99 protein-coding genes and 2 tRNA genes (2 of these 101 running past the window's edge) are annotated in these 114,102 nt (G+C 62.8%); 63 read left to right on the plus strand and 38 right to left on the minus strand.

Annotated features, from left to right (window positions below; genetic code table 11):
- Together BM019_RS08930 and BM019_RS08935 are read left to right on the plus strand one after the other, a co-directional pair.
- Positions 1–352: the 3' portion of a hypothetical protein gene (locus BM019_RS08930; protein WP_092418073.1), read on the plus strand. Its footprint begins 50 nt before the window's first position; 352 of the gene's 402 nt are visible here — the last part of the coding sequence; the start codon falls outside the window, past its left edge; its stop codon occupies positions 350–352.
- Positions 353–466: 114 nt separating this feature from the next.
- A complete protein-coding gene (locus BM019_RS08935) occupies positions 467–1,609 on the plus strand; it encodes a hypothetical protein (protein WP_092418074.1) in 1,143 nt (380 codons plus the stop codon).
- An 18-nt stretch (positions 1,610–1,627) separates the two neighbouring features.
- Here the strand turns inward: BM019_RS08935 and BM019_RS08940 are convergent, their stop codons facing one another.
- Complete coding sequence (locus BM019_RS08940) at positions 1,628–2,530, minus strand: LysR family transcriptional regulator (RefSeq protein WP_092418075.1); 903 nt, start codon at positions 2,528–2,530, stop codon at positions 1,628–1,630.
- A gap of 62 nt (positions 2,531–2,592) precedes the next feature.
- Positions 2,593–3,510, minus strand: coding sequence for a LysR family transcriptional regulator (locus tag BM019_RS08945; RefSeq protein WP_092418076.1), 918 nt, complete (start codon positions 3,508–3,510; stop codon positions 2,593–2,595).
- A gap of 112 nt (positions 3,511–3,622) precedes the next feature.
- Here BM019_RS08945 and BM019_RS08950 point away from each other — a divergent pair, with 112 nt between their 5' ends.
- The 3 genes from BM019_RS08950 (at position 3,623) to BM019_RS08960 (ending at position 7,138) form a co-directional block, all read left to right on the plus strand.
- On the plus strand, positions 3,623–4,435 hold the full coding sequence (locus BM019_RS08950; RefSeq protein WP_092418077.1) for a phytanoyl-CoA dioxygenase family protein: 813 nt from the start codon (positions 3,623–3,625) through the stop codon (positions 4,433–4,435).
- A gap of 84 nt (positions 4,436–4,519) precedes the next feature.
- On the plus strand, positions 4,520–5,707 hold the full coding sequence (locus BM019_RS08955) for a M20 aminoacylase family protein (RefSeq protein ID WP_092418078.1): 1,188 nt from the start codon (positions 4,520–4,522) through the stop codon (positions 5,705–5,707).
- Between the two features lie 87 nt (positions 5,708–5,794).
- On the plus strand, positions 5,795–7,138 hold the full coding sequence (locus tag BM019_RS08960) for an MFS transporter (RefSeq protein ID WP_092418079.1): 1,344 nt from the start codon (positions 5,795–5,797) through the stop codon (positions 7,136–7,138).
- Between the two features lie 8 nt (positions 7,139–7,146).
- On the opposite strand, the gene BM019_RS08965 is transcribed toward BM019_RS08960, so the two are convergent.
- Complete coding sequence (locus tag BM019_RS08965; protein ID WP_092418080.1) at positions 7,147–8,355, minus strand: MFS transporter; 1,209 nt, start codon at positions 8,353–8,355, stop codon at positions 7,147–7,149.
- 265 nt (positions 8,356–8,620) lie between these two features.
- On the opposite strand from BM019_RS08965, the gene BM019_RS08970 reads away from it, so the two are divergent.
- Complete coding sequence (locus BM019_RS08970; RefSeq protein WP_023968338.1) at positions 8,621–9,250, plus strand: DUF5666 domain-containing protein; 630 nt, start codon at positions 8,621–8,623, stop codon at positions 9,248–9,250.
- A 105-nt stretch (positions 9,251–9,355) separates the two neighbouring features.
- Positions 9,356–9,805 carry a RidA family protein gene (locus BM019_RS08975; RefSeq protein ID WP_092418081.1) on the plus strand — a complete coding sequence of 150 codons (450 nt, stop codon included), beginning with the start codon at positions 9,356–9,358 and terminating at the stop codon, positions 9,803–9,805.
- A 128-nt stretch (positions 9,806–9,933) separates the two neighbouring features.
- Here BM019_RS08975 and BM019_RS08980 read toward each other — a convergent pair whose 3' ends face one another.
- From BM019_RS08980 to gcl, 8 genes are all read right to left on the minus strand, one after another.
- Positions 9,934–10,932: a sulfate ABC transporter substrate-binding protein gene (locus BM019_RS08980; protein ID WP_085530177.1), complete on the minus strand. Its 999-nt coding sequence runs from the start codon at positions 10,930–10,932 to the stop codon at positions 9,934–9,936.
- Positions 10,933–11,038: 106 nt separating this feature from the next.
- Complete coding sequence (locus tag BM019_RS08985) at positions 11,039–11,884, minus strand: ion transporter (RefSeq protein WP_062823229.1); 846 nt, start codon at positions 11,882–11,884, stop codon at positions 11,039–11,041.
- Between the two features lie 21 nt (positions 11,885–11,905).
- Positions 11,906–12,829, minus strand: a complete 924-nt coding sequence (locus BM019_RS08990) for an urea transporter (protein WP_092418082.1) — start codon at positions 12,827–12,829, stop codon at positions 11,906–11,908.
- 164 nt (positions 12,830–12,993) lie between these two features.
- Positions 12,994–14,409, minus strand: a complete 1,416-nt coding sequence (gene pyk, locus BM019_RS08995) for a pyruvate kinase (protein ID WP_092418083.1) — start codon at positions 14,407–14,409, stop codon at positions 12,994–12,996.
- Positions 14,399–15,679: a glycerate kinase type-2 family protein gene (locus BM019_RS09000; RefSeq protein WP_092418084.1), complete on the minus strand. Its 1,281-nt coding sequence runs from the start codon at positions 15,677–15,679 to the stop codon at positions 14,399–14,401. Before BM019_RS09000 ends, pyk begins: the two co-directional genes overlap by 11 nt.
- A gap of 172 nt (positions 15,680–15,851) precedes the next feature.
- The gene (locus BM019_RS09005; protein ID WP_007922096.1) at positions 15,852–16,742 is read right to left on the minus strand and encodes a 2-hydroxy-3-oxopropionate reductase; all 891 of its coding nucleotides are present in this window, start codon (positions 16,740–16,742) and stop codon (positions 15,852–15,854) included.
- A gap of 162 nt (positions 16,743–16,904) precedes the next feature.
- A complete protein-coding gene (hyi, locus tag BM019_RS09010; protein WP_092418085.1) occupies positions 16,905–17,687 on the minus strand; it encodes a hydroxypyruvate isomerase in 783 nt (260 codons plus the stop codon).
- A 133-nt stretch (positions 17,688–17,820) separates the two neighbouring features.
- Positions 17,821–19,596 carry a glyoxylate carboligase gene (gcl, locus tag BM019_RS09015; RefSeq protein ID WP_092418086.1) on the minus strand — a complete coding sequence of 592 codons (1,776 nt, stop codon included), beginning with the start codon at positions 19,594–19,596 and terminating at the stop codon, positions 17,821–17,823.
- Positions 19,597–19,860: 264 nt separating this feature from the next.
- Between gcl and BM019_RS09020 the strand changes: the two genes are divergently transcribed.
- Positions 19,861–20,301: a GlcG/HbpS family heme-binding protein gene (locus tag BM019_RS09020; RefSeq protein ID WP_007922100.1), complete on the plus strand. Its 441-nt coding sequence runs from the start codon at positions 19,861–19,863 to the stop codon at positions 20,299–20,301.
- 136 nt (positions 20,302–20,437) lie between these two features.
- On the opposite strand, the gene BM019_RS09025 is transcribed toward BM019_RS09020, so the two are convergent.
- Positions 20,438–21,046 (minus strand): TetR/AcrR family transcriptional regulator, encoded by a 609-nt coding sequence (locus BM019_RS09025; RefSeq protein ID WP_009042776.1) that lies wholly within the window; start codon positions 21,044–21,046, stop codon positions 20,438–20,440.
- Between the two features lie 135 nt (positions 21,047–21,181).
- On the opposite strand from BM019_RS09025, the gene BM019_RS09030 reads away from it, so the two are divergent.
- Positions 21,182–22,108, plus strand: coding sequence for a DUF808 domain-containing protein (locus BM019_RS09030; RefSeq protein WP_009042777.1), 927 nt, complete (start codon positions 21,182–21,184; stop codon positions 22,106–22,108).
- 48 nt (positions 22,109–22,156) lie between these two features.
- On the opposite strand, the gene BM019_RS09035 is transcribed toward BM019_RS09030, so the two are convergent.
- Positions 22,157–23,572, minus strand: coding sequence for an aminotransferase-like domain-containing protein (locus tag BM019_RS09035; RefSeq protein ID WP_009042778.1), 1,416 nt, complete (start codon positions 23,570–23,572; stop codon positions 22,157–22,159).
- A 275-nt stretch (positions 23,573–23,847) separates the two neighbouring features.
- Here BM019_RS09035 and BM019_RS09040 point away from each other — a divergent pair, with 275 nt between their 5' ends.
- The 10 genes from BM019_RS09040 (at position 23,848) to BM019_RS09080 (ending at position 34,418) form a co-directional block, all read left to right on the plus strand.
- Positions 23,848–24,852 carry an SGNH/GDSL hydrolase family protein gene (locus BM019_RS09040; protein WP_085530185.1) on the plus strand — a complete coding sequence of 335 codons (1,005 nt, stop codon included), beginning with the start codon at positions 23,848–23,850 and terminating at the stop codon, positions 24,850–24,852.
- A gap of 185 nt (positions 24,853–25,037) precedes the next feature.
- Positions 25,038–27,215: an iron-containing redox enzyme family protein gene (locus BM019_RS09045; protein WP_092418087.1), complete on the plus strand. Its 2,178-nt coding sequence runs from the start codon at positions 25,038–25,040 to the stop codon at positions 27,213–27,215.
- Positions 27,216–27,231: 16 nt separating this feature from the next.
- Entirely contained in the window at positions 27,232–28,275 is a 1,044-nt protein-coding gene (locus tag BM019_RS09050) for an inosamine-phosphate amidinotransferase (protein WP_009042780.1), read from the plus strand.
- 14 nt (positions 28,276–28,289) lie between these two features.
- The gene (locus tag BM019_RS09055) at positions 28,290–28,916 is read left to right on the plus strand and encodes a LysE family translocator (RefSeq protein ID WP_007931461.1); all 627 of its coding nucleotides are present in this window, start codon (positions 28,290–28,292) and stop codon (positions 28,914–28,916) included.
- A 65-nt stretch (positions 28,917–28,981) separates the two neighbouring features.
- Positions 28,982–30,823, plus strand: a complete 1,842-nt coding sequence (locus tag BM019_RS09060) for a carbamoyltransferase family protein (RefSeq protein WP_007931462.1) — start codon at positions 28,982–28,984, stop codon at positions 30,821–30,823.
- A 34-nt stretch (positions 30,824–30,857) separates the two neighbouring features.
- Positions 30,858–31,001: a hypothetical protein gene (locus tag BM019_RS30755; RefSeq protein WP_007931463.1), complete on the plus strand. Its 144-nt coding sequence runs from the start codon at positions 30,858–30,860 to the stop codon at positions 30,999–31,001.
- Positions 31,002–31,028: 27 nt separating this feature from the next.
- Positions 31,029–32,351, plus strand: coding sequence for an aspartate aminotransferase family protein (locus BM019_RS09065; RefSeq protein WP_092418088.1), 1,323 nt, complete (start codon positions 31,029–31,031; stop codon positions 32,349–32,351).
- Between the two features lie 59 nt (positions 32,352–32,410).
- Positions 32,411–33,013 carry a formyltransferase family protein gene (locus BM019_RS09070; protein ID WP_007931465.1) on the plus strand — a complete coding sequence of 201 codons (603 nt, stop codon included), beginning with the start codon at positions 32,411–32,413 and terminating at the stop codon, positions 33,011–33,013.
- 80 nt (positions 33,014–33,093) lie between these two features.
- On the plus strand, positions 33,094–33,723 hold the full coding sequence (locus BM019_RS09075; RefSeq protein ID WP_007931466.1) for a LysE family translocator: 630 nt from the start codon (positions 33,094–33,096) through the stop codon (positions 33,721–33,723).
- 89 nt (positions 33,724–33,812) lie between these two features.
- Positions 33,813–34,418, plus strand: coding sequence for a LysE family translocator (locus BM019_RS09080; protein ID WP_009042782.1), 606 nt, complete (start codon positions 33,813–33,815; stop codon positions 34,416–34,418).
- A 69-nt stretch (positions 34,419–34,487) separates the two neighbouring features.
- On the opposite strand, the gene BM019_RS09085 is transcribed toward BM019_RS09080, so the two are convergent.
- The 3 genes from BM019_RS09085 to BM019_RS09095 form a co-directional block, all read right to left on the minus strand.
- Positions 34,488–36,518, minus strand: coding sequence for an FUSC family protein (locus tag BM019_RS09085; protein ID WP_092418089.1), 2,031 nt, complete (start codon positions 36,516–36,518; stop codon positions 34,488–34,490).
- 154 nt (positions 36,519–36,672) lie between these two features.
- Positions 36,673–37,461 (minus strand): MlaA family lipoprotein, encoded by a 789-nt coding sequence (locus tag BM019_RS09090; RefSeq protein ID WP_092418090.1) that lies wholly within the window; start codon positions 37,459–37,461, stop codon positions 36,673–36,675.
- On the minus strand, positions 37,454–38,752 hold the full coding sequence (locus BM019_RS09095; RefSeq protein ID WP_007931472.1) for a hypothetical protein: 1,299 nt from the start codon (positions 38,750–38,752) through the stop codon (positions 37,454–37,456). Before BM019_RS09095 ends, BM019_RS09090 begins: the two co-directional genes overlap by 8 nt.
- 241 nt (positions 38,753–38,993) lie before the next feature.
- Here BM019_RS09095 and BM019_RS09100 point away from each other — a divergent pair, with 241 nt between their 5' ends.
- Positions 38,994–39,365, plus strand: coding sequence for a hypothetical protein (locus BM019_RS09100; protein WP_092418091.1), 372 nt, complete (start codon positions 38,994–38,996; stop codon positions 39,363–39,365).
- A gap of 52 nt (positions 39,366–39,417) precedes the next feature.
- Here the strand turns inward: BM019_RS09100 and BM019_RS09105 are convergent, their stop codons facing one another.
- The gene (locus BM019_RS09105; RefSeq protein ID WP_092418246.1) at positions 39,418–40,971 is read right to left on the minus strand and encodes a glycoside hydrolase family 17 protein; all 1,554 of its coding nucleotides are present in this window, start codon (positions 40,969–40,971) and stop codon (positions 39,418–39,420) included.
- Positions 40,972–41,312: 341 nt separating this feature from the next.
- Between BM019_RS09105 and BM019_RS09110 the strand changes: the two genes are divergently transcribed.
- From BM019_RS09110 to BM019_RS09120, 3 genes are all read left to right on the plus strand, one after another.
- Positions 41,313–42,164 carry a glycine betaine ABC transporter substrate-binding protein gene (locus BM019_RS09110; RefSeq protein ID WP_007931479.1) on the plus strand — a complete coding sequence of 284 codons (852 nt, stop codon included), beginning with the start codon at positions 41,313–41,315 and terminating at the stop codon, positions 42,162–42,164.
- Positions 42,165–42,355: 191 nt separating this feature from the next.
- The gene (locus BM019_RS09115; protein WP_009042787.1) at positions 42,356–42,667 is read left to right on the plus strand and encodes a DUF485 domain-containing protein; all 312 of its coding nucleotides are present in this window, start codon (positions 42,356–42,358) and stop codon (positions 42,665–42,667) included.
- Positions 42,664–44,322 (plus strand): cation acetate symporter, encoded by a 1,659-nt coding sequence (locus BM019_RS09120; RefSeq protein ID WP_007931491.1) that lies wholly within the window; start codon positions 42,664–42,666, stop codon positions 44,320–44,322. The genes BM019_RS09115 and BM019_RS09120 overlap by 4 nt, the downstream gene beginning before the upstream one ends.
- A 287-nt stretch (positions 44,323–44,609) precedes the next feature.
- On the opposite strand, the gene gltA is transcribed toward BM019_RS09120, so the two are convergent.
- Complete coding sequence (gene gltA, locus BM019_RS09125; protein ID WP_007931493.1) at positions 44,610–45,899, minus strand: citrate synthase; 1,290 nt, start codon at positions 45,897–45,899, stop codon at positions 44,610–44,612.
- A gap of 351 nt (positions 45,900–46,250) precedes the next feature.
- Between gltA and sdhC the strand changes: the two genes are divergently transcribed.
- From sdhC to BM019_RS09185, 12 genes are all read left to right on the plus strand, one after another.
- Positions 46,251–46,637 carry a succinate dehydrogenase, cytochrome b556 subunit gene (sdhC, locus tag BM019_RS09130; RefSeq protein WP_169915034.1) on the plus strand — a complete coding sequence of 129 codons (387 nt, stop codon included), beginning with the start codon at positions 46,251–46,253 and terminating at the stop codon, positions 46,635–46,637.
- Positions 46,631–46,999: a succinate dehydrogenase, hydrophobic membrane anchor protein gene (gene sdhD, locus BM019_RS09135; protein WP_007931497.1), complete on the plus strand. Its 369-nt coding sequence runs from the start codon at positions 46,631–46,633 to the stop codon at positions 46,997–46,999. The genes sdhC and sdhD overlap by 7 nt, the downstream gene beginning before the upstream one ends.
- 3 nt (positions 47,000–47,002) lie before the next feature.
- On the plus strand, positions 47,003–48,775 hold the full coding sequence (sdhA, locus tag BM019_RS09140) for a succinate dehydrogenase flavoprotein subunit (RefSeq protein WP_007931499.1): 1,773 nt from the start codon (positions 47,003–47,005) through the stop codon (positions 48,773–48,775).
- A gap of 12 nt (positions 48,776–48,787) precedes the next feature.
- Complete coding sequence (locus BM019_RS09145) at positions 48,788–49,492, plus strand: succinate dehydrogenase iron-sulfur subunit (protein ID WP_007931501.1); 705 nt, start codon at positions 48,788–48,790, stop codon at positions 49,490–49,492.
- 276 nt (positions 49,493–49,768) lie between these two features.
- On the plus strand, positions 49,769–52,600 hold the full coding sequence (locus BM019_RS09150) for a 2-oxoglutarate dehydrogenase E1 component (protein WP_007931503.1): 2,832 nt from the start codon (positions 49,769–49,771) through the stop codon (positions 52,598–52,600).
- Between the two features lie 42 nt (positions 52,601–52,642).
- Complete coding sequence (gene odhB / locus BM019_RS09155) at positions 52,643–53,863, plus strand: 2-oxoglutarate dehydrogenase complex dihydrolipoyllysine-residue succinyltransferase (protein ID WP_009042789.1); 1,221 nt, start codon at positions 52,643–52,645, stop codon at positions 53,861–53,863.
- Between the two features lie 112 nt (positions 53,864–53,975).
- Complete coding sequence (lpdA, locus tag BM019_RS09160) at positions 53,976–55,412, plus strand: dihydrolipoyl dehydrogenase (RefSeq protein WP_007931507.1); 1,437 nt, start codon at positions 53,976–53,978, stop codon at positions 55,410–55,412.
- 224 nt (positions 55,413–55,636) lie between these two features.
- Positions 55,637–56,803 carry an ADP-forming succinate--CoA ligase subunit beta gene (gene sucC, locus BM019_RS09165; protein ID WP_007931510.1) on the plus strand — a complete coding sequence of 389 codons (1,167 nt, stop codon included), beginning with the start codon at positions 55,637–55,639 and terminating at the stop codon, positions 56,801–56,803.
- Entirely contained in the window at positions 56,803–57,684 is an 882-nt protein-coding gene (sucD, locus tag BM019_RS09170) for a succinate--CoA ligase subunit alpha (protein ID WP_007931513.1), read from the plus strand. Before sucC ends, sucD begins: the two co-directional genes overlap by 1 nt.
- 325 nt (positions 57,685–58,009) lie before the next feature.
- Positions 58,010–59,323, plus strand: a complete 1,314-nt coding sequence (gene brnQ / locus BM019_RS09175) for a branched-chain amino acid transport system II carrier protein (RefSeq protein ID WP_085530192.1) — start codon at positions 58,010–58,012, stop codon at positions 59,321–59,323.
- Positions 59,324–59,497: 174 nt separating this feature from the next.
- Positions 59,498–60,235 (plus strand): DUF599 domain-containing protein, encoded by a 738-nt coding sequence (locus tag BM019_RS09180; RefSeq protein ID WP_025805264.1) that lies wholly within the window; start codon positions 59,498–59,500, stop codon positions 60,233–60,235.
- Complete coding sequence (locus BM019_RS09185) at positions 60,235–60,636, plus strand: MAPEG family protein (RefSeq protein WP_009042792.1); 402 nt, start codon at positions 60,235–60,237, stop codon at positions 60,634–60,636. Before BM019_RS09180 ends, BM019_RS09185 begins: the two co-directional genes overlap by 1 nt.
- 64 nt (positions 60,637–60,700) lie before the next feature.
- Here BM019_RS09185 and BM019_RS09190 read toward each other — a convergent pair whose 3' ends face one another.
- Entirely contained in the window at positions 60,701–60,952 is a 252-nt protein-coding gene (locus BM019_RS09190) for a hypothetical protein (protein ID WP_009042793.1), read from the minus strand.
- Between the two features lie 158 nt (positions 60,953–61,110).
- On the opposite strand from BM019_RS09190, the gene BM019_RS09195 reads away from it, so the two are divergent.
- The 4 genes from BM019_RS09195 (at position 61,111) to BM019_RS09210 (ending at position 64,825) form a co-directional block, all read left to right on the plus strand.
- Positions 61,111–61,587: a PaaI family thioesterase gene (locus tag BM019_RS09195; RefSeq protein WP_009042794.1), complete on the plus strand. Its 477-nt coding sequence runs from the start codon at positions 61,111–61,113 to the stop codon at positions 61,585–61,587.
- The gene (locus BM019_RS09200) at positions 61,584–62,036 is read left to right on the plus strand and encodes a PaaI family thioesterase (RefSeq protein WP_092418092.1); all 453 of its coding nucleotides are present in this window, start codon (positions 61,584–61,586) and stop codon (positions 62,034–62,036) included. The genes BM019_RS09195 and BM019_RS09200 overlap by 4 nt, the downstream gene beginning before the upstream one ends.
- Before the next feature lie 88 nt (positions 62,037–62,124).
- The gene (gene htpG / locus BM019_RS09205) at positions 62,125–64,029 is read left to right on the plus strand and encodes a molecular chaperone HtpG (protein WP_053260599.1); all 1,905 of its coding nucleotides are present in this window, start codon (positions 62,125–62,127) and stop codon (positions 64,027–64,029) included.
- Positions 64,030–64,096: 67 nt separating this feature from the next.
- Positions 64,097–64,825, plus strand: coding sequence for a dienelactone hydrolase family protein (locus BM019_RS09210; RefSeq protein ID WP_062823218.1), 729 nt, complete (start codon positions 64,097–64,099; stop codon positions 64,823–64,825).
- Between the two features lie 93 nt (positions 64,826–64,918).
- Here the strand turns inward: BM019_RS09210 and BM019_RS09215 are convergent, their stop codons facing one another.
- From BM019_RS09215 to BM019_RS09230, 4 genes are all read right to left on the minus strand, one after another.
- Positions 64,919–66,094, minus strand: coding sequence for a trans-sulfuration enzyme family protein (locus BM019_RS09215; RefSeq protein WP_092418093.1), 1,176 nt, complete (start codon positions 66,092–66,094; stop codon positions 64,919–64,921).
- Positions 66,091–67,467, minus strand: coding sequence for a pyridoxal-phosphate dependent enzyme (locus BM019_RS09220; RefSeq protein WP_092418094.1), 1,377 nt, complete (start codon positions 67,465–67,467; stop codon positions 66,091–66,093). The genes BM019_RS09215 and BM019_RS09220 overlap by 4 nt, the downstream gene beginning before the upstream one ends.
- A 176-nt stretch (positions 67,468–67,643) precedes the next feature.
- A complete protein-coding gene (locus BM019_RS09225) occupies positions 67,644–68,531 on the minus strand; it encodes a pirin family protein (RefSeq protein WP_009042800.1) in 888 nt (295 codons plus the stop codon).
- A 62-nt stretch (positions 68,532–68,593) separates the two neighbouring features.
- Positions 68,594–69,010, minus strand: a complete 417-nt coding sequence (locus BM019_RS09230) for an OsmC family protein (protein ID WP_009042801.1) — start codon at positions 69,008–69,010, stop codon at positions 68,594–68,596.
- 148 nt (positions 69,011–69,158) lie between these two features.
- Here BM019_RS09230 and BM019_RS09235 point away from each other — a divergent pair, with 148 nt between their 5' ends.
- From BM019_RS09235 to BM019_RS09245, 3 genes are all read left to right on the plus strand, one after another.
- The gene (locus tag BM019_RS09235; RefSeq protein WP_092418095.1) at positions 69,159–70,160 is read left to right on the plus strand and encodes an amidohydrolase family protein; all 1,002 of its coding nucleotides are present in this window, start codon (positions 69,159–69,161) and stop codon (positions 70,158–70,160) included.
- Positions 70,161–70,272: 112 nt separating this feature from the next.
- Positions 70,273–70,737: a DUF3859 domain-containing protein gene (locus tag BM019_RS09240; RefSeq protein WP_092418096.1), complete on the plus strand. Its 465-nt coding sequence runs from the start codon at positions 70,273–70,275 to the stop codon at positions 70,735–70,737.
- A gap of 137 nt (positions 70,738–70,874) precedes the next feature.
- The gene (locus tag BM019_RS09245; protein ID WP_009042804.1) at positions 70,875–72,500 is read left to right on the plus strand and encodes a methyl-accepting chemotaxis protein; all 1,626 of its coding nucleotides are present in this window, start codon (positions 70,875–70,877) and stop codon (positions 72,498–72,500) included.
- 161 nt (positions 72,501–72,661) lie between these two features.
- Here the strand turns inward: BM019_RS09245 and fabB are convergent, their stop codons facing one another.
- From fabB to BM019_RS09270, 5 genes are all read right to left on the minus strand, one after another.
- On the minus strand, positions 72,662–73,882 hold the full coding sequence (gene fabB, locus BM019_RS09250; RefSeq protein ID WP_092418097.1) for a beta-ketoacyl-ACP synthase I: 1,221 nt from the start codon (positions 73,880–73,882) through the stop codon (positions 72,662–72,664).
- A gap of 11 nt (positions 73,883–73,893) precedes the next feature.
- Positions 73,894–74,409: a 3-hydroxyacyl-[acyl-carrier-protein] dehydratase FabA gene (gene fabA / locus BM019_RS09255; protein WP_007931558.1), complete on the minus strand. Its 516-nt coding sequence runs from the start codon at positions 74,407–74,409 to the stop codon at positions 73,894–73,896.
- Between the two features lie 248 nt (positions 74,410–74,657).
- Positions 74,658–76,559 (minus strand): ATP-binding protein, encoded by a 1,902-nt coding sequence (locus BM019_RS09260; RefSeq protein ID WP_009042805.1) that lies wholly within the window; start codon positions 76,557–76,559, stop codon positions 74,658–74,660.
- Complete coding sequence (locus BM019_RS09265) at positions 76,556–77,485, minus strand: ABC transporter substrate-binding protein (RefSeq protein ID WP_175510607.1); 930 nt, start codon at positions 77,483–77,485, stop codon at positions 76,556–76,558. The genes BM019_RS09260 and BM019_RS09265 overlap by 4 nt, the downstream gene beginning before the upstream one ends.
- Position 77,486: 1 nt before the next feature.
- Positions 77,487–79,610, minus strand: coding sequence for a TonB-dependent receptor plug domain-containing protein (locus BM019_RS09270; protein ID WP_092418098.1), 2,124 nt, complete (start codon positions 79,608–79,610; stop codon positions 77,487–77,489).
- Positions 79,611–79,804: 194 nt separating this feature from the next.
- On the opposite strand from BM019_RS09270, the gene BM019_RS09275 reads away from it, so the two are divergent.
- The 10 genes from BM019_RS09275 to BM019_RS09320 all read left to right on the plus strand — a co-directional run bounded on the left by BM019_RS09275 (position 79,805) and on the right by BM019_RS09320 (position 88,446).
- Positions 79,805–80,830: an NAD(P)H-dependent glycerol-3-phosphate dehydrogenase gene (locus tag BM019_RS09275; protein ID WP_009042808.1), complete on the plus strand. Its 1,026-nt coding sequence runs from the start codon at positions 79,805–79,807 to the stop codon at positions 80,828–80,830.
- An 18-nt stretch (positions 80,831–80,848) separates the two neighbouring features.
- The gene (locus BM019_RS09280; protein ID WP_007931570.1) at positions 80,849–81,196 is read left to right on the plus strand and encodes a DUF4389 domain-containing protein; all 348 of its coding nucleotides are present in this window, start codon (positions 80,849–80,851) and stop codon (positions 81,194–81,196) included.
- Complete coding sequence (gene sixA, locus BM019_RS09285; protein ID WP_009047787.1) at positions 81,193–81,642, plus strand: phosphohistidine phosphatase SixA; 450 nt, start codon at positions 81,193–81,195, stop codon at positions 81,640–81,642. The genes BM019_RS09280 and sixA overlap by 4 nt, the downstream gene beginning before the upstream one ends.
- Positions 81,643–81,872: 230 nt before the next feature.
- On the plus strand, positions 81,873–83,540 hold the full coding sequence (locus BM019_RS09290; RefSeq protein ID WP_092418099.1) for an AMP-binding protein: 1,668 nt from the start codon (positions 81,873–81,875) through the stop codon (positions 83,538–83,540).
- A gap of 30 nt (positions 83,541–83,570) precedes the next feature.
- Positions 83,571–84,014, plus strand: coding sequence for a hotdog fold thioesterase (locus BM019_RS09295; RefSeq protein WP_007931583.1), 444 nt, complete (start codon positions 83,571–83,573; stop codon positions 84,012–84,014).
- Between the two features lie 114 nt (positions 84,015–84,128).
- A complete protein-coding gene (locus BM019_RS09300) occupies positions 84,129–84,935 on the plus strand; it encodes an alpha/beta fold hydrolase (RefSeq protein ID WP_085530200.1) in 807 nt (268 codons plus the stop codon).
- Entirely contained in the window at positions 84,932–85,786 is an 855-nt protein-coding gene (locus BM019_RS09305; RefSeq protein ID WP_062823209.1) for an alpha/beta hydrolase, read from the plus strand. The genes BM019_RS09300 and BM019_RS09305 overlap by 4 nt, the downstream gene beginning before the upstream one ends.
- 50 nt (positions 85,787–85,836) lie before the next feature.
- On the plus strand, positions 85,837–86,496 hold the full coding sequence (locus BM019_RS09310) for a glutathione S-transferase family protein (protein ID WP_092418100.1): 660 nt from the start codon (positions 85,837–85,839) through the stop codon (positions 86,494–86,496).
- A gap of 8 nt (positions 86,497–86,504) precedes the next feature.
- A complete protein-coding gene (locus tag BM019_RS09315) occupies positions 86,505–87,311 on the plus strand; it encodes a DUF4892 domain-containing protein (RefSeq protein ID WP_175510610.1) in 807 nt (268 codons plus the stop codon).
- A gap of 82 nt (positions 87,312–87,393) precedes the next feature.
- A complete protein-coding gene (locus tag BM019_RS09320; protein ID WP_062823206.1) occupies positions 87,394–88,446 on the plus strand; it encodes an AI-2E family transporter in 1,053 nt (350 codons plus the stop codon).
- A gap of 151 nt (positions 88,447–88,597) precedes the next feature.
- Here BM019_RS09320 and BM019_RS09325 read toward each other — a convergent pair whose 3' ends face one another.
- Both BM019_RS09325 and BM019_RS09330 read right to left on the minus strand, forming a co-directional pair.
- Complete coding sequence (locus tag BM019_RS09325) at positions 88,598–89,635, minus strand: sensor histidine kinase (RefSeq protein ID WP_092418102.1); 1,038 nt, start codon at positions 89,633–89,635, stop codon at positions 88,598–88,600.
- On the minus strand, positions 89,635–90,399 hold the full coding sequence (locus BM019_RS09330; protein WP_009042817.1) for a response regulator: 765 nt from the start codon (positions 90,397–90,399) through the stop codon (positions 89,635–89,637). The genes BM019_RS09325 and BM019_RS09330 overlap by 1 nt, the downstream gene beginning before the upstream one ends.
- A 315-nt stretch (positions 90,400–90,714) precedes the next feature.
- Here BM019_RS09330 and pyrF point away from each other — a divergent pair, with 315 nt between their 5' ends.
- Complete coding sequence (gene pyrF, locus BM019_RS09335; RefSeq protein ID WP_007931610.1) at positions 90,715–91,413, plus strand: orotidine-5'-phosphate decarboxylase; 699 nt, start codon at positions 90,715–90,717, stop codon at positions 91,411–91,413.
- A 153-nt stretch (positions 91,414–91,566) separates the two neighbouring features.
- Here the strand turns inward: pyrF and BM019_RS09340 are convergent, their stop codons facing one another.
- Positions 91,567–92,571, minus strand: coding sequence for an NADP-dependent oxidoreductase (locus tag BM019_RS09340; protein WP_092418103.1), 1,005 nt, complete (start codon positions 92,569–92,571; stop codon positions 91,567–91,569).
- A gap of 233 nt (positions 92,572–92,804) precedes the next feature.
- On the opposite strand from BM019_RS09340, the gene BM019_RS09345 reads away from it, so the two are divergent.
- Entirely contained in the window at positions 92,805–93,566 is a 762-nt protein-coding gene (locus tag BM019_RS09345; protein ID WP_062826197.1) for an SDR family oxidoreductase, read from the plus strand.
- 207 nt (positions 93,567–93,773) lie between these two features.
- Positions 93,774–95,738, plus strand: a complete 1,965-nt coding sequence (locus tag BM019_RS09350) for a methyl-accepting chemotaxis protein (protein ID WP_092418104.1) — start codon at positions 93,774–93,776, stop codon at positions 95,736–95,738.
- 87 nt (positions 95,739–95,825) lie between these two features.
- On the opposite strand, the gene BM019_RS09355 is transcribed toward BM019_RS09350, so the two are convergent.
- Positions 95,826–96,596 carry a hypothetical protein gene (locus BM019_RS09355; protein WP_092418105.1) on the minus strand — a complete coding sequence of 257 codons (771 nt, stop codon included), beginning with the start codon at positions 96,594–96,596 and terminating at the stop codon, positions 95,826–95,828.
- A gap of 365 nt (positions 96,597–96,961) precedes the next feature.
- On the opposite strand from BM019_RS09355, the gene BM019_RS09360 reads away from it, so the two are divergent.
- The 3 genes from BM019_RS09360 (at position 96,962) to BM019_RS09370 (ending at position 98,610) form a co-directional block, all read left to right on the plus strand.
- Positions 96,962–97,037, plus strand: a tRNA-Glu gene (locus BM019_RS09360).
- Between the two features lie 3 nt (positions 97,038–97,040).
- Positions 97,041–97,116: transfer RNA gene (locus tag BM019_RS09365), tRNA-Gly, on the plus strand.
- Between the two features lie 279 nt (positions 97,117–97,395).
- A complete protein-coding gene (locus BM019_RS09370; RefSeq protein ID WP_092418106.1) occupies positions 97,396–98,610 on the plus strand; it encodes a sugar transporter in 1,215 nt (404 codons plus the stop codon).
- A gap of 130 nt (positions 98,611–98,740) precedes the next feature.
- On the opposite strand, the gene BM019_RS09375 is transcribed toward BM019_RS09370, so the two are convergent.
- A complete protein-coding gene (locus tag BM019_RS09375) occupies positions 98,741–102,244 on the minus strand; it encodes a GLUG motif-containing protein (protein ID WP_092418107.1) in 3,504 nt (1,167 codons plus the stop codon).
- Between the two features lie 1,025 nt (positions 102,245–103,269).
- Between BM019_RS09375 and BM019_RS09380 the strand changes: the two genes are divergently transcribed.
- The 4 genes from BM019_RS09380 to BM019_RS09395 all read left to right on the plus strand — a co-directional run bounded on the left by BM019_RS09380 (position 103,270) and on the right by BM019_RS09395 (position 109,520).
- The gene (locus tag BM019_RS09380; RefSeq protein ID WP_092418108.1) at positions 103,270–103,986 is read left to right on the plus strand and encodes a fimbrial biogenesis chaperone; all 717 of its coding nucleotides are present in this window, start codon (positions 103,270–103,272) and stop codon (positions 103,984–103,986) included.
- A gap of 123 nt (positions 103,987–104,109) precedes the next feature.
- On the plus strand, positions 104,110–105,063 hold the full coding sequence (locus BM019_RS09385; RefSeq protein ID WP_239691056.1) for a fimbrial protein: 954 nt from the start codon (positions 104,110–104,112) through the stop codon (positions 105,061–105,063).
- Positions 105,064–105,557: 494 nt separating this feature from the next.
- The gene (locus BM019_RS09390; protein ID WP_239691062.1) at positions 105,558–108,248 is read left to right on the plus strand and encodes an ATP-binding protein; all 2,691 of its coding nucleotides are present in this window, start codon (positions 105,558–105,560) and stop codon (positions 108,246–108,248) included.
- 450 nt (positions 108,249–108,698) lie between these two features.
- A complete protein-coding gene (locus BM019_RS09395) occupies positions 108,699–109,520 on the plus strand; it encodes an alpha/beta hydrolase (RefSeq protein WP_092418110.1) in 822 nt (273 codons plus the stop codon).
- A gap of 79 nt (positions 109,521–109,599) precedes the next feature.
- Here the strand turns inward: BM019_RS09395 and BM019_RS09400 are convergent, their stop codons facing one another.
- The 3 genes from BM019_RS09400 to BM019_RS09410 form a co-directional block, all read right to left on the minus strand.
- A complete protein-coding gene (locus tag BM019_RS09400) occupies positions 109,600–110,238 on the minus strand; it encodes a LysE family translocator (protein ID WP_009042830.1) in 639 nt (212 codons plus the stop codon).
- Position 110,239: 1 nt separating this feature from the next.
- Positions 110,240–111,010 carry a 2OG-Fe(II) oxygenase gene (locus BM019_RS09405; protein WP_062823195.1) on the minus strand — a complete coding sequence of 257 codons (771 nt, stop codon included), beginning with the start codon at positions 111,008–111,010 and terminating at the stop codon, positions 110,240–110,242.
- Positions 111,011–111,111: 101 nt separating this feature from the next.
- Positions 111,112–111,738: an alanyl-tRNA editing protein gene (locus tag BM019_RS09410; protein WP_007931638.1), complete on the minus strand. Its 627-nt coding sequence runs from the start codon at positions 111,736–111,738 to the stop codon at positions 111,112–111,114.
- A 91-nt stretch (positions 111,739–111,829) separates the two neighbouring features.
- On the opposite strand from BM019_RS09410, the gene BM019_RS09415 reads away from it, so the two are divergent.
- Positions 111,830–112,813: a LysR family transcriptional regulator gene (locus BM019_RS09415; RefSeq protein ID WP_009042832.1), complete on the plus strand. Its 984-nt coding sequence runs from the start codon at positions 111,830–111,832 to the stop codon at positions 112,811–112,813.
- 72 nt (positions 112,814–112,885) lie between these two features.
- Here the strand turns inward: BM019_RS09415 and BM019_RS09420 are convergent, their stop codons facing one another.
- Together BM019_RS09420 and BM019_RS09425 are read right to left on the minus strand one after the other, a co-directional pair.
- The gene (locus tag BM019_RS09420) at positions 112,886–113,293 is read right to left on the minus strand and encodes a PA2817 family protein (protein ID WP_007931642.1); all 408 of its coding nucleotides are present in this window, start codon (positions 113,291–113,293) and stop codon (positions 112,886–112,888) included.
- A gap of 84 nt (positions 113,294–113,377) precedes the next feature.
- Positions 113,378–114,102 carry the final stretch of an acyl-CoA dehydrogenase gene (locus BM019_RS09425; RefSeq protein ID WP_092418111.1) on the minus strand. 1,723 nt of this gene lie beyond the right edge of the window, so the window shows 725 of its 2,448 coding nt (coding positions 1,724–2,448); its start codon lies off the right edge, out of view — the gene reads right to left on this strand; it ends in the stop codon at positions 113,378–113,380.

A 114,102-nucleotide genomic window follows, 5' to 3' on the forward strand; every position in this document is an offset into this window, starting at 1 on the left:
CGCCTGTGCGGTCCAGCAGCCGACGCCGCCCGAGACGCTGCCACCGATTCCGCCCGCGCAGCCCAGCACCAAGCCGGCGCCCGGCACCCCGAGTAAACCCGCCACGCCAATCAAGCCGGCCAAGCCGCTGCCGCGCACTTCCGCGAGCTTCGCGCCGCCACCGGGCGGCAACAGCCACTGGGACCCGCGCCTGGGCGTCTATGTGCTGGATAACCAGACCAACACCTTCTACCGCCAGCGCACCTACTACCGCTGGAACAACGGCTGGAGCCGTTCCATCAGCCCCGACGGGCCATGGGAAGAGACCGATATCCACGGTGTGCCGTCGGGCCTGGGGCGCCAGTTCCAGTAAGCGGCTCTCAGTAAGCGGCGACCACTGAGCGGACCGCGGGCGAGTCCGGTTCAAGCGGTCGGTTGGATGGCCGATACCCCAGGGTGTTCCTGAGTATCGCCATCCGAGCGCCCGATGAAGAAAAGCCTGAACAAACCCTATTTCGCGCCCATGGCCTTCTGGCTCTGTGTTGTCGCTGTGTTGCTCGCCCTGCATGGCTTCACCGATGTCGAAGTGCCGCAGCTGATCTACTTCTCCCTGGCACCGGTGTATTTGCTGGTGCTGTTTATCTTCCTCTACTACTTCTTCTGCTGGAGCTTCATCTCGGTCTTTCCCCTGGGTGAGATCGGCTGGAAGCGCGTGGACTACGGCTGGCTGTTGCTGGCGTCGCTGGCGCTGATCGGCGAAACCCAGAGCGTCAGGACCGAATGGTTCCAGAGCGACTATCGGCTGGCCGAATCCCATGAAGCCTCGACCCAGAAGCGCCTCAAGGCCGAGATCGACGATCTGTTGGGGCCGGATCATTGCCGTGCCGCCGCGACTCTCTATAGCGTCGCCGATGCCGCGCAGGTGAGCGAGCTCTGTCAGCGTTTTGCCACGTTAGAGAGAACGGCGCAGGGGCGGCTGACGGCGCTCTCGGTGGGGACGGTGATCCAGGCACTGGATGAGCTTCGCGCCCGGTATTCGGCGCCGCCTGTATTGGCGTGGCTCGGCCGCCTCGATGAAACCCTGGGCGACCAGCGCAAGGCCCGGGGCGAGGTTTCCAGGTTGTATGAGCTGACCCGCGCCACCAACGCCGAGACCGTTTATCGCTACTTCGTTCCGGTATTGCTGGTGTTCGCCCTGGCCCTGCGCGCCTCGAAGGTCACCGGCGAGGTGCTGCTCAAGGCCCCGCGCAAACGCAAGGTATGGATGATCATCAACCGGCGCATGGTGATCGACGGCCTGGGTTTTGTCCGCGGCGCCCGTAGCCGCTTCGACGAAGCGCTGCGCAACTGGCGCGTGGCGAAGTGGGACGTGGTGCACCTGGCCTGTCCGTTCCTGCCTGAAGTCAGTGCCCAGGACACCCGGGTCGCGGTAGCGCCGGGGTTCTATGAAAACGAGTTCCAGCTGGCGTCTGTCAGTACTTTCGAGCAGTGCGGCTTCGTCGAGTGGGCGGCCAGGCAGTCGATCGAAACCCTGTACCTGGTGGGCGAGACCGACCTGGCGCTGATCGAGCGGGTGCGTCAGTGGGGCGAGGCGGCCAAGGTCGAAGTGCTGGTGCGCGAGCGGATCTGAATCCGCGCGCACCCCGGCTCAGCCTTGGGCATCTGGCCCGGGGCTGGCCAGTTGCTGCTGGACAAACTCGACGAAGGCCCGGGCCTTGGCGCTGGTCAGCCGCCCGGTAGGGAACACCGCCCATAGCTCCTGGCGGGGCAGCGTCCAGTCCGACATCACTTCGCGCACCGCGCCACTGGCCAGCTCGGGGGCGAACATCCATTGCGAGGCCAGGGTCAGCCCCTGGTGGGCCAGCACCGACTCGCGCAACCCCTCCGCGGCGCTGACGCGAATCCGCCCGCGGACCGTCACCGATTGCTGTTCGTCACCCCGTTCGAAGCGCCAGTGGGCACCGCCGCCGAGGCTGTAGACGATAGCCTGGTGCTTGCCCAGGTCGGCGGGGCGGGCGGGTTCGCCGTGGCGGGCGAAGTAGTCCGGGGTGGCCAATACCATGCGCCGGCATTCGCCGATCCGCCGCGCGGTCAGCCCGGAGTCGCTCAAGGGGCCCATGCGCAGGGCGACGTCGATGCCGGCCTCCACCAGATTGATATTGCGGTCATCCAGCACCACGTCGATGTCGAGCTCGGGGTGGCGCTCGAGAAAGCTCCCCAGGTGCGGCACGATGTGCAGGCGGGCGAAGGTCACAGCGGCGCAGACTCGCAGCGTACCGCGCAGCCCCGTACCGGCACCGCGCGCCGCGAGATCGGCTTCGTCGGCCTCTTCGAGGGCCCGCCTGGCGCGCTCGAAAAACGCCATGCCGGCCTCGGTGGGCGTCAGGCCGCGGGTCGAGCGCAGCAACAGCCGCACCGCCAGCCGCGCCTCCAGCTGGGCGATGGTTTTCGACACGGCCGGCTGGCCGATATCCAGAAGCCGGGCGGCGGCGGAAAAGGACCCGCTTTCCACCACATGAACGAAGGTTTGCATGGCTGCCAGCCGGTCCATTGGGACTCCTTGTGTGTGAGCGATCGAGTGTTGTGTGGAACGCCGTCGAGCCGCAGCGTCGCTTATGGGTGCCAGCCAAACCCCGGGCTTTCGCCGAACCATTGCAGGGCCTGTTCCCGCAGGGCATTGACCAGCGGCGAGTGGCTGCGGGCCCGGGACTGGGCGAGCACAATGCGTTGCAGCGGCAGCGGTTCGGCAATCGGCCGGATCGCCAGCGGCCGCCCGTCATAGCTGTGGTCGCCGAAAGGCCGGGTATAGGCCACGGCCACGCCAAAGCCGTTGGCCACCAGCCCGCGCTGCAATTCGAAAGAATAGGTCTTGCTGAAGTTTTGCGGCTGCAAGCCATGGAAGCGGAACAGGTCGAGGAAATGCTGCCAGCTGTAGGCCTGTTCGGTCAGCACCAGGGGGTAATCGCAGAGCTGGCGCAGGCTGACCTCGCGGTGACCGGCCAGGGGATGCTCGGCCGGCAATAGCGCATGGGCCGACAGTTCGCACAGCACCGTGCTCTGTACCCCATCCGGCAAGCCCAGGTCATAGCTGAGGGCGGCGTCCAGGCTGCCGTTGCTCAGTTGCTTGCCGATCTGGTCGAAGCCGTATTCGCGAATCGTCACCTCGATCGCCGGGTGGCGTTCCCTGAGGCCCCGCAACAGCTGCGGCAGGCAATAGGGCGCCAGGTCCTCGAAGCAGGCCAGCATCAGTTCGCCGGACAAGGTGTCGTCGTGGTCCGCCAGGCGCTCCAGCTCATGCACGCCGGCCACTATCTGCTGGGCCTTGTCCATCGCCAGGCGGCCGAACGGCGTCAGCGTCACTCCCTGTCCGCGCTGGCGAATGAACAGCACTTGCCCCAGGTGTCCTTCCAGTTCGCTGAGGGCGGCGGAGACCGCCGGCTGCGATACGTTCAGGTGCTCGGCGGCCTGAGTGATGTTGCCGTGGCGGGTGACCGCCAGGGCGCAGCGCAGGTGGCGCAGACTGATCTTCATAAGAAATTCCGAGGAGCCAGATCGGATCATATTATTTTATTTTTGGATGAGCCTGGGGCAATAGTCTGGCCGTGGTCGCCGCGATCATGGCGGCCGTCACGCAGGAGCCCCTATGAACAGGTCAGTCAGCCCTTTGGTATCAGCGGCGGATATCGCAGCTTTTCAACGCGATGGCGCCATTTGTCTACGTGGTGTGTTCAAGGACTGGGTCGGGTCGATCGCCGCAGGTATCGAGCGTAACCAGCGCGAGCCGGGCCCCTATGCCACCAACGTGGTGGCGGCCGGCGAGCCGGGTGGGTTTTTCGACGATTACTGCAACTGGGAGCGCATTCCCGAATTCGTCGCCATGGTCCGTGAGTCGCCCGCGGCGGGGATTGCAGCAGCGGTGATGCAGTCGCCCAGTGCGCAGTTCTTTCACGATCATGTACTGGTCAAGGAGCCGGGCACCCAGAAGCCGACGCCCTGGCATCAGGACATTCCCTATTACTTTCTCGATGGCGAGCAGACCGTCAGCCTGTGGATCCCGGTGGACCCGGTGCGCGAGGCGACCTTGCGCCTGATCGCCGGCTCCCACCTCTGGCCGCAGTGGGTGCTGCCGCTGCGCTGGAAGGACGACAGCAGCTTTTACGAGGATGTCAGCCGCTATCGGCCGGTGCCGGACCCGGATGTCGAACCCGGCATGCAGGTGCTGGAGTGGCAGATGGAGCCGGGGGACGCGGTGCTGTTCGACTTCCGCACCGTGCACGGCGCACGCGGCAATCTCAGCCAGGCCCGCCGACGCGTGCTGTCGCTGCGCTGGCTGGGCGAGGACGTGCGTTATGCCGAGCGCCCTGGCAGGACCTCGCCGCCGTACCCTGACCACGGCATGCAAGCAGGCCAGCGCCTGCGCCAGGACTGGTTCCCACAGATCTGGCCGCCAGCCTGACGGCGATCTACCTAAAAAACCTACAAGAGCCTGACAGCGTCTCAGCCGGCGATCAGGCCATCTATCACTGCTGAGGAGAAACCCATGCCGAGCCCAACGATCCTGCCTGAGATACGCGAGCTGACGACGCCCATGGTTGCGCTGCGCCAGCATCTGCACGCCCATCCTGAACTGAGCTACGAGGAGTTCGAAACCAGCCGCCTGGTCGCCGACAAGCTGCGCGGCTGGGGTTATGAGGTTCACCACGGGCTGGCCGGCACCGGCGTCGTGGCGTCGTTGCGCAAGGGCCGGGGCAACCGGGTCATCGGCCTGCGCGCGGACATGGACGCCTTGCCGATCCTGGAAACCAGCGGCTTGCCCTATGCCAGCCGGCATGACGGCAAGATGCATGCCTGTGGCCATGACGGGCATACCGCGATGCTGCTGGCCGCCGGCCAGTGCCTGGCCCAAAGCATCGACTTCGATGGCACCGTACGCCTGATCTTCCAGCCCGCCGAGGAAGGGCACGTGGGCGCGCGAAAGATGATCGAGGATGGGCTGTTTCAGCTGTTTCCCTGCGATGCGGTCTTTGCCATGCACAATTGGCCGGGGTTGCCGGTGGGCACGTTCGGTTTTCTTCCCGGGCCGTTCATGGCTTCGGCCGACACCGTGACGATTGGCATCAACGGCCGTGGCGGTCACGGCGCCATGCCCCAGGACACGGTCGACCCGATAGTCGCCGCGGCCTCGCTGGTCATGGCGTTGCAGACCGTGGTGGCGCGCAACCTGCCGCCCCTGGAAATGGGCGTGGTCGGGGTCGGGGCGATTCACGGCGGCAGCAGTTCGTCGGTGGTTCCCACCCGTGTCGAGCTGGCGGTGACGGTCAGGGCGTTGAAAGAAACGACCCGTGAACTGTTGCTACAGCGCATTGAGGCGCTGGCCCACGCCCAGGCCCAGGCATTCGGCGCGACTGCCGAAGTCACGGTCAGCGCCAACGCGTTCCCGGTGCTCTACAACCACCCGCGGGAAACCGCCCTGGCGCGGGCGGTGGCCCTGGAGTGGCTGGGCGAGGAGGGGCTGGTCGCCGATATGCAGCCGATGACCTGCAGCGAGGATTTCTCTTTCATGCTGCAAGCCTGTCCCGGCAGCTACCTGATCATGGGCAACGGCGAAGGGACGGCGGGCGGCTGCCTGCTGCATAACCCGGCCTATGACTTCAATGACGCCGGCCTGCCTTACGGCGCCAGCTACTGGGTGAAGCTGGTGAGCGCCTTTCTCGATCCAGTCGACTGATTCGCAGCCTCTGGTGGTCGCTCCGGCCGGGCCTGTTCGGGCCCGGCCGGTCGTGGGTGCGTAGCCCTTGTCTGCAAGGAGAATGTCATGGCCGTTGTTTCCGAATCCTTCGCGCCGGTTGCGGCGACGAATCTGTGTGTTTCCCGTCGGCGGGTGATTGTCGGTACCACTATCGGTAACGCCCTGGAGTTTTTCGACTTCACGGTGTTCAGCTTTCTGATGCTGTTTATCGGGCCGCTGTTTTTCCCTGCGGCGTCCGGTTACGGGCAGTTGCTGCTGACCACCGCGACCTTTGGCGTGGGTTTCCTGATGCGCCCGGTCGGCGCGCTGCTGATCGGTTCCTACTCCGACCGCTTTGGCCGTCGCTCGGCGATGACCCTGACCCTGTTCCTGATGGGCCTGGGTTGCGGCCTGATGGCCTTGACCCCGACCTATGGCCAGATCGGCATGGCCGCGCCCCTGATCATGGCGCTGGCGCGGCTGATCCAGGGCTTTGCCGCCGGGGGCGAAGTGGGGGCGGCGACCACCCTGCTGGTGGAACACGCCCCCGCATCGCAACGGGGTTTTTATGCCAGTTGGCAGTTCGGCAGCCAGTCGCTGGGGGTCTTCCTCGGTTCGATCATGGTCGCGGCGCTGGTGGCGGGGCTGGATCAACAGGCGATGAGCGAGTGGGGTTGGCGGGTGCCGTTTTTCATCGGCATGCTCACCGCCCCGGTGGGCTGGTACATCCGTCGCCACCTGGAAGACACCCTGGTGGTCGGGCTGTCGACGGCTCACAGCCAGCAGGCCAGGGAACATGCGGCCCGCAGCAGTCCGCTGCGCGAGCTGTTCGGCCAGCACAAGTGGGCATTGGGCAAAAGCGTGCTGCTGATGCTCGGGGCCATGGTCTCGACCCAGATCATTGCCTTTTACATGCCGGCCTATGCCGCCAGGGTGCTGGGCTTGCCGACCACCTCCAGCCTGCTGGCCAGCGTGGTGGTGGGGGCGGTCTGTTTTGTGTTGTCGCCGCTGGTGGGTTGGCTGGCCGATCGCTGTGGGCGCAAGCGGGTGATTTTCTGCTCGCGCCTGCTGACCCTGGTGGTGATAGTGCCGTGTTTCCAGTGGCTGATCGCCGCCCCCAGCCTGTTCAACCTGCTGCTGATCATCAGCCTGCTCTCGGTGTTGCTGACCCTGCAGACGGTGCCGGGCATCACCATGTTGCCGGAGATGTTTCCCAAGTCGGTGCGTACCACCGGCATGGCGGCGGCCTACGGTATCGGGATCTCGGTGTTTGGCGGCTTCGCCCAGTTTTTTGTCACCTGGCTGATGCAGGTGACCGAGCAGGCGCTGGCGCCGGCCTGGTACATGATGGCGACGGTCGCCTTGTCCACCCTGGTGTTGTTGTGGATTCGCGACCGCACCGGTGAGGACATCGATCAGGCTGCGGCTTGAGCCCGGGCTCAGGCCGTAACAGGCAGCGCCTTCTGCGAGGTGCCCAGGAAACGCAGCAGGGCCAGCAACGGCAAGGCGCTGCCGACGCCGATTATGCCCAGCCAGCCGGCGTGTTCGTACACCGCGCTGGCAATCGACGAGCCGACCGCGCCGCCGATGAAGATGCTGGTCATGTACAGCGCGTTCAGGCGGCCGCGGCTATGGGCATCGAGGGCGTAGACCGCGCGCTGGCCGAGGACCATGTTCATCTGCACGCAGAAATCCAGGACCACGCCGGTCACTGCCAGGCCGATGACGCTGTAGGCCGGGTGGACAAAGGCCGGCAGGAAGCTCAAGGCGGCGAACAGCATGGCCAGCAAGGAGGCGACGCGGGTGTGGCCGGCATCCGCCAGGCGTCCGCTGATGGGCGCGGCGATGGCGCCGATGGCTCCGACCAGGGCGAACAGGGCGATCTGGCTTTGCGACAGGCCGTGGTTGCGCGCCAGCTCCAGCGGCACCGCGGTCCAGAACAGGCTGAAGGTGGCGAACATACAGGCCTGGTAAAACGCTCGCTGGCGCAGCACCGGTTGCTGGCGCAGCAGGGTCCCCAGTGAGCGCAGCAACTGGCCGTAGGTGGCGCTGTGGGCAGGCTGGCGCTTGGGCACGGTCAGCAGCAGGACCAGGCTGATGGCGGCCATCAGCACCGCAGCGGCGATAAACATCGCGCGCCAGCCGAACAGGTCGGCCACCACGCTGGACACCGGGCGCGCCAGCAGGATGCCCAGCAGCAGGCCGCCCATGATGCCGCCGACCACCCGGCCACGGGATTCCTCCGGCGTCAGGTGCGCAGCCAGGGGAATCAGGATCTGTACCGACACCGAGCTGAAGCCGATCAGCAGCGAGACCAGCAGAAAGGCGTTGGGCTGCTCGGTGAACCCGGCGCCCAGCAGGCTGGCGATGGCCACCAGGCTGGTGAGGATCATCAGCCGGCGGTTTTCCAGCAGGTCGCCCAGGGGCACCAGGAAGAACAGGCCCAGGGCGTAGCCGATCTGGGTCAGGGACACGATCAGGCTGGCCATGGTGCTGCTCAGGCCGATGTCCGGGGCGATCAGCTCGATGATCGGCTGGGCATAGTAGATGTTGGCGACTATGGCGCCGCAGCAGAAGGCGAACAGCAGCACCATGCCGCGGGTCATGGTCGTGGTGGCGGCGGGCAGCCCCTGGGTCGTGGAAGTCATGGCGATTCTCGTTGCAGCGAAAAGGATGCGGGCGAGGCTAAGGGGCTGGCCCGTGACGCGGTAGAAGCTGACGAGCGATAGCATTCATGCCCGGGAGGAATAAATGCCTGGCGGGGCCGGCCGAGAGCGGCAGGCGACGACCGGGATCGCGTTGCGATGATACATTTACTTACATCCAGTTCCATAGCTCGCTCATTGTTCCGCGGACACTGGAGTGCTCTCGTTTAGACCTCTGTGCCACCTTTCATCACAGGAAGCCCGTCCCATGAATCTGTGTCTTCGCCGCCTGCTCGGCGGCGCCCAAGCGATCACCCTCGGCGCACTGCTGCTGGCCGGCCCGGCCCAGGCTCAGGACGCGCCGGGCATGCGCATCGGCGTGCGCGGGGAAATCACCAGCATCGCCGGCGACGCGGTGCGGGTGCACGTCAACAGCGGCGAGAACGTCACCATCAACCTCACGCCACAGACCCAGGTCCGCGCCGTGACCCTGGCCAATATCGAGGACATCAAGCCCGGCAGCTACATAGGTTCGGCCGCCGTGCCGCAGGCCGATGGCAGCCTCAAGGCGCTGGAGGTCCATGTGTTTCCACCGCAGATGGCCGGCACCGGCGACGGTCATCGGCCTTTCGATCTGGTCAAGGGCAGCAGCATGACCAATGGCCGCGTCGGCGACCTGGTGGTGAGCAACGGCCGGACCCTGACCGTCAACTACAAGGGCGGCCAGCAGACGATCCTGGTGCCGGACGATGTGCCCATCGTCAACCTGGTGCCGGGCGACCGCAGCCTGCTCAAGGCCGGGGTCAAGGTGGTGATGTTCGTCTCGCAGAGCGCGGACGGCACGCTCACCGCGCAATCGATCTCCGCCGGCAAGGATGGGGTGACGCCGCCGATGTAGCTGGCTGGCGGTTACGTTGCCAGGTGTTTCAACGACCTGGTTTCGGATGGCCTTGTGCAGGGGCTTGGTTTAGGGTTTGCGGTCGTCTATCGCAGCGGAGGTCCCATGCGCGCATCAGTCTTCAATCCGCCCAGTGTCTTCAATTCCCTGCAGTACGGTTTCAGCCAGGCCGTGGAGGTGCGCGGTGGGCGGCGCCTGCTGCTGTCCGGCCAGGTGGGTGTCGATGAGCGCGAGGTCTGCGTCGGCCCGGGGCTGCGCGAGCAGACCGAGCAGAGCTTCGACAATATCGCCCGGGTCCTGGCGGCGGCGGGCGGCGACCTGAGCCACGTGGTCATGCTGCGGATCTACATCGCCGAAGCAGCTCGCGACCAGCAGGAACAGATCAGCCAGGTCCTGTTGCAGCGTTTCCCCCAGCAGCCGCCGGCGTCCTCGTGGATCATCGTCAGTGGCCTGTCCTTGCCCGAGTGGCTGATCGAGATCGAGGCCGAGGCGATGTTGCCTGAGCTGCATCAGGCGGGGAAGGCGGTGCTGTTCGAAGCTGCCGCCGGGCTTTAGATTCCTGACCCGCAAAATACTGTAGCCGCTGCCGAAGGCTGCGATCGCACACAGCGTGTGCGCAAGATCTGACGATCGCTGAAGGCCTTCGGCCTTATCGCAGCCTGCGGCAGCGGCTACAGGTGTTGTTACTTACCGCCGTAGATTTGGTCGAAGACCCCGCCATCGTTGAAGTGGGTCTTCTGCACGGTACGCCAGTCGCCGAAGGTTTTTTCCACCGACAGGAAGTCGACTTTCGGGAAACGGTCGGTGTACTTGGCCAGGACTTTCGGGTCCCGTGGGCGCAGGTAGTTGTTGGCGGCGATTTCCTGGCCTTCCGGCGACCACAGGTACTTCAGGTATTCCTCGGCCGCGGCGCGCGAGCCTTTCTTGTCGACCACCTTGTCCACCACCGACACCGGCGGCTCGGCTTCGGCGGAGACGCTCGGGTAGATGACTTCGAACTGATCGCGGCCGAATTCGCGGGCGATCATTTCCGCTTCGTTCTCGAAGGTCACCAGCACGTCGCCGATCTGGTTGGTCATGAAGGTGGTGGTGGCGGCGCGACCGCCGGTGTCGAGCACCGGTGCCTGCTTGAACAGCTTGCCGACGAAGTCCTTGGCCTTGTTCTCGTCGCCGCCGTTCTTCAGCACATAACCCCAGGCCGACAGGTAGGTGTAGCGGCCGTTACCCGAGGTCTTCGGGTTCGGCACTATCACCTGTACGCCATCCTTGAGCAGGTCCGGCCAGTCTTTCAGGGCCTTGGGGTTGCCCTTGCGCACGATGAACACAGTAGCCGAGGTGAAAGGCGCGCTGTTGTTCGGCAGGCGGGTCACCCAGTTGTCCGGCACCAGCTTGCCGTTGTCCGCCAGGGCGTTGATGTCGGTGGCCATGTTCATGGTGATGACGTCGGCCGGCAGGCCGTCGATCACCGAGCGCGCCTGTTTGCTGGAACCGCCGAAGGACATCTGCAGGGTGATGTTCTCGTTGTGCTCGGCTTGCCAGTGCTTCTGGAAGGCGGTGTTGTAGTCCTTGTAGAAGTCTCGCATCACGTCGTAGGAAACGTTGAGCAGGGTCGGGGCGGCCTGGGCGACGCTGCCCAGTGCCAGGCCGGCGGCCAGGAGAGAGGCGCTAACGAGTTTTTTCACTGCACATTCCTTTTTGTTGAGAGTGAATTCGAGAGTGAAGGCAATTTGCCGCCGACTATAGCCGGGGCGGTATATCTCTTTAAAGATTAAAAAGTGCTTTGCTTATTCAGTTTTCCTGAACCACTTTCGGGAACAGCGCATTGCCGCACCGCGAGCAGAAAGCGGCGCCGTGTTCATGGTTGTTTTTACTGCACACCGGGCAGTCGTGCTTGAGCTGTTCGCCGCGCATGGCATTGGCCAGTTCCGCGGTGAAGATCCCGGTGGGCACGGCGATGATCGAGTAACCGGTGATCATTACCATCGATGAAATTACCTGGCCCAGCGGCGTCTTCGGCACGATGTCGCCAAAACCCACGGTGGTCAGGGTGACGATGGCCCAGTAGATGCCCTTGGGGATGCTGGTGAACCCGTGCTCGGGCCCCTCGACCACATACATCAGGGTGCCGAACACCGTGACCAGGGTCGACACGCTGAGCAGGAACACGATGATTTTCTGCTTGCTGCCGCGCAGCGCCGACATCAGGTAGTTGGCCTGCTTGAGATACGGGCTGAGCTTGAGCACGCGGAAGATGCGCAGCATGCGGATCACCCGGATGATCAGCAGGTACTGGGCGTCGCTGTAATACAGGGCGAGGATCCCCGGCACGATGGCCAGCAGGTCCACCAGCCCGTAGAAACTGAAGGCGTAGCGCAACGGCTTGGGCGAGCAATACAGGCGCAGGCCGTATTCGATGGCGAAGATCAGGGTAAAACCCCATTCGATATAGGCCAGCACATTGGCGTAGTTCTGATGCACCTCGTCGATGCTGTCGAGGATCACGATCACCAGGCTGGCGAGGATGATCAGCAACAGGGTGCTGTCGAAGCGTCGACCGGCCACGGTGTCGGTCTGGAAAATCATGACGTAGAGACGCTCGCGCCAATGCCGGTTGTTGTCCGTGTTGCTGTCCATGTTGTTCGCCTGAATCGAAGGTCAGCGAAGCCTAGGGGGATTGGCCCCGGTAGCGCAAGGCGTGCTGTCCACGGCGGCCTGGCGCAGCACCCGCAGCGCGGCGCGGACCAGCCAGCAGGCGAGGATAAAGGGCGCGGTGAGAACGGGCAGGCCCAGCGCGGCGAAGCCCGGGGCGAGCAGCAGCGCCAGGAGCATGCCCGGCAGGGCCAACCAGGATCGGCGGCGGTCCTGGCTCAGGGCCAGGGCGACCAGGGCACAGTTGTAGCCGCCAAGGCCCGACAGGGCATCGGCATGGTCCTGTTGCAGCAGGGTGAAGCCCAGGCCCGCCGCCGAACCGAACAGCGCCCAGGCGGCCGTCCAGCGATCAGCCAGCAGCAACCCCAGAGCGATCAACACCCCGGCCAGCGGATGCTCGAGGAACATTACCTGGCCGAGCCCCTGGATCAGTGCCTGCAGCAGCGCCAGCGCATCGGGCTCGACCCAGGGCGCGGCGGCACCCGCAGGCAGCGGCGCGGCCAGGCCCAGCAGCAACCAGCCGAGGCCGACGAAGGGCGCGGTGTAGGCCGGTAGGCAATATTGATCGCGGGCGCGCTTGAGCCATTGCCGGGTGAGGATCGCACTGAGGCCGCCGCAGGCGATGATCAGCGGTGGCAGCAGCACCGACCAGTCGAAGCGCAGGCTCAGGAGCAGGCCGAGCAGGACCCCGTTGTAGCTGAACAGCCCGGCTTGCCGGTCGGCCTTGGCATAGCCCCGGCGCTGCGCGGTGAGCAGCCCGGCCACGCCGCCCAGCAGCGCGCCACCGAGCAACGCCGGAGCGCTCAGGAGGATGGCCAGCATGCACAGCAGGCCGCACAGCGGATGGCGCTGGAGGAAGATCTGGCTGAAGCCGTTGAGCAGGGCGGTGGCCCAGTCGGGGCCGTGCGCGTTGAAGTGTTCTGAAGGCATGAAGGTGGGCTCTTGTAGCCGCTGCCGAGCCTGCGAGGCTGCGATCGGGTGCGTAGCGGCCGTCAATCAGGCAATGCCGTGTTCCACAGGCAAGTCCAGTGCTCGGGCCTGGCGACGACTGCGTTTTCGAGCGCAGCCTCGCAGGCTCGGCAGCGGCTACATGCTCAGATCAGGGTTTCGATGCGCAGCGAGTTGGTCGAGCCCGGCTGGCCGAACGGCACGCCGGCGGTGATCAACAGGGTGTCGCCGCGTTTGGCCATGCCTTGTGCCTGGGCGATCTCCAGGGCGGTGGAGCAGACCTCGTCGACCTGGCGCAGGCGGTCGTTGACCACCGAGTGCACGCCCCAGGCCACCGTCAGGCGCCGCGCGGTGGACAGGTTCGGCGTCAGGTTGAGGATCGGCACTGTCGGCCGTTCTCGGGCCGCACGCAGGCTGGAGCTGCCGGACTCGCTGTAGTTCACCAGCACCGCCACCGGCAGGATGCTGCTGATACGGCGGATCGCGCAGCTGATGGCATCGGACACCGTGGCTTCGGCCTGGGGCCGGCTGACGTCGAGCTGGGCCTGGTAGTCCGGGCCGCTTTCCACCTGGCGGATGATCTTGCTCATCATCTGCACCGCTTCCAGCGGGTATTCGCCGGAGGCGGTTTCCGCCGAGAGCATCACCGCGTCGGCGCCTTCGGCCACCGCGTTGGCCACGTCCGTGACCTCGGCCCGGGTCGGGGCGGGGGAGAAGCGCATGGATTCAAGCATCTGCGTGGCCACCACCACCGGTTTACCCAGCTGGCGGCAGGTGCCGATGATGTTTTTCTGGATCTGCGGCACGCTTTCGGCCGGCACTTCGACGCCCAGGTCGCCACGGGCCACCATGATCGCGTCGCTCAGTTCGGCGATCTCGCGCAGTTGGGTGACCGCCGAGGGTTTCTCGATCTTGGCCATCAGGAACGCCTTGTCGCCGATCAATGCGCGGGCTTCGCGGATGTCCTCGGGGCGCTGCACGAACGACAGGGCGACCCAGTCCACCCCCAGTTCCAGGCCGAATTCCAGGTCGCGGCGATCCTTGGCGGTCAGCGGGCTGAGGTCGAGCAGCGCCTGCGGGACGTTGACGCCCTTGCGGTCCGACAGTTCGCCGCCGTTGAGTACCGTGGTGTCGATGGCGTCGGCGTGCTTGGCGGTGACCCGCAGGCGCAGCTTGCCATCGTCCAGCAGCAGGTCCATGCCCGGCTCCAGGGCTTTGAGGATTTCCGGGTGGGGCAGGTTGACCCGGCGCTGGTCGCCCGGGGTGCTATCCAGGTCCAGGCGCAGGGCCTGGCCGCGGTGCAGCTGGACCTTGCTTTCGGCGAATTTGCCGACCCGCAGTTTCGGGCCTTGCAGGTCCATGAGGATGCCCAGCGGGTAGTTCAGCTGCTTTTCGACTTCGCGGATCCACTGGTAACGCTGGGCGTGATCGGCGTGGTCGCCGTGGCTGAAATTGAGGCGAAAGATATTCACCCCGGCCTGCACCAGCTCGCGGATGTCGTCGATGCCGTCGATGGCCGGGCCGAGGGTGGCGAGGATTTTGACCTTTTTGTCAGGCGTCATGTTGGGGGCTCTCGAGGATCAGGATGGCGCGGAAGTCGTTGACGTTGGTGCGGGTCGGTTCGGTGACGATCAACCCATCCAGGGCCGCGAAGTAGCCATAGCCGTTGTTGTTGTCCAGCTCGTCGCTGGCATTCAGGCCCAGGGCGGCGGCGCGGGCATGGCTGTCTGGGGCCATGATGGCGCCGGCGTTGTCTTCGGAACCGTCGATGCCGTCGGTGTCGCCGGCCAGGGCGTAGACGCCGGGCAGGCCCTTGAGGCTGTCGGTGAGGCTCAGGAGGAACTCGGCATTGCGTCCGCCGCGGCCATTGCCGCGCACGGTGACCGTGGTTTCACCGCCGGAGAGGATCACGCAAGGCGCCGCCAGCGGCTGGCCATGCAGCACCACCTGGCGGGCGATGCCGGCGTGGACCTTGGCCACCTCGCGGGCCTCGCCTTCCAGGTCGCCGAGAATCAGCGGGCTGAAACCGGCCTGGCGGGCTTTCACCGCGGCGGCCTCCAGCGACTGCTGCGGCCGGGCGATCAGCTGGAAGTGACTGCGGGCCAGGCTCGGGTCGCCGGGCTTGACGGTTTCCGACTCTGGGCTTTGCAGCCAGGTGCGCACCGCCGCCGGTACTTCGATGGCATAGCGCTTGAGGATCGCCAGGGCCTCGGCCGAGGTGCTGGGGTCGGCCACGGTGGGGCCGGAAGCGATGACCGTGGCCAGGTCGCCCGGTACATCGGAGATCGCGTAGGTGTAGACGGTGGCCGGCCAGCAGGCCTTGGCCAGGCGGCCGCCCTTGATCGCCGAGAGGTGTTTGCGCACGCAGTTCATCTCGCCGATGGTGGCGCCGGACTTGAGCAGGGCCTTGTTGATCGACTGCTTGTCCGCCAGGCTGATGCCCGCGGCGGGCAGGGCCAGCAGCGCGGAACCGCCGCCGGACAGGAGGAAGATCACCCGGTCCTGTTCCGACAGGTCGCTGACCAGCTCCAGCACGCGCTTGGCCACGGCCAGGCCGGCGGCATCGGGCACCGGATGGGCGGCTTCGACCACTTCGATTTTTTCGCAGGGGGCGCCGTGGCCGTAGCGGGTGACGACCAGCCCGCTGACTTCACCCAACCAGCAGCGTTCGACCACCTGGGCCATCGCTGCGGCGGCCTTGCCGGCACCGATGACGATCACCCGGCCGCTGCGGTCGCTGGGCAAATGGGCTTCGAGGACGTGCTGCGGGTGGGCGGCGTCGATGGCTGTGGCGAACAGCTCACGGAGAAATTGTTGCGGATCGACCGACATGGCGGGCTCCCGGATTTCTTGTTATTCGAGGTGTGGCTGTAACGCAACCTGTAGCCGCTGCCGCAGGCTGCAATAAGGTTCGAAGAACCTTCCTGCGATGTGCAAGTGCACGCCTGCTGCGCAGGCGATCGCAGCCTTCGGCAGCGGCTACAGGGGATTTCCTGGCGTTCTCTTACTGGTCGCGGATCGAGAAGTTGGCCATGTGTTCCAGGCCCTTGATCAGCGCCGAGTGGTCCCAGTTGCTGCCGCCGATGGCCGCGCAGGTACTGAACACTTGCTGGGCGTTGGCGGTGTTCGGCAGGTTGATGTTCAGCTCCTTGGCGCCTTGCAGGGCCAGGTTCAGGTCCTTCTGGTGCAGGCTGATACGGAAGCCCGGGTCGAAGGTGCCCTTGATCATGCGCTCGCCATGCACCTCGAGGATCTTCGAGGAAGCGAAGCCGCCCATCAGCGCCTCGCGCACCTTGGCCGGATCGGCGCCGTTTTTCGCGGCGAACAGCAGGGCCTCGGCCACCGCCTGGATGTTCAGGGCGACGATGATCTGGTTCGCCACCTTGGCGGTCTGGCCGTCGCCGTTGCCGCCGACCAGGGTGATGTTCTTGCCCATGGCCTGGAACAGCGGCAAGGCGCGCTCGAAGGCCTGGCTGTCGCCGCCGACCATGATGCTCAGGGTCGCCGCCTTGGCGCCGACTTCACCGCCGGACACCGGGGCGTCCAGGTACTGCGCGCCTTTCTCGTTGATCCTGGCGGCGAAGGCCTTGGTCGCGGTCGGCGAGATCGAGCTCATGTCGATCACCACCTTGCCCGGGCCGACGCCCGCCGCCACACCGTCGGCGCGGAACAGCACGTCGTCGACCTGCGGGGTATCCGGGACCATGACGATGATGAATTCGGCTTCCTGGGCCACTTCCCTGGGGCTGGCCAGGGCGACCGCGCCGGCGGCGACCAGGTCGGCCGGGGCCGCGTCGTGGTGTTGGGACAGGAACAGACTGTGACCGGCTTTCTGCAGGTTGGAGGCCATTGGGTGGCCCATGATGCCGGTGCCGATGAATCCGATTTTAGCCATGAGAAAATCCTCTTTTTGTTAGGTAGCACGCCCTCTGTAGGAGCGAGCTTGCTCGCGAAAAACGGCAAGGGCGCCGTGTTCATTCAGGATGCCTGCGTCATCGTTGACGATCTTCGCGAGCAAGCTCGCTCCTACAGCGATAAACGATGACGCGTTGCCCGATCAGATTGCGTTGTGGCTCTTGAGCCAGCCCAGGCCGGCCTCGGTGGTGGTCAGCGGCTTGTATTCGCAGCCGACCCAGCCCTGGTAGCCGATCTTGTCCAGGTGCCCGAACAGGAAGCGGTAGTTGATCTCGCCGGTCCCCGGTTCGTGACGCCCCGGGTTGTCCGCCAGCTGGACATGGTTGATCGCGTCCAGGTGCCCGGACAGGGTCCGGGCCAGATCGCCCTCCATGATTTGCATGTGATAGATGTCGTATTGCAGGTACAGGTTGCTGCTGCCGACCTGCTCGCGAATCGACAGGGCCTGGGCCGTGTTGTTCAGGTAGAAGCCCGGGATGTCGCGGGTGTTGATCGCTTCCATCACCAGCTTGATGCCCGCGGCCTGGAGTTTCTCGGCGGCGTACTTGAGGTTGGCGACGAAGGTCTTTTCTACCGTGGCATCGTCGAAACCTTGCGGGCGAATGCCGGCCAGGCAGTTGATCTGGGTGTTGCCCAGCACCTGGGCGTAGGCGATGGCCAGGTCGACCCCGGAGCGGAACTCTTCGACCCGGTCCGGCAGGCAGGCGATACCGCGCTCGCCTTTCACCCAATCGCCCGCAGGCAGGTTGAACAGCACTTGGGTCAGGCCGTGGGCGTCGAGTTGCGCCTTGATCTGGGCGGAGCTGAATTCGTAGGGGAACAGGTATTCGACACCACTGAAGCCAGCCTCGGCGGCGGCCTTGAAGCGGGCGAGGAAGTCCTGTTCGGTGAACAGCATGGACAGGTTGGCGGCAAAACGCGGCATGGTGGTCTCCTGTGAAAAGGGGGCTCTGTAGCCGCTGCCGCAGGCTGCGACAAGGCCGAAGGCCTTCGACGATCCTGAGATCTTGCGCATCTTGCGGATGCGATCGCAGCCTTCGGCAGCGGCTACATAGGGGTCAGTCGAGCAGGGAAATCGCGGTCGGGGCGTCGTTGCCGACCAGCGCCAGGTCTTCGAATTCGTTGACCGCGTTGATCTCGGTGCCCATGGAGATGTTGGTGACACGCTCCAGGATGATCTCGACGATCACCGGCACCTTGAACTGCTGGAGCATTTCCTGGGCCTGGCGCAGGGCCGGCTGGATGCCGGCAGGTTCGAATACCCGCAGCGCCTTGCAGCCCAGGCCTTCGGCGACCGCGACGTGGTCCACACCGTAGCCGTTGAGTTCCGGGGCGTTGAGGTTGTCGAAGGACAGCTGCACGCAGTAGTCCATGTCGAAACCGCGCTGTGCCTGGCGGATCAGGCCCAGGTAGGAGTTGTTCACCACCACGTGGATGTACGGCAGCTTGAACTGCGCGCCCACGGCCAGCTCTTCGATCATGAACTGGAAGTCGTAGTCGCCGGACAGCGCCACCACCTTGCGGCTCGGGTCGGCCTTGACCACCCCCAGCGCCGCCGGAATGGTCCAGCCCAGCGGGCCGGCCTGGCCGCAGTTGATCCAGTGGCGTGGCTTGTACACGTGCAGGAACTGCGCGCCGGCAATCTGCGACAGGCCGATGGTGCTGACGTAGCAGGTGTCCTTGCCGAACACCTGGTTCATCTCTTCATACACGCGCTGCGGCTTGACCGGCACGTTGTCGAAGTGGGTCTTGCGTTGCAGGCTCGATTTGCGTTGCTGGCAATCCTGCAGCCAGGCATTGCGGTTCTTCAGCTTGCCGGCGGCCTGCCATTCGCGAGCGACTTCGATGAACACGGTCAGCGCCGAGCTGGCGTCGGAGACGATGCCCAGGTCCGGGGTGAACACCCGGCCGATCTGGGTCGGCTCGATGTCCACGTGGATGAACTTGCGACCCTCGGTGTAGACGTCCACCGAACCGGTGTGGCGGTTGGCCCAGCGGTTGCCGATGCCCAGGACCACATCAGACTTGAGCAGGGTGGCGTTGCCGTAGCGGTGGGAGGTCTGCAGGCCGACCATGCCGACCATCTGCGGGTGATCGTCGGGAATGCTGCCCCAGCCCATCAGGGTCGGGATGACCGGGATGCCGGTCAGTTCGGCGAACTCCACCAGCAGCTCGCTGGCATCGGCATTGATGATGCCGCCGCCGGCGACCAGCAACGGACGCTCGGCCTGATCCAGCAGGGCCAGGGCCTTTTCGACCTGGACCCGGGTCGCCGACGGCAAGGCCAGTGGCAGCGGCTGGTAGGCGTCGATGTCGAATTCGATCTCGGCCATCTGCACATCGAACGGCAGGTCGATCAGCACCGGGCCGGGGCGGCCGGAGCGCATTTCATAAAAGGCTTTCTGGAAGGCGTAGGGCACCTGGCCCGGTTCCAGGACGGTGGTCGCCCACTTGGTCACCGGCTTGACGATGCTGGTGATGTCGACGGCCTGGAAGTCTTCCTTGTGCAGGCGGGCACGCGGGGCCTGGCCGGTGATGCAGAGAATCGGGATCGAGTCGGCCGAGGCGCTGTACAGGCCGGTGACCATGTCGGTGCCGGCAGGGCCGGAAGTACCGATGCACACGCCGATATTGCCGGCCTTGGTGCGGGTGTAACCCTCGGCCATGTGCGAGGCGCCTTCGACGTGGCGAGCGAGGACGTGATCGATGCCGCCGACCTTTTGCAGGGCGGAGTACAGCGGGTTGATGGCTGCACCCGGGATGCCAAAGGCGGTATCGACCCCTTCACGGCGCATCACCAGAACGGCGGCTTCGATTGCTCTCATTTTGCTCATGGTTTTGTGCCTCTTACGTTTTGTAATTGTATACAAGTGGCTTTGCGCAGAGTGTATTCACGGCGAGCGTCGCAGGTCAATCCATTTTTTCTAGCGCTGGGGTGCGTTCGTCCGGTGCCGGTAAACAGGCAGCTTTTCGTCGGAAGCAGAGATTTGCGAAGATTATTGTATACAAAAACAAAATTTGTTGTGTTCTATTTGTTGTATCGGTCTTCTTATCGGAACACCCAGATTTTTCCCAATAACAAAATAAGGACGGCACCCATGAGCGCTTTAACCTTGAACGTTGCAGTCAGCCTGGCCGGCAAGGCCCTGGCCTTCGGCCGCGAGATCAGCGCGGCACCCTTGACCATTGCGGTACTCGACGCCGGCGGGCATCTGGTGACCTTGCAGCGCGAAGACGGGGCCAGCCTGCTGCGGCCACAGATCGCCATCGGCAAGGCCTGGGGCGCGATCGCCCTGGGCAAGGGCTCGCGCCTGCTGGCGCTGGATGCGCAGCAGCGGCCGGCGTTCATTGCCGCGCTCAACAGCCTGGGGCAGGGCAGCGTGGTACCGGCACCGGGTGGGGTGTTGATTCGTGATCAGCAGGGGGCGGTGGTGGGGGCGATCGGCATCAGCGGCGACACCTCGGATATTGACGAGCAATGCGCGATCAGCGCCATTGAGGCGCAAGGCTTGCAGGCGGATGCGGGCGTGAGCGCCTGATCTGTAGCCGTGTAGCCGTGTAGCCGTGTAGCCGCTGCCGCAGGCTGCGATAAGGCCGAAGGCCTTCAGCGATCTTCAGATCTTGCGCACACGTTGTGTGCGATCGCAGCCTGCGGCAGCGGCTACAGGAGCTGGCTTACTTGTCTGCTTCGCAGCCCTTGAGCACCAGGCGGATGATGGTCTGGGCGGCGGCTTCGTAATCGGACTCGTCCAGCTTGGCCTTGCCGGTCACCACCGAAATCTGCCAGTCGAAATCGGCATAGGTCTGGGTCGCGGCCCAGATGCTGAACATCAGGTGGTGCGGGTCGATGGGGGCGATCTGGCCACGATCGATCCAGGTCTGGATGCAATCGATATTGTGCTTGGCCTGGGCGTTGAGCTGTTCGACCTGATCCGGGCTCAGGTGCGGAGCGCCGTGCATGATCTCGCTGGCGAACACCTTGGAGGCGAAGGGCAGGTCGCGGGAGATGCGGATCTTCGAGCGGATGTAGCCGCTCAGCACTTCACTGGGCACACCGTCGGCGTTGAACGGAGTCGAAGCCTGGAGGATCGGCTCGATGATGCTTTCCAGGACCTCGCGGTAGAGGTTTTCCTTGGATTTGAAGTAGTAGTAGACGTTGGGTTTGGGCAATCCTGCCTTGGCCGCGATGTCGCTGGTTTTGGTCGCAGCGAAGCCTTTGTCGGCAAACTCTTCACTGGCGGCACGCAGGATCAGTTCTTTGTTGCGCTCGCGGATGGTGCTCATAAACCAGGTGATTCCTTGCCTGTTCGGGCGGTTGCGCATGGTAGCACCGGCCTTGCGCGAGGCTCAAGAATGCCCCGCGGGCCCTCGTTGCGCGCTATGCTTCGCAACATTTATGACCTCAAGGAACCCTGATCCATGGCCGGAAGCAGTTTGCTGGTGCTGATCGACGATATTGCCGCGGTACTCGACGACGTGGCGCTGATGACCAAGATGGCGGCGAAGAAGACCGCCGGGGTGCTGGGGGACGACCTCGCGCTCAATGCCCAGCAGGTCTCCGGGGTGCGCGCCGAGCGCGAATTGCCGGTGGTCTGGGCGGTGGCCAAGGGCTCGTTTCTGAACAAACTGATCCTGGTGCCCGCGGCGCTGGCCATCAGTGCCTTCGCCCCCTGGCTGGTGACGCCGTTGCTGATGCTCGGCGGCGCCTACCTGTGCTTCGAGGGCTTTGAAAAGCTCGCCCACAAGTTTCTCCACAGCAAGGCCGAGGATCAGGCCGAGCACCAGCAATTGATCGAAGCCGTGGCGGACCCGGCCACCGATCTGGTGGCCTTCGAGAAGACCAAGATCAAGGGCGCGATCCGCACCGACTTCATTCTCTCGGCCGAGATCATCGCCATTACCCTGGGCACCGTCGCTGACGCGCCGTTGATGCAGCAGGTGGTGGTGCTTTCGGGCATCGCCATCGTCATGACCGTCGGCGTGTATGGCCTGGTGGGCGGCATCGTCAAGCTCGACGACCTTGGCCTGTGGCTCACGCAGAAGCCGGGTCAGGTGGCGAAAAGCATCGGTGGCGCGATCCTGCGCGCGGCGCCCTACATGATGAAAAGCCTTTCGGTGATCGGCACCGCGGCCATGTTCATGGTAGGCGGCGGCATCCTGACCCATGGCGTGCCGGCGGCGCATCACTGGATCGAGACTGTCACCGCACACACGGCCGAGGCGGTTGGCGGGTTTTCGCTGATCATGCCGACGCTGCTCAATGCCGTGGCCGGCATCATCGCTGGCGCCGCGGTACTGGTCGTGGTGTCGCTGGGCGGCAAGCTGTGGCGCGCGGCCAGGGCCTGATTCGCTGATGCCCCTCGCCACGGCGGCGAGGGGCAGGCGCGAGGGGTGTCAGGCGGGGAGCAGTTGCGCGACCGCCAGGCCGATCTTGATGATCGCCTGTTCGATCTTGCGGTTGGGCACGCCGGCAAAGTTCAGCCTGAGGCAATTGCGGTACTTGCCGGCCGCGGAAAAGATATTGCCGTTGGCGATCTGGATGTCCTCGGCTTCCAGCAGCCGGTTCAGGGTGTAGGTGTCGAACTCGTCCGGCAGCTCCACCCACAAGGTGAACCCGCCCTGGGGTTTGCTGACCCGGGTGCCTTCCGGCAGATAGCGGCTGACCCACTCGGTCATCAGGTCGCGATGGCGCTGGTACTGTTTGCGCATCCGCCGCAGGTGCGGCAGGTAGTGACCCTTGGCAATGAATTCGGCCACCGCCAGCTGCGGCTGGGTCGCGGTGGTGCCGGAGCCGACGTATTTCATGTGCAACACTTGCGGCAGGTAACGCCCCGGGGCGATCCAGCCGATCCTCAGTCCTGGCGCCAGAGTTTTCGAGAACGAACTGCACAGCAGCACGCGCCCGTCGTCGTCGAATGACTTCAGGGTGCGCGGCCGCGGGTAGCGGAACGCCAGGTCGCCATAGATATCGTCTTCGATGATCGGCACGTCATAGCGCTGGGCCAGGCGGATCATCGCGCGCTTGCGGTCGTCCGGCATGATGTAGCCCAGCGGGTTGTTGCAATTGGGCGTGAGCTGGATGGCCTTGATCGGCCATTGTTCCAGGGCCATTTCCATGGCCTCCAGGCTGATGCCGGTGACCGGGTCGGTAGGAATCTCCAGGGCCTTGAGGCCGGCGGCCTTGAGCAGCTGGATGATGCCGTGGAAGCAGGGGGAGGCGATGGCCACGATGTCGCCGGGTTCGCACAGGGCGCGGATGGCGATGGACAGGGCTTCCTGGCAGCCACTGGTGACAACGATTTCCGCGGGCGTCAGGCGGCAACCGGAGTCGACGCCGAGGCGGGCAATCTGCTCGCGCAGGCTCAGCACACCTTGCAGGTGGTTGTATTGCAGGCTAGGGCTATCGCTGCGCCGACTGATCCGCGCCAGGGCGGTCAGCAGCGGCTTGAGGGTCGGCGCCGTGGTATCGGGCATGCCGCAACCCAGTTGAATGGCATTGGCGTTCTGCTCCTGGCGCATCAGCTCCTGCACCAGGTCCCACTGGGAAATATCCACAGGCCGCAACGACGGCCGTCCCATCTTCGGCAGCTCCGGCAAGCGCCGACCGGCCGGGACGAAATAGCCCGACTTGGGCTTGGGGATAGCCAGTCCCGAGCTTTCCAGAACCCGATAGGCCTGTTGCACGGTGGTGAGGCTGACGCCGTGCTCGAGGCTCAGGGCCCGCACCGAAGGCAGACGCTCCCCCGGCCCGTATAACCCCTGCTCAATGCGGCTGCTGATGTATTCGGCGAGATTCAGGTATCGAGTCATGCGGGGGACTGTAGCGACTCATCTGTCGTATAAAAAGTTACAGATTTCACTTTTTTTGAAAATTTTTCAGGGCGAAAAGGCAATCTGTACTGAGAAAAATCATCCGTCGTGTACCTATAAGACAGTGGTTGCCTTTGGGAAGATGGCCCGCATCGCACTGTACTGGTTGTTCTTAAATACAGTTGCGGCGCAATTCAGAGTCCCCCCGGGCAACGTGTAACGGGCTTCCCCCTCAGGCTACTTTAGACGATGACTTCTCAAGGAAGAGCAGGGTAATGACGGCAAGGATCAAACTGACTCCGCAGATGGCTGAGTACGAGCAGAAATTCACCGACGGTGGTGAGGTTCGCTGGCTGCCTTATTTGATGTACTTCCATCCTACCGACCACCGTTCGGAGGTGGTCAATACAGATGCCTCGGGCTTCCGCTATTCGGAGTTGCTGGGCATACAGTATTCGGTGGCCAACAGCCGTCACGCCAAGAGCGTGCGGGTGCTGGCCGGCAGCTCGACCGTGTTTGGCATCGGTGCCAGCTCGGATGCCTGGACACTGCCTTCGCGCCTGGCCGAGAACGATCCGGACAGCAAACCCTGGATCAACTTCGGCGGACGCAGCTTCAACTCGACCCAGGAACTGACGCTTTTCACCCTTTATCGTCATTTGCTGCCCAAGGTCGACGAGATCGTGCTGTTTTCCGGGTTCAACAACCTGGGGCTGGCCCGCCAGCCACACAGCAGCCGTGGCGAACACGGTGCTTTCTTCAACTGCAATCAGTTCTTCGACGCCATGCGTCCGGAGACTCAGGCCCCCAAGCGCGGCATGTTCCGCGCCTTGCTCGGCAAGGAACAGGAAGAGCCGACGCCCGAGCCGCCACCGACCATGGAAGAGCAGATCGACTACGCCGCCGACCTGACCCTGCGTCACCTGGATACCTGGCGCGCACTGGCGGCCGACATGGGCGCCAAGCTGACCTTCATTCTGCAGCCGCTGGCCGGCTGGGTCCGGGAAAAGGGCTGCGACGAGGAAGAACAGCTGTTCGCCGAGCTGGATCGCGCCGGCAGTTTCAGCGAGGTCTATGGCGACATCCTGCAGCCCAGCGTCTGCGAGGCCTATGCCGCCCGCCTGCGCGAGGGCGCCCAGAAGATGGGCGTGCGCTTCGTGAACATTACACCGCTGCTGTCCGAGGCCCTGCGGCCTGAACAGTGGTTGTTCGTCGACCGTATTCACTTCACCGACCAGGGGAATGATTTCGTCTCGAAAATCATCCTCGATGTTCTTTAAAGGAGTCTGCCATGAGTTACATCAAGAGCTTGTTCCAACGCCTGTTCGGCAAGAAGAAAAAGAAGAAGCCGGACTCGTCGATCTACCCGATGTTCTGATCTCGACACCCGACGTCATTGCTTGCCGATGACTGAGGGCCGGCAATGGATTGCCTTGGTCTCCAACCTGGAAGGGAAGTAAACAGTATGTGGCGCCAGTTTTATCGATCAGTCAGCAATCCCGAGAGCTTTCTGGGGGATGTCAGTATTCGGCGCCTGATGGGCCTGGCCGCACCGGGGGAAACCGGTGCGGAAGGTCTGTCCGGGGTGCGGGTGCAGATCGAGCTCTGGCGTGACGAGCAGGCCCGGGTTTACCGCGAACTGGCCAGCCAGGCCGCGGAACTGGGCAACCAACGGGAATTCGCCGAGGCCCTGCTGGCGCACTCGGCGCCATTGGCCTCGGTGCTGGGCTGCTGGTTGCAAGGCATGAGCGCCCCCGGGGTCTTCGAGGACAGCGCGCAGCTCAGGCTCATGGAGTTGCTGGCCCACGACGTGGGCGTCGGGCGGCCCCTGGCATCGCGCGCCGATCACTTCAAATCGCTGTTGGTACAGTCGGGGCTGACCGCCTATGCGGTTTCGCCGTTCGAACTTTCCACGCTTCCCGACCTGCCTGACGAACTGTTCGAATTACCCGCATTGCTGCAAGCGGTCAGCCGCCGCAGCGATGCCTTTGGCGACACCCTGTGCGGCATCGATTATGCCTGGCGTGCCCTGGGCCTGAGCCCATGGTGGTCCGTGCTGGATGCGCAGCAACTGGACGTCCGCCGGCTCGACCTGAACCAGCTGGATGAAAGCGCGGGCGACAGTTCGGCGCTGGAAATCTCCCAGTGGGTCTGCGAGCAGGTCGCCAGCCAGGGCAGCCTTCGCCGCCTGCAACTGGAGGCGGGCGCCCAATGGTTGTTCGCGGCCCTGAAAACCTTCAACGAACGATTGCTGGCGCACTGCCGGGCCGCGGTATCGCCCGAGCGCCTGATGGGCAAGATGATCCAGCGCATGGCCCGGGCCGGCGCGGTCTATCACCAGGATTACAAGATGGAAGGCCGCAGCCTGGCGCAGTGGCTGCGTGAGGCCCAGGTCGACCCCGTGCCGCTGCTGGAAATGCTTTCGCGCAGCCGCCTGATCGTGCCAGGCAATGCCGAGAAGAGCCTGCTGGTCAATACCCTGGTCGCGCCGAACGGGCGCATGTTCCGGATTTTCAGCGAGGCCGACCTGAGCGTCATCCGCAAGTGGATCGATGGCCTGTCCGGTCCGATCCAGCGCGCGGAAGCTGCCGAAGCACCGGCGCCAACCCCTTGCAATGCAGTGGTTCGGCAGGTGCTGGGCGAGGATATTCAAGAGCAGGGCCAGTGGCCCAAGAGCTTGCGCGAGGCCTATTTCGTCTTGCAGGGCAGGGCGCTGGCGCCGCGCACCCAGGCTTTTGCCCAGGCTTATGTGACCCGTTGGCTGGAACAGTCGCGGCGCTCGCTGCAAAGCTCCGAACGCACTTTGCCTGAAGCCTGGAATGTCGGCGTCTTGCGCGAATGGTTGCTGGACAAGCACGACCGCCACGGCCAGGAGTTCGAAGAAAGCGACCCGGCGGCCATGCCGTCGCGCGAAGAAATCGTCGACTCCACCCTGCAACTGGCACCGCTGACCCTGATCGACGGCGCCTGGCTCCAGGGTTTCACCGACCTGACGCTGGCCTCGTCCCATGTCGGTTACGCGCTGTTCCAGACCTATTGGGATGAGCTGGGTAACGGCTCCTATGCGTTGAACCATCCGAAAATCTACCGCGACGGCCTGCGCCAGATGGGCCTGGAGCTGGCGCCCACCGGTGCCCGCGAGTTCGCCGAGGATGAGCGGCTGCGCGAGGCGTCGTTCCGCTTGCCGGTCTACTGGCTGTGCCTGGGCAAGTTGCCGGTGACCTTCATGCCGGAAATCCTCGGCATGAACCTGGCGATGGAGCTGTCGGGGGTGGGCGGCAGCTATCGCTCGGCCCGGCGCTTCCTCAGGCACTACGGCTTCAGCACCGCGTTCGTCGATCTGCACAACACCATCGATAACGTCTCCACCGGGCATTCGGCCTGGGCGGTGGACGCCATCGACGCCTACATGCGCCAGGTCGCCGCCTCGAAACCGGCGGAACTGGCAGAACACTGGCAGCGGGTCCGCGTCGGCTACGAGTCCCTGGCACCGCAGCCGGACCGCCTGACGTCCTGGTTGCAACGCCTGGGCATCGGCTCTGCGGGCGCGGTGCTGCCCCGGAGCAAGACGCGGGGCGAGGATCAGGCGCTGCTCCATCACGAACCTATTGTCCCTGCCGCGCCGCTGGGCGTAACGGCCTGAACATCAAGGAGTGTTTATGTCTCTGGTCAATGTGCACAACGAGTGGGATCCGCTGGAAGAGATGATCGTCGGCGTCGCCCAGGGCGCACAGGTGCCGCGACCTGATCGCGGGCTGTTCGCCCTGGATTACAGCGAGCAGCACGATTACATCGAGGAGATTCCATCCGGCCCCTATCCGCAGCAGGTCATCGAGGAGGCCAGCGAGGACCTGGACGCCTTTGCCGCCTTCCTGCGTTCCCACGGGGTCATAGTGCGGCGCCCGGACGTCACTGATCATCGCGCGGTATTCGGCACCCCAGCCTGGAAAACCGACGGCGAATACAACTATTGCCCGCGGGATGTGCTGCTGCCCATCGGCCAGACCATCATCGAGGCGCCGATGGCGCTGCGCAGCCGTTACCTGGAGCCGTTCGCCTATCGTCGCCACCTGGCCGAATACTTTGCCAGCGGCTCCAACTGGATCTCCGCGCCCAAGCCGCAGCTGCTGGACAGCACCTACCGGATCAACCCCAAGGACGGCTCGATCATTGCCAATGACGAGCCGATCTTCGACGCCGCCAACGTGATCCGCGTCGGCGAGGACATCCTCTATCTGGTTTCCCGCAGCGGCAACGAACTGGGCTGCCAGTGGTTGCAGCGGGTGCTGGGCGACCGTTACCGGGTGCACCCGGTGAGCGGCGTGTACGACGGTACGCACCTGGATACCACCATCACCGTGGTCCGCCCGGGGCTGGTGGTGCTGTGTCCGGAGCGGATCCGCAAGGACCAGGTGCCGGCGCTGTTCAAGAACTGGGACATCATCTGGGCACCGGAAATGGTCGACACCGGCTATTGCTGGTCCTACCCGCGCGCATCGATCTGGCAGGGCATGAACTTCATCATGGTCAACCCGGCGCTGGCGGTGATCAACGACCAGCAGGTGCCGCTGATTCGCGCCCTGGAGAAACACGGTATCGATGTGGCGCCGCTGAAAATGCGCCATGCCCGCAGCCTCAGTGGCGGCTTCCATTGCGTGTCGGTCGACATTCGTCGCCGCGGCACCCTTGAAGACTATCGTTGAGCGGAGCCTGGGGCATGCAGAATCTGGACTACTACGCCGTCATCCTGTTCGCGATTTCCACCTGCGTAACGCCGGGGCCGAACAACGTGATGCTGATGTCCTCCGGGGTCAACTTCGGCATCAGCCGCACCCTGCGCCACGTCGCGGGCATCAACATCGGCTTTCCACTGATGCTGATCGCGGTGGGGCTCGGCGCCGGCGCGGTATTCCATCGTTATCCCAGCCTGCACGACATCCTGCAGGTGGTCGGTGCCCTGTACATGCTGTACCTGGCCTACCGGATCGCCACCGCGCCCACGGTCGATCTCGACGACCAGGGCGGGCGCCCGCTGGGCTTCACCGGCGCCGCGCTGTTCCAGTGGGTCAACCCCAAGGCCTGGATCATGGCGGTGGGCGCGGTCCTGGCCTACACCACGCCGGTTGGTTCCTACAGTGCGCAGATCCTGCTGATCGCCTTGATCTTCTTTCTCTTCGGCTCGCCCTGTTCGATGGTCTGGGTGTTGTTCGGACGTTATTTGCGGCGCTTTCTCAGCGAGCCGAACCGGCTGCGGCTGTTCAATATTTCAATGAGTGTGTTGTTGGTGGTGTCGTTGATTCCGGCATTAAAAAGCCTGCCGGTCTCAAGTTGGTTGCACGGATGACGGACTGTGCACAGACACAGGGAATTTCCATGGATTGGCATGAAGCTATGAGGATGAGCGTTTAAATGGCTACTTACGTATTAGGGATTTCGGCGTTCTATCACGACAGCGCAGCAGCGCTGGTGAAGGACGGGGTGCCGGTGGCGGCGGCCCAGGAAGAGCGCTTCACGCGGGTGCGGCACGACGCGGCGTTTCCGGCCAATGCCATCAAGTACTGCCTGGACGCCGAGGGTATCGGCCTCGATGAGCTGACCGCGGTGGTCTACTACGAAGACCCGCAGGAAAAGTTCTCGCGGATGATTTCCTCCTTCGCCAGTGGCGGCATCAGCGGCGCGCGCACCTTCATCAGCACCATGCCGGAATGGATCCGCTGGAAGCTCAATGTGCTCAAGTTCATCGACGAGAAGCTCGAGGAACTGGGACGTGGTACCGGCCCGCTCACCATCGCCTCGCAGCACCACCGTTCCCATGCCGCGGCGGCGTTTTTCCCGTCGCCGTTCGAGCAGGCGGCGGTGCTGTGCATCGACGGCATCGGCGAATGGCATTCGACCACGATCTGGAAGGGCGACGGTTCCAAGCTCGACCTGATGAACTCGATTTCCTATCCGCACTCGGTCGGCCTGTTCTACTCGGCGTTCACCTATTACTGCGGCTTCAAGGTCGACTCCGGCGAGTACAAGCTCATGGGCCTGGCACCCTACGGCCGGCCGATCTATGCCGACAAGATCCGCAAGGAACTGATCAACATCCGCGCCGACGGCTCCTTCACCCTGAACATGAAGTACTTCGAGTACCTGCGTGGCGAGCGCATGGTCGGCGAGGCGTTCGAGGAGCTGTTCGGCGGTCCGGTGCGCAAGCCGGAGAGCCCGATCACCCAGCGCGAATGCGACCTGGCGGCTTCGGTACAGCAGGTGACCGAGGAAGTGGTACTGGGGCTGGCCACCGCGGCCGTGCGGCAGACTGGCTACCGCAACCTGTGCCTGGCCGGTGGTGTGGCGCTCAACTGCGTGGCCAACGGTGTGCTCAGCCGTTCCGGACGTTTCGACGCGATCTGGATCCAGCCCGCGGCCGGCGACGCCGGTTGTGCCCTGGGGGCGGCCATGGACTATTCGGTCAAGCGCACCGGGCGCCCGCACCTGGGCAGCAAGAAGCTCGACGCCATGAGCGGCAGCCTGTTGGGGCCGGGCTTTGGCGATGAAGAGATCCAGGCGTTTCTCGACGCCAACCAGTATCCGTACCGGCGCTTCGAGGGTGCCGAGCTGTATGACGAAACCGCGCGGCACCTGGCCGACGGCGCCGTGGTCGGCTGGTTCCAGGGACGCATGGAGTTCGGCCCGCGAGCCCTGGGCGCGCGCTCGATCCTCGGCGATCCACGCAATCCCGAGATGCAGCGCACCATGAACCTGAAGATCAAGTACCGCGAATCCTTCCGGCCCTTTGCCCCGGCGGTGCTGGACGAGGACGCCCAGGTCTACTTCGACATCTGCGAGAAGAGCCCGTACATGTTGATGGTTTCGCAGGTCACCGACTCGATCAAGACCGAGGAATCGCGCAAGCCGGGTGGCCCTGAGCGTGGCCTGGGCAGCATCAATTCGATCCGCTCGCAGTTGCCGGCGGTGACCCACGTCGACCTGTCGGCACGGGTGCAGACGGTGACCGAAGAAAACAACGCGCCGTTCACCCATCTGCTGCGCAGTTTCAAGAAGCGCACCGGCTGCTCGGTGCTGGTCAACACCTCGTTCAACGTGCGCGGCGAGCCGATCGTGTGCAAGCCGGAAGAAGCCTACGCCTGCTTCATGCGCACCGAGATGGATGTGCTGGTACTGGGCAACTTCATTCTCGAGCGCACGACCCAGCCGGAGTTCGTCGAAGAGGTCGACTGGCGCAACGAGATCCCGCTGGACTGATCGCTCACTCACTTTTTATTCAGGAGACAAGGCCATGCTCAGGTTGCTTTCGTTGTTGATGTTCGCTGTGGTGTTGCTACCGATCGGCTGGGCGCGCCGGATATTCAATTCCTCGCGCTTCAGCCAGCGTTTCCATCAAGGCTCGACGGCGTGGGACCACCCGGAAAACACCCGTTAGGCCGCATAACTGCAAGGGCTCGGATCCATGTCAACGGTCATCTACAAGAACTTGAATGCCTCACCGATTCTCGCCGTCAATGGCGCTGGGGTCTGGCTTGAGGATGCCTCGGGCAAACGCTACCTCGACACGTGTGGCGGGGTGGCCGTTTCCAGCCTGGGACATGGACACCCACGGATCGCCGCGGCCATCGAGCAGCAGGCGAAAAAGCTCAGTTGGGCCCATGCCGGCAGCTTCACCACAGCCGCTGCCGAGGAGTTGGCGGACCTGTTGGTGGGGGCCTCCGGCGGGTTGGCCAAGGCGCAGTTTCTCTCCGGCGGCTCCGAGGTCATGGAGCTGGCGATGAAAATTGCCTACCAGTATCAGTGCGAGCGCGGGCTGCCGGGCAAATCGATCTTTATCTCGCGGCAACAGAGCTACCACGGCAGCACCCTGGGGACCCTGTCGATTTCCGGCAACCTTCAGCGTCGCGGAGTATTCGAGCCGTTGCTGGGAGCCGCCGAATTCGTCTCACCCTGTTATGCCTATCGCCATCAGGGCGCCGATGAAAGTGACGAGCAGTACGGGACGCGGCTGGCGCTGGAACTGGACGAAAAAATCCGGGCACTGGGCAGCGACAGGGTCGCGGCGTTTTTCGCCGAGACCGTGGTCGGCTCCACCAACGGCGCGGTGCCGCCGGTGCCGGGTTACTTCCGCAAGATCAAGGCGGTGTGCGAGCGCCACGACGTGCTGTTGATCCTCGACGAGGTGATGGCCGGCATGGGCCGCACCGGCAGGTTCTTCGCCTACGAAGACGACGGCATCGTGCCGGACATGGTCGCGGTCGGCAAAGGCCTGGCGGCCGGTTACCAGCCGATCTCGGCGTTGCTGGTCAGCAGCCAGGTGCACGAGGCCATGGCGGGCAACTCCGGGGTGCTGGGCAACGGCCAGACCCACGTCAACCATCCGCTGGCCTGCGCCGTTGCGCTGGAGGTGCAGCGGGTCATCGAGGACGAGAACCTGCTGCAGGCCGTGCGCCTGCGCGGCGAGCAACTGCGCCACGGCCTGCGCGAGTGCCTGGCGCGCTTCGAGCATGTCGGCGATGTGCGTGGGCGCGGGCTGTTCGTCGGCGTGGAGTTCGTTCAGGACCGCGACACCCGCGAGCCCTATCGCGGTGGCGGCCGTTACGCCGCGAACCTCAAGGCGCAGGCGCTGGAACAGGGGCTGCTGATTTATCCGGGCAGCGGAACCGCCGACGGTGTTCACGGTAACCACGTGCTGTTCGCGCCGCCGTTCATCTCCAGCGAGGCGGAAATCGCCGAAATGGTCGAGCGCTTCACGGCGGTGGTCGAGGCCTGCCAGCAGGGTTAGCGGGAGGGTGGACCGGGGGTGTTTTCGAAATGTACCAACAGCCAATAGTGGAAAAGACTATGCAGACCATCGAACCATGCAAGGACAAAGTTCTATTGTCGGTGTGCACCATGGACTGGTGCGATCACGGCGTTGAATTCGCCAAGACGGTTTTTTCCAACCTGGAAGTGTTCTGTTGGGACCCGGGCGACCCCTATCCGTATCACCTGGAGGACTGGGAAGGCGACTGGATCATTTCCTATCGTGGCGACTTCATCTTTCCGCCGAGCATCTATCAGCGGGCCCGCAAGGGCGCGATCAACCTGCACCCGGCGCCGCCCAAGTACCGCGGCCTGGGCAGCCAGCACTACGCGATCTACTACCAGGATGAAACCTACGGTTCGACCTGCCATCACCTGGCACCCTCGGTGGACAGCGGCGACATCATCCATGTTGCGCGTTTCAACATCGCCCCGGCGGAAACCGCGTCTTCGCTGCGCCTGCATGTCGGCGCCTATTGCCTGCAGCAGTTCATCCACCTGTTGACCGACTACATCCTGCAAGGCCGTCCGCTGCCGGTTTCGCCCGAGCGCTGGGGCGAGCGGCTGTACAAGCAATCCGAACTCAAACCCTGGATGGAAAAGATCCGGGCCGAAGAACCCGATCATCGCTGCTTCAAGTAGCGAGGAGGGATGCCGGCCCGCGCGGGGCGGCATCCCGGTTGGTAAACCCTGCTCCCGCGACTTCTACGAGAGACCGTCAAATGTTTGATTTATCGAGCTTTGGTGCTGCTATGGCCGTTTATGTCATCGGAACCGCCAGCCCTGGCCCGGGTAACCTGGCGATTGCCAACACCTCGCTCAGCTACGGGCGTACCCCGGGGCTGGCGCTGGCGGCCGGGGTCATTTCCGGTTCGTTGTGCTGGGGCGCGATGACGGCCGCGGGCGTCTCGGCCTTGCTGATGTCCAACACCCAGGTGCTGGTCTGGCTGAAGATTCTCGGCGCCTGCTATCTGTTGTGGCTGGCCTATAAATCCATCCGCGGGGCCCTGAGCTCGAGCGCGGTCAACCTCAACCGCGCCCGGGCCAAACAGAGCCGCACGCTGGGGTTCTACCTGCAAGGGCTGGGCATCCACCTGACCAATCCCAAGGCGGCCCTGACCTGGTTCACCGTGACCACCGTCGGCCTCAGCGCCACGGCGCCATCCTGGGCCAGCTTCGTGCTGGTGGGCAGCTGTGCGGTCGCCGGTTTCGTGATTTTCTGCGCCTATGCCCTGGCCTTTTCCGCGCGTTCGGCGGAGCCGTTTTTCGTCCGCACGCGCAAGGCTTTCGGCCTGGTCTGCGGCGCGTTCTACGCGATGGTCGCCGCGGGCTTCATCGGGTCCTTGCTGTAAGCGTGGATAAGCCTCGTCCGTGGCGATCGCCGGGGCGAAAACAATGACTCAGCGCTCTGTTCGGAGCATGTACTTCTCAGGATGACTGTATGCCGTTGTCGATCGACTTGTTGTTGGCTTTCGCCTTGTTTGCCTTTGTCACCTCGGTAACCCCCGGACCGAACAACACCATGCTGCTGGCCTCGGGCGTGAATTTCGGATTCCGCCGCACGGTGCCGCATATCCTCGGGATCAGTTCGGGGTTCCTGGTGCTGGTGCTGGCCGTCGGCCTGGGCCTGGGCGCCGTGTTCGAGGCCTACCCGGTGCTGTACAAGGTGCTGCGCTACGTCGGTGCGGCCTATCTGCTGTACCTGGCCTGGAACATCGCCCGTTCCGGGCCGGTGTCCCAGGAAGTCGACGGCAAGGGCCGGCCGTTGGGGTTCTGGGGCGCCGCGGCGTTCCAGTGGGTCAACCCCAAGGCCTGGGTCATGGCGCTGGGGGCCATCAGCACCTACACGCCGTTGCAGGGCTACTTTTTCAACGTGGTGGTGATCGCCAGCCTGTTTGCCTTGATCAACGCACCGAGCGTCGGAGTCTGGGCCGGGTTCGGCAGCGTGCTGCGCAATGTCCTGCGCGACCCGCGCTGGCTGCGCCTGTTCAACTACGGCATGGCGTTGCTGCTGGTGATTTCGCTGTTCCCGCTGCTGCAAGCCTGAGGGGCTCTCGCAGGGCGTTATGCCGCCACCCGCCGCCACCGGCGCGTGGCGGTTTTTTTTGCCCGCTCATTACCCCTGGGCGACAGCCGCCACGCCGGGTTCGTGGCGAGTCAGGCGGCACCATTTGTGCCAGGTGAATTGCAGTTGCAGCAGCGCCGCCCTGGCCATTTCCAGATCCTGTTCCGGCAGTTGCGGCGCCTGTTCCAGGGCCTTGAGCAGGGCGACGGTCGGGGCGTCCAGTCGATCGCTGCGGCGTGGCGTCGGTCCGCCTGACTTGAGCAGCGTGGCGATGCTTTGCAGGTAGTGCCCGCGTTCCACGGCCAGGGCGCCGGTCGCCGCACCCAGGCTGGCGCGCAGTTGCAGCAGTTCGTCGCCCAGGTCGAGCCCGAGCAGGCCGTTGTCCCAGTGCTGGCGGCGTTCCTGGGGCAGGCTTTCGGAGTAGCGCGCCAGGCGGATCAAGCGGTCGGCCATGCGCCCGCCGAACCAGCTCTCGGCTTGCTCCAGCGGGCGCGAGGTGAGTTGCGCCAGGTCGAACAGCGAGGCGCGGAACATCCGCCGATAGTGATGTTCGCCGGGGTTGAGGCTGACCAGGCGGAACACCAGGACCGCGATGCCGACGCCAACCAGGGTGGCCATGGCCTTGTTGAGGAAGTTGGCCAGGTCGTAGGTCATCAGGTTGCTGGGGCCGACGTTGTTGATGAAAAAGATGCAGAACGCCGAGGCGATCGGCGCCATCCGCGGCTTGCTCATGCACAGCGAGGCGCAAAACAGCGGCACCCCCAGGCCCACGCACAGCAGCGGGAAACCGTCCCAGCCAGACAGCAATCCAAGGCCGACGAAGCCGGCGACCGGCACCGACAGGGCGATGCCCTTGAGAAAGTTGAGGCTGGAGGCAGAAGGGTTTTCCCGGCCGGCGAACAGGCTCAGCACCACCCCGCAGATCGATACCGCGCCCAGGCCGGAAGGCCAGGCCGAGATTACCCAGAAGCCGGCCACGGCGAGAAACGCCAGGGCGCTGCGCAGGCCGCCGAGAATGCCTTGCTCGATATCGCGGTGCCAGGACAGGGCGCCAGGCGCGCCATGGGGCACTCGGGCTTGCTCGACGGCCTGCAGGGTTTGCGCGCTGCGTTCGAGCAGCACCGGCACTTGTGCCAGTTGCATCAGGCACAGATGCGTGTCCTGCGACAGGCTGCGGTCCTGCAGCGCCTCTTGAAGGCTTGCCGAAACTTGGGCGATGTCTTGCTCGTGGCTGTGCTCCAGGGCCGTGGCCAGCTGTTCGATCAGGGGAGCCACGCTGGCATTCGCCGTGCTGTCGAGCATCAGCCGCTGACGGGCCACGCCACGGGCCGCACGCAGCAGGCTCAGCAAGTCGCGACTGAGGACGCGCAGGGCTTGGGAACGTCGACGGCCCTGAGGGCCTTCGAACCAGGCGTGATCGCGCTGGGCATCGACCGCCACCAGCTTGCCGAGGGCTTCCAGCAACCCCTTGCGCTGGTCCTGGCCGATCAGTTCGGAGGCCGCGGCGCGCATGCCGGCTTGCCACGCGAGCTTGCCCTGGGTGGCCAGCGCCTGTTCGACCCGGCGCGGCCAGAGCACGGTGCTGGCGATCGCCGCGCAGATGATCCCCAGGCTGATTTCCGAACAGCGGGCCACGGCCTGGTCGAACACCTGCAGCGGATGTGCGGTGGCGGGCAGGGCGATGATCGCCGCGGTGTAGCCGGCCAGCACGAAGCCGTAGGAGGCGTGATTGCGCAGCAGCGAGGCACCGGTGGTGCAGAAGGCCAGCCACAGCGCCATCGCCAGCAGAAACAGCAGGGGCGCCTGGCCGAACAGGCCGATCAGCACGATCGAGGCCACGGCCCCGCTAAAGGTGCCGAGCAGGCGGAACGCGCCCTTGGCCAGGACCATGCCGCTGCTGGGCTGGCTGACGATGAATACCGTGGTCAGGGCCCATTGCGGCTGCTCGAGGTTGAAGCGAAAGGCCAGGTACAAGGCAATGACGCCGGCGATCATGTTCCTGATGGCGAACAGCAGGTCATTGCGGCTGGGAGCCAGGACGGCCAACCAGAAATCGGGGATTCGCAGGGCGAGGCTTTTCATTGGCAAGGCACATAGATAGCTAGCTAATGATTAGCATCGTATCTACTTGCCTGGGAAATTCCAATGAGGATTTTTCCGGGGTCGGAGAAGGTACAGGTGGGGAGAGGAGGGGCGAAGAAAAGGGCCCTGCGCGGATGGCAGGGCCCTGGAGGAATCACTCGGCGATTTGCAGCTTGCGCGATTCGGTGTAGACGTAGCGAACTTTCTCGTATTCGAACGGCGAGTCCAGCTGGCCATAGCGGAAGCCGGTCTGGTAGCGCTTGTCGATCGCGCGCAGGACCCAGAGTTCCGGGTGATTCGAGCTGACCTCGGACACGTTGAGGAAGTTGATCGCCGACTCGGTGGTGTAATCCACGGTCAATCCGGCGGTATCGCGAAGGTTCGAGGGCCCGAGGATCGGCAGGACGAAATAGGCGCCGCCCGGCACGCCGTAGAAGCCCAGGGTCTGGCCGAAGTCTTCGCTCTGGCGTGGCAGGCCCATGCGGGTGGCGGGGTCCCAGAGACCGCCGATACCGAGGGTGGTGTTGACCAGCAGGCGGGCGGTGGTGTTCAGCGAGCGCTGGCCCTTGAACTGCAGCAGGCTGTTGACCAGGTTCGGCACGTCGCCCAGGTTGTTGAAGAAGTTGCTCACACCGGTGCGCAGGAAACTCGGGGTGATGTAGCGGTAACCGTCGACCACCGGCAGGAACACCCACTGATCGAAGCGGTAGTTGAAGTGGTATACCCGGCGGTTCCACGACTCCAGCGGGTCGTAGACGTTCAGCGCGTTGAGGGTCGAGCGCTCGAACTCGCGCTGGTCCAGGCCCGGGTTGAACTTGAGTTGCTTGAGCGGTTGGGTGAAGCCGTCCCCGTCCGCGACCACGGGTGTCGCGGTCTGGCCGTCGTCGGCATTGGCATAGCCTGCGCAGAACAACGCAGCGATGAGCAGGAGATGTTTAGCCACGGAAGAACTCCAGCATGGCGTCGCTGTTGACGCGGTAGTTGAGGTTGCCGCAATGGCCGCCATGGGGGTAGACCGTCAGCCGGTCGCCAAAGGTCTTGCGCAGGAACCCCAGGTCGCCCGGGCCGAGGATCACGTCGTCGGCGTTGTGCATCACGGCGATTTTCGGGCTGTCCTGCAGGTAATCCTTGAGTGCGTACAGGCTCACCTGGTCGATCAGTTGCAGCACGCTGCCGCCGTCGGTGCGGGCGCGCCACATCGGAATCACCTGCTCGGTGAGGTAGCAGTCGAAGTCGCATTGCAGGGCGCGCTTGAGGAACGGCGTGAGGTTGGTGCCTTCGCTGATCGGGTACTTGGGCGGGGTGATCAGGCCGCGGCGGTTGATCAGGTCCGAGGTGAACGCGATGTCGGCGGCGGAGAAGCGGAACGAGGTGCCGATCAGCATCGCCATCTGCTCGTTGCTCAGGTGCTGCTTGGACTGCTGGAAGTCGTAGAGCAGGGCATCGTTGAGGTCGATGTAGCCCTTCTGCTGGAAGTAGCGGGTCAGCTTGTTCAGTACCAGCTCGTAGAAGGTGGTGGTGTTATTGATACCCTTGACCTCGGTTTGCACCAGCTTGTCGAGGTTGGTGATGGAGGTATAGAGGTTGACCGGTGGGTTGAGCAGCAGGACTTTCTTGAAGTTGAAGCTGCGCCGGGTTTCGTCCAGCTTGCTGACGAAGGCCGCATCCAGGGCGCCGAGGCTGTAGCCGGTGAGGTAGAAGTCGGTGACCGGCAGTTTCGGGTTCTGCGCGCGCACCGCCTGCATCACGCGGTATAGGTCTTCGGCGTCTTCCTTGGTCACGCCGGGGGTGGCGAACCGCGAGGCGGCGCTGATGAAGTCGAAGCTGGTGGGCGAGGACAGCTGCACCACATGGTAGCCGGCCTGGTAATAGAGCTTCTTCAGGTACTCGTTGAGGCTGCTGTCATAGCGCGCGCCGGTGCCGGCGATGAGGAAGATCAGCGGCGCGGCATGGTCCTGCTCGGCGATGCGGTAGGTGAGCTTCTTCACGGCCCAGAAGTTGTCCGGCAGGATGAACTCGCGCTCGGGGCGCAAGGTCAGGCTGCGGTCCGCCTGATTGATGTCGTCGTCACTCGGCAGCTTCGGACGCAGGTCCGGCGGAGTGGTGGCAATGGTCGCCTCGAACGGATTGGTCAAGGGGTAGCCATAGCTGGCGGCATCGATGTCGACCGCGAGCGCGGACGCACTCGAAATAAGGCCGCCAAACAGGGCAGCGAAGCGCAAGGAACGGAGCATGACTAAATCCCTGTAGAGGAAGGTGCCGGGTGAAGTTCGCAGGCTATGACCACCGGGTTGCTGCCGAAGTGCCATGGCACGGCACAAAAAACGATCAAGGCAGGGCAAAGCCGGATCGGCGGTAATAGTTGCCAGACGATACACTTTGCCGCTGTTTGCTGAACAGTTATCTGTGTAACAAGCTTGCTTACCGGCCTCGGGAGATTATGCTGGGCGCCGTTTTCGCTTATCGGAGTGCTTCATGTCCCGCCGTCTTCCCCTGATTCTGCTGCTTGTTGTCCTGCCGTTGTGGCTGGCCGCCAGTTATGGCGTGCGCTATGGCTTCATGGAGGATGCTCGATGGGTCGGCGTCTGTGTCGACGAGGCTAGCCGCTGGGAGTGCCAGGCGCGCTCCAGCCTGGGGTTGTTGATCCACTTCAAGGTCATGGGCTGGGTGGCGCTGGCGGCGTCCCTGATCGCCTTCGTGGTGCCGGGCCGTTCCGGCTGGGGCCTGGCGGTGCTGGCGCTGCTGTTCGGCTTCCCGGCGCTGGCGCTCTACAACACCAGCCTGGCGGTGTTTGCCATCGTGATCGGTGCCTTGCGACTGGTAAGGGCGCCTCGCGCGGTGGCGTGAGGCGAATCGCCGGTAATAAAAAAGGGATGACCATGGTCATCCCTTTTTTCTATCAGGCTTTGCGAGCCCGCAAGCTGCGCCACAGGGCGGCGACCATCAGCACGCTGACCAGGGCCCAGCCCCAGGCTTGTTGGTTTTCCAGGCCTTCGCGATACAGCTGGGGGGCGATGCCGGCGCCGACGATAAAGGTCAGCAGGGCGATTTCGCGACGCGGCACTCGCACCGGGCGGCACAGGTAGACCAGGGCCGGCAGAAGCAGGGCGGCGCTGGGGAAGCTGCGATAACGCGGGTCGAACACCAGCTCCAGCATCATCACCGCGGCGGCGAAACCGGCGGCGGCGAGCAGCCAGCCGGCACGTTTTTCCAGGCCGTTGAAAGCGTGCTGGCGCCAGCCGGCGCGGGTGCTCAGGCTCAGTGCCGCGTGGGCCAGTACCAGCAGGTTCAGGGCCAGTAGCAGGCCCGCCCAGAACCATTCCCCGGCAAAGCGGCTGGTGACCCGCGCCAGCTCGCCCCAGGCGCCGATGGAGCAGGCGGCCAGGGCGCCGAGCAGTGGCAGGGTCAGCGCCGCGCGGGTACCGCGGACCCGGCCACCGAGGATCAGCGTGGCAACGAAGATCGCCCCGCCCACGCCCAGCCACAATGGCCAGTAAGGCAGGTTCGACACCGGCCCGGCGAGTACGCCCTTGTCCTGGCGATCGGCATCGAACAGCCCCCAGTAACCGCCGACCGCACCTTCGCTGGCGCGCTTCCACGGCTGGTCGAAGGCTTCGATCAGGTTGTAATGCCAGCCATTCTGTTCGGCCATGACCACAAAACCACGGATGAACTTGGCCTCGTTGACCCGGCTCGGCAGGGCGGTTTCACGCTGGCGGCCTTCGCTGGGCCAGCCGGTCTCGCCAATCATCACGTCCTTGGGCGCGAACTTGTTGCCGAACACCTGGCGCACCTGCGCCACATGGTTCAGCGCGGCATCGATGTTGGACGGATCGTCTTCCCAGTAGGGCAGCAGGTGGATGGTCAGGAAGTCCACCACCGGCGCGATTTCCGGGTGCTTGAGCCAGAACTCCCAGACGTCTGCGTAAGTGACCGGCTGCTTGACGTGAGCCTTGACCTTGTTGATCAGCCTGGCCAGTTGCGGGCCGGTGACTTCCTTGCGCAGCAGGGCTTCGTTGCCGACGATCACCGAGCTCACTACGTCCGGATTGGCATTGGCCGAGGCGATCAGCAGGTCGACCTCTTTTTCGGTGTCCACCGGATTGCTGTTGACCCAGGCGCCGATCATCAGCTTCAGGCCGTGCTTGCGCGCCAGGTCCGGCAGGGCTTCGAGGCCGGTCATGGAGTAGGTGCGGATGCACTCGAAGCGGGTCGCCAGCAGCGCCAGGTCGGCGTCCATGCGCTCCGGGCGCAACTTGAACGGCTGGTCGAAGGGCGACTGGTCCTTGTCGAACGGGGTGTAGGACGCGCATTGCAGCTTGTGGCTGGCGCTGGCGACATCCGGCAGCACCACCGGCTGGCCGAGGCCGTACCAGAAACCGCAGAGCGCAAAGACTCCCAGCAGGCAGGCGAATAGATAGGGCAGGAGCGGGAAGCGGGCAATCGAGGGCATGGTCAGGCCGTCAGGAAACAAAGCCGGGCATCTTACCCGGATTTGCCGCTGCCCAGGTGGCCTGCATGATTTTGACATGCAAAGTTCGGGCGGGATTGGGCGACTGTTTTGGGCATGCCCTGATTACTGGCGAACTGGTGTCGTTGCTGAATGTCTTGAGGTCGCAGTCAGAGCAGGTCGCCTTTGGCGTCAGGTTGATGATCGACGCGTCAGGGCTCTCATAGGGCAATCGCGCTGATGTTCGAGCAAGTTGGTGGGGCGTGATGAGGGCGCTGTGCACCATAACAACAGGTTGACGCGGCTCGGCATCCGTCGGGCGCAGCACTTTCGGGGAAGTAACGATGAAGATGCGACGACTCTTGGGCGCAGGTGCCGGTCTGGTACTTGCGATCAGCTCTACCCTGGCCAGCGCCGACAGCAAAACCCTGAGCATCGGCTATGTCGACGGTTGGTCGGACAGTGTGGCGACCACCTATGTAGCGTCTGAGGTGATCAAGCAGAAACTCGGTTATGACGTGAAGTTGCAGGCGGTGGCGACCGGGATCATGTGGCAGGGCGTGGCCACCGGCAAGCTGGACGCCATGCTGTCGGCCTGGCTGCCGGTGACCCATGGCGAGTACTGGACCAAGAACAAGGACAAGGTGGTCGACTACGGCCCCAACTTCAAGGACGCGAAAATCGGCCTGATCGTGCCGGAGTACGTCAAGGCCAAGAGCATTGCCGATCTGAAGGGTGACACCACCTTCAAGAACAAGATCGTTGGTATCGATGCCGGCTCGGGCGTGATGCTCAAGACCGACCAGGCCATCAAGGACTATGGTCTGGACTACAAACTGCAAGCCAGCTCGGGCGCGGCAATGATTGCCGAGCTGACCCGCGCGGAAGAGAAGAACGAATCCATCGCGGTCACCGGCTGGGTGCCGCACTGGATGTTCGCCAAGTGGAAGCTGCGCTTCCTGGACGATCCGAAAGGTGTTTACGGTGCCGCTGAAACCGTCAACAGCATCGGCAGCAAAGGCCTGGAGAAGAAAGCGCCGGAGGTTGCGGCCTTCCTGAAGAAGTTCCAGTGGGCTTCCAAGGATGAAATCGGTGAGGTGATGCTGGCAATTCAAGAGGGCGCCAAGCCGGAAGCAGCGGCCAAGGACTGGGTGGCCAAGCACCCTGAGCGCGTTGCCGAATGGACCGCTAACTGACCGGGAAGCGTCTAGGTCGCAGGTCTCGAGGCCGCCGGGTGTTTGCACCCGGCGGCCTTTTGTTTTGCCCGGCGCAAAAGCCTGTGTCAGGGGTACTGTCGTTCTAATACTAAGGTCGTCTGGAATCAGCTCCAGAGCTGCATAGAGTGGACTACGTTCCAACTAAAATCTGTGCTGCGAGGATAAAAACAATGAACGACAGCATTTACCTCTCGATTCAAAACAGCTCGCGTTTCAAGGAGCTGGTCAGCAAGCGCGAACGATTCGCCTGGATACTGTCGGCGATCATGCTCGGGCTTTATTCGGGCTTCATCCTGCTGATTGCCTACGGACCCCATGTGCTGGGGGCAAAACTCAGTCCTGAATCATCCATCACCTGGGGCATTCCCATTGGTGTCGGGTTGATTGTCGCGGCCTTTGTCCTGACCGGTATCTACGTGCGACGCGCCAATGGCGAATTCGACGACCTGAACAATGCGATTCTCAAGGAGGCTCAGCAATGATCCGGCGTCTATTGGCTTTTTTTAGCGTCGCGGCCTTTGCTCCAAGTCTCTGGGCGGCCGACGCCCTGACCGGCGAAGTGCATAAACAACCCCTCAATGTCTCTGCGATCATCATGTTTGTGCTGTTCGTCGGAGCCACCCTGTGCATTACCTACTGGGCCTCCAAGCGCAACAAGTCGGCGGCCGACTACTATGCCGCGGGGGGCAAGATCACCGGTTTCCAGAACGGCCTGGCGATTGCCGGTGACTACATGTCGGCGGCGTCCTTCCTGGGGATTTCCGCTCTGGTGTTCACCTCCGGCTACGATGGCCTGATCTATTCGATCGGCTTCCTGGTGGGCTGGCCGATCATTCTGTTCCTGATCGCCGAGCGCCTGCGCAACCTGGGCAAGTACACCTTCGCCGATGTGGCGTCCTATCGCCTCGGGCAGACCCAGATCCGCTCGCTGTCGGCCTGCGGCTCGCTGGTGGTGGTGGCGTTCTACCTGATCGCGCAAATGGTCGGTGCCGGCAAGCTGATCCAGCTGCTGTTCGGCCTCGATTACCATGTGGCGGTGATCCTGGTGGGTATCCTGATGGTGCTGTACGTGCTGTTCGGCGGCATGCTGGCGACCACCTGGGTACAGATCATCAAGGCGGTTCTGCTGCTGTCCGGTGCCTCGTTCATGGCGTTGATGGTCATGAAACATGTCAACTTCGACTTCAACATGCTGTTCTCCGAAGCCACCAAGGTTCACCCCAAAGGTGAAGCGATCATGAGCCCGGGCGGCCTGGTGAAGGATCCGATCTCGGCGTTCTCCCTGGGCCTGGCGCTGATGTTCGGTACCGCGGGCCTGCCGCACATCCTGATGCGCTTCTTCACCGTGAGCGACGCCAAGGAAGCGCGCAAGAGCGTGCTGTATGCCACCGGCTTCATCGGCTACTTCTACATCCTGACCTTCATCATCGGTTTTGGCGCGATCCTCCTGGTCAGCACCAACCCGGCGTTCAAGGACGCGGCGGGCGCTCTGCTCGGCGGCAACAACATGGCGGCGGTGCACCTGGCCAATGCCGTGGGCGGCAGCGTGTTCCTCGGCTTCATCTCGGCGGTGGCTTTCGCCACTATCCTGGCGGTGGTGGCTGGCCTGACCCTGGCCGGTGCCTCGGCGGTTTCCCACGACCTGTACGCCAGCGTGATCAAGAAGGGCAAGGCCAACGAGAAGGATGAGATCCGCGTCTCGAAGATCACCACCGTGTGCCTGGGTGTGCTGGCGATTGCCCTGGGCATCCTGTTCGAGAGCCAGAACATCGCGTTCATGGTCGGCCTGGCGTTCTCCATCGCGGCGAGCTGCAACTTCCCGGTACTGCTGCTTTCCATGTACTGGAAGAAGCTCACCACGCGCGGCGCCATGATTGGTGGCTGGCTGGGCCTGGTCAGTGCGGTGGGCCTGATGGTCCTCGGCCCGACCATCTGGGTGCAGATCATGGGGCATGAAAAAGCCATCTTCCCTTACGAGTACCCGGCGCTGTTCTCGATGATCATTGCCTTTATCGGGATCTGGTTCTTCTCCATCACCGACAAGTCCACTGCGGCTGACAATGAGCGGGCGCTGTTCTTCCCGCAGTTCGTACGCTCGCAGACCGGCCTGGGAGCCAGCGGGGCGGTATCGCACTAAGGCTTCTATATATAAGCTGCGTTAAACCCCAATGCCCCTGTCGAAAGACAGGGGCATTTTTATTGGCGTCGCCCTTTGTAGCCGCTGGCGCAGCCTGCGATCGAGTGCGTAGCGCTCGCAAGCTCGTTCAGCGTGAGAGTGATGTGGAGTTGGCATTCCACATCCGCTGTGCGGCCGAATGCAGGCAGCTACAGGGAAATGGCGGGGGAGGGGAGCACAAACAAATACGGCCTCTATAAAGAGGCCGTATCCGCTGCAGTCAAGACGTTAGCGCAAGGCAACAGGTCTTACTTGCGGTCTTCCAGCTTGGTGATGTCGCGCGACTCGTAGCCGGTGTACAGCTGGCGAGGACGGCCGATCTTGTAAGGGCTGGAGAGCATTTCTTTCCAGTGCGAGATCCAGCCGACGGTACGCGCCAGGGCGAAGATCACGGTGAACATGCTGGTCGGAATGCCGATGGCCTTGAGGATGATCCCCGAGTAGAAGTCGACGTTCGGGTACAGCGAGCGCTCGATGAAGTACGGGTCGGTCAGGGCGATCTCTTCCAGGCGCATGGCCAGTTCGAGTTGCGGATCGTTGGTGATGCCCAGTTCCTTCAACACTTCGTCGCAGGTCTGCTTCATGACGGTGGCGCGCGGGTCGCGGTTCTTGTAGACGCGGTGACCGAAGCCCATCAGCTTGAACGGATCGTTCTTGTCCTTGGCCTTGGCGATGAACTTGTCGATGTTCGAGACATCGCCAATTTCGTCGAGCATGGTCAGTACCGCTTCGTTGGCGCCGCCGTGAGCCGGGCCCCAGAGTGCGGCGATACCGGCAGCGATACAGGCGAACGGGTTGGCGCCCGAGGAGCCCGCCAGGCGTACGGTGGAGGTCGATGCGTTCTGCTCGTGGTCGGCATGGAGGATGAAGATCCGGTCCATTGCCTTGGCCAGCACCGGGCTGATTGGTTTGATCTCGCACGGGGTGTTGAACATCATGTGCAGGAAGTTTTCCGCGTACGACAGGTCGTTGCGCGGGTACATCATGGGTTGGCCCATGGAGTACTTGTAAACCATCGCGGCCAGGGTCGGCATCTTGGCAACCAGGCGGATCGCGGAGATTTCGCGATGCTGCGGGTTATTGATGTCCAGGGAGTCGTGGTAGAAGGCAGAGAGGGCGCCGACTACGCCGCACATGACCGCCATCGGGTGGGCGTCGCGACGGAAGCCGTTGAAGAAGGTCTTCAACTGCTCGTGAACCATGGTGTGGTTCTTCACGTTGCCGACGAATTGGGCCTTCTGTTCTGCGGTCGGCAATTCGCCGTTGAGCAGCAGGTAGCAGGTTTCCAGGTAGTCCGACTTTTCAGCCAACTGTTCGATCGGGTAGCCGCGGTGCAACAGAATGCCGTTGTCGCCGTCGATATAGGTGATTTTCGACTCGCAGGAGGCGGTCGACATGAAACCCGGGTCAAAGGTGAAGCGGCCCGTGGCCGTCAAGCCCCGAACATCGATTACATCGGGACCAACGGTGCCGGTTAAAATGGGCAGCTCGACGGGGGCTGCGCCCTCGATGATCAACTGCGCTTTTTTGTCAGCCATGTGGCCTCCTATTTATGCTTGAAATCATCAGACAGACCCCCCACGCAGGGCCCGCACCACTATAGTGAGATAAATCCGAATGTCAATTTGCCTAAAGTCTTGCCCCAGAAGGCTTTAACCGGACTTTTTCCTCGAAATTCCCCGCCATTTACGCCTTTTATCCGCCTAACGCAATGAGCTATTAGGGGAAGGTGATTGCGTTGTCATTAGTAGCCTAACTGTCTATACTCGGCCACCGACCGCCATGGGCTTTCGGGCCCGGTTTGATGGGGGTCGTCACTCCCTGGGTGGTGGGTACCTGACCAGTGCACTCCCCAACAACTTTGCCCTGATTGTTAGGGGCTCTTCAGTGTGAAAAAAGCCGTGAATAGCCAACGACCTGTAAACCTAGACCTAAGGACCATCAAACTCCCAGTCACTGCTTACACGTCCATCCTTCACCGTATTTCCGGTGTCATCCTCTTTGTGAGCCTTGCCATCATGCTTTATGCATTGGACAAGTCGCTCAGCTCCGAGGAAGGCTTCGGCGAGGTGAAAGCGTGTCTGACCAGTCCGCTAGCCAAGCTAGTGATTTGGGGCATCCTGTCCGCCTTGCTGTATCACTTGGTTGCCGGTGTGCGCCATTTGATCATGGACATGGGCATCGGTGAGACGCTGGAAGGCGGCAAGCTGGGCTCTAAAATCGTTATCGCCGTATCCGTGGTGGTAATCGTTCTGGCAGGAGTTTGGATATGGTAACTAACGTCACGAACCTGTCGCGTTCGGGCCTCTATGACTGGATGGCACAGCGTGTGTCTGCGGTCGTTCTCGCGGCTTATTTCATCTTCCTGATCGGATACCTCGTTGCGAACCCGGGCCTTGGCTACGAGCAATGGCACGCACTGTTCTCCAACAACTGGATGCGTATCTTCAGCCTGCTGGCCATGGTTGCTCTGGGCGCTCACGCCTGGGTCGGCATGTGGACCATTTCGACCGACTACCTGACGCCGATGGCGCTGGGCAAGTCGGCGACTGCAGTACGTTTCCTTTTCCAGGCAGTATGCGGCGTTGCAATGTTCGCCTACTTCGTCTGGGGTGTGCAGATTCTCTGGGGTATCTGATTCATGGCTAACATTCCAACGATTTCTTTCGACGCCATCATCATTGGTGGCGGCGGTGCCGGCATGCGTGCCGCATTGCAGCTGGCCCAGGGCGGCCACAAGACTGCAGTGATCACCAAGGTGTTCCCGACCCGCTCGCACACTGTGTCGGCCCAGGGCGGCATCACCTGCGCCATCGCGTCGGCCGACCCGAACGATGACTGGCGCTGGCACATGTACGATACCGTCAAGGGTTCCGACTATATCGGTGACCAGGACGCTATCGAATACATGTGTCAGGAAGGCCCGGCCGCGGTTTTCGAACTGGACCACATGGGTCTGCCATTCTCCCGCACCGAAACCGGTCGTATCTACCAGCGTCCTTTCGGCGGCCAGTCCAAGGACTACGGTAAAGGCGGCCAGGCTGCCCGTACCTGCGCGGCTTCCGACCGTACCGGTCACGCGCTGCTGCACACCCTTTATCAGGGCAACCTGAAAGCCGGCACCACCTTCCTGAACGAGTACTACGCTGTTGACCTGGTGAAGAACCAGGACGGCGCGTTCGTCGGTGTGATCGCGATCTGCATCGAAACCGGCGAAACCACCTACATCCGCGCAAAAGCCACCGTATTGGCGACTGGCGGTGCAGGGCGTATCTATGCGTCCACCACCAACGCCCTGATCAACACCGGTGACGGTGTCGGCATGGCGCTGCGTGCCGGCGTGCCGGTACAAGACATCGAAATGTGGCAGTTCCACCCGACCGGCATCGCCGGCGCCGGTGTACTGGTTACTGAAGGTTGCCGTGGTGAAGGCGGTTACCTGATCAACAAGCACGGCGAGCGTTTCATGGAGCGTTATGCTCCGAACGCCAAGGACCTTGCCGGTCGTGACGTTGTTGCCCGTTCGATGGTTAAGGAAATCATCGCCGGCAACGGTTGCGGTCCGAATGGCGACCACGTGATGCTCAAGCTCGACCACCTGGGCGAGGAAGTGCTGCACAGCCGTCTGCCAGGCATCTGCGAACTGTCCAAGACTTTCGCTCACGTTGACCCGGTGGTTGCTCCGGTTCCGGTTGTTCCGACTTGCCACTATATGATGGGCGGCGTTGCCACCAACATTCATGGTCAGGCGATCACCCAGAACGCCGAAGGCAACGACGAAATCATCCCTGGCCTGTTCGCGGTGGGTGAAGTGGCTTGCGTATCGGTTCACGGTGCCAACCGTCTGGGCGGCAACTCGCTGCTCGACCTGGTGGTATTCGGCCGCGCTGCCGGCCTGCACCTGGAAAAAGCGCTGACCGACGGCATCGAATACGACGACGCCACCGACGCCGACATCAATGCGGCCCTGGCACGTCTGTCCGCCCTCAACGAGCGTACCGACGGCGAAGACGTGGCTACCCTGCGTCGCGAGCTGCAAAGCTGCATGCAGAACTACTTCGGCGTATTCCGCACCGGCGAATACATGCAGAAGGGCATCGCCCAGCTGGCCGAGCTGCGTACCCGCATCGCCAACGTCAAGATCAACGACAAGTCGCAGGCGTTCAACACCGCACGTATCGAAGCACTGGAACTGCAGAACCTGCTGGAAGTGGCCGAAGCCACTGCCATCGCTGCCGAAGTGCGTAAAGAGTCCCGCGGCGCCCACGCCCGTGAAGACTTCGAAGACCGCGACGACGAAAACTGGCTGTGCCACACCCTGTACTTCCCGGGTGAGAAGCGCGTTGCCAAGCGTGCCGTTAACTTCTCGCCGAAGACTGTTCCGACTTTTGAACCAAAAGTCCGGACTTACTAAAGGGTGATCGATATGTTGCAAGTCGAAGTTTATCGTTACAACCCTGACACCGACTCCGCGCCGAAAACCCAGGTTTTCCAGGTCGACACCGGTGGCAAGGATCTGATGGTGCTGGACGTACTGGCGCTGATCAAAGAGCAGGACGAAGGTTTCTCCTATCGTCGCTCCTGCCGTGAAGGCGTTTGCGGTTCCGATGGCATGAACATCAACGGCAAGAACGGCCTGGCCTGCATCACGCCGCTGTCTGCCGTGGTGAAGAACAACAAGCTGGTTGTTCGTCCGCTGCCAGGTTTGCCGGTTATCCGTGACCTGGTCGTCGATATGAGCATCTTCTACAAGCAATACGAGAAGGTGAAGCCATTCCTGCAGAACGACACGCCGGCTCCGGCCATCGAGCGTCTGCAGTCCCCTGAAGAGCGCGAAAAGCTCGATGGTCTGTACGAGTGCATCCTGTGCGCTTGCTGCTCGACTTCCTGCCCGTCCTTCTGGTGGAACCCGGACAAGTTCCTGGGTCCAGCTGCCCTGCTGCAAGCCTATCGCTTCCTGGCAGACAGCCGCGACACCAAGACGTCCGAGCGCCTGGCTTCGCTGGATGATCCGTTCAGCGTATTCCGCTGCCGCGGCATCATGAACTGCGTCAACGTTTGTCCGAAAGGCCTGAACCCGACTAAGGCCATCGGTCACATACGTAACATGCTGCTCTCGAGCGGCGTGTGATTCAGCTGCTGTAACCCAGTTGTTGTAAAGGCAGGACCGCTGTACCCGTAGAGGCTACGGCGCAGGCTTCAACCGGCGCCGTAGTTTTAAGCTGAGCAGCAGCTCACAAAGTTGCCGCTCGTATTTTGAAGAAATGAGACAAGCAGGGGCATCCGGGCTGGTACCCGGACTATCAGCGTGATCCTAAGTGGCTTGTTTTGGTCGCTGCACTCGGACTTTTGCAAGTTTGCTCGGTGTCTTCGCCGGTGGTGTTCCCCTAACCGAGGGTGACCAAGCATGCAAGAAAGCGTGATGCAGCGCATGTGGAACAGCGCCTACCTATCCGGTAGTAACGCTGCCTATGTGGAAGAGCTCTACGAGCTCTACCTGCACGACCCTAACGCTGTGCCAGAAGAGTGGCGCACTTACTTCCAGAAGTTGCCTACCGACGGCAGCACTGCCATCGATGTTTCGCACTCGACAATCCGCGATCATTTCGTGTTGCTGGCAAAGAACCAGCGCCGCGCCCAGCCGGTATCCGCCGGTAGCGTGAGCAGCGAGCACGAGAAGAAGCAAGTTGAAGTGCTGCGATTGATCCAGGCCTACCGTATGCGTGGCCACCAGGCAGCCCAGCTTGACCCGCTGGGGCTGTGGCAGCGTCCTGCACCTGCAGACCTGTCAATCAATCATTACGGCTTGACCAATGCCGATCTTGATACGACCTTCCGTGCCGGCGACCTGTTCATCGGCAAAGAGGAAGCGAGCCTACGCGAAATTCACGAAGCGTTGCAGCAGACATATTGCCGCACCATCGGCGCTGAATTTACGCATATCACCGATTCCGAGCAGCGCCAGTGGTTCCAGCAGCGTCTGGAAAGCGTACGCGGCCGTCCGACCTACTCCACGGATATCAAGGGTCACCTGCTCGAGCGCGTCACCGCAGCTGAAGGCCTCGAAAAATACCTGGGCACCAAGTACCCGGGCACCAAGCGTTTCGGCCTGGAAGGCGGCGAAAGCCTGATCCCGATGCTCGACGAGCTGATCCAGCGTTCCGGTTCCTACGGGACCAAGGAAGTCGTGATCGGCATGGCCCACCGTGGTCGCCTCAACGTCCTGGTCAACACCTTCGGCAAGAACCCGCGCGAGCTGTTCGACGAGTTCGAAGGCAAGAAGAAGGTCGAGCTGGGCTCCGGTGACGTGAAATACCACCAGGGCTTCTCGTCCAACGTGATGACCACCGGCGGTGAAGTTCACCTGGCCATGGCCTTCAACCCGTCCCACCTGGAGATCGTTTCGCCAGTGGTCGAGGGTTCGGTGCGCGCCCGTCAGGATCGCCGCAACGACCAGACCGGTGACAAGGTTCTGCCAATCTCCATCCACGGTGACGCTGCATTCGCAGGTCAGGGCGTGGTGATGGAAACCTTCCAGATGTCGCAGACCCGCGGTTTCAAGACCGGCGGCACCGTGCACATCGTGATCAACAACCAGGTCGGTTTCACCATCAGCAACCCGCTGGACTCGCGTTCCACCGAGTACGCCACCGACGTCGCGAAAATGATCCAGGCGCCGATCCTCCATGTGAATGGTGACGATCCGGAAGCCGTACTGTTCGTGACCCAGCTGGCCATCGACTACCGCATGCAGTACAAGCGCGATGTGGTGATCGACCTGGTCTGCTACCGTCGTCGCGGCCACAACGAAGCGGACGAGCCAAGCGGCACCCAGCCTCTGATGTACCAGCAGATCGCCAAGCAGCGCACCACCCGTGAGCTGTATGCCGATCGTCTGGTCCAGGCAAGCGTGCTCGACGCCGAGCGTGTTCAGGCGAAAGTCGACGAATACCGCAACGCGCTGGACAACGGCCTGCACGTAGTGAAGAGCCTGGTCAAAGAGCCGAACAAAGAGCTGTTCGTGGACTGGCGTCCATATCTGGGCCACGCCTGGACTGCGCGTCACGACACCACCTTCGATCTGAAGACCCTGCAGGAACTGTCCGCCAAGCTGCTGGAGCTGCCGGAAGGCTTCGTGGTTCAGCGCCAGGTCGCGAAGATCTACGAAGACCGTCAGAAGATGCAAGCCGGCGGCCTGCCGATCAACTGGGGTTATGCCGAAACCATGGCATACGCGACCCTGGCGTTCGAAGGTCACCCGATCCGCATGACCGGCCAGGACATCGGTCGCGGTACGTTCTCGCACCGTCATGCGGTCCTGCACAACCAGAAAGACGCCAGCACCTACATTCCGCTGCAGCACCTGTACGACGGCCAGCCACGTTTCGATCTGTACGATTCGTTCCTGTCCGAAGAAGCCGTACTGGCGTTCGAATACGGTTACTCGACCACCACGCCAAACGCGCTGGTGATCTGGGAAGCCCAGTTCGGCGACTTCGCCAACGGTGCCCAGGTGGTGATCGACCAGTTCATCACCAGTGGCGAGCACAAGTGGGGCCGTCTCTGCGGCCTGACCATGCTGCTGCCGCACGGTTATGAAGGTCAGGGTCCGGAGCACTCTTCGGCTCGTCTGGAGCGTTACCTGCAGCTGTGCGCCGAGCACAACATCCAGGTCTGCATGCCGACCACTCCGGCCCAGATCTACCACCTGCTGCGTCGTCAGGTGATTCGCCCGCTGCGCAAGCCGCTGGTGGTCCTGACTCCGAAGTCGCTGCTGCGTCACAAACTGGCCATCTCGACCCTGGAAGATCTGGCGGAAGGTTCGTTCCAGACCGTTATTCCGGAAATCGATGCCCAGGATCCAAAAGACGTGAATCGTCTGATTCTGTGCAGCGGCAAGGTCTACTACGACCTGCTGGAAAAACGCCGTGCCGAAGGCCGCGACGACATCGCCGTCGTGCGTATCGAGCAGCTGTACCCATTCCCTGAGGACGACTTGAACGAAGTCCTGGCTCCGTACACCAACCTCAAGCATGTCGTTTGGTGTCAGGAAGAGCCGATGAACCAGGGGGCCTGGTACTGCAGCCAGCACCACATGCGCCGCATCGTTGGCAATCACGACAAGTCGCTTGTACTCGAGTACGCGGGCCGTGAAGCCTCTGCTGCACCTGCATGCGGTTACGCGTCGATGCACGCCGAGCAGCAGGAAAAACTGCTGCAAGATGCTTTCACTGTTTAACGCCTTCGCGCACCTGAAACCGAATTTAAGGAACCACAGATAATGGCTATCGAGATCAAAGCCCCCACTTTCCCGGAATCGGTTGCCGATGGCACCGTTGCCACCTGGCACAAAAAACCGGGCGACGCCGTCAAGCGCGACGAACTGATCGTCGACATCGAAACCGACAAGGTCGTGCTGGAAGTTCTGGCCACCGCTGACGGCGTGCTGGGCGCTATCGTCAAGAACGAAGGCGACACCGTTCTGTCCGACGAAGTCCTGGGCTCCATCGCCGAAGGCGCTGCCGCCGCTGCTGCTCCAGCCGCTGCCGCACCGGCTGCCGCCCAGGCCGCAGCTCCTGCCGCCGAAGGCGAAGACGATCCAATCGCTGCTCCAGCCGCGCGCAAGCTGGCCGAAGAGAACGGCATCAACATCGCTTCCGTTGCCGGTACCGGCAAAGGCGGCCGCGTGACCAAGGAAGACGTGGTTGCCGCCGTTGCTGCCAAGAAAGCCGCTCCGGCTGCCGCGCCTGCCAAGGCCGCTGCTCCTGCCGCCGCTGCTCCGGTGTTCGCTGCTGGCGACCGCGTCGAGAAGCGCGTTCCGATGACCCGCCTGCGTGCCAAGGTTGCCGAGCGTCTGGTCGAAGCCCAGTCGAACATGGCGATGCTGACCACTTTCAACGAAGTCGACATGACCGAAGTCATGGCCCTGCGTTCGAAGTACAAGGATCTGTTCGAGAAGTCCCACAACGGCGTACGCCTGGGCTTCATGTCGTTCTTCGTCAAGGCTGCTACCGAAGCGCTGAAGCGTTTCCCCGCGGTCAACGCCTCGATCGACGGCTCCGACATCGTTTACCACGGCTACGCCGACATCGGTGTTGCCGTGTCCAGCGACCGCGGCCTGGTGGTTCCGGTTCTGCGTAACGCCGAACTGATGAGCCTGGCTGAAATCGAAGGCGGCATCGCCACCTTCGGCAAGAAAGCCCGTGACGGCAAACTGTCGATGGAAGAGATGACCGGCGGTACTTTCACCATCACCAACGGTGGTACTTTCGGTTCGATGATGTCGACTCCGATCGTCAACCCGCCACAAGCGGCGATCCTGGGCATGCACAACATTCTGCAGCGTCCTATGGCGATCAACGGTCAGGTGGTTATCCGTCCGATGATGTACCTGGCTCTGTCCTACGATCACCGTTTGATCGACGGCAAAGAAGCAGTGACCTTCCTGGTTACCATCAAGAACCTGCTGGAAGACCCGGCTCGTCTGCTGCTGGATATCTGATTTCGTAGCATGGGCCGATCAGCGATGATCGGCCTTTCGCCGAAACGAACAGCTTCGTCCCACGACGGCCTCCACAAGAGGCCGTCCGGTTTGATTCGAGAAGGAATGACACATGACTCAGAAATTCGACGTGGTAGTGATTGGCGCAGGCCCTGGCGGCTATGTAGCTGCCATTAAAGCGGCGCAACTCGGCCTCACGACTGCCTGCATCGAGAAATATACCGACAAGGAGGGCAAACTGGCCCTCGGCGGTACTTGCCTGAACGTCGGCTGCATCCCTTCCAAGGCGCTGCTGGACAGCTCCTGGAAATTCCACGAAGCCCAAGACGGTTTCGCGATCCACGGTATCAGCCACGCTGGCGTGTCCATGGACGTGCCTGCGATGGTCGGCCGCAAGGCCAACATCGTGAAAAACCTGACCAGCGGTGTTGCCACCCTGTTCAAGGCCAACGGCGTGACCTCCATCCAGGGCCACGGCAAACTGCTGGCCGGCAAGAAAGTCGAAGTCACCAAGCCTGACGGCTCGGTGGAAGTGATCGAAGCCGAGAACGTCATCCTGGCGCCAGGCTCCCGTCCAATCGACATTCCACCGGCTCCGGTCGATCAGAAAGTGATCGTCGACTCCACCGGCGCCCTGGAATTCCAATCCGTACCAAAACGCCTGGGCGTGATCGGCGCTGGCGTGATCGGTCTGGAACTGGGTTCGGTATGGTCCCGTCTGGGCGCTGAAGTGACTGTCCTAGAGGCCCTGGACACCTTCCTGATGGCTGCCGACACCGCCGTCTCCAAGGAAGCGCTGAAAACCCTGACCAAACAGGGTCTGGATATCAAGCTGGGCGCTCGCGTCACCGGCTCCAAGGTCAACGGCGAAGAAGTGGTCGTGACCTACACCGATGCCAACGGCGAACAGAACATCACTTTCGATAAGCTGATCGTAGCCGTTGGTCGCCGTCCAGTGACCACTGATCTGCTGGCTGCCGATTGCGGCGTGACCCTCGACGAGCGCGGTTTCGTGCACGTCGACGATCACTGCGCCACCACCGTACCGGGCGTTTACGCGATCGGCGACGTGGTTCGCGGCATGATGCTGGCTCACAAAGCCTCGGAAGAGGGCATCATGGTCGTCGAGCGCATCAAGGGCCACAAGGCTCAGATGAACTATGACCTGATCCCTTCGGTTATTTATACTCACCCGGAAATCGCGTGGGTCGGCAAGACCGAGCAGGCCTTGAAAGCTGAAGGCGTTGAAGTTAACGTCGGCACCTTCCCGTTCGCAGCCAGCGGCCGTGCCATGGCAGCCAACGACACCGGCGGTTTCGTAAAAGTCATCGCTGATGCCAAGACTGACCGTGTACTGGGCGTTCACGTGATCGGCCCAAGCGCGGCAGAACTGGTTCAGCAAGGTGCGATCGGCATGGAATTCGGCACCAGCGCCGAAGACCTGGGCATGATGGTTTTCTCCCATCCAACCCTGTCCGAAGCCCTGCACGAAGCAGCACTGGCAGTGAATGGCGGCGCCATCCACATCGCCAACCGCAAAAAGCGTTAAGACAATAAGAAACCACGGCGGATTGCCCGTCGTGAGCCTTGCGAGCAAGACTCACCGCGGAACGTCCGCTGGACTCGACCTCACGGGAATCTTCATGCGCTGTGCCGCAGCCCAGGCTGCGGATGCGGGGCAGGGGAGTCCGGTGAGGAGCGGTCACAGGTGGCGCGGCACTCATCAAGAGCGCAGCGCCGAATGCGCAGTACCTAACGAAGACGGTAAAAAGCATGAATCTTCACGAGTATCAGGGTAAGCAGCTGTTCGCTGAATACGGCCTGCCAGTATCCAAAGGCTACGCGGTAGACACCCCGGAAGAAGCAGCAGAAGCTTGCGACAAGATCGGCGGCTCCGAGTGGGTTGTCAAAGCCCAGGTTCACGCCGGTGGTCGCGGTAAAGCGGGCGGCGTAAAGCTGGTTCGCAGCAAAGAAGACGCTAAAGCATTCGCTCAACAGTGGTTGGGCAAGCGTCTGGTGACTTACCAGACTGACGCCAATGGCCAGCCAGTCACCAAGATCCTGGTTGAATCGTGCACTGATATCGCTAAAGAGCTGTACCTGGGCGCTGTCGTCGACCGTTCGAGCCGTCGCATCGTGTTCATGGCTTCCACCGAAGGTGGCGTGGACATCGAGAAAATCGCTCACGACACCCCTGAGAAAATCCTCAAGGCTACTATCGATCCGCTGGTTGGCGCTCAGCCATTCCAGGGTCGCGAGCTGGCTTTCCAGCTGGGCCTGGAAGGCAAGCAAGTCACTCAGTTCGCCAAGATCTTCGTAGGCCTGGCCAAACTGTTCCAGGACCACGATCTGGCACTGCTGGAAGTGAACCCGCTGGTGATCAAGGCTGATGGCGATCTGCACTGCCTGGACGCGAAGATCAACATCGACGCCAACGCCATGTACCGCCAGCCTAAGCTGAAGACTTTCCACGATCCGTCCCAGGACGATCCGCGCGAAGCGCACGCTGCCAAGTTCGAACTGAACTACGTAGCGCTGGAAGGCAACATCGGCTGCATGGTCAACGGCGCCGGCCTGGCCATGGGTACCATGGACATCGTCAACCTGCACGGCGGCAAGCCAGCCAACTTCCTCGACGTAGGTGGTGGTGCTACCAAAGAGCGCGTGACCGAAGCCTTCAAGATCATCCTGTCCGACACCAACGTCGCTGCAGTACTGGTCAACATCTTCGGCGGCATCGTTCGTTGCGACATGATTGCCGAAGGCATCATCGGTGCAGTGAAAGAAGTCGGCGTGAAAATCCCGGTTGTTGTTCGCCTCGAAGGCAACAACGCTGAACTGGGCGCTAAAGTACTGGCAGAAAGCGGCTTGAACATCATCGCTGCTACCAGCCTGACCGACGCTGCTCAACAAGTTGTCAAAGCTGCGGAGGGCAAATAATGAGCGTCCTGATCAATAAAGACACCAAAGTTATCTGCCAGGGTATTACCGGTTCGCAAGGTAGTTTCCACACCCAGCAAGCCATCGAATACGGCACCAAGATGGTTGGCGGCGTAACTCCGGGCAAAGGTGGCACCGAGCACCTGGGCCTGCCTGTCTTCAACACCGTGAAAGACGCTGTAGCTGCCACTGGCGCCACCGCCAGCGTGATCTACGTTCCGGCTCCTTTCTGCAAGGACTCCATCCTGGAAGCGGCATTCGGCGGCATCAAGCTGATCGTCTGCATCACCGAAGGCATTCCTACCCTGGACATGCTGGACGCTAAAGTTAAGTGCGACGAGCTGGGTGTTACCCTGATCGGCCCTAACTGCCCAGGCGTGATCACTCCAGGCGAATGCAAGATCGGCATCATGCCAGGTCACATTCACTTGCCAGGCAAGGTCGGTATCGTTTCCCGTTCCGGCACCCTGACTTACGAAGCCGTGAAGCAGACCACTGACGCCGGTTTCGGTCAGTCCACCTGCGTCGGCATCGGTGGTGACCCGATCCCAGGCTCCAACTTCATCGACATCCTGAAGCTGTTCCAGGAAGACCCGAAGACCGAAGCGATCGTGATGATCGGTGAGATCGGCGGTTCGGCTGAAGAAGAAGCGGCTGCCTACATCAAGGCTAACGTGACCAAGCCGGTTGTTTCCTACATCGCTGGTGTGACTGCTCCTCCGGGCAAGCGCATGGGCCATGCTGGCGCAATCATCTCTGGCGGCAAAGGCACTGCAGACGAGAAATTCGCTGCTCTGCAAGACGCAGGCGTGAAAACCGTGCGTTCGCTGGCAGACATCGGCAAGGCCCTGGCCGAGCTGACTGGCTGGGCTGTCAAGTAAGCCTCGCGCTTAGCTGACGCTCCACCAACAAAGGCCACCTTCGGGTGGCCTTTGTGCTTTCTGGCTATCGGAAAGGGCTCGCGATCATGGCAAACGGCTATTTATCTACATAAACGCGACACGCAAATGTCGCTGATCGGACAGTTCGCCCTCTAACAGTGCGTTTGTCTTACAAATTCGGTAGTCTAGCCGCCTCTTTTGCGTCTGCGTCCCACAAGGAAACTGCGCGCTAAACGGGTCAGTCCTATACGGACCGACAGCATTTCCCTCACCCATAAGGGAAATCCCTCTCTAAATTCCGATTCAGTAGTGTGGTATTTCCTTAATGAAAGTGTTGAAAGGCCAGGACATTCTGGCACTGGGTTTTATGACCTTTGCCCTGTTCGTTGGGGCCGGCAATATCATCTTCCCGCCTATCGTCGGCTTGCAGTCCGGACCTAACGTCTGGATCGCGGCGCTGGGCTTTCTGATCACCGCCGTGGGCCTTCCAGTGGTGACCGTCGTTGCGCTGGCCAAGGTCGGCGGGGCGATGGACGCGCTGAGCAGCCCGATCGGCAAGATCGCCGGCGGCCTGCTGGCGGCGGTCTGCTACCTGGCGGTCGGCCCGTTGTTCGCGACGCCGCGTACCGCGACCGTGTCCTTCGAAGTAGGCCTGGCGCCCCTGACCGGCGAAAGCCCGCTGGCGCTGTTCCTCTATAGCTCGGTGTATTTCCTGCTGGTGTTTTTCATCTCCCTTTACCCAGGACGCCTGCTGGACACCGTTGGGCGTTTCCTCGCGCCGCTGAAGATCATCGCCCTGGCCGTATTGGGCATCGCCGCGTTCGCCTTGCCGGCCGGTGATATCGGTACCGCGACGCCCGAATACGTTGCGGCGCCGTTCTCCCAGGGCTTCATCAATGGTTACCTGACCATGGATACCCTGGGCGCGCTGGTGTTCGGCATCGTCATCGTCAACGCCATCCGTTCCCGCGGTGTCGAGTCGCCACGCCTGATCACCCGTTACGCGATCATCGCCGGGCTGATTGCCGGTGTCGGCCTGGCGCTGGTGTATGTCAGCCTGTTCCGCCTGGGCTCGGGCAGTCACGAAGTCGCGGCCGGTGCCACCAATGGCGCGGCGGTGCTGCACGCTTATGTGCAACACACCTTCGGTTCCCTGGGCAGTGGCTTCCTCGCCGTGCTGATTTCCCTGGCCTGCCTGGTGACCGCGGTTGGTTTGACCTGCGCTTGCGCCGAGTACTTCAGCCGCGTACTGCCGCTGTCGTACAAGACCCTGGTGATCATCCTGGCGGCGTTCTCGCTGCTAGTGTCCAACCTGGGCCTGACCAAGCTGATCGCCTTCTCCATCCCGGTGCTGACCGCCATCTACCCGCCGTGCATCGCCCTGGTGGCCCTGAGCTTCTGCAAGGACTTCTGGCATGAGCAAGGCCGCATCGTCGGTCCGGTGATGCTGGTGTCCTTCCTGTTCGGCCTGATCGACGCCCTCAAGGGCGCCGGCCTGGCGGACTGGATGCCAACCCAGTTGATGCACCTGCCACTGAGTGAGCAGGGCCTGGCGTGGCTGGTGCCTTCGGTCATGACCCTGGTGGTCGCGGTCGCCTGCGACCGCCTGCTGGGCAAGCGCAGCGAAGCGCTGGCCTAGACCGCTATCTGCCGGGGCCTGTCACAAGCGGGCACCGAGTAGCCATGAAAATGCCCCGTATCCAGCGATACGGGGCATTTTTTATGGGCGGCCGATGGTGTCTTTTTTCCTCGATCAACGTCGAAGCAGTGCCAGTTGTATCCGCACTCTGCCAACGCCTACCCGGGAACCTGCATGTCGTTCGTCGAAGCCAACCTGATCCATCTCATCGCCGCCCTCTGGTTTGTCATCTGCTGGGGCGGCTACACCCGCTACGCCACGTGGAAGGGCCGCGATACCGCGTGCCTGGCCAGCGTGCTGCACCTGTACCGGGAAGACTGGATGCGCCGCATGCTGCTGCGCGATAACCGCATTGCCGACGCCAGCGTGATCGGCAACCTGGAGCGCAACGCCTCGTTCTTTGCCTCCAGCACCCTGATTATCCTCGCCGGTATCCTCACCGTGCTTGGCGCTTCCGAGCGTGCGGTGTCGCTGCTGGCCGACATTCCCATGGTGCAGCAGGCCTCCCAGGGCATGTCGGAGATCAAGCTGCTGTGCCTGGCCCTGGTGTTCGTCTACGCCTTCTTCACCTTCAGCTGGTGCATGCGCCAGTACAACTTCGCGGCCATTCTCGTGGGCTCGGCGCCGATGATCGGTGAGCGGCATGTTTCCGAACAGGAGCGGAAAGCCTTTGCAATGCGGGCCGCGCGGGTGATTTCCATGGCCGCCAACCAGTTCAACTTCGGCCTGCGTTCCTATTACTTCGGCATGAGCATGCTGGCCTGGTTCGTCAGCCCCTGGCTGTTCATGTTGATGAGCGCGGGCGTGGTGCTGGTGCTGTACCGCCGGGAGTTTCATTCCGACGTGTTGGACGTGATGGTCTATACCCCTACAGAGGCGCCATTGCCCGAGGTGAACAAGGAGATAGCCTGATGAGTATTGCTTTCTGGTGTGTGTTTATCAGCGCGCTGTTGATTTACGTGGCGCGCATACCGGTAGCCAGGGCGATGAAAGAGCAGGGCGGCTACGACAATCACCTGCCACGCCAGCAACAGACACAGCTCACGGGGTTTGGCGCCCGGGCAGTGGCGGCGCACCAGAACAGTTTCGAAGCCTTCATGTTATTTGCGGTCGGGGTGCTGATGGCCCATACCACCCAGACTCAGGGCTGGTTGATCGACGGCCTGGCGATCGTCTTCGTCATCACGCGGGTTATCTATCTGCTGTGCTATTGGGCGGATCTTGCCTGGCAGCGCAGTCTGGTCTGGTTTATCGGTCTGCTCTGCTCATTGCTGCTGATGCTTAGTCCGACTTTTCGCAGCCTGTTGGCTTAGCGTTATTGCAGACAAAGTAAAGCCCGCACTAGGCGGGCTTTCTTTTTGCTGCACTAAAACCGGATTAGTTGGTTTTAGGAGCGGCTTCCTTGGCAGCTTCTTCAGCCGCTGCTTTGTTCGATTCAACCTGATCTTTGGCTGCTTCGGCGTTTTCTTTTGCAGCTTCGTTCACTTTATCCTGAGCTTCATTCATTTTCTGTTGAGCTTGCTCAGCATGTTGGTTGGCATCTTGAGCTTTGTCCTCGGATTTTTTATCGCAGGCAGCGAGACCGAGGGAAGCGGTCAGCATCAGGGCAATAGCTAAAGTCTTACGCATGGGGTGTTTCTCCTTATTGAAGATATCTTCTGGCCTTTCGAGCATGGCTCTACAGGTTAAGTTCCTTGAAAGTTAAAGATATATAAAGTGCCGGCAATATGGAACTTTTACCTGTCGCGTTAACCGAGCGGTTTTGACACCAACTAGAGAATTTCCTTATGGAGCAGAACCCTGTTTTTGAGCGTGCGACGCGGTTTTTGTCGGCGCTGCGCCATTGCCAGGTATTGGCCATGAGCGTGCACAGCGCCTCAAAAGACGGCATCACCCTGATGTTGCCTTACAGCCCGCAGATAGTCGGCAACCCAGAGACCGGAGTGATCCACGGTGGCGCGCTGACCTCGTTGATGGACACCGCCTGTGGCATGGCCACGTTGTGCGTCCTGCCGGAGTTCGAGGTCTGCCCGACCCTGGACCTGCGCATCGATTACATGCACCCGGCGCAGCCGGGCAAGAGCGTGTATGGCTTTGCCCAGTGCTACCGGGTGACCACCGATGTGATTTTCACCCGCGGTTTTGCCTATCAGGACGACCCCGAGCACCCTGTTGCCCATGTGGTGGGCACCTTCATGCGCATGGGCAAGGGCATCAAGGGCAGCAAAGGTTTTGCCGGCGCCATCAAGGGTGAGCGGCCATGAGCGACGATTTCCAGAAGCAAGTGCAGCATGCCCACCAGCAAGGCGATTACGCCGCGCTGCTGCAATTGATTCCCTACGCCAGGCTGATTGGCATCGAGTGTTCGCGGCAGGGCGATGAGTTGCTGTTTCGCCTGCCCGCCAACCGCGACAACATCGGCAACCCGTTGCTGCCGGCCCTGCACGGTGGGGTGATCGCCGGATTCATGGAGTTGGCCGCGGCCCTGCATCTGTTGATTGGCACCGGTTCGCCGGGCGTGCCGAAAATCATCGACTTTTCCCTCGATTACCTGCGTGCCGGGCAATTTCGCGATACCTATGCCCGATGCCAGGTCTGCCGCCAGGGACGGCGGGTGGCGAACGTGGCCATCGCCGCCTGGCAGAGCTCCGCAGAAGAACCGATTGCCACCGCCCGCGCACATTTCAAACTCGAAGAAAGTCCAGGGCCTTGAAATCTCAGGTATAGCCCCCAACTCTGTGGACATCCCGCCGTAAGCCCTCCGGGCGCGGCTTATGCCATCTGATTGGAGTTTGATGACCATGAGTGTGGAAACTCAAAAGGAAACCCTGGGCTTCCAGACCGAGGTAAAGCAACTGCTGCACCTCATGATCCATTCGCTGTATTCCAACAAGGAAATCTTCCTTCGCGAACTGATCTCGAACGCCTCTGACGCTGTCGACAAATTGCGCTTCGAAGCCCTGTCCAAGCCTGAGTTGCTGGAAGGTGGCGCGGAGCTGAAAATCCGTGTGAGCTTCGACAAGGACGCCAAGACCGTCACCCTCGAAGACAACGGCATCGGCATGAGCCGGGACGATGTGATCACCCATCTGGGGACCATCGCCAAGTCCGGCACCGCCGATTTCATGAAAAACCTCACTGGCGACCAGAAGAAGGATTCGCACCTGATCGGTCAGTTCGGCGTGGGCTTCTATTCCGCCTTCATCGTTGCCGACAAGGTCGATGTCTTCAGCCGCCGCGCCGGCCTTGACGCCAGCGAAGGCGTGCACTGGTCCTCCAAGGGCGAAGGCGAGTTCGAAGTCGCGACCATCGACAAGGCCGACCGCGGTACCCGCATCGTCCTGCACCTGAAGTCCGGCGAAGACGAGTTCGCCGACGGCTGGCGCCTGCGCAACATCATCAAGAAGTACTCCGACCATATCGCCCTGCCGATCGAGCTGCCGAAAGAGGCCGCTGCCGCTGAGGGCGAGGAGAAGCCTGCGCAGGAATGGGAAACCGTCAACCGTGCCAGTGCCCTGTGGACCCGTCCGCGTACCGAAATCAAGGACGAGGAATACCAGGAGTTCTACAAGCACATCGCCCACGACTTCGAGAACCCGCTGAGCTGGAGCCACAACAAGGTCGAAGGCAAGCTGGAATACAGCTCGCTGCTGTACGTGCCGGCCCGTGCGCCATTCGACCTGTACCAGCGTGAAGCGCCGAAAGGCCTGAAGTTGTACGTGCAGCGCGTGTTCGTGATGGACCAGGCCGAATCCTTCCTGCCGCTGTACCTGCGCTTCATCAAGGGCGTGGTCGATTCCAACGACCTGTCGCTGAACGTGTCGCGGGAAATCCTGCAGAAAGACCCGATCATCGACTCCATGAAGTCGGCGCTGACCAAGCGCGTGCTGGACATGCTGGAAAAACTGGCGAAGAACGAGCCTGAGCAATACAAGGGCTTCTGGAAAAACTTCGGCCAGGTGATGAAGGAAGGCCCGGCCGAAGACTTCGCCAACAAGGAAAAGATCGCCGGCCTGCTGCGCTTCGCCTCCACCCAGGGCGACGACGGCGAGCAGAATGTTTCCCTGGCCGAGTACCTGGCACGCGCCAAGGAAGGCCAGGACAAGATCTACTACCTCACCGGCGAAACCTACGCGCAGGTCAAGAACAGCCCGCACCTGGAAGTCTTCCGCAAGAAAGGCATCGAAGTGCTGCTGCTGACCGATCGCATCGACGAGTGGCTGATGAGCTACCTGAGCGACTTCGACGGCAAGGGTTTTGTCGACGTGGCGCGGGGTGACCTGGACCTGGGCAACCTGGACTCGGAAGAGGACAAGAAGGCCGCGGAAGAAGTCGCCAAGAGCAAGGAAGGCCTGGTGGAGCGGATCAAGACCGCCCTGGGCGATACCGTCAGCGAAGTGCGGGTTTCCCACCGCCTGACCGACTCCCCGGCGATCCTGGCGATCGGCGAGCAGGACCTGGGCCTGCAGATGCGCCAGATCCTCGAGGCCAGCGGGCAGAAGGTGCCGGATTCCAAGCCGATCTTCGAATTCAACCCGGCTCACCCGTTGATCGAGAAACTCGACGGCGAGCAGAGCGACGAGCGCTTCGGCGACCTGTCGCACATCCTCTTCGATCAGGCGGCCCTGGCTGCCGGCGACAGCTTGAAAGACCCGGCCGCCTATGTGCGCCGCCTGAACAAGCTGCTGGTTGAACTGTCGGTTTAACTGCGTTGTATAAAAACCCGCTTCGGCGGGTTTTTTCATTCCGGTGTTTTTGAATCAGGAGTCTGAAATGAGCCAAGTCACTGTTCGTTCCCTGGTCTACCAGATTGATGGTCAATCCTATGAAAGCCGCCTGGCGTTCGATGCCAGCCAGCAGGGCCCGCGTCCGGGGCTGTTGATGGCGCCGAACTGGATGGGCGTCGGCGCCGGTGCCGAGAAGATCGCCGAGGCGGTCGCCGCCAAGGGGTATGTGGTGCTGATCGCCGACCTGTACGGGCAACAGGTCCGTCCGAGCAACGGCGACGAGGCGGGCGCCGCGATGATGCCGCTGAAGAATGACCGGGCCTTGCTGCGCAAGCGCATGCAGGCGGCCTTCGAGGCGCTGCAAAGCCAGCAGGAAGCGGCGGTGGACAAGGCCCGGCTGGCCACCTTCGGCTTCTGCTTTGGTGGCTGCTGCTCCCTGGAGCTGGCGCGCAGTGGTGCGCCGCTGAAAGCCGCGGTGTCGTTCCACGGCACCCTGGATACGCCGAACCCGGCCGACGCCCGGAACATCAAGGGTTCGGTGCTGGTGCTGCATGGCGCCTCCGACCCGCTGGTGCCGAAAGAGCAATTGCCGGCCTTCGAAGAGGAAATGAATGCCGCGGGCGTGGATTGGCAACTGCTGAGCTACGGCGGCGCGGTGCATTCTTTCACCGATCCGCACGCCAATGTGCCGGGAACGATGATGTACGACGCCAAGACCGCGGGCCGTGCCTTCACCTCGATGCACAACCTGCTGGATGAAGTGTTCAAGGGCTGAGCCCCGGGAACCACAAGCCCGCTTGGCGATGTAATGCAGCTCTCAGTGAGCCGCCTTGTACGCCAAACGGGCTTTTTTGTGCCTGTTACTGATTCAAATACGCGTCAGTGCCTGGGCCAGGTCGGCGCGCAGGTCCTCCACATCCTCGACCCCCACGGACAAACGCACCAGCCCATCGCCGATGCCGAGCTGCGCCCGGGTGTCCGCGGGAATGCTGGCGTGGGTCATGATCGCCGGGTGCTCGATCAGGCTTTCCACCCCGCCCAGGCTCTCGGCCAGGGCGAAGATCCGCACGCTCTCGAGAAAACGCCTGGCGCCGGCCAGGTCGCAGTCCAGGTCGAGGGAAATCATCCCGCCGAAACCGTGCATCTGCCGCCGTGCCAGTGCGTGCTGCGGGTGGGACGGCAGGCCCGGGTAGTAGACCCGCGCTACCTGTGGCTGGCGCTCCAGCCATTGCGCCAGCTCCAGGGCGTTGCTGCAGTGGCGTTCCATGCGCAGCGCCAGGGTCTTCACCCCGCGCAGGGTGAGGAAGGCGTCGAACGGCCCGGCGATCGCTCCCACGGCGTTCTGCAGGAAGCCCAAACGTTCGGCTAGGTCGGGGTTCTGCCCGACCACCGCGATGCCGCCGATCACGTCGGAATGGCCGTTGAGGTACTTGGTCGTCGAGTGCAGCACGATATCGAAGCCCAGTTCCAGCGGACGCTGGATCCACGGGCTGGCAAAGGTGTTGTCGGCGACGCAGATGATGCCCCGCGCCCGGCAGATGCGCGCGATGGCGGCGAGATCGGTGAGGCGCAGCAGGGGATTGCTCGGGGTCTCGACCATGACCATCCGCGTGTCGTCCTGCAGCGCCGCTTCGAAAGCCGACAGATCGGTCAGGTCGACGAAGCTGAAGCGATGGCCGGCGCTGCGTTGGCGCACCTTGTCGAAGAGACGGAACGTTCCGCCGTACAAGTCATTGCCGGAAACGATATGCGCGCCCGCGTCGAGCAGTTCGAGCACGGTGGAAATCGTTGCCAGCCCGGAGGCGAAGGCGAAGGCCTGGGTGCCGCCCTCGAGGTCCGCCACGCAGCGCTCCAGGGCCCAGCGCGTGGGATTGTGCGAGCGCCCGTAATCGAGCCCCTTGTGCACCCCGGGGCTCTGCTGGGCATAGGTGGAGTTGGCGTAGATCGGCGGCATCAGCGCCCCGGTGGAAGGGTCCGGCGTTTGCCCCGCATGGATTACCCGGGTGGCGAAGGCGCGTGGCGCGCCGGTTTCATCTTGGCTCATGGCAGTGATCTCCGTAAGTGGTTGAGCATGTCGACCCGGGTAATCAAGCCGTGGAAGCCCGAAGCGTCGGCGATGATCGCCACGAGGCCACGGTCGAGTTCCGCCTCCAGTTCGGCCAGGCTGGCGCCGGGAGGCAGGGTTTCCAGCTGATCGGTCATGGCGCTGGCCACGGTCTTGCGAAAGTGTGAAGCATCTTCGTGCACGCCCAGCAGGATGTCCGACTCGTCGATCACCCCGACCAGTCGCTGCCCGTCCACCAGCACCGGCAGTTGCGACACATCGGCCAGGCGCATGCGCTGGAAGGCGGTGAGCAGGGTATCGTCCGGCCCCACGCTGATCACCCGGCCGTCTTCGAAGCGCCGCGCGATCAGGTCGCGCAGGTCGCCGTAGCCTTTGCGTTGCAGCAGGCCCTGATCGTTCATCCATTGGTCGTTGTAGACCTTCGACAGGTAGCGGGTGCCGGTGTCGCAGACGAAGCTGACCACCCGCTTCGGCTCAGTCTGCTCGCGGCAGTAGCGCAGAGCCGCGGCCAGCAGGGTACCGGTCGAAGAGCCGCCGAGAATACCCTCGGCGCGCAGCAACTGGCGGGCGTGCTCGAAACTTTCCTCGTCGCTGATGGAATAGGCCTTGCGCACGCTGGAAAGGTCGGCGATGGACGGAATGAAGTCTTCGCCGATGCCTTCCACCGCCCAGGATCCGGGTGTGCCGAGGGCGCCGCTGCGGCTGTATTCGGCCATCACCGAGCCCACCGGATCGGCCAGGACCATGGCCAGGTCCGGCTGCACCCGGCGGAAGAACCGGGTCAGGCCAGTCAGGGTGCCGGCGGAGCCGACGCCGACCACGATGGCGTCCACGTCATGCTGGGTCTGCGCCCAGATTTCCGGCGCGGTGCTGCATTCGTGGGCCAGCGGGTTGGCTGGGTTGTTGAACTGATCGGCGAAGAACGCGTCGGGAATCTCCTTGGTCAGGCGCGCGGCCATATCCTGGTAATAGTCAGGGTGGCCCTTGCCGACATCGGAGCGGGTGATGTGCACTTCGGCGCCCATCGCCTTGAGGTGCAGGACCTTCTCGGTGGACATCTTGTCCGGCACCACCAGGACCACTCGATAACCCTTGGCGCGGCCGACCAGGGCCAGGCCGAGGCCGGTGTTGCCGGCGGTGGCCTCGACTATGGTGCCACCGGGTCGCAGGCGGCCATCGCGCTCGGCGGCGTCGATCATCGCCAGGCCGATGCGGTCCTTGATCGAGCCACCGGGGTTTTGCGATTCAAGCTTGAGAAACAGCGTACAGGGGCCGGTATCGAAACGGCTGACACGCACCAGCGGCGTGTTGCCGATCAGTTCGAGCACGGCGGGACGGGAGTCGTTCGGCATGTCGTCACCTCGCTGCGCAAAGCTGCGCTGGATGGGCGACCCACGGCGAATCATCGCGCGCCGGTCGCAGGCAATGCATCGCTTGGACCATAGGCCGGGATCCGGCTACCCGCAACCGCTCGCGCCGGCCGGTACCTGGTTGCGCAACCAGGCGGCGGGGGAAGCCTGGCCCGGCGCTACAGGGGTGACGGCGAGCCTTTGCCCTTGGGCAGTTCGATTCTTTCGCTTTCCCCCGGCACCGTCGGCCAGTCGCCGGCGGCCCAGCGCTGGCGGGCTTCATCGATACGCGCCGGGTCGCTGGAGACGAAGTTCCAGTTGATCCGCCGCGGACCGTCCAGCGGCGCGCCGCCGAACAGCACGGCATGGCAATCGCTGTCGGCGAACAGGGTGGGGGTGGTTCCGGTGGGCAGGATCACCAGCGCATGCGGCTCGACGGGCTCGCCATCCAGCTGGGCGTCGCCTTCGAGCACGTACAGGGCGCGCTCTTCATGTTCGGCAGGGATCAGCAGGGTGGTCGCGGTCTGCAACTGTATTTCGGCATACAGGGTCGGGGAGAGCACCGGGACCGGTGATTCCAGGCAGAAACCGCTGCCGGCGATCATGCGGATCTTGACCCCGAGGTTGTCGCTGACCGGCAAGGTCGCGGCCGGGTGATGGCTGTAGTGCCCCGGGCCTTGTTCATGGGCCTTGGGCGAAGCCAGCCAGACCTGCAGGCCGTGCATGCTGAAGTCGCTGTCGATCAGCGCCTGCGGGGTGCGCTCGACATGGGCGATGGCGCTGCCGGCGGTCATCCAGCTGACATCCCCCTGGTTCACCACCTGGTCGGAACCCAGGCTGTCCTTGTGCTGGATCTGCCCCTGGAACAGGTAGGTCAGGGTCGACAGGCCGATATGCGGATGCTGGCGGATATTCATGCCCTTGCCCGCGGGGTAGCGGGTTTGCAGCATGTGATCGAAAAACACGAAGGGCCCGACGCTGCGGCATTGGGCCGAGGGCAGCGGACGCAGGATGGGTTGGCCTTCGACGTCCTCGGCGCGAGGGCGAATCACGAGCGGTGTGTTCATGGTGCATTCCAGGCTGATCGGGTTATGCCCGGGAGCATAACCCGCTTGTGCGAGCCATGGCGCTATTGGCTGAAGGCGCCTTCGGACAGGTGGGTCTCGATGCTCACCTCGGCGGTGGTCATCAGCTTGTGCACCGGGCAGCGGTCGGCGACGCGATGCAGTTCTTCACGCTGGGCATCGGTGAGCACGCCCTTGAGGGTCAGCTTGACGTGCAGCGCGTATTGGCCTTTCTGCTCCTGGCTATTGTCGTGCTTGACCTCGACCGTGACGCCGGTGAGCGGAATCTCTTTTTTCTGCGCGTACAGCTTGAGGGTCAGGGCCTTGCAGGCGCCCAGGGCGGCATCGAAGAAGTCGTGGGGTTCCGGCGCGGAACCCTCGCCGCCCAGGGTCTTGGGCAGGTCGGCGAACAATTGGTGGTCATCGATCTGGATGCTGTGGCGGAAACCTTCGCTGGATTCGGTGTTGACGGTGATAGTCATGACGGACCTCGGGCAGTGGTGGGCAGTCGGAACAGACATTGAAAGGTGGTGCAGTTATAGAGCATTACGCTTGCCGTGCGTTCCCCTTTTTCTGAACCGTCACCTGCGGGGCAGGGTCTACCCAGCGTCAACCGACGGGAGCCCGCCCATGCCCTGGATCTACCTGAGCACCTTGCTGTTGCTGCTGCCGAGCGCCTGGGCCCAGGCCCGCGACTACGCCTACAGCGATGCTCACTTGCATTACGTCGACTTTTTCCAGGAGTCGGCGGGCATGGACAAGCTGCTCAAGGCCATGGCCGACAATCGCATCGAGCATGTGATGATTTCCGGTATCCCGGTGGCCAAGAAATGGCATGAAGACGAGCCCAAACGGCCGCGCTACTACGCCGGCGACGACGCCGAGGCCTACTGGTACAGCGCCACCGATGTGATTGTCGCCGCCGCGGTGAACCGCCTGACGCCCGAGCAGCGCCAGCATTTTCATCCGTTCCTCTCCGGCTTCAACCCCAATGACAAGAACTCCGACGCCCATATCCAGCGCATGCTCGACCTCAACCCGGGGCTATGGCAGGGCATCGGCGAGGTGTTCACCCGCCACGACGACCTGACCGCGCTGACCTCCGGCGATACGCCACGGGCCAATAACGAGGCGATGACGCGGATCTATCACCTGGCGGCGGAAAACGACCTGCCGGTGATGCTGCATTCCAACATCACCTCCAAGCGCGAGAAGAACCCGCTGTACCTGGCGGAAATCGAAGAGCCGCTGCGCAATCATCCCCACACGCGCTTTATCTGGGCCCACGCGGGCACCAGCATGGAGATCCACCGGCATCAGGTGCAGCTGGATTTTCTCCTGCCGACCCTGGCGCGGATGCTCGAGTCTTATCCCAACCTCTACATCGATCTGTCCTGGAGCGTGCTCAGGCCGTATCTGCTGGATGAGCAGGGCATGCCCCGGGCGCAGTGGCTGAAGCTGGTGGAGCGCTTTCCCGAGCGGTTCATGCTGGGTTCGGACGTTGTCGGGCGCTTCAACAAGCTGGGGCGGGAAATGCGCGGCTTCGATCCCTTCCTCGATGCCTTGCCGGAGGCCGTGGCGCGCAAGGTGGCCCGGGACAACTTCCTCGCCGTGCTGCCGCGCGCTCGTTGATCCTGGGTGGCTCCAATGCGCGGGCGTTGCCAAGGCGCTGGCGATGCAGGTTTGTCATCAGCCTGTCATGCCTGCGTCATAGGCTCGCGCCATCTCAATCAAGGAGCGCGATATGCACCTCACCTGTTTAAGCGCATTGGCGGCGCTGATGATGCTCAGTGGCCTTGCCAGTGCTGAAGTCCGTGTCGAAGGACCGGTGGAATATGGTGTGTTCGAGGGGCCGAAGGCCGCGTTGCAGTCGGGTGAGCGGGTGCTGCGGCGCAGCAACGAAAACATCGAGCAGACCGAGATCGTGCCCGCGCGGCTGGGCACCAAGTTCGGCCTGCGTTATCAGTTGGCCGGCAAGGTGGCCGAGGATGTGCCGCTGACCCTGTTGTATTTCACGCCGGGCATCCGTACCCCGGATGGCCAGCGTCACGACAAGCTCGAAGTGACCCAGAAACTGGTGCCGGGCGCGCCGCAGGACATCATGGCCTATGAGTTCACCGAGAGTCATGAGGTGATCCCCGGCGAGTGGCGTTTCATGGTATTCCAAGGCGACCGTTTGTTGGTCCAGCAGCGTTTTACTGTACGCTGAATCGTTTACGCCCAGGCATCGGAGTGCTTGGGCGTTTTGATATCACGTTTTCGTCTTAAGCAAATTTTCCGCGACCCGATACCTTCAAGAGCAGCCCGCTGTATGGCGAATGCAGCGCTTTTGGAAGGAACCGGAGAATGAGCATCAGGAGTCTCAACATTGCACCGCGGGCGGGCCTGGGCTTCGGCCTGCTGGCGTTGATGGTGTTCGGCCTGGGGGCGTTCGCCCTGCTGCAGATGTCGAACATGCGCGCGCAGTCCGACGAGGTCGACAACAACTGGCTACCCAGTGTGATGTCGGTGGGCGAAATGAATCAGGACCTACTGCGGGTCCGTGCGCTGACTCTGCGCTTGCTGGTCAACCGCAGCCCCCAGGCCCTGGCGCAGAACGAAAGCAAACTCAATGAGATCAAGCGCGGCATGACGGTGGCCCAGGAGCGCTATAACGCGCTGATTGTGCTGCCGGAAGAGCGTGTGCTGTTCGATCGCTACAAAGCCGCCGAGAAGCGCTACCTCGAGTATCAGAATCAGGTGATGGCGCTGTCGCAGCAGGGGCGGGTCGAGGATGCGGTCGCGGTGGTCAATGGCGAGATGAGCCAGCTGGCCGATGAGCTGGCGGGCACCCTCAATGAGCTGGTGGCCCTCAACCGGCACAACGCCAACCTGGCCACCGAGTTGGCCAGGGCGGTGTTCAGCAACGCCAAGGTCTGGGTGGTGGTGATGATCGTGGTGGCCGGCCTGATGACCATTGTCCTGGCCCTGTTGCTTACCCGCAGCATCGTGCTGCCGCTCGCGCAATCGCTGAACGTGGCCGAGGTGGTGGCCGGCGGCGACCTGACCGAGGACATTCGCATCAGTGGCAAGGATGAGCCGGCGCGCCTGCTGCAGGCGCTCAAGGCCATGCAGCACAGCCTGCGGGAGACCATTCGACGCATTTCCGACTCTTCCAGCCAGCTGGCTTCCGCTTCGGAGGAGCTCAGTTGCGTGACCGAGGACGCCACCCGCGGCCTGCACCAGCAGAGCCAGGAAATCGAACAGGCGGCGACCGCGGTGAACCAGATGACCGCCGCGGTGGAGGAGGTGGCCAGCAATGCCGTGGCAACGTCCGAAGCCTCCCGCCAGTCCGACCTGATTGCCCAGCATGGGCGTGAGCAGGTGCGCCAGACGGTACAGTCCATCGAGTCCCTGGCCGACGACGTGACTGCCAACGCCTCCCAGGTCGAAGAGCTGGCGCAGAAGGTGTATGGCATCAGCAAGGTGCTGGATGTGATTCGTTCGGTGGCCGAGCAGACCAATCTGCTGGCCCTGAATGCCGCCATCGAGGCGGCGCGGGCCGGGGATGCCGGTCGCGGGTTCGCGGTGGTGGCGGACGAGGTGCGGGCGCTGGCGCATCGCACCCAGCAATCGACCCAGGAAATCGAGCAGATGATCGGCGGCATTCAGCTGGGCACCGAGCAGGCTGTCAGTTCCATGCAGCAGAGCAACAGTCGGGCCCGCTCGACCCTGGAGTTGGCCAAGGCGGCGGGGGCGGCGCTGGAGGAAATCGCCGGGGCGATCACCCTGATCAACGAGCGCAACACGGTGATCGCCAGCGCCTCGGAGGAGCAGGCGGCGGTGGCTCGGGAGGTGGATCGCAACCTGATGAACATCCGCGACCTGGCCATGCAGACCTCGGCCGGGGCCAACCAGACCAGCGCCGCGAGCCAGGAGCTGTCACGGCTGGCGGTAGACCTGAACACCCTGGTGGCGCGTTTCTCGGTCTGAACCCGCGTTCTCCATACCTGTAGGAGCGAGCTTGCTCGCGATGCGGTGTGTCGGATGGCGCTGATCGCGAGCAAGCTCGCTCCTGCGGAGAGGGTTTTGCCGCCCAATAAAAAACGCCCCGAACCAGTCGGGGCGTTTTTCATGCGGCGAAGCGGCGGGGCTTACTTGCCCTGCCAGCGCTTCAGGACCAGGGTGGCGTTGGTGCCGCCGAAGCCGAAGCTGTTGCTCATCACGGTGTTGATGGTGGCGTCTTCGCGAGTCTTGGTCAGGATCGGCATGTCGGCCACTTCCGGGTCCAGCTCGTCGATGTTGGCGGAACCTGCCATGAAGTTGCCTTCCATCATCAGCAGGCAGTAGATCGCTTCGTGAACGCCGGCGGCGCCCAGGGAGTGACCCGACAGGCTCTTGGTGGAGCTGATGGCTGGAGCCTTGTCGCCGAACACTTCACGCACGCCTTTCATTTCCGCGACGTCGCCGACCGGAGTCGAGGTGCCGTGGGTGTTCAGATAGTCGATCGGTGCGTCGACAGTGGACATGGCCATCTGCATGCAACGGATTGCACCTTCGCCGCTTGGCGCCACCATGTCGTAGCCGTCGGACGTCGCACCGTAGCCAACGATTTCGGCGTAGATCTTCGCGCCACGGGCCAGGGCGTGTTCCAGCTCCTCGACCACCACCATGCCGCCACCGCCGGCGATGACGAAGCCGTCACGGTCGGCATCGTAGGCGCGGGAGGCTTGTTCCGGGGTCTCATTGCGCTTGCTGGACAGGGCGCCCATGGCGTCGAACAGGAATGACTGGCTCCAATGTTCTTCTTCACCGCCACCGGCGAACACGATGTCCTGCTTGCCCATCTGGATCTGTTCCATGGCGGTACCGATGCAGTGAGCACTGGTGGCGCAGGCGGAAGCGATGGAGTAGTTCAGGCCCTTGATCTTGAACGGCGTGGCCAGGCAGGCGGAAACGGTGCTGCTCATGGTCCGCGTCACGCGGTATGGGCCGACGCGCTTGACGCCTTTCTCGCGCAGGATGTCCAGCGCTTCCATCTGGTTCAGGGTAGAGGCGCCGCCAGAGCCGGCGATCAGGCCAGTACGCGGGTTGGAAACCTGCTCTTCGGTCAGGCCGGAGTCGGCGATCGCGTCTTTCATGGCCAGGTAGGCGTAAGCCGCCGCGTGGCCGACAAAGCGATAGATCTTGCGATCGATCAGCTCTTCGAGATTGAGGTCAATGGAGCCGGAAACCTGGCTACGCAGACCCATTTCGGCATATTCCGGGTTGAAGCGGATGCCAGGGCGACTTGCACGCAGGTTAGCGGAGACGGTCTCTTTGTCATTGCCCAGGCACGAAACGATGCCCAGACCAGTGATAACGACGCGGCGCATGCGGATAACCCTTAGAAGTTGTCAGTGGAGGTGAAAACGCCGACCCGGAGGCCTTCGGCGGTGTAGATTTCGCGGCCGTCGACGCTGACCGAGCCATCGGCGATGGCCATGTTCAGCTTGCCCTTGAGGACGCGCTTGATATGAATGTTATAGGTGACTTTTTTAGCGGTCGGCAGCACCTGGCCAAAGAACTTCACTTCGCCCGAGCCCAGGGCGCGACCGCGGCCCGGCAGGCCTTGCCAGCCCAGGAAGAAGCCGACCAGTTGCCACATGGCGTCGAGGCCCAGGCAGCCCGGCATCACCGGATCGCCTTCGAAGTGGCAGGCGAAGAACCACAGGTCAGGGGTGATATCCAGCTCGGCGACCAATTCACCTTTGCCGTACTTGCCACCCTCTTGGCTGATATGAGTGATGCGATCCACCATCAGCATGTTCGGGGCGGGCAGTTGCGCGTTACCTGGGCCGAACAGCTCACCGCGACTGCAGCGCAGCAGATCTTCCCGAGTAAAGGCGTTTTGTTTGGTCATGCGAGCTCCTCAATAGTCCCATGCGGCAGGGTGGGGCAAATCTTCCCGGCCGATCGAAGCGTTCATGCCTCGAGCCGGCAGCCTACTCATAGACTATTGCGTTGTGGTGAAAGTCACAGCACAAGGGACATGAATGTACACTTGTGCACTGAAATTATTATACAGACCCTGTGAGGGGCCTGTTCGGGTGCCTAAGACTGCCGCACTTTCGCCCGCCACGCCAGTCGCAGATGGTCGATAAGTGGCCGCTACTGCACCCAGCGTTGGAGAATTTGCTGCAGATCCGTGCGTTTGAACGGCTTGGCCAGGTAATCGTTCATTCCCGCCGACAAACACGCTTCGCGGTCGCCCTGCAAGGCGTTGGCGGTCAAGGCGATGATCGGCAGGTCGGCGCATCCGGGCAGTTGGCGGATCTGTCGGGTGGCCTCGTAGCCGTCGATCAGCGGCAGCCGGCAATCCATCAGGATCGCATCGAAGATCAGACTCTCGGCGCTGCGAATGGCCTGGGCGCCATCGGTGGCGATGCTGACCGTGAAGCCCAGGCTGCGCAGCATGGCCTGGATCACGGTCTGGTTGACCGGGTTGTCTTCCACCAGCAGCACGTTGCGTCCTTCGCCATGGGCATGCCCGCTGTGCACCCGCGGCGCCAGCACTGGCAGGCTTTGCTGGTACAGCGCCAGCGGGATCTCCAGGGTGAACACCGAGCCGCGGCCTTCCTCGCTCTGGGCGCGCAGGGTGCCGCCCATGCGTTCGGCCAGGGTGCGGGCGATCGGCAGCCCCAGGCCGGTGCCGCCATAACGCCGGGAAATCGAACTGTCGGCCTGCTGGAAGGCGTTGAACATCAGTTCCAGGCTTTCGGTGCTGATGCCAATCCCGCTGTCGCGCACGCTGCAGGTGAACCACAGCAGCTCATGGTCCAGGGCCTGCCATTGCGGCTCGACGGTGACGCTGCCTTGCTCGGTGAACTTCAAGGCGTTGCCGATCAGGTTCACCAGGATCTGCCGGATGCGCGTCGGGTCGCCTTTGACCTGCAGCGACTCCATGCCGGGCGGCAGTCGCAGCTGCAGGTCGAGCCCGCGCTGCGCGGCGCTGTGCTGGAAGGCCTGGGCCGAGCTGCCGATCAGTTCGGCGAGGTTGAACGGGATGTGCTCCAGCTCCAGGGCCGAGCGCTCGATGCGCGAGAAGTCGAGGATGTCGTTGATCACCTTGAGCAGGTGCTCGGTGGACTCGGAGGCCAGCGCCGCGTATTCGTGCTGTTCATCGGTCATTTCGGTGGTTTCGAGCAGTTGCAGCATGCCCAGCACGCCGTTCATGGGCGTGCGCAGTTCATGGCTCATCATCGCCAGGAAGTCCGACTTGGCATTGTTGGCCCGCTCCGCTTCTTCGCGGGTCTGGATCAACTGGGCCATGGCCTGGTGCTGTTCGCGGCTGGCCTGCTCGAGGCCAGCGGCCAGGTTGTTGATATGCCGCGAAAGATCGCCCAGCTCGGCATCGTCGACGATCGGCAGCGGGGTCTTGAAGTCACCCTGTTGAATGGCCTTGACCGCGGTGCCCATGGCGCTGATCGGCTGCGACAGGCTGGCCGCCAGGCGGCGGGCCAGGAGGAAGGTGAACAGCAGGGCGAACAGCGCGAGGATGCCGGCCTTGAACAGGATCTCCTGCTGGCGCTGGCTGAAGGCGTCGTTGGACATGCCGACGATCACCCGCCCCAGATAGTCCTCGCTGGGGCTCACGCTGGCGCTCGGGTCGTCCTGGAAAAAATCGTTGCTGAGCTGGATGCGTTGCAGGCGCACCGGGGCCTGGAACACTTCGACCTGCTGTGAGCGGTGGTGGGTCTCCGAAGGCTGCTCGACGTACACCAGGATCTTGTTGCGGCTGTCCTGGACTTCGAGAAAGCGCACGTGGGGCGTGGCCAGGGTGGCCTTGAGCAGACTCTCGAGACCTTCGCTGTTGCCCGAGATCACCCCGTATTCGGTGGCCGGCGCCAGCTGGTTGGCGATCAACTGGCCGGTGTGGTTCAGCTCCTGGCGCAGATCCTGGATCCGCACGAAGGTAAAGAAGCTGATCAGCAGCAGGGTCAGCAGCAGCGCCGGGCCGAGGCAGATGATCTGGGTGCGGGTACTGATGTCCCAACGGCGACGGAAGGTCATGGGCGTTTTTCTCCTTCGGCCAGCTGGGTCGCCACCGATTTCTCGTCTATCGGTTCGACGCCCAGGGAGCGTGCCACCTGCGGGTTGCTCAACACCTTGAACGGTTGCGGATACAGGGTACGCGGCCAGTGGGTCGTGGGTCGGTCCAGCAAATCGTCGAGCACCTGCAGCCAGTCGTTCTGGTCGCTGTAGGTGCTAGCCAGGCTGCCGGCCTTGACGAAGCCGGCATTGGGGCCGATCAGCGCCAGTTGCCGGGCATAGCTGCTCAATAACAGGTTCTTCGCGGTTTTCGGGTTGTACAGCTGCGGGTCGTCCAGCCCCAGCAGGACGTCGCTGCTTTTCAGCAGGCTTTGCAGCGGACGGCTGTCATTGGTGTCGTCCCAGCGTTCGGCGACGATTTCCAGCCCCAGGGGATGGGCGGCCTGATGCAGCTCCTTGAGCAGGAATTCGCTGTCGGCGCCGTAGAGCACGCCGATCCGCCGGGCCTGGGGCAGGATCTTGCGGATCAGCCGCAATTGCCGAGCCAGCGGCGGGTCGCTCCATAACAGGCTCAACCGGGGCGAAGACGTTGTCCCCAGGCGCTGCTGAGCCTGGATCCGGCCGATGCGCAACACCAGCGTGGCCGGGCCCAGGGCCTCCTGCTGGCGCCATTCGAGGCTGGCCGGGTCGAGCAGGATCAGCCGGGTGCCCGCTGGCAATTGACCGGGGGCAGGCAGGTTGGCCAGGAGCTCGAAGCGCACGTCGTCCTGTGGCCGCTGTTGCGCCAGCGCCTGGGCAAAAGCCTGCACGCCGGCGCTGTCTTCGGCGCCGGTCAGCAACACCTGGGCCGCCCATGCGGGGAATGCACCCCAGAGGCAACAGAACAGCAGCAGGCGAACCCGGAAACGGTTCAAGGCAGGCGTCATCCCTGACTGACGGTGGCTCATGCTAGAACGTCAACTCCGCACTGAAGTAGAGGACGTGGTGCGAGTCATAGTTGTTGTCGACAAAGGTGGTGGGCTCGTCGTCGAGCCGTTGCTGGAGCACGCCGGCCAGCTCCAGGCTGCCCTTGCCCAAGGGGATACGCTTGGCGACGCGGGTATCGACCCGTTCGAAGCGATAACCGTTGAGTGCGCTGGAACCATAGTAGAAGAGCGCGCTGGACCAGCCCTGGCCCCAGTCGCGCAACCAGCCCGCCGAGCCGCTGTGGCGCGCGGTCAATTGCTCGTCCAGCGGGTTGCTGGCCTCGGCGTCGACATAGGCGTACGTCAGGCGCAGCCGGTCCGCCGGGTTCAGGCGCCAGTCCAGCTGGGTTTCGCTGCCGGCAAAACGTGAGGCGTTGCTGTTGCTGGCGATGTACTGGTTGTTGCGCAGCGGCTCGCTGATCATCCCGCTGATTTCGTCGTAGAACAGCTTCACGTCGAGGTTCAGCCCGAGATCGGCAAAAAAGCCGTTGTAGCCCAACTCCCGCGAGCGCATGCGTTCCTGGTCGAGGTTGCCCGGGCCGCGGGTCTTGACGAAGTACTGGGCGCTGGGCTGGCCGTAGGCGGTTGGGCTCAGCTTGGTGACCCGGTAGCTCCAGTTGACATTGTTCTCGAACATGTCCGGCGAGCGGATCGCTTCCGAATATACCGCCCGCAGGCCGTGGCGCGGGTTGATCAGGTAGTTGACCGCCACCCGCGGGGTCAGCGAACTGCCGCTCAGCTGTGAGTCTTCGAACATGGCGCCGCCCTGCAGCAGCCAGTGTTCGGTGGCGCGCCATTCCAGCTGGCCGAAGGCGCGCCAGGTGCTGTCGTCGAGGGTGCCGTTGAAATAGGTTTGCGAGTCGGCGCGGTCGTAGCGATAGTTCAGGCCGCTGACCAGGCGCACGCCATCGGACAGGCTCAGGGTGTCCTGCAGTTCGAGGTCGTAGCGCGATTCGCGGGCGCTCTGGTCGATATCGCCGCAGACCGTGCGCTTGGCGCCGTCCTTCCATTGCGTCAGCACTTGGTTCGCCAGGGCCTGTTCGGCCGCGGTGCCTGGAGGGGCGCCGGAGCCGGTGAAATTGTCCATGTGCCGGGCCAGCAGTTCGGCGTAGTTCGGGTTGAGCTGCCAGAGACGCGTCAGTTCCGGGCTGAACGACACCTCGGCGTCACAGGCGCGCCAGTTCTGCTGGCGGTCCCAGTGCTGGGCCGAGCCTTGGATATAAAGGCTGTGGTCCGGGTTGATGTCGAGGTTCCAGCGCAGCGAGCCGGCATAGTCCTTGGCGATCACGTCGGAGTTGTAGCCGGCCGAAGTGATGCCGGAGAACACCGGCCGGTAGGTATAGGGGCGCTGGTTGCTGCCTTCCTTGGCGCTGAGTTGCCAGTCGATGCTCTGCCGCTCGTCGAGCATCTGGCTGACCGACAGGCTGAAGCGGTTCAAGCGTCGGCTGTCGCGGTAGTCGGCGCCGTTGCGGTCGCTGTCGAAGCCGTCGTCCTCCTGCCCGGACAGCGACAGGCGCAGGTCGCCGGTGTCCCAGCCGGTGCCCTGGCTGGCGTACCAGTCGCTGATGCCGCGCTGGCCGCGGGTGACCTTGATCCGCGTGCCGTGGCTGTTGGCGGGCGAGCGGGTGATGATGTTGATCACTGCCATCAGCGCGTTGGCGCCGTAACTGACGGTATTGGGGCCGCGGAACACCTCGATGCGCTCGATGTCCTCCATGGCCACCGGAATGTCGCTCCAGTCCACGGTGGCCAGGCCCGCCCGGTACACCGAGCGCCCATCGATCAGCACCTGCATGCGGCGCGCTTCGCTGGCATTGGTGCCGTGATAGTTCACCGCGGCCTGGTTGCCGCTGATATTGCCGACCATCATCCCCGGCACCAGGCGCAGCAGCTCGCTGATATCGCGGGCGCCGCTGGCGTTGATCAGTTCGCTGTCGAGCACGGTCATGCTGCCGGGCACGGCCGCAGGGGACTGTTTCAGACGGGTGGCGGTGAGGACTTCCGGCAGCGGCTGGCTGTCCAGGAACAGATCGTCGGCCAGCACCGGGGTGCTGCAAAGCAGCGCCAGCAACAGGGATGGGCGGGAGAGGGGAGGGCCAGGATACACGGCACAGCCTTGATAACGAGTAATTGCCGCGCATGTTAACCGAGATGACCGGGTTTTCCAGTCGATAACCCCGACATTCCCCGTCCTAATCGGTGTTTTCCCGGCATTTGTGCCTAATTGTTCACAGGGCTGGCCGCCGCAGGGCCGCCCCGTATAATGCCGCCATCGCCACTGTATGGATTGACGGATTGCATATGACTGAACAGCGCCCTATCGCGGTCCTGGGAGGCGGAAGCTTTGGTACCGCCGTGGCCAATCTGCTGGCCGAGAACGGTCATCGGGTGCGGCAGTGGATGCGTGACCCGGAGCAGGCGGAGGCCATTCGCATTCATCGCGAAAATCCGCGTTACCTCAAAGGCATCAAGATTCATCCGGCGGTGGAGCCGGTGACCGATCTGTTGGCCACCCTGAACGACAGTGACCTGTGTTTTGTCGCCTTGCCCTCCAGCGCCCTGCGTTCGGTGCTGGCGCCCCATGCGCAGTTGCTCGCCGGCAAGCTGCTGGTCAGCCTGACCAAGGGCATCGAGGCGCAGACCTTCAAGCTGATGAGCGAAATCCTCGAAGAGATCGCCCCGCAAGCGCGGATCGGCGTGCTGTCCGGGCCGAACCTGGCCCGCGAAGTGGCCGAACACGCCTTGACCGCCACCGTGGTCGCCAGCGAAGACGAAGAACTCTGCCAGCGCGTGCAGGCGGCCCTGCATGGCCGGACCTTCCGCGTCTATGCCAGCGCCGACCGCTTCGGCGTCGAACTGGGCGGGGCGTTGAAGAACGTCTACGCGATCATCGCCGGCATGGCCGTGGCGCTGGGCATGGGGGAAAACACCAAGAGCATGCTGATTACCCGGGCGCTGGCGGAAATGACCCGTTTCGCGGTCAGCCAGGGTGCCAACCCGATGACCTTCCTCGGCCTGGCGGGGGTTGGCGACCTGATCGTCACCTGCTCGTCGCCCAAGAGCCGCAACTACCAGGTCGGTTTCGCCCTGGGCGAAGGCCTGAGCCTGGAAGAGGCGGTGGACCGGCTCGGCGAGGTGGCCGAAGGCGTGAACACCCTCAAGGTGCTCAAGGTCAAGGCGCAGGAAGTGGGCGTATATATGCCGCTGGTGGCCGGATTACATGCCATCCTGTTTGAGGGGCGCACGCTGAACCAGGTCATCGAACTGCTGATGCGTGGCGAGCCGAAAACCGATGTCGACTTTATCTCCCCCAGTGGTTTCAACTGAGCAGGACAGGAGCGAGACATGAACGATACGAATTCCGAAGCCAAGTACGAATCCATCCTGCTGCGTGTGCTGTGGATGCTGGTGTTCGTGCTGGTCTGGCAAGTGGCGCAATTCATCCTCGGCGCGCTGGTGCTGGTACAGCTGATCTACCGGCTGATCTACGGCTCGCCGAGTGCCAGCCTGATGAACTTCGGCGACAGCCTGAGCCAGTTCCTGGCGCAGATCGGTCGTTTCGGCAGTTTCCACACCGACCAGAAGCCTTGGCCGTTCGCCGACTGGCCGGCCCCGCGCGCGCCTGAAGGCGAAGCGCCGCATGTGGTGCCACCGGCGCCCCATCCGGTGCGGGACGAGGAGCCCAAGCTGTGAAGCTCTGGGTGCTGCGTCACGGTGAAGCCGAGCCTCACGCGCGCAGCGATGCCGAGCGCAACCTGACCGAGCATGGCCGCGAGGAAGCGCTGCGCAGCGCCGCGCACCTGATCGGCCAGCCGCTCAGCGCGATCATCGCCAGCCCTTATGCGCGGGCGCAGCAGACGGCGAAGCTGGTACGCGAAGCCCTGGGCTTCGAAGCGGACATCCGCACCGTATCCTGGCTGACGCCGGACAATAACCCACTGTCGGTGGTCGCCCAGCTCGACTCCGCGGACAACGTGCTGCTGGTCAGCCACCAGCCGCTGGTGGGCAACCTGATCGGCCTCCTGCAGCACGGCCATCTGCGCAATCCCCAGCCGATGCACACCGCGGGCCTGGCGGAACTTGAAGGCGACTGGCCGCTGGCCGGCCTGATGACCCTCAACAGCATCAAGAATCCCTGAGCCTGAATCCCAGAACGATAGGAGCGAGGCTTGCCCGCGAAAGGAAGCGGCGCGGACTGTCCGAAGCAGCGCGTCCGCCTTCATCGCGGGCAAGCCTCGGTCCTACCACGATCTGTGCTTTTCGCTACATTTCTTAACTTGCGGCGTTTCTTTGTGCGTGGAATAGTCGCCCGAGCAAGTGCTTGGTTGGCTAGCCTCACGATCAGAACAAAAACAAAGGAGCGAGTCGCATGTCTGCTGCTTTTCGTTTGCCGCTGGAAGTGTTCTACGAGCGCGAAGCTCGTCATCCCCGCCAACGTTTCCTGGTCCAGCCCCTGTGCGGTGGCCGGGTCGAGGAGCTGACCTGGGCCGACGTCGGCCACCAGGCCCGCTGCGCCGCCCACTGGCTGCGTGCCCGCGAGCTGCCGCCGGGCAGTCATGTCGCGATCATCTCCAAGAACTGCGCCCACTGGATCATCGCCGACCTGGCGATCTGGATGGCCGGTCACGTTTCCGTGCCGCTGTATCCCAACCTGACCGCCGATTCGGTGGCCCAGGTGCTGGAACATTCCGAGTCGGCCCTGGTGTTCATCGGCAAGCTCGACGACTGGCCGGCGATGGCCCCCGGCGTGAAACCCGGGCTGCCGACCATCAGCCTGCCGATCTGCCCTGAAGGCCGCTTCGACTTCACCTGGGACGAGTTGCAGCAGTGCTCGCCGATCCAGGACGACCCCAACCCCGCCGCCGAGCAACTGGCGACCATCATCTACACCTCGGGCACCACCGGCCTGCCCAAGGGCGTGATGCACAGCTTCGGCACCCTGGGTTTCGCCGCTTCACGCGGCACCCAGCTGTTCGGCCTTGGGCCGACGGACCGGCTGCTGTCCTACCTGCCGCTGTGCCATGTGGCCGAGCGCATGTTCGTCGAGCTGGCGGCGATCTATACCGGGCAGACGGTGTTCTTCGCCGAGAGCCTGGAGACCTTTCTCACCGACTTGCAGCGGGCGCGGCCCACGGCGTTGTTCGGCGTGCCGCGGATCTGGAGCAAGTTCCAGATGGGCGTGTACAGCAAGGTCCCGGCCAAGCGCCTGGACTTCCTGCTGGGCCTGCCCTTCATCGGCAAGCGGGTCGGGCACAAGGTGCTGGCCGGGCTGGGGCTGGACGCCCTGCGGGTCGCCTTGTCCGGCGCCGCGCCGGTGCCGCAGACCCTGCTGGACTGGTACCAGCGCCTGGGCCTCGACGTGCTGGAGGTGTACGGCATGACCGAAAGTTGCGGTTATTCCCATATCGGCCGCAGCGGCCAGCATGTACCCGGCTGGATCGGCCGGCCCTGCCCGGACGTCGAGGTACGGATCGACGAGTCCGGAGAGGTCCAGGTGCGTAGCGGGGCGACCATGCTCGGCTATTTCAAGGACCCGCAGAAGACCGCGGAAACCGTCACCGCGGATGGTTTCCTGCGTACCGGCGACAAGGGCGAGCAGGACGCCGACGGCAATCTGCGCCTGACCGGGCGGCTCAAGGAGATCTTCAAGACCAGCAAGGGCAAGTACGTGGCCCCGGCGCCGATCGAGAACCGCCTGGCGGTGCATTCGCGGATCGAGCAGGTGTGTGTGGTCGGCGATGGCCTGAGCGCGCCGCTGGGCTTGTGCGTGTTGTCCGCGGCCGGTTTGCAGGACGCCGCAGGCAACGCCCGTGGTGGCCTGTATGCGAGCCTGGAAAGCCTGCTTGACGAGGTCAATGGCGCGCTCGACAAACATGAACGCTTGCACCGCCTGGTGGTGGTGAAGGACAGTTGGGCGGTGGAGAACGGCTTTCTGACCCCGACCCTGAAGATCAAGCGCAATGTCATCGAAGCCACCTACGGCGAGCGCTTCAAAGAGTGGAGCGAGCGCTCCGAAGCGGTGCTGTGGCAGGATTGAGCGCGGATAACCACCCAAAAGGATGCAGTGATGAGCCTATGGCGTACCACCCCGAACATCGAGCAACTGAACGCGATCCAGAAAAACACCATCGGTGAGGTGCTGGACATCCGCTTCGAGTCCTTCGACGACGAATCCCTGACCGCGAGCATGGTGATCGACCATCGCACCCACCAACCCTATGGCCTGCTGCATGGCGGTGCCTCGGTGGTGCTGGCGGAAACGGTCGGCTCCATGGCCAGTTACCTGTGCATCGACGCCAGCAAGTTCTACTGCGTGGGCCTGGAGATCAACGCCAACCATCTGCGCGGCCTGCGTTCCGGCCGGGTGACGGCGGTGGCCAGGGCGATTCATATCGGGCGTACCACCCATGTCTGGGATATCCGCCTCTGTAGCGACGAAGGCAAGGCCAGCTGCGTATCGCGCCTGACCATGGCCGTGGTGCCGCTGGGGCAGACGCCTCCGGCACGTTGAGGGGTACCCATAGGCTGAAGCGGAGTGTCATCATTCTTGACCGTTACTGTCATTGCCGCCGGCTAATGGCATGCGGACAATCAGCCATCGTTTTTTGTTCATGAGTTAGCCGGTATGTCGCAACAGGTGTTTTTCACTCACGCCAACGGATTTCCCTCGGGTACCTATGGCAAGTTGTTCGCCGCCCTGGCCCCCGAATATCAAGTGGCGCATTTGCAGCAGCACGCCCACGATCCGCGCTTTCCGGCGGACGACAACTGGCTGAACCTGGTGGACGAACTGATCCACCATCTGCAACAGCAGGCCGAGCCGGTGTGGGGTGTCGGCCATTCCTTCGGCGGCGTCCTGCATCTGCATGCGGCGCTGCGCTGCCCGGAGCTGTATCGCGGGGTGGTGATGCTCGACTCGCCGGTGCTGACCCGCGCCGATCAATGGGTGATTCGCGCCGCCAAGCGGTTCGGTTTCATCGATCGCCTGACCCCCGCCGGGCGGACCCTGGGCCGCCGTGAGGAGTTCAGCGACCTGGAGTCGGCGCGCAAGTATTTTGCCGGCAAGACCCTGTTCCGCGGCTTCGACCCCGAGTGTTTCGACGCCTACCTGCAACATGGCCTGCATCAGGTCGACGGCCGTTTGCGGCTGCGTTTCGACCCGGCCACCGAGATCAGCATCTATCGCGGCGTGCCGCACACCAGCCCGGGCCGCCCCCGGCAGTTGAAGGTGCCGCTGGCGGTGGTGCGCGGGCGGCAGAGCCGGGTGGTGATGAAGCACCACGCCAGCAGTGTCGGGCGCATGCCCCATGGCGAATCCCTGAGCATGCCGGGCGGGCACATGTTCCCGCTGGAGCGCCCGCAGGACACCGCGGCCCTGCTGAAAAAACTCTTCAGCCGCTGGGAAGCTCGCGCCGAACGGAGCTGCGCATGAGCGCCGCGGTGGAAGAAGTCCGCCTGAGCCTGCCGCATATCGAGCTGGCGGCGCACCTGTTCGGCCCCGAGGACGGCCTGCCGGTCATCGCCTTGCACGGCTGGCTGGACAACGCCAACAGCTTCGCGCGGCTGGCGCCCAGATTGCCTGGCTTGCGCATCGTCGCCCTGGACATGGCCGGGCATGGCCATTCCGGACACCGCCCCCTGGGCGCCAGCTATGCGCTCTGGGATTACGTATATGACGTCTTGCAGGTCGCCGAGCAACTGGGCTGGAAACGCTTTGGCCTGCTCGGGCATTCCCTGGGGGCGATCGTCTCGTTGGTGTTGGCCGGCTCGTTGCCCGAGCGGGTGAGCCATCTGGCGCTGATCGATGGGGTGATTCCGCCGACCGCCAGCGGGGAAAACGCCGCCGAGCGCATGGGCATGGCCCTGCAGGCTCAGCTGGACCTGCGGGACAAGCGCAAGCCGGTCTACGCCACCCTGGACCGCGCCATCGAGGCGCGGATGAAGGGCATGGTCGCGGTCAGCCGCGAAGCCGCCGAGCTGCTCGCGCAACGCGGCCTGATGCCGGTCCCGGGGGGCTACACCTGGCGCAGCGACAGCCGCCTGACCCTGGCTTCGCCGCTGCGCCTGACCCAGGAGCAGGCCCTGACGTTCGTCCAGCGCCTGGCCTGTCCGGCCCATCTGGTGGTGGCGGCCGACGGCATGCTGGCCAAGCACCCGGAGTTGCTGGAGCGGCTACCCTTCAGCCGGGAACAGCTGCCCGGTGGCCATCACCTGCACTTGAACGACGAAGACGGCGCGATCCTTGTTGCAGACTGTTTCAATAGGTTTTTCGCCGTTTCTTGACTTGCAGCGGGCAACTGTCGAGGCTGGGCGGGTTGAAATGGGAGACAACCATGATAGATCTCTATACCGCTGCGACCCCGAATGGCCACAAGGTCTCTATCGTGCTCGAGGAACTCGGCCTGCCCTATACGGTGCATGCCCTGAGTTTCGACAAGAAGGAACAAAAGGCTCCAGGCTTTCTCAAGATCAATCCCAATGGCCGGATTCCGGCGATTGTCGACCGCGCCAACGGCGATTTCGCCGTGTTCGAGTCCGGCGCGATTCTCATCTACCTGGCTGAACTCAGCGGGCAACTGCTGCCCAGCGATCCCCAGGGCCGTTCCCGGGTGATCCAGTGGCTGATGTTCCAGATGGGCGGCGTCGGTCCGATGCAGGGCCAGGCCAACGTGTTCTTCCGTTATTTTCCGGAAAAGCTCCAGGGCGCCATCGATCGTTACCAGCATGAAACCCGGCGCCTGTACGAGGTGCTCGACACCCGCTTGCAGGAGGTCGAGTTCCTTGCCGGCGACTACAGCATTGCCGATATCGCCACCTTTCCCTGGGTGCGCGGCCATGAATGGTCCGGGGTTTCGGTGGACGGCCTGGCGGCCCTGCAACGCTGGATGGCGACCCTCGAGGCGCGGCCGGCGGTGCAGCGCGGGCTGCTGGTCCCGCAACGCACGGATGACGCCAGTGTCATCAAGGGCGCCCAGGCCATGCTGATCCGATGAGAGCACCCATGCGTTTATCCAGTGTCCTGTTGTTGTCCGCTGTCAGCCCCTTGCTGTTCGCCGCCGATTTGCCCGGCAGCCATGACTTGCCGATCGTGCCGCGCATGCCTGACGCGCAGATCGTCGACTATCGTCCGGCGGCCGAGATGGAGCGGATCTACCCCATGGGCTCGATCCGCAAGATCAGCGGCCAGCTGCGTTTCGATGGCCAGGTCGGCGCTCGTGGCACCACGACGTCGGTGACCTACGAGTTGCCGCCGGAACATTCCTCGACCGCGGCCTTTACCGCCGCCCGCGAAGCCTTGCAGGGGCAGGGCGCCGAACTGTTGTTCTGGTGCCAGGCCCGCGATTGCGGGGAAAGCAGCCTGTGGGCCAACGAGGTGTTCGGCAACGCCAAGCTGTATGGCGCCGATGCCCAGCAGGCGTACCTGCTGTTGCGCCTGGCCGCGCCCAACGACAATTCGCTGGTGGCCCTGTACAGCATTACCCGCGGCAACCGCCGGGCGTACCTGCATGTCGAGCAATTCGACGCCAGCACCCCCCTGGGCGAGTTGTTGCCGACCTCGGCCACCCTGTTGCGCCAGCTCAAGGACACCGGCGAGCTGGACCTGCCCAAGCTCGCCGGCGAGCCCCAGCCGACCTGGCTGACCTTGCTGTCGCGCGGGTTGAACCTCGATACCACCTTGCGGGTCAGTGTTTCCGGGCCGAATGCCGAGGCCTGGCGCCAGGCCCTGATCGGCCAGGGCGTGCGGGCGGCACGCATGGAAAGCGGCAGCCGCGAGGCCCCTGGCCTGCGTCTTGAGCTGCTGCGCTGAACCGCTGCATTGAACGGGCTTGGGCGAACGGGTATCCACCGTTCGCCTACGCTTGGTGAGTTGACCTTTCTCGAGATACCAAATGCTCAATAATGATCGCCTGTTGGTGCAGATCCTGCTTCTGGTGCTGTTCGGCGCCAGCTTCTGGGTCATGGCGCCGTTCTGGTCCGCGTTGTTCTGGGGGGCGGTCCTGGCGTTTGCCAGCTGGCCGCTGATGCGCCTGCTGACCCGCTGGCTCAATGGCCGCGAGTCCCTGGCCGCGGCCGTGCTGACCCTGGGCTGGATGCTGCTGGTGGCGGCGCCGCTGGTCTGGCTCGGCTTCAACCTGGCCGACCATGTGCGTGACGCCACCGCCTTTATCAAAGATGTGCAGGTCGATGGCCTGCCCGCAGCGCCGAGCTGGCTGGCCGGCGTGCCCTTCGTCGGTGAACGGCTGGTGGGGCTGTGGAACAGCATCGACCAGCAGGGCGCGGCGATGATGCTGGCGATCAAGCCCTACCTGGGGCAGGTCGGCAACTGGCTGCTGGCCCGCAGCGCGCAGATCGGTGGCGGGATCCTCGAGTTGACCCTGAGCATCGTCTTCGTGTTTTTCTTCTATCGCGACGGGCCGCGCCTGGCGGTGTTCGTCCACGGGCTGCTGGAGCGCCTGATCGGCGACCGCGCCGGCTACTACATCGAGCTGGTGGCCGGTACGGTGCAGCGGGTGGTCAACGGTGTAATTGGCACCGCCGCGGCCCAGGCAGTCCTGGCCCTGATCGGGTTCCTGATCGCCGGCGTGCCGGGTGCGCTGGTGCTGGGGATCGTCACCTTCCTGCTCAGCCTGATTCCCATGGGGCCGCCGCTGGTGTGGATTCCGGCCACCGCCTGGCTGGCCTGGAAGGGCGAATACGGGATGGCGGTGTTCCTCGGTATCTGGGGCACTTTCATCATCAGTGGCGTCGACAACGTGCTCAAACCCTACCTGATCAGCCGTGGCGGCAACCTGCCGCTGGTGATCGTGCTGCTCGGGGTCTTCGGCGGGCTGATCGCCTTCGGTTTCATCGGCCTGTTCATCGGCCCGACCCTGCTGGCCGTGGCCTACAGCCTGTTGACCGACTGGAGCGCGAGCCAGGCGCGGGTCGAAGACAAGCGCTGATCCATGCAGAACGCGGGCATCCGTGCCCGCTCCTGTAGCCGCAGCCTCGCGCTGCTCGGCAGCGGCTACGGCGGTTACGGTGACGGCGGCGCTCAGGCGGCGAGGTGTCGTGGGTATGTGAGCTTTGTACCAGCCGGTACACACCGGCGGTTCAGGCGCGAGGCAGGCGCACCACTGTGGTCAGGCCGCCACCGGGGGTTTCTTCCAGGTGCAGTTGCCCGCCCAGGCGTTCGGCGGCCTCGCGGGCGATGGTCATGCCCAGGCCGACGCCGCCGGAATTGCGGTTGCGCGAGCCTTCCAGCCGGTAGAAGGGTTCGAACACTGCTTCGCGTTGGTCTTCGGCGATGCCCGGGCCATGGTCGATGACCCGGATCAGTACCTGTTCGCGGCTGTCCTGCAGGCTGATGCGGGCATGCCCGGCATAGCGCAGGGCGTTGTCCAGCAGGTTGTTCAGGCAGGAACGCAACGCCATCGGCTGCACTTGCAAGGGCGCGCAATGGCCGTCGGTCCGCACGTCGGCGCCCTGGTCCTGGGCGTTTTCGCAGAGCGACTCCACCAGTGCCTGCACATCCATCCACTGCACGGCTTCGCTGGTGCGCTGTTCATGCAGGTAGCTCAGGGTCGCGTCGAGCATGCTGATCATGTCGTCGAGGTCCTGGCGCATCTGGCCCTGCAGCTTGTTGTCCTCGATCTGTTCCAGGCGCAACTTGAGGCGCGACAGCGGCGTGCGCAGATCATGGGAGACCGCGCCAAGCATGCGCCCGCGTTGCTTGACCTGTTCCTGGATGCGCCGCTGCATCAGGTTGAAGGTGTGGGCCGCCTGGCGCGCTTCCCGTGGGCCGGACTCGTCCAGCGGCGGGCTGTCGAGGTCTTCGCTGAGGCGCTCGGCGGCATCGCTCAGGCGCTGGATCGGCCGGGTCAGCAGCTTGGCGCCGTACCAGGCGGCGATGATCAGCGAGATGAACTGGAAGGTCAGCGGCACGATCGGGCCGCCGAACCAGGGACGTGGTGGCCGCGGCTCGAAACGTCCGCCGCCGGGCTGTGACTGGCCGCTGAATTCGCTGGCCGGAGGGCGCGGAGGCGGGCCGTAGAGACGGAACCAGAAGAAGGCGAGCAGGTGGGCGAGCACGATCGCGATCAGCAGCACCCCGAACAGGCGGCCGAACAGCGTATCGAAGCGCCCACGCATCAGCCGATGTCTCGGGCGTCGAACAGGTAGCCTTCGCCGCGCACGGTCTTGATCAACTGCGGCGATTTCGGGTCGTCGCCGAGCTTCTGCCGCAGGCGCGAGACCAGCAGGTCGATGCTGCGATCGAAGGCTTCGATGGAGCGGCCACGGGCGGCGTCCAGCAACTGTTCGCGGCTCAGGACCCGGCGCGGGCGTTCGATGAACACCCAGAGCAGGCGGAACTCGGCGTTGGACAGCGGTACGACAAGACCGTCGGCGGAGATCAACTGGCGCAGCACGCTGTTCAGGCGCCAGTTGTCGAAGCGGATATTGGCCCGCTGCTCGGTGCGGTCGTCGCGGACCCGGCGCAGGATGGTCTGGATCCGCGCCACCAGTTCCCGAGGCTCGAAGGGCTTGGCCATGTAGTCGTCGGCCCCCAGCTCCAAGCCGATGATCCGGTCGGTGGGTTCGCAGCGGGCGGTGAGCATCAGGATCGGGATGTCCGACTCGGTGCGCAGCCAGCGGCACAGGGACAGGCCATCCTCGCCGGGCAGCATCAGGTCGAGCACCACCACGTCGAAGTGTTCCGCCTGCAAGGCCTGGCGCATCGCCGCGCCGTCGGTCACGCCGGTGGCGTGGATATTGAAGCGGGCCAGGTAGTCGATCAGCAGTTCGCGGATCGGTACATCGTCGTCGACGATCAGCGCCCGGGTGTTCCAGCGCTTGTCGTCACCCGTGCCAGGTGCTTTCTGATCGTCATTGAGGGGAGCTGGAGTGTTGTGCATGCGTGCGATCGTCTGCCAGGTAGGCTGCCAGCCACAAAGAGGGGCGGCGAGGTGGTGGCTTCAGCATAGGCGTCCGGCCCTGGGGCTGGAAGTGCTGTTCGGGAGTGTTGCGGCTGGCGAGGGTAGCCGGGCGGGGTGTTGCCGGCGTGTCGGGAGTGTATCGGGCTCGACACAATTACCGCCAGGGTCGGGCATTTGCACGGTTTTATCGATACGGGAGCTGCCGTTGGCGATGAATTACCGATCATCGGGTCCCGGAGCGTCGTCGCTTGCGCTACAATCCGCGCCGATTTCGACTTGCCTGAGAGCCCCTTCATGTCCGCTTGCCAGACTCCTATCATCGTCGCCCTGGACTTTCCCACCCGTGACGCCGCACTGAAACTGGCTGATCAGCTGGACCCCAAGCTGTGCCGGGTCAAAGTCGGCAAGGAACTGTTCACCAGTTGCGCTTCGGAAATCGTCGGCACCCTGCGCGACAAGGGTTTTGAAGTCTTCCTCGACTTGAAATTCCATGACATCCCCAACACCACCGCGATGGCCGTCAAGGCTGCCGCGGAGATGGGCGTGTGGATGGTCAATGTGCACTGCTCCGGCGGCTTGCGCATGATGGCGGCTTGCCGCGAAGTGCTCGACCAGCGCAGCGGCCCGAAACCGCTGCTGATCGGCGTGACCGTGCTGACCAGCATGGAGCGTGAAGATCTGGCCGGCATCGGCCTGGATATCGAGCCGCAGGAGCAGGTGCTGCGCCTGGCCGCCCTGGCGGAAAAGGCCGGCATGGACGGTCTGGTCTGTTCGGCCCTGGAAGCCCAGGCGCTGAAGGCCGCGCACCCGTCGCTGCAACTGGTGACCCCGGGGATCCGTCCGGCGGGCAGCGCCCAGGACGACCAGCGGCGCATCCTCACCCCGCGCCAGGCGCTGGATGCCGGTTCCGATTACCTGGTGATCGGCCGTCCGATCAGCCAGGCGGCGGACCCGGCCAAGGCCCTCGCGGCCGTGGTGGCCGAGCTGGCCTGAATCCGGCAGCGCAGTGCTGGCTGCCGGCGATAGTGCAAGCGCGCTTCGCGCTATCGCGAGCAAGCTCGCTCCTACAGAGAGTGCCTAGGCCCTTGTAGGAGCGAGCTTGCTCGCGAAACGATCGGACAGACAACCCGATTCAAAGAGCCACGTTCAAACCTTCAGCACCAGCTTGCCGAAGTTCTCGCCGCTGAACAGCTTCATCAGCGTTTCCGGGAAGGTTTCCAGCCCCTCGACGATATCCTCCTTGCTCTTGAGCTGCCCCTTGGCCATCCAGCCGGCCATTTCCTGCCCGGCGGCGGCGAACTGGGCCGCATAGTCCATCACCACAAAACCTTCCATGCGCGCGCGATTGACCAGTAACGACAGGTAGTTGGCCGGGCCCTTGACCGCCCCCTTGTTGTTGTACTGGCTGATGGCGCCGCAGATCACCACCCGGGCCTTGAAGTTCAGGCGGCTGAGCACGGCATCGAGAATGTCGCCGCCGACGTTGTCGAAATACACATCGACGCCTTTCGGGCATTCGCGCTTGAGGCCGGCATGGACGTCTTCGCTCTTGTAGTCGATGGCTCCGTCGAAGCCCAGTTCGTCGATCAGGAACTTGCATTTGTCCTGGCCGCCGGCGATGCCGATCACCCGGCAGCCTTTGATCTTGGCGATCTGCCCGGCAATGCTGCCCACCGCGCCGGCCGCGCCCGACAGTACCACGGTTTCACCGGCTTTCGGCGCACCGACGTCCAGCAGGGCGAAATAGGCGGTCATGCCGGTCATGCCCAGGGCCGACAGGTAGCGCGGCAGCGGCGCCAGTTTCGGATCGACCTTATAGAAGCCGCGCGGCTCGCCGAGGAAATAGTCCTGCACGCCCAGGGCGCCATTGACGTAGTCGCCGACGGCGAAGCCGGGATTGTTCGAGGCGATCACCTGGCCCACGCCCAGGGCGCGCATCACTTCACCGATGCCCACTGGCGGGATGTAGGACTTGCCTTCGTTCATCCAGCCGCGCATGGCCGGGTCGAGGGACAGGTACTCATTCTTCACCAGGATCTGCCCGGCCGCGGGTTCGCCGACGGGAACCTGCTGGTAGGTGAAGGTTTCGCGGGTCGCCGCGCCCACCGGGCGTTTGGCGAGCAGAAACTGGCGATTGGTCTGGGTGGTCATGGCAGGCACTCAAGGATCGATGGAACCCTAGTTGATAGACCTTCAGCCCTGATGCCGCAAGGTTTGCCGCTGTAGCGAATAGGGGGCGATCCAGAGGCGTGATGGTCGTATGGCGACTTTCATCACCACCGCGGATAAGTCGGCAACCGGCCCTCTGATAGTGCTGCCGCGTGCCCGTTGCCTGTGCCTAGACTGGGCGAATCCGATCCATGCATTCCATTGAGGGCATCACCATGAGCATGACGTTTTCCGGCCAGGTCGTTTTGGTCACCGGCGCAGCGGCGGGTATTGGCCGGGCCACGGCCCTGGCGTTCGCCGCGCAGGGGCTGAAAGTGGTGGCGGCCGACCTCGATGTCGCCGGTGGCGAGGGCACGGTGCAATTGATTCGCGCCGCCGGTGGCGAGGCGCTGTTCGTGCGCTGCGACGTTACCGATGAGGCGGATGTGCAGAACCTGATGGCCCAGGTGGTAAGCAGCTACGGCCGCCTCGACTATGCCTTCAACAATGCCGGGATCGAAATCGAGAAGGGCAAGCTGGCGGACGGCACCCTGGACGAGTTCGACGCGATCATGGGAGTCAACGTCAAGGGCGTCTGGCTGTGCATGAAACACCAGTTGCCGCTGATGCTCGCCCAGGGCGGCGGGGCCATCGTCAACACCGCATCGGTGGCCGGTCTGGGCGCGGCGCCGAAGATGAGCATCTATGCCGCCTCCAAGCATGCGGTGATCGGCCTGACCAAGTCGGCGGCCATCGAGTACGCGAAGAAGAAAATCCGGGTTAACGCGGTGTGCCCGGCGGTGATCGACACCGATATGTTCCGCCGTGCCTACGAGGCCGATCCGAAGAAAGCCGAATTCGCCGCGGCCATGCACCCGGTCGGGCGGATCGGCAAGGTCGAGGAAATCGCCAGCGCGGTGCTGTATCTGTGCAGCGACGGCGCGGCCTTCACCACTGGCCATGCGCTGGCGGTCGATGGTGGCGCCACCGCCATCTGACGCTCGCTTGCCTTAGGGACGGCCCTGGTGACCAAGCGTTGCCAGGGCTGTACCGGATCGACCTCGACCATTCTGAAAACGACCTGAACGTAGCTTTTTGCCATTATTCCGACGCCAGAGACTTGTGCTCCAGTGCAGCCCGTTGCGAACCTGCAAAACTGGACAATGGCCCTGTTGCCATTGGGGACTGGAAGGGGACTGAGCGCAATGAATTCGGCCACGAACGGACGTTTTGCCAATCTCGGCATGGCGAAAAAACTGGGTGTCGGTTTCACCCTGGTGCTGCTGCTGACGGCACTGGTAGCCGCCATCGGCGTCTGGTCCCTGCAGACCATCAGCCAGCGCTTCGATGGCCTCAAGCAGATGTCGTCGCTCAACAGCGGTTTGCTCAAGGTGCGTCTGCTCGAACAGAACTATGCCTTGCACGGTGACGCCAAAACCGCGGACGCCTTGCACGAGGGCGTCGACGCCTTGCTGGCCCTGGCGGCGCAGCTCAAGGAACGTTCGGCGGCGAATGTGCCGGTGATGACCGATGTCGAGCAGGCGCTGGGGGCTTACCGCAAGGCTTTCGACGAGTTCGTCGAGCTGACCCAGGCCAAGGACCTGGCGCTGGAAATGGCCAGCTGGTCGGTGTCCAGCGTGGCCAATAACCTAGACGTGCTGCAGGCCGGCCTGGCCGATGACGGTACCTATAGCCTCAAGGAATCCGCCGGCAAGGAGGGCAGCGAGTTCGTCGAGCAGGCCAATCAGGTCAGCCAGGTCTCGCGCCTGATGCTGCAAGCCATGAACGAAGCCCGGGTGCGCCTGGACCAGAGCCGCAAGGGCGAGGAAGAGGTCGAGCAGGGCAAGATCGAGCAGGCCGATCAGGCCCTGGCCCAGGCCGAGCAGCTCAAGACCCTGGTCAAGGACGCCGGTTATCAGACGGTGCTCAACGAAGTGGTCGGGCATATCGGTGGTTTCAGCGAGAAGCTCGCCGAATACACCGGCTTGCTGGCGCAGGAGAAAAAGGTCTATCAGCAACTGCACGAGCGCGCCGCGCAAGTGATGGAGCGGGTCGACCAGGCGTACGGCGCGCAGGATCAGGCGATGCAGGCGGAGCTGAAAAAGAATTCGCTGCTGATCGTCGCGTCTTCGGTCCTGGCGTTGCTGGTGGGTGTGTTGGCGGCCTGGATCATTACCCGCTTGATCGTCACTCCGCTGCGCAGCGTGATGCGCGTGGCGCAGCAGATCGCCGCCGGTGACCTGAGCGCGACGGTGGAGGTGACGCGCCGGGACGAAATCGGCCAGTTGATGCTGGCGATGCAACAGATGGGCAGCGGCCTGAGCGGTATTGTCAGCGGCCTGCAGGCAGGCATCGAACAGTTGGCCAGCTCGGCCCAGTCGCTGTCGGCGGTGACCGAACAGACCAATCTGGAAGTCAGCAGCCAGAAGGAAGAAACCGAGCAGGTGGCCGCGGCGATGAACCAGATGACCGCCACCGTGCATGACGTCGCGCGCAACGCCGAAGAAGCTGCACAGGCGGCGCAGACCGCCGACGACAAGGTCGAAAGCGGCCAGCAGGTGGTGCGCCAGAGCATGCAGCGCATCGAACAGCTGGCGGATTCGGCCACCAGCGCCAGCTCCAGCATCGAAAGCCTCAGCGCCGAGATCCAGAACATCGGCACCGTGCTCAGCGTGATCAAGAGTGTCGCCGAGCAGACCAACCTGCTGGCGCTGAACGCGGCCATCGAAGCGGCACGTGCCGGCGAGCAGGGCAGGGGCTTCGCGGTGGTGGCCGACGAAGTGCGGGCCCTGGCCAAGCGCACCCAGCAATCCACCGAAGAGATCGAACGCCTGGTCAGTGCCTTGCGTTCGGCGGCGCAGTCCTCGGTGCAGCAGATCCAGGGCAGCGGCGAACTGGTCAAGCTGGCGGTCAGCGATGCGCTGCAGACCGAAAGCGCGCTGGGCAGCATTGCCACGGCGGTGTCGCTGATTCAGCAGATGAACCAGCAGATCGCCGCGGCCGCCGAACAACAAAGCTCGGTCGCCGAAGAGATCAACCGCAGCGTCACCAGCATCCGCGCCAGCGCCGATCAGTCGTCACTGGCCATGCAGGGCAATGCAGCGTCGAGCATCGAGCTGGCGCAGTTGGGGGCGGAGTTGAAGGGGATGGTCGGGCATTTCCGGTTGTAATGCCGCGGGTGCTTGCTACAGGCTGCGCCGCCAGGGGTGCAGCCTTATAGACCGTGCCGCGCGAATGGCTCGCGCGGCTGTTGCCGGTCAGTCGTAAATGGCTTTCTTCTTCCAGTCGGCGTCGGCTTCGACGACCTTCAGGCCTTCGGTCAATTGGTTGACCTCGCCTTCGACCGGCTGGGTATTGGTCAGCACCATCGCGTTGGAGCGGGCCAGGAGTTTTTCCAGGTACTCCAGCTGTTCCCGATAGACCGCCGGATCCGGCTGCTTGCGCAGGTACTGCACACCGCGCTCGAACGCCAGGCGCGCCTGGCCGGGTTGTTCCTGCTGCAGGGCGTACTGGCCGAGGTTGTTGAAGAACTCGATATGCAGCAGCACCAGGATATGGCGGATTTCCCTGATCCAGTGCTTGGCTTCGTTGGTCGGCAGGAAACCGTCCTGGGCGGCGCGCGTTACCTGGCCATGCAGGGCTTCCAGGAGAAAGCGCACGTCCTTGGCCTTGGCTTCGGTCTGGATCGGGCAGGGCGGGTTGTTGACCGGAATCGATTCGCCCTGGCCGATCAGCGCGTTCAACTCGGCGATACGCGCCTTGAGCGCGGCATCGGACTTGTTCAGGTTCAACAGACGCTGAACGACGTTGAGCTCCAGGCGGGTCATCAGCAGCTTGAGCCCTGGCGACATGAACTGGCCGGGGAAGGTCTCGGTGATTTCGCCACAGCGGCGCAGGCGGTCATTGAGTTCGACCTTGGTACGGGCCTTTTCCAGTTTGTTGTTTTCCACCACATGGTTCATGTAGCCAATGGCGATCAATATTACGATCCCGGCTACTACTAGCAGGGTGATCATGAGTGGTGTCACCGTGTAAGACCTCTTTCTGGGGTTCGCGTACGAGTGGCGAGTGTAGTGACTTAGCCTTGGGGCGCCTAGCGCAGGTCGACGAGCAGAAACAGGCCGATTCTCTGCTTATATAGGAAATGTCTGGCTGGTTTCATATTGCCATCACCTAAGGATGTGGACTATAGCGTCTTGTCGAGTGTCAGAATATAGGCGTCAAGGCACAGGCTGCACAAATGCCCGAAAGGGCTCGCAAACCACCCCGAAGTCATTGATTTAAATAAATTTATATCAGGGGGTTGACGACCCTCCAATCCATCCATAGAATGCGCGCCACTTGCAGCGTAAAGCACACAGCGAAACGCGGCAGGGAGTGAATGTTGTAGCGTGTCCCCTTCGTCTAGTGGCCTAGGACACCGCCCTTTCACGGCGGTAACAGGGGTTCGAGTCCCCTAGGGGACGCCATTTGCGGGAATAGCTCAGTTGGTAGAGCACGACCTTGCCAAGGTCGGGGTCGCGAGTTCGAGTCTCGTTTCCCGCTCCAAACATGGAGCTACAGATTCTCAAAGGTCTGTAGTTCATCGAAAAAGGGTCCCATTCGGGACCCTTTTTTCGTTTCCGTCGACAGTGGCCGAGTTTCGGTCCGTTGCTCCTCTGCAGTGCGGGATGACGCTGCTTTCCCCTTGTCCTGTACGCTGACGCAGATCCTGTTCGGCGCCTGCATGCTCCTGACCGTGCGCCCAGCCTTTGTGAGTAGGCGTTTGGCACAGGGTTTGCGAAGGTCTGGGCCTGATTGACCATCGATAGAGTGGTGCACCTTTAAATGAGTATCTGCGTGGCGACAACTAAGGGTAATTGGCGGGCGGTCATCGCACTGGCGTTGGCGGCCTTTGTGTTCAACACCACGGAGTTCGTCCCCGTCGGGCTATTGAGCTCGATCGGCAGCAGCTTCGACCTGTCGACGGCCCGGGTCGGTCTGATGCTCACTCTCTATGCCTGGATAGTGTCCCTGACTTCGCTACCGGTCATGCTGCTGACGCGCAACGTCGAGCGACGCAAGCTGTTGCTCGTGCTGTTCGGGATGTTTATCGCCAGTCATATCCTGTCGGGGCTGGCCACGAGTTTCGGCATGCTGTTGCTGAGCCGGGTCGGTGTGGCCTTGTCCCATGCGCTGTTCTGGTCCATTACCGCGTCCCTGGCGGTGCGTCTGGCACCACCGGGAAAACAGGTCCAGGCCCTGGGCTTGCTGGCCACCGGTACTTCCTTGGCGATGGTGCTGGGTATTCCCCTTGGCAGGTTGCTGGGCGAGGCCATGGGCTGGCGGACCACCTTTATCGTGATTGCTGGCCTGGCTACCGCGCTGGTGTTCTGGCTGGCCAGGAGCCTGCCGTTGTTGCCCAGCCAGAACTCGGGTTCTCTCAGAAGCCTGCCGGTGCTGTTCAAGCGGCCTGCGCTGATGGCGCTCTATGTATTGACGGCCCTGGTGGTCACCGCGCAGTTCACGGCTTATAGCTACATCGAGCCTTTCATCAAGGTGGTGGCCGGCTTGAGTGGCGATGTGGTGACCCTCATCCTGCTGCTGTTCGGTGGCGCCGGTATCTTCGGCTCGCTGTTGTTCAGCAGGTTTCACCGCTACAGCCCACAGCGCTTTCTGCTGGTGACGGTGGCATCGCTCATTCTGTGCCTGGCATTGCTGTTGCCGTTGAGCGGGGAGGTCTCGTACCTGGGCGGGCTCAGCCTGATCTGGGGGATGGCGATCATGGGCTTCGGGCTGGCGCTGCAGTCCAGGGTCCTGGTGCTAGCTCCGGATGCTACCGATGTGGCAATGGCGCTGTTTTCGGGGATCTACAATATCGGCATCGGCGGCGGCGCGCTGCTTGGCAGCTGGGTAGGGGGCCAACTCGGGTTCGCCTATATCGGCTTGGCTGGAGGCTTGCTGGCGACCTTGGCGCTGCTGCTCTACTGCGCGTCCATCTACCGCCTCACCCGGTCCAGCGTTTTGGGGGGCGATCCTGCTGAGGGCGCGGTCGAGAAGTAGAGTCCGGGAGCAGGGCATCGAGAGGCGCCAGATAAAAAAGAGGGGCAATGATTCGGCTGAATCATTGCCCCATTTTTTCACTCAGACAACAAGCCCTGCCTCCCTATGACGGGGGGCAGAGCTTCAGTTCTCAGAACTGCAGGCCAACCTGCGGCACCTTGGTCGCTTCACCAAAGACGCTGTTGTTGGATTGCTGCTTCGAATTGAAGTCGATGCCGACCAGACCACCGTAGAACTGCCCGTAGGCGTGAGAACCATCGATCTTGCCGCCTGCCGATGACAGGTGCAGCTTGCCGAAGTTCATCCCCGCCAGCCCGCCCAGGCGAGCGCCATAACCGCCGCTGACGTTGCTGGTGGTTGTGGAGTTGCGGATTTCTCCTTCATTCTGTCCGGCCAGACCTCCCACGCTGCTTTGAGCGCCGCCAGTGACCGAGCCTTTGACGGAGGCGTTGCCGACCTTGCCCTGTTGCCTGCCGACCAGACCGCCGACCAGGCTGGTTGTACCACCGCTCACCGTGGCGGATACCACAGCATCGTTGATATCGCTACCTTGGCTATAGCCGACCAGGCCGCCGACCTGGCTATTGGTGCCGCCGTTCACCGTGACCGATGCCGAGGAATTGTTGATACGGCTGTCCTGGCTATGACCGACCAGACCGCCGATCTGGCTATCGTCGCGGCCCTCTACCAGGGCGGATGCCGAGGCGTTGGTGATATCGGTATTCTGGCTGTGGCCGACCAAGCCGCCGATCCGGCTGCGATAGTAGCCGGTCACGGTGGTGGATACCGATGAGTTGGCGATATTGTCATTCAGGCTATGGCCGACGAGACCGCCGATACGGGCATCATTGCCGCCTGTAACAGACTGGGAGGTGGAGGAGGCATTAGCGATGGAGGACTTTTCGCTATAGCCGATCAGGCCACCGATGTTCGCCTTGTCGCCACCCGTCACCATGCCGGAGACTGTCACATTATCGATATGGCCGTTCCGGTTGTAGCCAATCAGGCCGCCCACATTGCTACCGTACAGACCGGCCACATAGCCTTTGGCCGAGCTGTTGCTGATCGAGCCGTCCTGGTTCGTGCCGATCAGGCCGCCTATATTGGCATTCCTACCGCCTTTTACCGTGCCGGAGGCCGAAGCGTTATCGATGCGGCCGCCCTGGTTGTGACCAACCAGGCCGCCTAAATGGCTACTGTATCGGTCGGACACGTTGTTGCTGGCAGAACTATTGGCAATCGAACCACCCAGGTTCTTGCCCACCAGGCCGCCGATCGCTTCCGTGCCATTGCCGGTTACGTCGCCGCTGGCGTGAGAGTTGATCAGCGAACCCTGGTTGGAGCCAACCAGGCCACCGATCCGACCAGCCCGGCTACCTGCGACATTGGTGCTGGAGCGGGAATTGCTGATGCTGCCATCGCCCGTATTCTCACCGACCAGGCCGCCGATGTTCAGGTTGGCGCCGGCGAGGTCGATCGTGCCGGTGCTGGAGGCATTGGCGATGACCCCGCGGTTCGAGCCCACCAATCCACCTGCGTTTCTGGAATCACCATTCATCAACCCCCTGAGGCTGACATCGGCATGGCTATTGGTGATTTTTGCCACGCCATCGGGGTTGGTGATGTTTTCACCCACCAAGCCACCCATTGCAAAGGTGTGCTGGTTGCCGATCACCTGGCCGCTGGCCGAGGAGTTGGCGATGTCGCCGGCCAGGTTGAGCGCAACCAGGCCACCCAGCGAGTTCAGATGAGAGGCTCCGGTCACCCGTACATCCTTGGCCTTGACGTTGCGGATGCTGCCCATGTTCACCGCGGCAAGCGTGCCGACCTGGGTGTTGTAGTAGGTGGAATAGGCGCCGCTGGCTGAAATGCGTTCCAGGTTCAGGTTGCTGATCTGCCCCAGGTTCGCGCCGAACAGCCCGACAAAGGCAGTGGTGCCATAGATCGACAGGTCGCTGATGGTATTGCCCAGGCCATCGAGCTTGCCGGTGAAGGCGTTGCCTTCGCCAAGCGTTTTGAATCTGCCTTGGCCGGCGATCTGGTTACCCAGTACATAGCGGCCATCCATGTTGTTTTCGATATCGCGCAACTGTTGCAGGTTCTGCACCACCTGGTAGGACTCGCCGTTGGCGCTGAAGCGGGCATCCGCACCGGAGAGGGTGACGCTCTTGTCATCCTTGAGGCTGTGGCCGTTTTTGGAGTTCAGCTCCAGGCTCGCTCCCGTTCCGGTCAGCGCGACACCGTCATTCAGCCGGATGCCGCCCTGCGCGGCATTCAGGGCCAGGGCTGCGCCGGCACCGGTGGCGCTCAATGCCGCATTCACCTGGACGTCGCCGCGTTCGGCGGTCAGGCCGAGCTTGTTGCCGCTGTTCCAGGACACCGCCTTGTTGACCGACAGGTTGCCCTTGCTGCTCAGTTCAACGTTGGTCCGGGCCAGGTTCTGGGCCAGGGTATCGGCGTGCAGGGTAGGGGCAGCGCCGGTGGTGCCGCCCGTTCCGTTGTTGCCGTTGATACCGCCGTCAATGACCAATCCACGCGTGGACGGATTCTCTGCCTTGGAAACGCTCACCTCGGCCGCGCTGATCTTCCAGGTACCGGTCGTGCCCTTGTCGGCGTGCGTATCCACTTGCGCAGCCAGTTGCACTTCGACCTGGGCGCCGCGGTTTTCCACCACGCCACCGTTGCCCTGGCCGCCAAGGGCGCTGGCGTCCTGGCGTCCGGCTACCTGGACGATGCCATTGTCGCCACCGTCCAGGACAATCTTGCCGGCCTTGTTCTGCAAGGTCTTGGCCTCGATTACGCCCTGGTTGCTCACCACATTGTTCAGCAGGCTGCTGGCGCTGCTGGCGGTCATCAGCACCTGGCCGCCGTCGGCCTTGAGCAGGCCGCCGTTCTGCACCAGGGCATCCACCGCGGCACCGTTCACCTGCAGGTTGAGCAGGCCGTTGCCGTCGAAGTTGACGCTGAAGTCCTTGCCCGCGCCCAGCGCGACGCTGCCCATCTGCGCCTGGATCACGCCGCTGTTGCTGACCTGGGCACCTAGCAACGCGACGCTACCGCCCTCGCTGGCGGTGATCTGGCCGGCGTTGCTCACGGCAGAGCTGGAGTTCCCGGCAAAGCGGTAGGTGCCGTCGAGGAAGTCCTTGTCGCTGATGTTCTGGGTGGAGGCCACCAGGCCGCCGACGTTGACCTGGGCGGACTTGCCGAAGACCACGCCATTGGGGTTGATCAGGAACACCTTGCCGTTGGCATCGATGCGGCCCTGGATATCGCTGCCATTGGTGCCCAATACCCGGTTGAGGGCGATCGAGCTACTGCCGGGTTGGTGGAAGCTGACGCTTTCGTCGCCAGCGACGCTGAACTCGTTCCAGTTGGTGATCAGCTTGTTGCTCTGTTGGTCGACGCTCATGTGTTTGCCGTCGGGGGTGGTGTTGATGCTGGCGTCGCCCGCGACTATCGCGGCACCACCCGGCAGGGCGAAGGCCGGGGCCTGGGCCAGCAGACCCAGCAGCGAGAAGCCGGCGGCGATCACGACCTTGAGGCGGCTGGATTTTCCTCGGCGCCGGGTTCCTTCGCTGGCGACGTTCCAGCAACCAGTGGCCTGGTTCCAGATCAGTGCATAGCTTTTGTTCATGGTGCTTCCTCTATATGAATACTCTGCTGATCCCCCCAGCAGAACGGGTACAACGGATGCGGGGCTGGTACCGAGGCGATCACGCAAAGCCGCGGCGCCATTTCCTCCTGTCGGGAGGGAATGTTGTTTGTCTCATCCACGCTTGATCTCATGGGCTTCGAAGCGGGGGAGACTCATGAGTCCGTTTGTCAGGTGAGACCTGCTACCTAATGTCTAAAAAATTGATTGCGAGCCTATACACGGCAGAGTCGATGTCTGGAGTTTTTTGCATGTAAATGCATGGTTGCTCAGAGGGCTGTATTAATTAACAAAAGAAAATGAAATAAAAAACCAGAACTTTCCTAATTGGTGTGCGGCGCTTTCCTAGTTGAAGTAAGACAGCAAGCTATTTGCGCTCGTCATGTTGAAGTCCTTGCAGTCTGACGCCCGATGGGGGGCGTAATCTGAAGCGCAATACCGTGGGGAAACCGCCGCTTTTTCCTCTTTTTGGAGCTCTCAAACCAGCGGTCCAGAGCCTTAAGTCTGTCTGGCAGGCTTTCTCGATCATCGAGCCTGGGCGGTTTCGGACTGCGCTGCTTTTGTCCTGTGAGTAGGTTGTCTAAGTTAAAGTTTTGATAAAACAAGACAGGGTAGATAATTTATTCAAATCAGGAAGTATTAGAACCTTGACGGTATGGTGTCGAATATCAGGGAGGATAGAAATATACCCTCGGCCTGGAGTTTCTGAGTCGAAAACACTAGTTTCAGGAAGTACTGGGCACAGGCATATCTAGCGATACTCACTCTGAGAGTGATACTGGTTCTGTTCGCTCTTTTCTACTGTCGTATATGAGTGAGCATGGCGTTCGTTTTAGGAATTGTCCTACTGATTGCGACGCCGATCTAATGTAGTTTTCCTGCCTCCTGACTTTCTCGAACGTCACGAATACCCGCACGGTTCGCCTCATCGAGTCCATCGCTGTTTTTGCATGGCGCGTAACAACGGGGTTCTGTCCTTCGACACATATCGAGGTAGAGAATTTACCGTGAAGACTCCAGCCATCGCCGGATTGATTCTGGCCAGTTTCGCCCTGTTTTTTCCTGCTTTCTCCCAGGCCGGCATCAACCTGGAAAACACCCGTGTGGTGCTTGCGGCGCCGAGCAAGGAAGCGTCCCTGGTGATCAAGAACAGCGCGGCCGAGGACCTGATGTTTCAGGCCTGGGTCGAGTCGGCCGACAAGAGCGAGGATGTGCCCTTCGCCATCACCCCGGTGCTCAAGCGTCTGGCTGGCGAACAGCAGCAGGTGTTGCGCATCCTCTACAGCGGCAAGGGCCTGCCGACCGACAAGGAGTCGGTGTACTGGCTGAACGTGCGGGAGGTTCCGCAAAAGTCCCGGCAGGAAAATACCCTGCAAATCGCCGTGCAGCAGCGCCTCAAGCTGTTCTACCGGCCGGCCGGGCTACCGGGCAAGGTCGCGCAAGCCCCCCAACAACTCAAGTGGCGCCTGCTTGCCAAAGACGGCAAGCCCTATCTGGAGGTGACCAACCCGTCGGCTTTTCACCTGTCGTTTGCCGGGATCACGTTGCGGATGGGAAGCAAGGGTTTCACCGCGCCGATCGATATGGTCGCGCCGGCTGCGACTTCCCTGGTCGAGATGGCGGAGCTGCCGAGCGGCGTCCAGGCCAACGACCTCAAGGTTGAGTTCGAAGTCATCGGCGATTTCGGTGGAATTCTCAAATACGACGGCGCCATTTCCGGCTGAGGCCTGGCGTCTGGAGACGGGAACGTTCTCGCTCCTTCTTTGGAGGCATCACTGACTTGTACCCGGGCACTTAATGAGCGTGGGAAGGAACTTTATATATGCGCAAACTGATATTCCCCTCTGATGTTTCTATCCAGCCTGTTTGCTCAGGATGTATTTGCAGCTTGTGAATGGGTTGGCCACATGGTGTCGCCGGACCCGGTAAAGGAATTCATTCTCCCGGCTCGAACAGTCATCAATGCGGTTCCCATTGGAAAGGAGCTGGCTAAACACAGGATGGACCTCTGGACCGTGACGGAGGGCGTCAGGTGTACCGAAAACCAGACGGCCTCTCTCACCATGAATGGTGGGTTGATCCCCTCGGCCCTGCCCAATGTTTATGAAACAGGTATCAAGGGTGTTGGCGTGAAGTTCTGCCTGGCTCTGAACCTGCCAGGAAACGACTACGCTTTTTGTGTTCCGTTTTATATGTCGAACCGCACTGGGCTGTATACCTCCCGGTTTATAGATGTGGTGTTCGTTCGTACTGATCGCGCTGTCGCCTCAGGCAATATTCCGATGAACGTCGATGTGATCTGGAAAATAGGCGAAAAGTCCCTGGTGGCCAGAACACGAAGCAGTACCGAATTGGTCAACGATGTGTTTTTCGCCGGGTGCGAGTCGGTGGGGGCGGCAGTCAATGTGCAGATGGGCAAGCAGACCATCCAGCACATCAAGAATGGCAGTGTCAAAGAGGTGCCGTTCAACTTCGATGTCCGCTGCGAAGGCTTGAAACCTGATACGAAAGTTCCGGTAAAAGTCTACTTCGAAGGCAACTCCCAGGCCGACGGCCTGCTCAAGCTTTCCAACCTGGGCCAGGCGGGTGTTGCATCGGGGGTGGGCATTTCCCTGGTCAACGATAAGGGCGTCAAGTTGCCATTCGATATCTCCAGATCCATCGCCCTCGATTGGAACAGGGAGATTGCGGAGGGCTCCATTTACCGGTTCTCCGGCAGTGCCAAATATGCCCCCACAGGTGGCGAGATAAAGCCGGGCAAAGGCGATGCGACCATGAGTTTCGTTCTTAACTACAACTGATCGTTGTTGGCGGTGGGCAGCAATCCTTTTGCTCGCGGACCTGATCCCGGCCTCGGCCGGATCGCTGTCGCCAGCCCTCGGTTATCCAGCTTTTCCGAGCGCACCAGAGAGCAAATAGAAGGGCGCGCGCGCGAGGCTCCCACCGTTCGATTTCACAACCGCCGGCGTCCGGCTAGAATACCGACGGATCACTCTTGATCCATCCCCCATTGCCACAGACCAAAGCGGCACTCTCCATAAGAGGGTGACGCTGTTGCTCGTGGGACAACGGCCCATTTGCGCAGGTTGCCGGGGTTCGATTCACAGGAAGGTATTCCATGATTCCAGCGTGTTGTCGGGCTGTCGTTCTCTGTCTGTTGTTGGCTCCAACGTCCGTGCTGTTTGCACAGGAACAAGCTATTTCCCTGGTCGGACGGGTGGCGGTGGCCAGTCGACCCTGGCTGAAGGAGGAGGACCGGCAATGGCTGGCAAACAGAGGGCCTCTCACGGTGGGCGTGGCATTGCCCGACTATCCGCCGCTGGGCATGCTCGACATCAATCGGTTCCAGGGTATTACCGCTGACTATCTGTCCTTGCTGTTCGAGACGCCCCCCGTGGTGCGTCAGTTTCCTTCCCGGCAGGTGGCCTTGACTGCCCTGCGCAATGGTGAGATCGACCTGCTCGGCGGCGGCACCGAAGTAGAGGCCAGCGAAAACGGTCTGCGGCTGACCCATGCCTATGAACCTGATCAGCCGGTGCTGGTCACGGCCGAAAGTCGCCCATTCGATCCACAGACACACGGCACGACGCTGGCCGTGGCTGCCGGCTACCTTTCCCAGAAGCAGCTCTTGAGCGCCTATCCCAACAGTCGGCTGTTGATCTTCGCTTCGCCGCAGCGTGCGCTCGAGGCGTTGAGCCTCGGAGAGGTCGACGGGGTGATCGATGACGCGATATCCGCCCATTACCTGATCAACATCAATTACCTGTTGAACCTGCATATCGAGAATTTCGCCCCGGTAGAAAGCCATGGGTTCGGCTTCCTCGTACGGGCTTCCGATGCGCGATTGCAGGAATTGATCGAGCGGGCCCTGCTGCCGATTCGGGCACGTTACGGCGAAAAAATCCTGCGTGGCTGGAGCGCGGGGCGTAACCTGCGCCTGACTCAGCAGCGGGTGACGCTGACGCCTGCCGAGAACCGTTGGCTGGCCGCGCACCCGGAAATCCCGGTGACTGTCAATGATTCTCTTGGTGCCTTGGGGCAACTGGACCGCAATGGGCGGGTGCGGGGTATCGGTCCTGACTATCTCGAGTTGATCAGCCAGCGCAGCGGCCTGAAGTTCCGCCTTATCCATGTGCAGAACTACGCCGAGATGAAAACGCAGATGGGCAACGGCAAGGCCATCATGACCGCCGCCGTTGCGCCCGGCCCGGACGCCGAGGCGGATATGGAGATCCTCCTGCCGTACCTGAGGAGCTCGGTCGTGCTGATGACTCTGCGCGGTCCCCGGCATGACGCTATCCATGGCTTGCAAGACCTGCGGGGCAAACGCCTGGCCAGTGTATCGGGCTATTTCATCAATCAGATCATCCAGCAGGACTATCCGGATATCCGGCTACAGATCTACCCCAACTTCCGGGAGGCCATGCGCAGTGTCGACGATGGGCGCAGCGACGCTTTCGTCGGTGGCGACTACACCGGTCGCTTCCTGTCCGCCCAGGGTTTCAACAACCGCTTGCGGGTGAGCGACATTCTTGACGAGTACGCCCGGCCAGTCAGCCTCGGGGTGCTGAAAGGCCAGGAAGAATTGCGCAGCATCCTGGAGAAGGCTCAGGTCGCCATCGCCCCGGAAGAGGTGGCGGATATCGTGGAGCGATGGGAGCCACGGTTCGCTGCCACCGGCAGCCACTTCTGGCGTGACCATCGCAGCAATATCCTGCGGCTCGGCGGTGTCTTCGGCTTGCTGGTCCTGTTGTCGCTGATCTGGGGGTTCTACCTGACCCGGCAGGTGCGCAAGACCCGCCAGGCCGAGGGCGAGCTGGCGCTGGCGCGGGAGAAGGCCGAAGCGGCCAACGAAGCCAAGAGCATCTTTTTGTCCACCATGAGCCATGAGATCCGTACGCCGCTGAACGCCATCATCGGCCTGCAGGAAGTGGTGCAGCAAAAGGCCGAACGGGGCGAGCTGGACCTGGCGTCGCTGGCCGTCGCGCAGGAGGCGGCACAGGGGCTGCTGCTATTGCTCGGTAATGTGCTCGACCTGAACCGGATCGAGTCGGGGATGATCGACTCGGCGCCCGAAGCGGTGCTGATCAAGGCCCAGATCGAAGCGATCGCGCCCCTGGTGGTCGGCATGGCGCGACAGAAGCAACTGGCGTTCGAGATGCGCTTCACCGGCGACATGGAACAATGGGTGCTGATCGATCCGCTGCATTTGAAACAGGTGCTGTTCAACCTGCTGAGCAATGCCATCAAGTTCACCGAGCGCGGCCGGGTGATGCTGCATGCCTCGGGCAGCCGGGAGGCAGAACATCTGCACCTGTTGCTGGAGGTCATCGACAGCGGTATCGGCATCTCGGAGCAGGATCAGGCCAGATTGTTCCAGCCATTCTCCCAGGTCAGTTCGGCTCAGGCCGGGCAAACCTTTGGCAGTGGGCTGGGGCTGAATATCACCCGGCGGCTGGTCGAACTCATGGGCGGCACTATCGTCCTGAGCAGCGAACCGGATATAGGCTCCTGCTTCAGCGTGACCCTGCAACTGCCCCTGGCCGAGGCGCCTGCCGAAGCGGCGGCAGAAGTAGCGCAGGCGAGCATGGAGCCGCTTTCGCTGAATATCCTCGTTGCGGAGGACAATGCGTTCAGCCGGCTGACGCTGGAAGAGCAATTGCTGGTCCTGGGGCATCGCGTGACGCTGGTCGAGGATGGGCAGGCGGCGTGGGAAGCCTGGCTGGCCGCCGAGTACGATGTGTTGATCACCGACAGCCAGATGCCACGCCTGGGCGGCTATGACTTGACCGTGCGCATCCGCCAGATAGAGCGCGAGAAGGGTCGCCGGCGCTGCTGGATCCTGGGGGCGACCGCCAGTGCCGAGGACGCGGAAATCCAGCGCTGCCTGGCCGCCGGGATGGATGAGGTGGTGTTCAAGCCCCTGACCCAGCAGGCGCTGAGGCAGGCCCTGGAGAATACTCAACGAGCCTCTGCGCGGGCTTGAGCGCGACGAACCGGTCACCAGGACAGTATTCCGAGCATTCCATCCCGGACGATGGCGGCGTTGACTGAGCGGGCCGGACGCACTCAGCGCCGGCTTTCCCAGCATCGCACTGGCCTGCATGGCCCGCCTGAATATCTCCCCGCTTCACCTTGATATGCCGTTGCGCCGTTCACCCAGGGCGGCCATGGCAAGATAAATCCTAGAGAAATTTAAGATTCGGCTGATTTACGTCTGACCTGGGCTCCACTCACTCTTTAGCGCATTCGAGCCGCGTTCCGCACACCACCCTGCCTACAGTCCCCCAACCACGCGTGGCATTCCTCTCACAGAGAGCAGCCGTGGACAGCGAAGCCGCTCCCCTGAACCTTCCTGCCGGATGACGGACACGTCCGCACCCACCGCAGGCCGCTGACCAAGCCCTTTTAAACATTCCTTCCATCGGAGATGACCATGACCATTCTCTATCGCGACATGAATCAAGCCCAGCTCGACGCGGCGTATAACAACACCGAGGCAGTGCCGGATTTCCCCGGTATCTACGCAGACTTGCAGGCGCGTAGCGCCAGTTTCTACGCCTCTGTGGCCGGCCGGCTCGATCTGCCTTACGGCACCGGTTCCAGGCAGCGTTATGACTGGTTGCCCTGTGGCAAAGCCGGCGCCCCGACGTTCATCTTCATCCATGGCGGGTATTGGCAGAATTGCAGCAAGGAAGATTTCGCCTTCATCGCCGCCGGCCCCCTGGCTGCAGGGTTCAACGTCGTCCTGGCCGAATATACGCTCGCGCCGCAAGCCTCGATGACACAGATCGTCAGCGAGATTGGCAGCCTGCTCGAGCATCTCCAGGCCGACGTTGATCACCTGGGTATTGCGGGGCACAAGGTGGTCCTGAGCGGGCACTCGGCTGGCGGCCACCTGGCGATCCAGTTCCGTTCGCACCCATGGGTGACCGATGTCCTGGCGATCAGCGCGCTAGTCGATCTGGAACCCATAAGCCTGTCGTGGCTCAACCAGAAACTGAGTCTCTCGGAAGCGGAGATCAACACCTATAGCCCGCTGCACCATATCGACAAGGGCGCCCATACATGGGTGGCGGTAGGTGCCGACGAACTGTCGGAACTGGTCCGCCAGTCTGATGAATACGCCCAGCAAGCGTTGGCCCGAGGAGAGTCTGTGCAGCTGATTCACGTGCCGGGCTGCACGCACTTTTCAGTACTGGACGAAATGGCAAAACCGCAGGGAGTCTTGCTTCAGGCTTTGTCATCCGCCAGCTGATCGTGGATCGGAACTGAGCAAGCCTGTGTCGAGCCGCCAGTTGCTGGCGGCTCGCTTGAGCAGGACGTTGGGGTGCGATTTACATCGACAGGATCAGGCGCCCGGCGAACAGAATCAGAATCACTCCCATGGTTCGCTCGAACCAGTGGCCCATGCGCATGAACAGCAAGCGCACCCTCGGGCTGGAAAAGAACAGCGCGACGATCACGAACCACAGCGCGTTCACACAACACATCCATACACCGTAGAGCGCCTGCACCTTGAGGGGCGTGGTGGCGCTGATCACCGTGGTGAAAATCGCCAGGAAGAACAGCGTGGCCTTGGGGTTGGTGGCGTTGGTCAGGAAACCGGTCATGAAGGCCTTGGGCAAGGTCTGCCGCTGCACCTGATCGTTGTTCGTGTCGCTGCCCTCGATCGATGTCTTGGGTTTGCTGCGCAACAGGCTGACCCCGAGATAAAGAATGTAGGCGCCGCCCACCACCTTGGCCACATTCAGCAGCCATGGCGTGGTGTGCATCAGTGCTCCGACCCCCAGCAGGGTATACAGCACATGCACGGAAATTCCCGCGCCGATGCCGATGGCCGTGCACAGCCCGACCACCCGGCCAAAGCGCACGCTCTGGCGGATGGTCACGGCAAAGTCAGGCCCGGGAGCCACCACGGCGAGAAAGTGGATGGTCGCCAGGGCCAGGAATTCGCCTAGATAGTTGGAAAGCATTTCAACTCCAGAAGGTCAGGGGGGACGAGCTGCCGCGATAGCCGACAAAAAAGGAAAGGCTCAGGCGCGGGTTGGCCACCCCCGGGGTGACTGCGTGCATGCGCCTTGAGTTGAACATGATGAAATCCCCGGGCTCCGGACGGATCTCCAGCGAGGGTGTGCCGAGCAGGGCGGGATCGATGCCGTAGCTGTCGCCGCGCATGTCGTCGAACTGGTCCGGGGAAATATCGTGATTCCACATCTGCAGGGCGCCACCCGCATCGGGCATGTTCAGGTAGAGGTTGCAGGCGAACTGCGCCTCCAGGCTGTGGGCCTGGAAGCTGTCGGGGGCGTCCTTGGCGAAAATGTCGTGATGGGCGAGGAAGCACACGCCGGGTTTCACCACCCGCGACAGGCCAACGTACATCTTGCGCCCGTACAGGTTTTCCAGGTGAGCGCCGGCCGGCCAGGACTCGTCGAGCATGCAGCGCAGGGTGTCGACGGGAGACGCATAGGGCGCGCAACGCGTGCGCAGTTCGGCGATGTTGGCGGTGGCGCGTTCGAAATAGTCTTCGATCAGCAGCGGCTGGTTTTCCGCCTCATAAAACGCCATGCCGATCCGCCCGATGCTGGGGGCGTTGATGTAGCCCTCGAAGCCGGGAGCGAGAATCTTGTCACCCAGCTGGATCGCCTGGGTGTGCGGCAGGAAATTCTTGATGCGCAGGGCGAGCACTTGTTCCTGGGCCAGTTTCTTTATGCACGTCTCATCGAGACGCTCGACGTCAAGCATCATCTGCAGATCCCTCTATCCGATAATCGTCGAACCCGCGCACGCGGGTTTCCCCTGTGTCAGGCGATGCGTCGCGTGATGTGCAAGGCGACACCGCCGATGAATCAGTCCACGTGGTAGTGAACCGAAAGCATTCCTTTTTTCTGCGAGAGGGAGGCGATAGTGACGTTGCCCAATTCCTTCAGGCGCTTCACGTGGGTCCCCCCGCAGCCATAGGCGGGAAGCTCGCCGAAACCGATTTCCCGCGAGCCTTCACGCAGCGAGACCAGGCGCGGCAGGTCGGCGGCAATCCAGTGATCGATGCCACTCTGCAGGCTGTCGACGTCGAGTTCCTGCGGGCTGTCCCCGGGCTTGAAGGACACGCGGCCCTCGCCAGGCCAGTGATGGGCCTTGACCGGGACCCAGCCGCGGGTTTCGCCGAAATGACCGATCAGGTGCCCGGCCGAGTGCATGCGGGTATTGAACTGGCGGCGCTGTTCATCGACCTGGACCTGGACCATGCCCGGTTGCACCGGCTGGCTGACGTAATGAATGATTCGCTCGGGTTCCTGGACCACGCGCAACACCTGGCTTTCGCCGATCCAGCCGGTGTCGCAGGGTTGGCCGCCGCCTTGGGGATGAAAGATCGTGGCACGCAGGATCACCGCGAATTCGTTGTCCTGCGGGGTGCATTCGAGCACTTCAACGTTGGCCTTGAGTTCATCATTATGAAAAAAGAGGCGAAGCGTCATATTCCGTGCCCTTATTAAAATACCTTTTTTAATTATATGGCGCGGCGGAATTGCGTGATAATCCGTTCAAACCTCAAAGGACTGTTGTGCTGTGAGCATAAATCTTCCCCTTCCGCTGCTGGGCGAAATGGCGATTTTCGTCAAGGTCGTCGAGGTCGGCAGCTTCTCCGAAGCCGCCCGCCAGCTGGGCTCGTCACCGTCGGCGGTGAGCCGCAGCATTTCCCGTCTGGAGAAGGCGCTGGCGACTCGCTTGCTGCAACGCACCACGCGCAAGTTGCGCTTGAGCGAAGGGGGCGAGGAGGTGTTCAAGCGCTGCAGCGAGATGGTCAGCGCCGCCAAGTCGGTGATGGAAATCAGCGGTCAGTTCACCCACGAGGCCGAAGGGCTGGTGCGGGTCAGCGTGCCCAAGGCCGTGGGGCGTTTTGTCGTGCATCCGTACATGCCCGAGTTTCTGCGGCGTTACCCCAAGGTCGATGTCGAGCTGTTATTGGAAGATCGCAACATTGATCTGATCGACGACAACGTGGACCTGGCCATCCGCATCACCGATCGGCCGCCGGCGGGGCTGGTCGGGCGCCAGTTGCTGACCATCGATCATATGCTGTGCGCCACGCCGCAGTACCTGGCCGAGCACGGGACGCCCAGCCATCCCCACGATTTGCTCAACCACAGTTGCATTTACCTGGGTGAAACCCCCAGCGATGCGCGCTGGAAGTTCAAGAAGGGCAGCAAGTCGGTGACGGTTGGTGTGCGTGGGCGTTATGCGGCCAATCACACCGGGGTACGGCTGGGGGCGGTGCTGGAGCATATCGGCATCGGCAGCTTGCCGTACTTCACCGCGCGGCATGCCCTGGAGCAGGGCTTGCTGGTGCAGGTTCTACCGGACTGGACGTTTCTCGCTTCCTACCATGGCGGTGCCTGGCTGTTGCATTCGCCAACCCGCTACCTGCCGCCGAAGCTGCGGGTATTCATCGATTATCTGGTGGAGTGCCTGGCCAAGGAGCCGACCTTGAGCCGGCAGGGCAAGCAGGAGGCGAAAGGCTACGAACAACCCGAAGGCGATGGAGCGGGTTGAGCCAGCCGCTCATGGGTAGAAAAAAGGCCCGCCGGTTCAACCGTGCGGGCCTTTGTAGCATCCGGGCCGGACTCAGTGCTTGCTGTCCTGGGCGGAGAGCGCCAGCAGTTGCTTTTCCTGGTTCCAGTCGAACGGTTCATCATTCTGCTCGGCCTCGTAGCGACGCTCTTCGAGCGCCTGGTACAGGTCGATTTCCTCGTCGGGCATGTAGTGCAGGCAATCCCCAGCGAAGAACCACAGCAGGTCGCGCGGTACCAGATGGGCGACCTGTGGATAACGCTGCATCACCTGGCACAGCAGATCCTGGCCCAGGTACTGGCTTTCGATCGGGTCGATCGGCAGCGAGGCGCGCAGTTCGTCGAAGCGTTCCAGGAACAAGGCATGGCTTTCTTCGGGAACCTGCTCGGCTTCACCCACCGCGACCAGGATACTGCGCAAATGGTCGAGCAGGACGAGATGATCGGCGACGACGTTGGACATGACATGAGTCCTCAACAGCAAAACGGGCGCGGGAGTATATAGCTCCCGCGCCCGGTTTCATAATCCGCCTGACGGTCCTGCGCCTTAGCGGGTTTTCCCTTCGCTCAGGGTCAGCTCTTCCTTGGCGAAGTCATCGACATCGATGACTTTGCGGCGGGCGGCTTCAGCCTCGCGCAGGGTCTGGGCTTCCACCGGCTGCAACACGCCGGCCTCCAGCGCGGCGTCGATGGCATGTTCGCCGGCCACCGGCTTGACCTGGCCACTTTTCAGCGCCTCGTGCAGTTTTTTCTGCAGCGGGTGACTGGCGCTCAACAAGTCGAAGGCGTGTTGCAGGGCGCCGACCGGGTCCTCTGCCGATTGTGGGCGGTAGCAGCCGGCCAGCAGCTCTTCCAGGGTCGGGTCGCCCTTGGCCCGGCCGATGATCGCGGCGACCTCGGCGTCCAGTTCATCGGACGGACCTTTGTGACGGCGGCCGAACGGGAATACCACCACCCGCAGCAGGCAACCCAGCACTCGGTTCGGGAAGTTCTCGAGCAGTTCGTCCAGGGCTCGTTCCGACTGGCCGAGGCTTTCTTCCATGGCCCAGGTGAACAGCGGCCGCAGATGCTCCGGCGAATCCAGGTCGTGGTAGCGCTTGAGTGCGGCGGAGGCGAGGTACATGTGGCTGAGCACATCGCCGAGGCGTGCCGACAGGCGTTCGCGACGCTTCAACTCGCCGCCCAGCAACATCATGCTCAGGTCGGCCAGCATGGCGAAGGCCGCGGCCTGGCGGTTGAGGGCGCGGAAATAACCCTGGCTGAGCTTGTCCC

The sequence above is a fragment of the Pseudomonas sp. NFPP07 genome, assembly GCF_900115645.1.
Lineage (GTDB): Bacteria > Pseudomonadota > Gammaproteobacteria > Pseudomonadales > Pseudomonadaceae > Aquipseudomonas > Aquipseudomonas chlororaphis.

Coding starts and splice junctions, on each gene's coding strand:
- BM019_RS08950 (WP_092418077.1), top strand. CDS start 3,623: ATGAACAGGTCAGTCAGCCCTTTGGTATCAGCGGCGGATATCGCAGCT.
- BM019_RS09120 (WP_007931491.1), top strand. CDS start 42,664: ATGATCCGGCGTCTATTGGCTTTTTTTAGCGTCGCGGCCTTTGCTCCA.
- BM019_RS08935 (WP_092418074.1), top strand. CDS start 467: ATGAAGAAAAGCCTGAACAAACCCTATTTCGCGCCCATGGCCTTCTGG.
- BM019_RS09180 (WP_025805264.1), top strand. CDS start 59,498: ATGTCGTTCGTCGAAGCCAACCTGATCCATCTCATCGCCGCCCTCTGG.
- BM019_RS09410 (WP_007931638.1), bottom strand. CDS start 111,738: ATGACGCTTCGCCTCTTTTTTCATAATGATGAACTCAAGGCCAACGTT.
- BM019_RS09085 (WP_092418089.1), bottom strand. CDS start 36,518: ATGAAAAGCCTCGCCCTGCGAATCCCCGATTTCTGGTTGGCCGTCCTG.
- BM019_RS09075 (WP_007931466.1), top strand. CDS start 33,094: ATGTTTGATTTATCGAGCTTTGGTGCTGCTATGGCCGTTTATGTCATC.
- BM019_RS09110 (WP_007931479.1), top strand. CDS start 41,313: ATGAAGATGCGACGACTCTTGGGCGCAGGTGCCGGTCTGGTACTTGCG.
- BM019_RS09005 (WP_007922096.1), bottom strand. CDS start 16,742: ATGGCTAAAATCGGATTCATCGGCACCGGCATCATGGGCCACCCAATG.
- BM019_RS09200 (WP_092418092.1), top strand. CDS start 61,584: ATGAGCGACGATTTCCAGAAGCAAGTGCAGCATGCCCACCAGCAAGGC.
- sucD (WP_007931513.1), top strand. CDS start 56,803: ATGAGCGTCCTGATCAATAAAGACACCAAAGTTATCTGCCAGGGTATT.
- fabA (WP_007931558.1), bottom strand. CDS start 74,409: ATGACCAAACAAAACGCCTTTACTCGGGAAGATCTGCTGCGCTGCAGT.
- BM019_RS09055 (WP_007931461.1), top strand. CDS start 28,290: ATGCAGAATCTGGACTACTACGCCGTCATCCTGTTCGCGATTTCCACC.
- BM019_RS09280 (WP_007931570.1), top strand. CDS start 80,849: ATGAACGATACGAATTCCGAAGCCAAGTACGAATCCATCCTGCTGCGT.
- BM019_RS09245 (WP_009042804.1), top strand. CDS start 70,875: ATGAGCATCAGGAGTCTCAACATTGCACCGCGGGCGGGCCTGGGCTTC.
- BM019_RS09260 (WP_009042805.1), bottom strand. CDS start 76,559: ATGACCTTCCGTCGCCGTTGGGACATCAGTACCCGCACCCAGATCATC.
- BM019_RS08940 (WP_092418075.1), bottom strand. CDS start 2,530: ATGGACCGGCTGGCAGCCATGCAAACCTTCGTTCATGTGGTGGAAAGC.
- BM019_RS09105 (WP_092418246.1), bottom strand. CDS start 40,971: ATGCCCTCGATTGCCCGCTTCCCGCTCCTGCCCTATCTATTCGCCTGC.
- BM019_RS08945 (WP_092418076.1), bottom strand. CDS start 3,510: ATGAAGATCAGTCTGCGCCACCTGCGCTGCGCCCTGGCGGTCACCCGC.
- pyrF (WP_007931610.1), top strand. CDS start 90,715: ATGTCCGCTTGCCAGACTCCTATCATCGTCGCCCTGGACTTTCCCACC.
- BM019_RS09080 (WP_009042782.1), top strand. CDS start 33,813: ATGCCGTTGTCGATCGACTTGTTGTTGGCTTTCGCCTTGTTTGCCTTT.
- BM019_RS09095 (WP_007931472.1), bottom strand. CDS start 38,752: ATGCTCCGTTCCTTGCGCTTCGCTGCCCTGTTTGGCGGCCTTATTTCG.
- BM019_RS09000 (WP_092418084.1), bottom strand. CDS start 15,679: ATGTCGGTCGATCCGCAACAATTTCTCCGTGAGCTGTTCGCCACAGCC.
- BM019_RS09305 (WP_062823209.1), top strand. CDS start 84,932: ATGAGCGCCGCGGTGGAAGAAGTCCGCCTGAGCCTGCCGCATATCGAG.
- BM019_RS09300 (WP_085530200.1), top strand. CDS start 84,129: ATGTCGCAACAGGTGTTTTTCACTCACGCCAACGGATTTCCCTCGGGT.
- fabB (WP_092418097.1), bottom strand. CDS start 73,882: ATGCGCCGCGTCGTTATCACTGGTCTGGGCATCGTTTCGTGCCTGGGC.
- BM019_RS09100 (WP_092418091.1), top strand. CDS start 38,994: ATGTCCCGCCGTCTTCCCCTGATTCTGCTGCTTGTTGTCCTGCCGTTG.
- BM019_RS09340 (WP_092418103.1), bottom strand. CDS start 92,571: ATGACCACCCAGACCAATCGCCAGTTTCTGCTCGCCAAACGCCCGGTG.
- BM019_RS09405 (WP_062823195.1), bottom strand. CDS start 111,010: ATGATGCTTGACGTCGAGCGTCTCGATGAGACGTGCATAAAGAAACTG.
- BM019_RS09295 (WP_007931583.1), top strand. CDS start 83,571: ATGAGCCTATGGCGTACCACCCCGAACATCGAGCAACTGAACGCGATC.
- BM019_RS08965 (WP_092418080.1), bottom strand. CDS start 8,355: ATGACTTCCACGACCCAGGGGCTGCCCGCCGCCACCACGACCATGACC.
- BM019_RS09185 (WP_009042792.1), top strand. CDS start 60,235: ATGAGTATTGCTTTCTGGTGTGTGTTTATCAGCGCGCTGTTGATTTAC.
- BM019_RS09210 (WP_062823218.1), top strand. CDS start 64,097: ATGAGCCAAGTCACTGTTCGTTCCCTGGTCTACCAGATTGATGGTCAA.
- lpdA (WP_007931507.1), top strand. CDS start 53,976: ATGACTCAGAAATTCGACGTGGTAGTGATTGGCGCAGGCCCTGGCGGC.
- BM019_RS08985 (WP_062823229.1), bottom strand. CDS start 11,884: ATGGACAGCAACACGGACAACAACCGGCATTGGCGCGAGCGTCTCTAC.
- BM019_RS08955 (WP_092418078.1), top strand. CDS start 4,520: ATGCCGAGCCCAACGATCCTGCCTGAGATACGCGAGCTGACGACGCCC.
- BM019_RS09375 (WP_092418107.1), bottom strand. CDS start 102,244: ATGAACAAAAGCTATGCACTGATCTGGAACCAGGCCACTGGTTGCTGG.
- BM019_RS09030 (WP_009042777.1), top strand. CDS start 21,182: ATGGCCGGAAGCAGTTTGCTGGTGCTGATCGACGATATTGCCGCGGTA.
- hyi (WP_092418085.1), bottom strand. CDS start 17,687: ATGCCGCGTTTTGCCGCCAACCTGTCCATGCTGTTCACCGAACAGGAC.
- BM019_RS09325 (WP_092418102.1), bottom strand. CDS start 89,635: ATGCGTGGGCGCTTCGATACGCTGTTCGGCCGCCTGTTCGGGGTGCTG.
- BM019_RS09035 (WP_009042778.1), bottom strand. CDS start 23,572: ATGACTCGATACCTGAATCTCGCCGAATACATCAGCAGCCGCATTGAG.
- BM019_RS09290 (WP_092418099.1), top strand. CDS start 81,873: ATGTCTGCTGCTTTTCGTTTGCCGCTGGAAGTGTTCTACGAGCGCGAA.
- BM019_RS09065 (WP_092418088.1), top strand. CDS start 31,029: ATGTCAACGGTCATCTACAAGAACTTGAATGCCTCACCGATTCTCGCC.
- sdhD (WP_007931497.1), top strand. CDS start 46,631: ATGGTAACTAACGTCACGAACCTGTCGCGTTCGGGCCTCTATGACTGG.
- BM019_RS09150 (WP_007931503.1), top strand. CDS start 49,769: ATGCAAGAAAGCGTGATGCAGCGCATGTGGAACAGCGCCTACCTATCC.
- BM019_RS09220 (WP_092418094.1), bottom strand. CDS start 67,467: ATGCCGAACGACTCCCGTCCCGCCGTGCTCGAACTGATCGGCAACACG.
- gcl (WP_092418086.1), bottom strand. CDS start 19,596: ATGAGCAAAATGAGAGCAATCGAAGCCGCCGTTCTGGTGATGCGCCGT.
- BM019_RS09330 (WP_009042817.1), bottom strand. CDS start 90,399: ATGCACAACACTCCAGCTCCCCTCAATGACGATCAGAAAGCACCTGGC.
- BM019_RS09275 (WP_009042808.1), top strand. CDS start 79,805: ATGACTGAACAGCGCCCTATCGCGGTCCTGGGAGGCGGAAGCTTTGGT.
- sucC (WP_007931510.1), top strand. CDS start 55,637: ATGAATCTTCACGAGTATCAGGGTAAGCAGCTGTTCGCTGAATACGGC.
- BM019_RS09195 (WP_009042794.1), top strand. CDS start 61,111: ATGGAGCAGAACCCTGTTTTTGAGCGTGCGACGCGGTTTTTGTCGGCG.
- BM019_RS09235 (WP_092418095.1), top strand. CDS start 69,159: ATGCCCTGGATCTACCTGAGCACCTTGCTGTTGCTGCTGCCGAGCGCC.
- BM019_RS09025 (WP_009042776.1), bottom strand. CDS start 21,046: ATGAGCACCATCCGCGAGCGCAACAAAGAACTGATCCTGCGTGCCGCC.
- BM019_RS09020 (WP_007922100.1), top strand. CDS start 19,861: ATGAGCGCTTTAACCTTGAACGTTGCAGTCAGCCTGGCCGGCAAGGCC.
- BM019_RS30755 (WP_007931463.1), top strand. CDS start 30,858: ATGCTCAGGTTGCTTTCGTTGTTGATGTTCGCTGTGGTGTTGCTACCG.
- sdhA (WP_007931499.1), top strand. CDS start 47,003: ATGGCTAACATTCCAACGATTTCTTTCGACGCCATCATCATTGGTGGC.
- BM019_RS09265 (WP_175510607.1), bottom strand. CDS start 77,485: ATGAGCCACCGTCAGTCAGGGATGACGCCTGCCTTGAACCGTTTCCGG.
- BM019_RS09310 (WP_092418100.1), top strand. CDS start 85,837: ATGATAGATCTCTATACCGCTGCGACCCCGAATGGCCACAAGGTCTCT.
- BM019_RS09350 (WP_092418104.1), top strand. CDS start 93,774: ATGAATTCGGCCACGAACGGACGTTTTGCCAATCTCGGCATGGCGAAA.
- pyk (WP_092418083.1), bottom strand. CDS start 14,409: ATGACGCCTGACAAAAAGGTCAAAATCCTCGCCACCCTCGGCCCGGCC.
- BM019_RS09230 (WP_009042801.1), bottom strand. CDS start 69,010: ATGACTATCACCGTCAACACCGAATCCAGCGAAGGTTTCCGCCACAGC.
- BM019_RS09115 (WP_009042787.1), top strand. CDS start 42,356: ATGAACGACAGCATTTACCTCTCGATTCAAAACAGCTCGCGTTTCAAG.
- odhB (WP_009042789.1), top strand. CDS start 52,643: ATGGCTATCGAGATCAAAGCCCCCACTTTCCCGGAATCGGTTGCCGAT.
- BM019_RS09050 (WP_009042780.1), top strand. CDS start 27,232: ATGTCTCTGGTCAATGTGCACAACGAGTGGGATCCGCTGGAAGAGATG.
- BM019_RS09060 (WP_007931462.1), top strand. CDS start 28,982: ATGGCTACTTACGTATTAGGGATTTCGGCGTTCTATCACGACAGCGCA.
- BM019_RS09400 (WP_009042830.1), bottom strand. CDS start 110,238: ATGCTTTCCAACTATCTAGGCGAATTCCTGGCCCTGGCGACCATCCAC.
- BM019_RS09315 (WP_175510610.1), top strand. CDS start 86,505: ATGCGTTTATCCAGTGTCCTGTTGTTGTCCGCTGTCAGCCCCTTGCTG.
- BM019_RS09395 (WP_092418110.1), top strand. CDS start 108,699: ATGACCATTCTCTATCGCGACATGAATCAAGCCCAGCTCGACGCGGCG.
- BM019_RS08970 (WP_023968338.1), top strand. CDS start 8,621: ATGAATCTGTGTCTTCGCCGCCTGCTCGGCGGCGCCCAAGCGATCACC.
- htpG (WP_053260599.1), top strand. CDS start 62,125: ATGAGTGTGGAAACTCAAAAGGAAACCCTGGGCTTCCAGACCGAGGTA.
- BM019_RS09320 (WP_062823206.1), top strand. CDS start 87,394: ATGCTCAATAATGATCGCCTGTTGGTGCAGATCCTGCTTCTGGTGCTG.
- BM019_RS09225 (WP_009042800.1), bottom strand. CDS start 68,531: ATGAACACACCGCTCGTGATTCGCCCTCGCGCCGAGGACGTCGAAGGC.
- BM019_RS08960 (WP_092418079.1), top strand. CDS start 5,795: ATGGCCGTTGTTTCCGAATCCTTCGCGCCGGTTGCGGCGACGAATCTG.
- BM019_RS09190 (WP_009042793.1), bottom strand. CDS start 60,952: ATGCGTAAGACTTTAGCTATTGCCCTGATGCTGACCGCTTCCCTCGGT.
- BM019_RS08975 (WP_092418081.1), top strand. CDS start 9,356: ATGCGCGCATCAGTCTTCAATCCGCCCAGTGTCTTCAATTCCCTGCAG.
- BM019_RS08990 (WP_092418082.1), bottom strand. CDS start 12,829: ATGCCTTCAGAACACTTCAACGCGCACGGCCCCGACTGGGCCACCGCC.
- BM019_RS09345 (WP_062826197.1), top strand. CDS start 92,805: ATGAGCATGACGTTTTCCGGCCAGGTCGTTTTGGTCACCGGCGCAGCG.
- BM019_RS09145 (WP_007931501.1), top strand. CDS start 48,788: ATGTTGCAAGTCGAAGTTTATCGTTACAACCCTGACACCGACTCCGCG.
- gltA (WP_007931493.1), bottom strand. CDS start 45,899: ATGGCTGACAAAAAAGCGCAGTTGATCATCGAGGGCGCAGCCCCCGTC.
- BM019_RS09040 (WP_085530185.1), top strand. CDS start 23,848: ATGACGGCAAGGATCAAACTGACTCCGCAGATGGCTGAGTACGAGCAG.
- BM019_RS09370 (WP_092418106.1), top strand. CDS start 97,396: ATGAGTATCTGCGTGGCGACAACTAAGGGTAATTGGCGGGCGGTCATC.
- BM019_RS09420 (WP_007931642.1), bottom strand. CDS start 113,293: ATGTCCAACGTCGTCGCCGATCATCTCGTCCTGCTCGACCATTTGCGC.
- BM019_RS09045 (WP_092418087.1), top strand. CDS start 25,038: ATGTGGCGCCAGTTTTATCGATCAGTCAGCAATCCCGAGAGCTTTCTG.
- brnQ (WP_085530192.1), top strand. CDS start 58,010: ATGAAAGTGTTGAAAGGCCAGGACATTCTGGCACTGGGTTTTATGACC.
- BM019_RS09385 (WP_239691056.1), top strand. CDS start 104,110: ATGTTTCTATCCAGCCTGTTTGCTCAGGATGTATTTGCAGCTTGTGAA.
- BM019_RS09215 (WP_092418093.1), bottom strand. CDS start 66,094: ATGAGCCAAGATGAAACCGGCGCGCCACGCGCCTTCGCCACCCGGGTA.
- BM019_RS09070 (WP_007931465.1), top strand. CDS start 32,411: ATGCAGACCATCGAACCATGCAAGGACAAAGTTCTATTGTCGGTGTGC.
- BM019_RS09240 (WP_092418096.1), top strand. CDS start 70,273: ATGCACCTCACCTGTTTAAGCGCATTGGCGGCGCTGATGATGCTCAGT.